Here is a 115,343-nt window from a genome sequence, read left to right on the forward strand (position 1 = left end):
CCACCTGCACCGGGATGCGGTACGTGCGGCCGATAACGTCGAAGTCGGGGCGCAGGCGCACCTGCAGCACGGGGGCGCTGGTGCCGTTGCTGCTCACCGAAACGGGGGCGGCCGGAGCGCCGGGGTTGGTGTACATGCTCGGGTAGAGCGGGTCGGCCGGGGTGGCGAACGTCACCGTCAGCAGGTCGTTGGGGTTCGGGTCGCTGAGGGTGAACGAGGCGGTGGTTTGTCCCGGCCACGGGCATTCCACCACCAGCGAATCGGTGGGCGTGCCGGCCACGCTGGGCAGGTTGGGCACCTGGTTGCCCCCACAGTCCGTCACGATGACGATGATGTCGCGGCGCACCGAGCCGACGAGGTAGTAGCGGCCGTTGAGGCGGCGGTACTCCGTCACCTTGCCTATCACCGAGTACTTGTTGTTAGCCGGTACGTTGGCGTCGTAGAAAGAAGGCGTAAAGGTCGCGCTGCCGGTGGTCGGGTTGAAATTGAACGAGGGCACCAGCGTGAGCACCGGGCAGGAGCCGGTGGTGTTGAACGAGGGAATCGGGAACGTGGGCGAATAGGTAAGATTGGTCGGAAACACCGGCACGCAGGGCGGCCCCGGTATCGGGACGACCTGCGGCAGCACCTTGTAGAACATCGGCTGGTTGCAGCCTTCCAGGGGACGGTCCAGGCTGTACACCAGCGAGTCGCCGTCGGGTTCAAACGCGCTGAAGCTAAGCGTGGTGCGCTGCTGGTAGCAGGTAAAGGGTATCGGCACGTTCTGATCGGAGTACTGCGGCGAGGTGTTGGTGACGGTTTGCGTGGTGCCGCCGGCCAGCGTGAGCTGGTTGTTCAGCGTGGCTTCCAGGTACAGGTCGCCGGAGGTGTTGGGGGCCACGTTGGCCAGCGCGGGCCGGGCGTTTTCCGTCACGCTCAGCGTCCACGACGGGGCGGGCGGCAGCGTTACCACCGCTTCGTACTTCGCGGTTTGGTAATTGGGCCGGCCGGTCGTCGAGCAGCTGTTGTCGGCGGCGTTGCAGTAGGGGGAGCCGAAAGTCAGTAAACCGCGCGAGAGGGTGGCCGTGAAGTTGCGCGAGTCGTTGCTGCTGCAGGCCGTCGTGACCGTACCAACCCGGCAGCTCAAAGTTAGCTGGGCCGGCGCGTCGATGCCGCTGCAGTCGCGGAAGAAGCGGCAGGTTACCCGGTAGCGGTTGGGCTGGGAGGCCGTGCCCACGTATTCGTAGGTCAGCTGCCCGCCCAGGGCGTGCGAGGCGCGGGCGGCCGGCGCGTGCAGCAGCAGCCAGCCGCTCAGTACCAAAAGGAAGCGTAAACAAGATTTCATAGGCAGTACAGGTGAAAAAATGATGGAAGCAGTGACGGTCGATAGAGCGGCTAGCGGCGCAGCAGGCGCATGGCGGGCCCCCCAGAAGCGGGGCGGGCCAGGTACACGCCGGCGGGCAGGCCGGGGCGGGGCGTCCAGGTGAGGGTGGCTTCGGCGCCGGGGCCGGCGGGCACGGGCAGGCGCTCCACCACGCGGCCCAGCTGGTCGGTGATGAGCACCTGCGCCCCGGCCTGCTGCGGGCGCGGCAGCGAGAAGCGTACCTGCTCGTTGAAGGGGTTCGGGAAAACGCTCAGCCCCGCGCGTAACTGCTCCGCGTGGGCAGCCGCGGTACGAGCAGGCACCACGCGAATTACCAACATGTTATGCTGCACGATCTTAACGGGGCAGCCGTTGTCTTCTACCCGCAAGGAAATGCGGAAGGTGCGGCCCAGCAGCGTAGCCGCCGGGCGCAAGCGCACCTGCAATACCGGCGCCGCGGTGCCGTTGCCTACGATAGTCAGCGGCACAGTTGTGTTGCCCGAGGCGTACAGGCTTAAGTAAGTATCCAGGTCGATGTTATGCGTGGCCGTCAGCGTCAGCCGGTCACCGGGGTTGGGGTCGGTAAAGTGGAAATCGGCGGAAGTCGTCGTTAGCACCGGGCTTTCCACCACCAGCGAGTCGGTAACAGGGCCGGCGGTGCCCGCGCTGGTGCCGGGTGGGTTGGGCGCTTGGTTGCCCCCACAGTCGGTCACGACCACCATCATGTCGCGGCGCACCGAGCCGACGAGGTAGTAGCGGCCGTTGAGGCGGCGGTACTCCGTCACTTTGCCTATCACCAGATAGCGGTTGTTGGCCGGCACGTTGGCGTCGTAGAAGTAAGGCGTAAAGGTGGCGCTGCCGGTGTTGGCGTTGAGGTAAAACGAGGGTATGGCCACCCGCACCGGACAGGTACCGGTGAAAGTGAACGAGGGCAGTGGAAAAGTGGGCAGGAAGAAGCTGCTGGTACTGGTCGGCAGCACCGCCACGCAGGGTGGGGTGGTTGATACTATAATCACTGCGCCACCTAGAGAAGGCGTATACCGCATCGGCTGATTGCAGCCTTCGAGGGCGCGGTCCAGGCTGTATACCAGCGAGTCGCCGTCGGGCTCGGTGGCCGAAAACGACAGGGAGCTGCGTTGTTGTGGGCAGGCAAACGGGACCGGCGCGTTCTGCTCGGAATATTGCGGCGAGGTGTTGGTGATGGTTTGCGTGGTGCCGCCGGCCAGCGTGAGCTGGTTGTTCAGCGTGGCTTCCAGGTACAGGTCGCCGAGCGTGTTGGGGGCCACGTTGGCCAGCGTTGGGCGGGCGTTTTCCGTCACGCTCAGCGTCCACGAGGGAGCGGGCGGCAGCGTTACCACCGCTTCGTACTTAGCCGTTTCGTAGTTGAAGCGCCCGGCAATGGCTCCGCAGGTATTGCCGAGGCTGGCGCAATACGGCTCGCCACCAATAATCTGGCCGCGCACGAGCGTGGCCCCGAAGTCGCGCGGGTCGTTGCTGCGGCAGGCGGTAGTGGGCGTGCCCACCCGGCAGCTCACCAACAGTGCAGTAGGAAGGGTGCCACCACATTCCCGAATCATCATGGCGGTTACCCGGTAGCGGTTGGGCTGGGAGGCCGTGCCCACGTATTCGTAGGTCAGCTGTCCGCCTATAGCGTGCGAGGCGCGAGCGGCCTGAGCACTCAGCAGCAGGCCCCCCAGAAACACAAGAAACCGTACGTATTGGCTCATAGGAACGAATGGTTAATGGCTGGTATTTCTAACGCGAGCGGCTAGCGGCGCAGCAGGCGCAGCGTCTGGCCGCTGCCGGCCACGCGGGCTAGGTACACGCCGGCCGGCAGCGGCTCGGCGGGCCGCCAGGTCGTTGTGGCGGAGCCATCGGCCGTCGGCCGCAGCAGCAGCTCGGCTACCACCTGGCCCAGCACGTTGCTCACCACCAGGCGCGTCGGGCCGGTGGCGCCGGCCACCCGGAACGTGACGGCCTCGGCGAAGGGATTGGGCGAGGCCGTGGTCAGGCTGGGCGCGGCGGCGCGGGCCGTGCCCAGCACGCGTTGCCCCACCTTGAACCGGATGACCGCCCGGTGGATGCCCCCCACCGGGCAGTTGTTATCCTCGGCACGCACCGCCGCCAGGTACGTGCCGGGGAGCTGCGTGGCCGGGGGCGAGAAGGTAAGCCCTAACTGGTTGAGCGTAGCGGTATTGGCCTGGAAGGCGCCCGCCGGTACCGGGACGGGGCCCTGGAGCAGCGGCGTCGAAAAGCTGAGCTGGTGCGCGCCGTCGGGGTCGGTGCCCGTCAGCAGCACGCTCACGGTCTGGCCCGGTGCCACCCGCACCGTATCGGTCAGGGCTACAGTCTGCACCCCGTTGTCGACGCGCATGGCCGGGTTGATCTGCGGCGCGTGGTTGGCAAACTGGTACTGCTCGCAGTCGATGATGACCACCAGCATGTTGCGCGTCATGCTCCCGACTTCGTAGTAGGCGCCGTTCAGGCGGCGGTACTCCGTCACCTTGCCCGCCACCACGTAGCGGTTGCGGGCGCGGTCGGCCACGGTGGCCTCCGGGTAATACACGCTGGAATGAAAGGTGAAGGCGCTCGTGTGGCTATAGAATTGCCAGCTGGGCAGGCCGGTGCGCGTCGGGCAGCTGCCCGTCAGCACGTAGCTGGGCAGCGGAAACGCGGCGGAGTAGCTGGTGGCGCCCGCCGGCAGCTGCGCCTGGCACGGCTGGCCCGCCGGGTCGTTGGGCAGCGGCAGCAGCCCGCCCGGCGCGAAGGACTGGTACACGACCGGCGTGTTGCACGCGGTCAGCGGGGCGACGAGGTCGTAGGCCAGCGAGTCGCCGTCGGGCTCAAAGGATGAGAAGGAGAGGGTGCTGCGCTGATTGCGGCACACCACGAACGTCGGCGCGTCCTGGTTCAGGTACTGCGTGCTGGTGTTGACGACTGTTCGCGTCGCCCCGTTCACCACCAGCTGATTGCGCAGCGTGGCTTCTAGGTACAGGGGCTGGGCGGCGGCGTTCTGCACATTGGCCAGCGCCGGCCGGCAGCAGGCTTCCCAGCTGAGCGTCCATTCGGCGGCGGGCGGCAGCGTCACCACGGCCTCGTAGTACGTCTCTTCGTAGTTGAAGGGGGCGTTCGGGTCGCACTGGTTCACGTTCGGCACCGGGTTGATGGTGCAGTAGGGGTGCCCGATGGTGGTAGTGGCAGTGCGGGTGAGCGTGGCCGTGAAATTGCGCGTGTCGGTGCTGGCGCAGGCCGTCTGGGGCGGGCCGACGCGGCAGCTCAGCGTTTCGGTCGGGTTGAAGGCCGCGCCGGCGCAGTCGCGCTGCAGGCGCAGGCGCACCCGGTACTGATTGGGAGTTGTGCCGAACAGGGTTTCGTAAGTCAGCTCGCCCGTTAAGAATTGGGCTGCCTGCCCCGATAAGGGGAGCAGGCAGCAGAGCACGAACAATGGCAACACGCGGAGTAGGGGTTGAATCATTGGGCAAGCGGTTAGCGTGAGGGATAATGCCACCCACAAAACTGGGTGGAGCGGCGGAGGACAATAGGCTTATTTCCGCAGCCGAACCACGTGTTGCAAAGACTAGGCCAAAAGGTTCCATTTTTAGTTAAAATAAATTGAATTGTATATTTAGAAGAAGCTACCTTGCGTCATACTATGGTAACAGCTCCGTAACCCGGGCTTAACCTCCTGACGCGGAGCGGTTGCCAATTTTGCTCCTCTCTTTCTCCACCAAACACCTATTTTGATGAAAGCAACGCTTACCCGCGTTGGTGCCCTGCTGTTGCTGGGTGCCCTGGCCGCCTCCTGCGCCAAGCAGGACCTGGTACAGCCCAAGGCCGATGACCTGCAGGCCAACAGCCAGGAAGCTGATGCCACGCGCGACAGCAACCTCGCCCTGGGCAACCCCAGCGGCGCCGTCGCCAGCACCTCCTACCCGACGAACTACCTGATGTCCAAGTCGCAGTACACCCTCTCGTACCACCGCGACCGGGGCGTGCCCAACTGGGTGTCGTGGCACCTGAGCTCGGCCTGGGTTGGCTCGACGGCCCGCCAGGACAACTTCGCCGCCGACGCCACCCTGCCCTCGGGCTGGTACCGCGTGAGCACCGGCAGCTACACCGGCTCAGGCTTCGACCGCGGCCACAACTGCCCCTCGGCCGACCGCACCGGCTCGGTGGCCGACAACTCGGCCACGTTCCTGATGACCAACATGATGCCCCAGGCGCCCAACAACAACCAGCGCGCCTGGGCCAACCTCGAAAACTACTGCCGCACCCTCATCAACGCCGGCAACGAGCTGTACATCATCTGCGGCTCGTACGGCACCGGCGGCACCGGCTCGGCCGGGTACAAAACCACCCTCGATGCCGGCCGCGTAACCGTGCCCAAGCGCTGCTGGAAGGTTATCGTGGTGCTGCCCGAGGGCTCGTCCGACGCCAGCCGCGTGAGCACCAGCACCCGCGTCATTGCCATCGACACGCCCAACGACAACTCGCTGCTGACCACCTGGGGCTCCTACCGCACCTCGGTCGACGCCATCGAATCGGCCACCGGCTACAACATCCTCTCCAGCGTGTCGTCGACGGTACAGAGCACCATCGAGTCGCGCGTTGACAACGGCCCGACGAGCTGAGTTGAGCGCAGTTGCCGCAACAGAAAGGGCGACCCGCACTACGGGTCGCCCTTTCTGTTGCATGTTTATGTGAGCGGCGCGGGAGCGGTAAACGAACGGCCGCGCCGGGCAGTATGCGGCGCAGGAAAGTAGAACGCGGCCCGCGCTACGCGGTGCACCGAAGCGGGGCTGCAGTTCCGATCTGAGAGGCCCTGGCCGGCGCTCAGGCCCGCCCACGGCGGGCGGGCGAAAGTCGGAAGCGGGGAGAACGGCCGGTGACGGGCACGGCTGTGGGGGCGCCGTGGCAGGACGGCCCGGACGAGCCTGGCCAAGCAGTGGCGGTGCGGCGCGAAGGCCGAGCTTCCGGCAAGATTATGAATCTGTTACGTTTTGCGCGGTGCCGTGTCGGGCCTCACCGCGCCCCGTACTTTTGCGGCGGTGAGTGAGTGACGCATCGCCCAAACAACAGCCGCGAAAGGCCACGCTCCGGGGTGGCCTTTTGCTTTGGCGGGCCGGGCCGAAAAGTCAGGGCCCGGGGCGTTTTGGTTTGGGGGCGCGGCGGCGGCGGCGGTATTTCGGCAGCAGATAACAATATGATAATCCGGTCATAACGCCGGACTAACTGCTGCTGCCGATGTTTGAGCAACTCCCTACCGCCGCTGTTCCCGGGCCCCTGGCCCTGCTCGATATGCTCTCCGCCAACCTTCCTCTGCCCGCCGGATTTGGGGGCCGCTCGCGCGCTGCGCTGCGGCCCGTGCTGCAGCGCTTCACGCACCTGCGCGAGCTGCAGCGCCTCTACGAGCAAGCCGCCGAGCTGACGGGCCTGGAGTTCGTGGCCGCCATCCTGCAGCGTCTGCAGATTACGGTGGAGTACGACGCGGCCGAGCTGCGCCGCGTGCCCGCCGCCGGCGCCTTCATCGCCGTGGCCAACCACCCGAGCGGCATGCTCGACGGGCTGGTGCTGCTGCACGTGCTGGGCCAGGCCCGCCCCGAGCTGCGCACCGTGGCCAACGAGCTGCTGGCCCCGCTGCTGCCCCAGCTGCACCAGCAGTTCGTGCTGGTGCGCCCCGACGCCGCCGACGCCCCGCGCAACGTGCCCGGCCTGCGCCGCCTGCTGGAGTTTCTGCACAACGACGTGCCGCTGCTGCTCTTCCCGGCCGGCGAGGTGGCCCACCGCCACGCCCCGTTCGGGCCCGTGGAAGAGTCGGCCTGGCACCCCACGGCGGGGCGGCTGGTGCGGGCGGCGCGGCTGCCGGTGCTGCCGGTGTGGGTGAGCGGGCACAACAGCCGCTCGTTCGATTGGCTGGGCCTGGTGCACCCGCTGCTGCGCACGGCCCGGCTGCCCGCCGAATTGCTTAACAAGCGCGGCCACACCGTACACGTGCGCATTGGGCAGCCGGTGGGCCCGCAGGAGCTGCACCAGCTGCCCCCCGACGCCCAAATGCCCTACCTGCGGGCCCGGGTGCACGCGCTGGCGCCGGCTACGCTTAGCCGCTCGGCCGCGCTGCTGGCCCCGCTCAAGCAGGCGGCGGCGGCGCCGGTGGGCGTGGTGGCCGAAACCCACCCCGCGCTCATCGAAGCCGACCTGGCGGCGCTGCGCCCGGCCCGGCGCCTGGTGCAGAGCCGGCAGTGGGAGGTGTACGTGGCCAGGAAAAAGGAAATACCGCACGTGCTGCGCGAAATCGGGCGGCTGCGCGAGCTGACCTTCCGCCGCGAGGGCGAAGGCACCCAGCAGGCCATCGACCTCGATGCGCACGACGACTACTACCGCCACCTGTTCGTGTACGACCGGGCGGCGCGCCGGCTGGTGGCCGCTTACCGCATCGGGCCGGGGCGGGCCATTCTGCGCCAGCACGGGCGGCGCGGGTTTTACCTGAACGCGCTGTTTCGGCTGCAGAAGGGCCTGAAACCGCTGCTGCGCCAGTCCCTGGAGCTGGGCCGCTCTTTCGTGCGCGAGGAGTACCAGCGCCAGCCCATGCCGCTGGCCCTGCTCTGGAAGGGCATTGCCGCCTACCTCGGCCAGCACCCCGAGTACCGCTACCTGATCGGGCCGGTGAGCATCAGCAACCGCTTTACCCCGGCCTCCAAGGGCGCCATGGTCGATTTTATTCGCCGCCACTGTTTCGATGCGGAGCTGGCCGCGCACGTGCGGCCGCGCAAGCAGTTTCGCTACCGCCCGCTGGATGCCGCCGAGCGCCCCGGCGTGCTGCAGACCGGCGTCGACAGCATCGACGCGCTGGGCCGGCTGGTGGCCAGCATCGAGCCCCGCGGCTTGGGCATTCCCACGCTGCTGCGCCAGTACGTGCGCCTGAACGCCCGCTTTATCGGCTTCAACGTGGATCCGGCCTTCAGCAACTCCCTCGACGGGTTCATCGTGCTCGACGCGGCCGAGCTGCCCGAGCGGGCGCACCGCCTGCTGGAGCGGCTGCCAGCGCAAGGGTGAGGTATCTGCGTTTTTCGTTGTTGGTTATTCGTTTTTCGGATCGGGCTTCAGCCTAAGCCAAAAAACGAAAAACGGCCCGGAGCAGCTGCTCCGGGCCGTTTTTGTTAATAGCCAGACCAGCTTAGTTGCCGGCGCTTTCCGAGGCGGGCAGGCCCACGCTGCCGTCTTCGGCCGTCGGAATCTGGTTCATGTACGAGCGGAAGCTCATGGCAATGTCGCTGGCCACGGCGTTGGCCTGGGCCCGCACGCGCCGGTCATTTTTGGTTTTGTCGTTGTTTTTCTCGGCGCGCAGCAGCGAGAGGTACGCGTCGAGGCTGACCAGCTGGCCCGGCTGCTGGGCATCGGGAATGACGCGGAAGTTGCTCACGCTGTAGGTGTAGCCCTGGTCGGTGGCCTTGAAGTTGAAGTCGAAGCGGGCGGTGCGCTCCAGGTTCTGGCCTTTGTTGTCGACGGGCTTGAGCTTGATGGTGCCCTGCACGCTCACAGTGCCGGTGGCTGCGTCCGACACGAAGTTGGTTTTGGGGCCGTAGGCGAAGTGGTGGTCGGCCCAGTCGTTGGCGCGGGCGTGCAGGGTGGGCTGGCCGTAGTTTTCGGCGGGCACGCGCTCGGTGTATTCCACCGGGGCGTCATCGGTTTGCGCGGCGGCCGGGAAGGCCAGCAGCGCGAAAAGCATTCCGAGCAGGGGTAGGAGTCGCTTCATAGTGCAGCAGGAAGGCAATGGTGAAGGCTTGGAAATGTGCTGTGCAAAACTCGGGAGTAACCGCCGGGGCCGGGTTACGGTTCTGTTAGCAAAACATGACCGATTACCCGAAGCGCAGGGGCTATTCCCGCGAATTTGAATGAAAGTTAATCATCGATTTTGGATTATTTCCATCAATGGTAATTTTCAACAAACTATCCATTTCCATCGGGGATTAGTAAAAAATGCAATCCTTTGCGGGTGCGGAGGGTTGAGGTAATGACCGGGTAAAGAGCTGTAAATTATTGGTTAGCAAATCAATGGGCCTGGAATGGTACGCGTGGTGCCCGTTCTTTGATAATATAAGAGCGAAGCGCCGCTAACATTTTCGTAACACAAGAAATATTCTCCGTCCTGCTTGCGGTGTATCAGAACTTGGATACTTTTGCGACGTGCTTCTCCACAATCAACATAAGATGAAGCGCAGAACCGCCGCTCCGCCGGTTCTGCACCGGGGTCGAAACCCGTTCCCTGCCGTTGATTTCGTTTCGTTTTTCGGTTTTTGCCTCGTTGGCCGCCCGGTTGTTACCGGAGCGGTTTTTTTGTGTCCGCTCACGTCGGATGCCGGGGCCGGCAGCTGGCTCCGCTAACACCCTTCACGCCCCATAACCCTCTTCATCTAGTGGTGAAACAACCCCTCGCACCCGCCAGAGTTCGGAACGACAACCTGACTGTGACGCCCGAGCGCGTAGCCGTGATTAAAGAGGGGGACGCCATGCTGCGCGGGGCCCGTCGGTCCGCGCAGGACAACGGCTTCACGGGCGGGCACAACGTGCCCCGCACCGGGGGACTAACCGCTGCCTGCGAAAACACCGACACGCTGTTCCCCCTCGACGGGCACCTGGACTGCCACCAGGGGCACGACGTGAAGGGGCACTCGGCTGCCGGCATCGGCCGGGCCCGCGTGGCGCAGCGCAGCCTGGGCCAGACGGACATCCGCCGCTGCGTACCCTTCCTGACCAACCGTGACAGCGCCAGCTAGTGCTGCCGCCCGCAGAAGGCCCGGTGTGATGCCGGGCCTTTTGTTTTGGGCTGGCGCCGGTTTAGCAAAACCGAAGTGAGCGTAACCGACGCCCCGTATAAAACCGTTTTCCAGCCTGCCTCAACATCCTCCATAACCTCAACGACAAGGCGCCACACGCCGGCGGAAAGCCGGCTTGATGGCGGGCACCGGTTCAGCCGCCCGCGCGGCTGAACCGGCGCCAGTCGGGGCCCGCTCCCGATGCCAATCTGCCATTTTTCTTCCTGGCTCAGCCTGTACGCAGCGCCAGCGGAGTGAAGACCCCACCAACAGTACGTATGACGGCTGTGAGTTCCGTTTTGCGAGGCCAGCCGAGGCATCTGTGCCGACTAAGTCGGGCAAATTCGGTGAGCACAAAGGCGCCCGCGGCAGCGGCGCAGGTGCTTCGGCCGGCTTCGCAGAACGCGCGGCCAACGGCTGGGGGCTTTTCTTTGCACAGGCTAACCGCCCGAACCAGCTAGCCCCCACGCCCTATGCAACTCGGACCTTCCCTTACGCTGCAGAATCCCGTGTGCCTCGCCGCTGCCCCCTGGCAGCTGCCCGACGGCCTCGGCTACGAGCACCTCGGTGCCATTTTTACCAAGACGGTCATCATGGAACCCCGCCCCGGTCGGGGCGAGGGCATCATCAAAGTGGCTGATGCCTCCCTGCTGAACACCACCGACCGCCGCACCGACGGCGCCGAGCAGCTGGTGCAGGAGCACCTGCCGCACCTGCGGCGTCACAACGTGCCCGTGCTGGTGAGCATCACCGCTCCCGGCATCCCCGGATTCCGGAAAATTGCCCGCTACCTGGCCCGCGAAGCCGCTGGTCAGATTGCCGGGGTGGAGGTGTACATCAGCAGCGCCAGCACCGAGAAAGGCTTCGAGCTGACGCCGCGCTTCGTGCGCGAGGCCGTGGAGGCGGTGCGCAACGAGCTGGGCCCCGACGCGGCCCTCATCGTGAAGCTGCCGCCCTGGCCCGACCACGTGCGCGCCCTGGCCCTGGCCGCCCAGCAAGGCGGCGCCACCGCCCTGGCGGCCTCCAACCTGCTCAAGGCCCTGCACCTGCCCGACGCCGGGGACCCGATTCTGGGCGGCCTCTCGGGCGAGGCGCTGCGGCCCATTGCCCTGCGCTGCGTGTACGAGCTGGCCCACGACGAGAATATCAAGCTGCCGGTCATCGGCACCGGCGGCATCTTCACCGCTCAGCACGTGCGCGACTACCTGCGCTGCGGCGCCGCGGCCGTGCAGGTAGCCACGGGCGAGTGGCTGGAGCCCGGCCTCACCGCCCGCCTGGCCACTGAGTGGGACGAAACCTCTTCTTCCGTAACCGAACCCCAAGCCGCATGGAACAGCTAACCCGCCGCGCCCAGACGGCCAACTCCCTGCTCTGCGTGGGCCTCGACCCCGTCGGGGAGAACGTGGAAGCCCAGCTGCAGCGCGTGGTGGCCGAAACCGCCGAGTACGCCGCCGGCTTCAAGCCCAACCTGGCCTTCTTCCTGGCCCGCCCCGACGGCGTGGCCCTGCTGCAGCGCCTGCGTGAGTGGATTCCCCAGGGCGTGCCGATGATTCTCGACGGCAAGTTCGGCGACATTGCCAACACCGCCGAGCGGTACGCCGCCTTTGCCTACGACGTCATCGGCGCCGATGGCGTGACGGTGAACCCCTACATGGGCGAGGACGCCATTCTGCCCTTCGCCCGGCCCGGCAAGGCCGTGTTCGTGCTGGCCAAAACCTCCAACAAGCCCGTGCATTCCTGGCAGGATCAGGAGCTGGTGAAGGGCGGCACCGTCAGCGACTTTTCGGCCGACGTGGTGCAGACCTTGACCCACGAGCATCCCGGCCTCGGGCTGGTAGTGGGCGCTACCAACCCGGCCGCCCTCGGCCACCTGCGGCAGCGCTGCCCCGAGCTGTGGTTCCTGGTGCCCGGCGTGGGCGCCCAGGGCGGCGACCTGGCCGCCACCGTGCAGGCCGGCTGCCGCCAATCCGACGGCCTCGGCGTGCTCATCAATACTTCCCGTGCCCTGTGGCAGGCCGCCGAGCCCGGCGCTGCTGCCCGCGACCTAACTTTCCAGATCAATGCCCTACGCGCCGAGCGACTTTCAGCAACAATTTGAGCAGCAGCTCCGGGGTGAAGACGCCCTGCTGAGCGGCCACTTCCGCCTTTCCTCCGGCCTGCACTCCGACACCTACGTGCAGTGCGCCCGCTTCCTGCGCCGCCCCGATCTGGCCGCCCCCGCCCTCGGCGTGCTGGCCGACCTGATCCGCGAAGCCGGCCTGCAGCCCGATGTGGTAGTCGGGCCCGCCATGGGCGGCGTGGTGGTCAGCTACGAGCTGGCCCGACAGCTGGCGGTGCCGGGCATCTTCACCGAGCGCGACGCCGATACCAAGATGACGTTGCGCCGGGGCTTTACCCTGGAGCCCGGCCAGCGGGTTATCATCGCCGAAGACGTGGTGACGACCGGCAAATCGACCATGGAAGTAGCCGTGGTGTTGCGCGCCATGGGGGTGGAAGTGCTCGGCGTGGCCTGTTTGATCGACCGGACGGGCGGGCAGCACGGGCTGGATTTCCCGCTGTTTGCGCTGCTACCGGTGCAGGCGGCCACGTATCAGCCGGAAAATTGCCCGCTGTGCGCCAAGGGTATTCCGGCCGTCAAGCCCGGAAGTCGGCCCGATGCGGTGCCGGCCATTGGGTAAGGTCGGCGGGAGTCCTTACCTTTGCATCTCCTTCGCTACTCTGTGCAACGAAGTCTCTCTCATACCAACCCCTCGCTGACCCGAACGACGCTGCTGGCCGACTTCGACAGCATGTGGCGCGGCAGCGCGCTCTTCAGCGTAGCCGCGGGGCATCGTCTCGACATCATGCGGGGCGAGGTGGAGGAGCGAATAGCCGAGCGCGCGACGCAGCTGCGCGCTGCCACTCAGCCGCCGCACAGCGAATCATCTGCGGGTATTTCCGACTTACGAAAGCAGCTGCGAAAACCCGTAGCTGCGCCGTTCGGAAACTACCTGGGAGACAACTGCGAAGTACATTCTGCTGATTCTGACCGGAGCCCGGCTCCGCAACCTCGTGTAAGCCGCCTCGTGGCCCGTTCGTCGGGCGCGGGGCGGCTTACCGCGTTTTTGGGTTGTAGCGCGGGCTTGGCTGACGCCTTCCTTCGATTGAGCCCGCGTCCTTTTGATAGTAACTCTAAACCTCCGTGCGTCCGTCGTTCTGCGACAACCGTGCGGGCACACGCGGGCTGAAGCCCGCGCTACATGCTTTGAGTAACACCGCCTCCCATACCATCCAACTGATTCCGCGCCCCGGCCAGCACGACGGCGAAGGCGCCCGCGTGGCCGAAGCCGCCCGGCGGCACCTGCACCTGCACACCGGCGCGGTACAAACCAGCGCCGTGTACACCGTGCGCTACCCGCTGACCGCGGCGCAGCTCCAGAGCTTCGCCGCCCAGTGCCTGCAGGACCCGCTGCTCAACGACGCGGCGCTGGACCAGTGGGCCGTAGCGCCCGAGTTCAAAAGCTACATCCTGGTAGCGAAAGGCCCTGGCGTGACGGACGACGAAGGCACCTCGGCCCAGAACGCGCTGCAGGACTTTCTCGGCCTGGACCTGGACATCCGCACCCAGCACATTTTCAGCAAGCGGCTGTATCTGCTGGAAAAGGAGCTGCCGGAAACCGACCTGCGTCACCTGGCCGAAGAGCTGCTCGGCAACAAGCTCATCAACCGCTTCGTGGTGGGCCACACCGCCCAGGGCATCCGCGACTTCACGCCCCAGCCCGGCGGCGGGGCTGACTCGACCACCCACACCATCCGGCTGGAGCACCTGACGGATGAAGAATTGGTGCAGCTGTCGAAGGAGAACGTGTACGCGCTGAACCTGGAGGAAATGCAGGCCATCCGGGACCATTTCTACGCTCCCGCGACGCAGATCAGCCGCGCCGAGGCCGGCCTGACGCCCGACCCGACGGACTGCGAGCTGGAAATCCTGGCCCAGACCTGGTCAGAGCACTGCAAGCACAAGGAATTCGCGGCCGTCATCCGCTACCGCAACGCCGTCACGGGCGAGGAAAAGGAAGTCGACGGGTTGTTCAAAACCTATATCAAAGGCGCCACGTCCGAAGTCGACCGGCTCTTGCGCGCCAACGGCAACGACTGGCTGATCAAGGTGTTTTCGGACAACGCCGGCGCGGTGCGCATCAATAAGGACTCGTTGTTCGTCTGGAAGGTCGAAACCCACAACTCGCCCTCGGCCATCGACCCGTACGGCGGGGCCATTACCGGCATCCTGGGCAACAACCGCGACCCGCTGGCTACCGGCATCGGCGGCGCGCGGCTGCTCTTCAATACCAACGTGCTCTGCTTCGGCCCGCCGAACTGGTCGGGGCCGCTGCTGACGGGGCAGCTGCACCCGCGCCGGGTGTTCGAGGGCGTGCGCAAGGGCATCGAGGACGGCGGCAACAAATCGGGCGTGCCGACGGTGAACGGCGCCATCGTGTTCGATGAGCGGTACCGCGGCAAGCCGCTGGTGTACTGCGGCACCGGCGCCGTGCTGCCCATGCAGCTCGACGGCAAAGACGCCTGGGAGAAAATTATCGACGCCGGGGACCGGATCATTATGGCCGGCGGCCGGGTGGGCAAGGACGGCATCCACGGCGCTACCTTCAGCAGCATCGAGCTGGACGAAGCCGCGCCGGCCACGGCCGTGCAGATTGGTTCGCCCATCACGCAGAAGCTGGCCATGGACTTCCTGCTGCTGGCTACCCGCCGCGGCCTGATCAAGTGCAGCACCGATAACGGCGCGGGCGGCCTGTCCTCCTCGGTGGGCGAGCTGGCCGGCATCAGCGGCGGCGCCACGGTGGAGCTGGAAAAAGTGCCCTTGAAGTACCCCGGCCTGCGTCCCTGGGAGATTTTCCTGTCGGAGTCGCAGGAGCGGTTTACGCTGGTGGTAGAGCCCAGTAAGCTCGCGGAGCTAAACGCATTGGCCGCCGAGATGGAAGTGGAGCTGTCGGACATCGGGCAGTTCACCGACAACGGCCGCCTGGACGTGACCTTCGACGGGCAGCCGGTAGCCTCGCTGGCCCTGGAATTCCTGCACGAGGGCGTGCCGCGCAAGGTGCTCGACGCGGAGTGGCAGCTGCCGACTTTGCACGAGCCCAAGCTGCCCGCTTCGCTCGACGCCACGGACCTGCTGATCAAGCTGCTCGGGGCGCTGAACATCTGCTCCCGCGAGGCGGTGATTCGGCAGTACGACCACGAGGTGAAAGGCCGGACTGTCGTCAAGCCCCTGATGGGCCGCACCGGCCAGGCCCCGCAGGACGCGGCCGTGGTGCAGTTCAACTTCGAGTCGTGGGAAGGCGTGGCGGTGAGCAACGGCATTCTGCCGCGCTACGGCGACATCGACCCCTACCAGATGTCGGCCGGCGCCTTCGATGAGGCCGTGCGCCAGATAATTTCTGTCGGCGGCAAGCTGCCCAACCTGACCCCCGGCGACGGGATTTTCTGGTCGGTCAACGACAACTTCTGCGTGCCCGACTCGGTGTACGACCCCGTGACCAACCCCGACGGCAAGCAGAAGCTGGCGGCCCTGGTGCAGCTCTGCGAGGCCCTGCGCGACATGTGCGTGGCTTACCACATTCCGCTGACCTCGGGCAAGGACTCGATGAAAAACGACTTCAAGGCCGACGGACAGAAGATTTCGGTGCCGCCCACGGTGCTGTATTCGATGACCGCCCTGATGCCCGACGTGCGCCGCGCCGTAACGTCCGACTTCAAAGCCGCTGGCGACGTCGTCTACCTGCTCGGTGACACCTACGACGAGCTGGGCGGCTCGGAGCTGTACCACCTCTTCGGCGAGCTGGGCCAGAACGTGCCCCGCGTGCGCCCCGAGCAGGCCAAGGAGTTGTACCAGAAAGTAAGCGAGGCCCACGAGCAGAACCTGATTCTATCCTGCCACGACCTGTCGGACGGCGGCTTGGCCGTAGCCGTGGCCGAAAGCCTGTTCGGCGACGATAACCTCGGCGCCGAGCTGACCCTGGCAGGCGCGCTGCCGGCCCCGACCGAGCTGTTTTCGGAAAGCCACTCGCGCTTCGTGGCCACCGTGGCCCCGGAGGACGTGGTAGCTTTCGAGGCGCTGATGAACGGCCGTGCCACCCGCCTCGGTATCGTGACGGACAACGGCCGTCTGGTGATTCGTCACCAGGATAAGACGGTGGTAGACGCTGCTACGGCTGATCTGCGCGAAGCCTGGAGCAATGGTCCGGTTAACCGCGTCATGGCCGGCGAAGAACTAACCCTGCAAGCTTAGGAGGTGGAGACGATGAGCAATCAAGCAGAAAACTTGGCAACGCAGATGGCCGACAGCACCGCTGCCGAACAACCGAACAACGAACAACGCGTCCACGCCCTCGTGCTGACCGGCTTCGGCATCAACTGCGAGGAAGAGCTGGCCGCCGCTTACCGGCTGGCGGGCGGGGCGGCCACCATCGTGCACTTTAATGAAGTGCTCGGCGGCCAGACCAGCATCCACGACTACGACGTGCTCAACTTCCCCGGGGGCTTTTCCTTCGGCGACGATTTGGGTTCCGGCGTGGTCATGGCCAACAAGGTGCGCTTCCGCAAGCTGCCCTCGGGCCGTACGCTGCTCGAGGAAATCGGCGCCTTTATCCAGGCCGGCGGCTACGTGGTGGGCATCTGCAACGGCTTCCAGATGCTGGTGAAAATGGGCCTCCTGCCCGATTTCGCCGGCCAGCAGGAGCGCGAAGTGACCCTGACCCACAACGCCTCGGGCCGCTACGAAGACCGGTGGGTGCGCCTGGCGGTGAACCCCAACAACCGCTCCCCCTTCCTTAAGGGGCTGACTTCGCTGGAAGTGCCCGTGCGCCACGGCGAAGGCCGCCTAGTCATCCGCGACGAGCAAGTCCGCAGCCGCATCCTGGCCGAGGGCCTGAACTGCCTGACCTACTGCGATACGACCGGCTGCGAAACCGCCGTGTACCCGCTGAACCCCAACGGCGCCGAGCTGAACTGCGCCGGCCTCAGCGACACCACCGGCCACGTTTTCGGCCTGATGCCGCACCCCGAGGCCTTCCTCTCGCTCTACAACCACCCCGACTGGGCCCGGCGCAAGCGCCTCGACCCCACGCTGTCGGAGGAAGGCGACGGGCTGAAGCTGTTCCGCAACATCGTGGAGCACATCCGCCAGACGCGCGCCGCGCAGCCCACCGAGGCTACTGCCAACCAAGTTTCTCTCTAGCCTAGCATTCGACGCTTAGCGCCATGAACACGCTCCCGCAATTCAACACGCCCCAGCTCGAACTGCTGCACCGCGGCAAAGTCCGCGACTCGTTCCGCGTGCCCTCGGGCGAGCGGCTTATCGTCGTGACGGACCGCCTCTCGGCCTTCGACTCGGTGCTGGAAACCGCCATTCCCTACAAAGGCGCCGTGCTCAACGGCCTGGCCGATTTCTGGTTCGATAAAACCCGCGACATCGTGCCCAACCACGTTATCCGCGTGGTCGACCCGAACGCCATGCTGGTGAAGGAGGCCGCGCCGATTCGCGTGGAAATGGTGGTGCGCGGCTACCTCACCGGCTCCATGCTGCGCGGCTACCTACAGGGCCAGCGCACCTTCTCGGGCGTGGCGGTGCCCGACGGGCTGACCAAGCACCAGCGCTTCCCCGAGCCCCTCGTGACGCCGACTACCAAGGAGGAATCCGACCGCGAAATCACGCCGGAAAACCTGGTTTCGGAGGGCTGGGTGTCGGCCGAGCTGTACGAGCGGATGCGCGTAGTGGCCCTGCAGCTGTTCAACTTCGCTTCGGCGTGGATGGCCGAGCGCGGCATTATCCTGGTCGACACCAAGTACGAGTTTGGGCTGCTGAACGGGGAGCTGATTCTCATCGACGAAATCCACACGCCCGACTCCTCGCGCTTCTGGGACGCGGCCGACTACGCCACGAATCCTGAAGAGGCCACCCAGATGGACAAGGAGTACATCCGCCAGTGGCTGATTGCCCACAAAGTCGACGGTAAGTACCCCACGGCCCTCACGCCGGAAGTAACCGCCGAAGCTGCCCGCCGCTACCTCGACATCTACCAGCGCATCACCGGGCAGCCCCTGGCCGCCGCCGCCGATACCAACGTGAACGTGCCCGCCCGCCTGGTGCAGAACCTGGTGAAGGAAGGCTTCATGCAGGACGCGCCGGTGGAGCAGCTGAACGGATGAATATAGAAGCGGTAGGCCAGCAGTACGCTCTCAACGACGGTGAAATTCGCGCCGTCGAGCTAAGCCTGCGCTACGGTGGGTCCGCCGCCTCCAACGCTTCCGTGCAGCTGCGGGTGCGCAAGCTGATTTCGAAGAATAAATACGAAAGCTGTTTGCTGACGCTGGAGCTGAGCGGCGTAACAAAGGCGCTGATTGATGAAGATTTCACCACTGGCGTCTACTATTCGGACATCGTTCTAACCGAGCTTAGCAATGGGTTGTTCTACCTCTCGCTCGACCCGTTTGGCAACTCCGGCAAGCCGCACGAAAAGGACAACCTAGTATTAGTAGCCCAACGTCTGACCATCCACGAAGCATGAGCTGCCCGCTGACGCTATTCGCCTCGCACCCCGCCGACCGGCAGGCCCGACCGCTGCTCGATGAGCTGTCGGCCCAACTCGGGGCGCGTTTCGGCGGCGACGGGCGCGACTCGTTTCAGAACTGGGTGGACGACAACCGGCATATCTTCCTGCTGGCGTTGTCCGGTAAGGAAGTTGTGGGTTGCGGGGCCGTGCGCCCGATTACTGACTCGGTAGGGGAGGTGAAGCGCATGTACGCCAAGCACCCCGGTCAGGGCATCGGTAGCATGGTATTGGCCGGGCTGGAAGCCTCGGCGCGGCGCGCTGGCTACACCGAGCTATGGCTGGAAACCCGCGTAGCCAACGCGGAAGCCTGCCGCTTCTACGAGCAGCGCGGCTACCAGCGCATCGAGAACTATGGCAAGTACACTGGGCGCGCCAACGCTGCCTGCTTCGGCAAGCGGCTGGACTCGGCTGCGGTTACTGAAACGTACGCGGAGCAGTTGGTTGGCCTGTACATCGAAGCTTACAACGACATCGAAGTGGCCGACATGGTAGCCTGCCTGCACCCGGAGGTGACGTTTGAAAATGTATCCGCCGGTGAGGTCACGTTTCGCACCGAAGGCAAAGCCGCATTTGCTGCGCAGGCCGAGCAAGCCAAGTGGTGGTTTATGGAGCGGAATCAGCACATCAAAGCCTTTCGCTTCGAAAACAACCGCGCCGAAATTGACATCAACTACTTCGCCATTACTGCTGGAGCATTGCCGGAAGGCGTGCAATTGCCTGCCGGTTTGGCTACCAGTACCATCATAGAACTTACCGGCCGCTCGGTTTTTACGTTCCGCGACGGACTTATTGCCACCATTCAGGATATCAGCTAGCCCGTAACCCAACCTCTTTGACCCTTGGCAACTCCTATCACCCATATCGTCCTTCTCGGCAGCGGCGCCCGCGAACATGCCCTGGCCTGGAAACTCACCCAGGACGGCGCCCGCGTGCACGTACTGCCCGGCGGCGCCGGCATCCCCGGCTCGGTGCCCGGCATCAGCGCCACCGATTTCCCAGCTATCCAGCAGTTCTGCCAGGAGCACGACGTAAAACTCATCGTCGTCGGCCCTGAGGCCCCGCTGGCGGCGGGCGTGGCCGACTACTTCGAGGGCTCCGATATCCGCGTGTTTGGCCCGCGCAAGGCGGCCGCCGTGCTGGAAAGCTCCAAGGTGTGGTCGAAGGACTTCATGCGCCGCCACGGCGTGGCCACCGGCCGCGCCTGGACGTTCCGCTCCGACCAGCTGGAGCAGGCCCGCGCCGCCGCCGCCGACTTGCAGGGCCACGCCGTGCTGAAATACGACGGTCTGGCCGCCGGCAAGGGCGTGTGGGTGTGCTCCTCGGAAGCTGAGTTTGAAACCGCCCTGCAGGAAATGCAGGCCCTGGCCCCGGCCGGTCACGACTGGTACTCTTTCCTGGTCGAGGAAAAGCTCACCGGCCCCGAAATCAGCATCATCGGCCTGACTGACGGCAAGACCATGCGCCTGCTCAGCCCCTCGCAGGACCACAAGCAGCTGCTGGCCGGCGACCAGGGCCCCAACACCGGCGGCATGGGCGCCTACTGCCCCGTGCCCTTCGCCGACGACAACGTGCTGGCGCTGGTGCGCGAAGTCATCATCGAGCCGACCCTGCGCGGCCTGCGCACCGAAGGGCTGCCGTTTATGGGCTTCCTTTACTTCGGCATCATGCTCACGCCCACCGGCCCCAAGCTGCTGGAATACAACGTGCGCCTCGGTGACCCGGAAGCCCAGGTGCTGCTGGCCTCGCTGAGCAGCAGCCTGGTCGACATCATCACCGCCGCGCTGGATGGCCGCCTCGCCGAAGTGGGCGTGCGGCAGAAGCCGGGCTCCTTCGTGGGCGTGGTGCTGGCCTCCGGCGGCTACCCCGCCGCGCAGTTCCCCACCGGCTTTGCCATCGACGGCATCGACGCCGTGACGCCCGCCACGCTGGTGTTCCAGGGCGGCACCAAGCGCAACGATGCCGGCCAGCTCATCACCAGCGGCGGCCGGGTGCTGACGGTGGTAGCCGGCGGCCCCGACCTGGAAGTAGCCGTGGAGCGTGCCTACGCCGAAGTCAAGAAGGTGACGTTCCAGGACGCCTACTACCGCACCGACATCGGCCAGCGCCCCACCCCGGAGCTGGTCGGCCAAGCCCAGTAATGATGACGGAAACGACCCCGCGCGAATCGTTCAACGATAGTGGTACTACGACTCAAAGTCGTAGTACCACTTCGTCCGCGCCGTCTGGCTCCCCCTCGACTGTTGAGGAGAGGGGGCCGGGGGGTGAGGCGCAATCGGCCGCGCCGAAAGCCCGCCTCGCCATCCTGCTCTCCGGCCGCGGCTCCAACATGCTGGCCTTGGCCCGCGAGGTGCGCGAAGGCGTGCTGCAAGGCTTGGCCGAGGTTGCCGTGGTGTTCAGCAACATCCCCGAAGCCGCCGGTCTGCCAAGCGCCGCCGAGCTGGGCTACGCCACCGCCAGCATCGACTCCCGCGGCCGGAAGCGCGCCGAGTTTGATGCCGAGGTAGTGGCGAAGCTGCAGCAGTTTCAGCCCGACTACGTGGTGCTGGCCGGCTACATGCGCATTCTGTCGCCGACGTTCATCCGGGCGTTTGCGGGCCGGATCATCAACATCCACCCCGCCGACACCCACCAGCACCAAGGGCTGCACGCCTACGACTGGGCCTGGGAAAACCGCCTGCCCGAAACGAAAATCACCGTCCACCTCGTTGACGAGGGGCTCGACACCGGCCCCGTGCTGGCCCAGGCGCCCGTCGACCTGCGCGGCGCTGATTCCCTGGCAGAGGTGGAGCGCCGCGGTCTGGCCGTGGAGCACCGCTTCTACGCCGACACCCTGGCCCGCCTCATCCGGGGCGAGCTGCCCGCCGAAACACCCACTCCTGCCGCCACTGCCGCCCCGCAGTAGCTCCCCATTTTCCCTCTCAAGCCCACCCCAGCTTCGTCGGCCTGACAACCGGCTCACTGACAACTGACAACTCGATATGTGCGGAATCGTTGGTTTTTTCGGCCCGGATGATGTCGTTGGCGACATCGTCGTCGGCCTCACCGCTCTGCAGCACCGCGGGCAGGATGCCGCCGGCATTGCCTCGTTCGACGGCAACTTTCATTTGCACAAGGGCAACGGGCTGATCAACGACGTGTTCAAGCCCAAGCACCTGAAGAAGCTGAAGGGCAACATCGGCATCGGCCACGCGCGCTACACCACCCAGGGCTCCGGCGACGCCGAGCTGGCCCAGCCCTTCACCACCAGCTACCCCTTCGGGCTGGCCATGGTACACAACGGCAACGTCATCAACTTCCGCTCGGCCGCCAAGCGCCTGCACGAGAAGTACCACGTGCTGCCCAAGACCAGTAACGACCTGGAGCTGATCATGTACACCTTCGCCTCGGAGCTGCGCCTGAAAAACCTGGACGCGCTGTCGGTGGTAGACATTTTCGACGCGGTGGAAACCACGCAGGAGCTGGTGAAGGGCGCCTACGCCACCATCACCATCATTGCCGGCCACGGACTGCTGGCCTTCAACGACCCGCACGGCATCCGTCCGCTCGTCATGGGCCGCCGCGACACGCCCGACGGGCCGGTTTTCGCCTTCGCCTCCGAGTCGACCTGCTTCGACTACCTGGAGTTCGACCTGGTGGAAAACATCGGCCCCGGGCAGGCGGTGTTTATCGACAAGGACTTCAAGGTGCACCACAAGAATCCGCCGGCCAAGCCCAAGGCCTTCTGCGTGTTCGAGCACATCTACTTCGCCCGCGAGGACTCCGTTATCCACGGCCGGCTGGTGGCCCGGGAGCGGGTGCGCCTGGGCAAGATGCTGGCCCGCAAGGTGATGGAAGCCGGTCTGGAGCCCGACATGGTTATCGACGTGCCTTCTTCGGGCTACTTCGCGGCGTCCGGACTGGCCGAGGCCATCGGGGTGCCGTACCGCCGGGCTTTGGTGAAAAACAACCACATGGGCCGCTCGTTTATCGTGAGCAGCCAGGCCGGCCGGGAGGACGTGGTGAAGAAGAAGCTGAATCCCATCCGCGAGTTTGTGGAAGGCAAGAAAATTGCCGTGGTCGACGACAGCATCGTGCGCGGCACCACCTCGCGGCGCATCGTGCGCATCCTGCGCGAAGCCGGGGCTACGGAGGTATACTTCATTTCCAGCGCGCCGCCCATCATTTCGCCCTGTATCTACGGCATCGACATGGCCATGAGCACCGAGCTGATTGCGGCCAACTACACCGAAGAGGAAATCTGCCGCTACATCGAGGCCGACAAGGTGATTTACCAGTCGCTGGAAGACTTGCAGACGCTGTTCGGCGAGGAAAAAGGCCACGGCGGCAGCTGCTTTGCCTGCTTCTCGGGCCAGTACCCCACCGGCGACGTGACCAAGTACCTGCGCCACATTCAGGAAGAGCGCACCAGCCACCGCAAGGAGGAAAAGGACAAATCCGCCAACTCCGTCAGCGCCAAAGCCCCGGCTCCGACCGAGCACTAAGCTGCCGGAAAAATATGAACGTCATGCTGAGCCTGTCGAAGCATTTCTACCGCTTCGTTGAGTTTAGTATCTGGCGAAGCGGTAGAGATGCTTCGACAGGCGGACACCAGATGGAGCATGACGCCCTCCGATAATCGTTCAACCACTCGCCATGAGCCAGACTACCGCCGCTTCCGACCTCAAAGCAACCGCCGGCTACTCCATCGAAGAAGGCAACGCCGCCTCGCGCAACGCCTACAACTGGGCCAAGAAAACCTTCAGCACCCGCGTCGGCAAGCCCGGGGAGCCGGCCCAAGACCTGGAAGGCGGCTTCTCCAACGAAATCCGCTTCGGCAATGAGCGCCTGGGCATCGGCTCCGACGGCATCGGCACCAAAATCGAAGTGGCCGAGCGCGTGGACCGCTACGACACGCTGGGCCACGACCTGATTGCCATGGTGGCCGACGACCTGGTGGTAGCCGGCTTCATCCCGACGAACCTGTCGAACATCATCGACGTGAACACGCTGAACTACGAAGTGGTGGACGAGCTGATGCGCGGCCTGCACGACGCGGCGCAGTTCAGCTCCATTGCCGTGACGGGCGGGGAAATTGCCGAGCTGGGCAACCGTATCGGCGGCTACCCCGGCGCCCGCATGAACTTCAACTGGTGCTCCACCGCCGTGGGCGTGCTGCACCCCAGCCTCGAAAAACCGCTCAGCGGGGCCAACGTGCGCGCCGGGCAGGCCGTGGTGGCGCTTCGTTCGCCCTCGTTCCGCTCCAACGGCTACTCCCTGGCCCGCCGCGTCCTCACCAAAGCCTTCGGGGAAGAGTGGCACAAAGCGTCTTACTCCGGCGCCGATGCCGACGTAATGGGCGCCACCTGGGGCGAGGTGATGCTGGCCCCCTCGCTCATCTTCGCGCCCGGCGTCACGGCCGTGCTCGATGCGGGCCTGCCCTTGCACGCAGCCGCGCACATCACCGGCGGCGGCGTGGCCGACAACTTCAAGCGCGTGCTGAAATCGGGCGTCGGGGCCGAGCTGGACAACCTCTTCGCGCCGCTGCCCGCCATGAGCCAGCTGGCCGAGCTGGGCGGCATCAGCCCCGCCGATGCCTACCTGTACTGGAACATGGGCAACGGCATGCTACTGGTCACCGACGCCGACCAGGCCGAGGCCGTAGCCGCCGAGCTGACCGCCAAAGGTTACGCCGCCCAGGTGGCCGGCCGCATCATCAGCGAGCCGACGATTACGCTGAAAGTGGGCGCCGGGGAGCTGCGCTACGATATCTAGGCCCGCGCATCCTGTTGCCGCCTCGAACCGGGCCGACCAGTCACGTACTGGTCGGCCCGGCTGTTTTGAGGTTGGGTGCTGGACGCTCGGTTCGGGTACTTGATGGTCGGTTGATCCGACGCGGCAGGCAGGGCCCTTGAAACGTTCTGCGCAGCCCTGGATGCCAGCCGTCGGGCACCCGGCGGAAGGCGCATCGTCCTTGACGCGCTGCCAACGGGGGCTGCCGCACCGCGCAGGGACCGAACTTCCTAAACCGGCCGCTGCAGTACTGGTTTAGCGTGGCTTACCCCAGCTGAAAAGCCGGCGGGCAGGGCACGGCTACCGGCTCAAAATACCCGGAAGTGGGTATTTCAGCGGCCTTTGGATTGAAATAGGTTTGTTCTGCATACTGCCTGGAGCTCAGCCACCAGACCAAAAACGGGGCGAAGCCGAAAAGCCTTATGAGTAGGACCTCTAGTTCCCCTTTCTCCACCGCGCATGATTAAAACTGTACTAAACGCCGCTGCTTTGCTGGTGGGCCTGACCGGCCTCTTCTTCAAGGCCAGCCACTGGGCCGGTGCCGACATCCTCATCCTGACTGGCTTCGTCTTGCTGCTGGTTTCGATTCTGGCTTTTACCGTTTCTGCCAATGCCGAAGCGGGCGTATCCGCCCCGCTGAACTACCTGATGGTGGGCGTGCTGACCGTGGGCGTCGTCAGTGCCTTGTTTCGCATGATGCACTGGCAAGGCGGCGCCATGCTGGGCGTCGTGATGGTGGCGCTGATGGTGCTGCTGTGCGTGATGCTGCTGGCCGGCAAAGGCAACATCGGTGCCTCACGGCAGTTTCTGACGGTGACGTTTCTGTTCTTCACCCTGGTTTTCGCCTTCCTGGCCTTGCCCATGCGCCGGGCTGCTACCGCCGAAACGGCCGCTGCGCCGGCACCCATCGAAGTAACCGCGCAATAGGTTCCTGCACCCAATTACCGCCCACAAAACAAGATGAGGCCCCGCGGATGCTGTTCCGCGGGGCCTCGCTGCGATATTGGGTACCGCCGGGGCTTACGCCGGCCGCTGCGGGCGGTGCTCCAGAATCAGCTGGGTGCGGAAGTCGTGCAGGCCTTTTTCCAGGCCCACCGGGTAAGTGTGCGGGTTCAGGAAGCGGCGGATACTCGGGTCGAGAGCGGTGACTTCCTGGCGGGCCTTCTGGCGGCTCTCGGCCAGGGTGGGCAGCTCCAGCACGCGCCGGCCCTGGCGGAACACCGGCTCCAGCAGCTCCCGAAACTCGGAGGACTGCACCGGGCGGCGGCGGGTGGCGTCGAGCGGGTCGACGATGGTGAGCTGCTCGGGCAGGGACTCGGCGGTGTTGTAGAGCATGTCGGCCACGGGCTTGCCGTCGGGGCCGAAAAAGCGGCGCACCTGCAGGATGCCGGGGATGCTGGTCTTGGCAATCTGCTCGGAGAGCTTGATGCTGTACTGCCAGCCCGAACCGTCTTCCTTTTTCATAGCGGCCAGCTTGTACACGCCGCCCAGCGCCGGCTGGTCGTAGGCCGTCACGAGCTTGGTGCCGATGCCCCAGGTGTCGATGCGGGCGCCTTCCAGCTTGAGGGCGGTGACGAGCTGCTCGTCCAGGTCGTTGCTGGCCACGATGCGGACCTTGGGAAAGCCGGCCTCGTCGAGCAGCTTGCGGGCCTGCACGCTGAGGTAAGTCAGGTCGCCCGAATCCAGGCGAATGCCGCCCAGCTCGTGGCCCTCGGCGCGCAGGCGCTCGGCCACTTTGATGGCATTGCGCACGCCTTCCAGCGTGTCGTAGGTGTCGACCAGGAACACCGAGTCGTCGGGGAAGGCGGCGGCGTACTTCTCGAAGGCCTCTTCCTCGCCTTCGAAGGCCATAACCCAGCTGTGGGCGTGGGTGCCGCGCACCGGGATGCCGAACTGCTGCCCGGCCAGCACGTTCGAAGTGCCGTCGGCCCCGCCGAGGTAGGCGGCGCGGGTAGCGGAGAGGCCGCCGTCGAAGCCCTGGGCGCGGCGCAGGCCAAACTCCAGAATCTGGTCGTTGGGCCCCACGGCTTCGCGGATGCGGGCGGCCTTGGTGGCAATCAGCGTCTGGAAATTGACCAGCGTGAGCAGGGCCGTTTCCACCAGCTGGGCCTGAATCAGCGGGCCCTGGATGCGCAGCAGCGGCTCGTTGCCGAACACCACCGTGCCCTCGGCCACCGCGTCGACGTCGCAGGTGAAGCGCAGCTCGCGCAGGTAGTCGAGAAAACCCTGCTCGAACAGCGGCTGGCCCTTGCTGCCGCGCAGGCTGCCGAGGTAGGTCAGGTCGTCCTCCGAAAAGCGCAGGTTTTCCAGCCAGTCGACGGCGTAGGCCAGGCCGGCGGCCACGGCGTAGCCGCCCTGAAACGGGGCCTTGCGGAAGTAGAGGTGAAAGACGGCTTCGCGGTCCTGCATGCCCTGCCGCCAGTAGCCGTAGGCCATCGTGAGCTGGTAGAGGTCGGTGAGCAGGGTGAGCGAAGGGCGGTAAAGACCCGAGAGGGGCTGTTCGGTCATGGCGAAAAGCGGCAGTGGACGCTGAAAGGTACGGGAGTGGGCAGAATTTGGCTGGTTTTGCGAAACTGTGCGCGGCGCTGGCGCTGAAAGTGCCGATGCGCGACCGGGCTGTCAGCACCGTGCTGGTCGTAGCGCGAAACGTTGCTACGCGCTACAGCGCGTGCAACGCTCCGGGCGGCATCCGCTACTTTGCGCCTATGAAACGACTCCTCCTGGGACTACTGCTGGCCAGCGCCGCGCACGCGGCCATCGGACAGAAAGCGGCCAAGCCCGCCAAAACGAAGATTGACGCCAAGCTGATTGAGCGCGTCGAGAAGACGCTGGCCGACGACAAGCTGCGCGGCCGGGCCCTGAACACCGGCGCCCCCGAGGCGGCGCAGTTTCTGGCCGGCGAGTTTAAGCGCATCGGGCTGCAGCCGCTGCCGGGGCTCACGTCGTTTGAGCAGTCGTTTCCGGCCTATGAAATCAGCACCCGCAGCCTGCAGGTGAGCGTGGGCGGCGTGGCCGTGCCGCGGGAAAACGTGGCCCTGCTGGCGGGGCAGGAGCAGCTGAGCTGGGCCAGCGGCCAGGCCGGTGCCCCGCGCGTGGTGGTGGTGGGTCCCCAGGCCGATTTTCGCAAGGAAGCCGGGCCGCTGATGCGCGCCAAGGAAAACGTGCTGGTGCTCATCGACCCAGCCCACGCCAACATCTTCAAGCGCCTGGCCGCGCAGGTGCAGCACAGCAACTTCCGCGCTGAGAAGCCCGAGCCGACCAGCGCCGCCTTCGTGCTGCTGACCGCCACGCCGACCGAAACCACGCCCTACCAGCTCACGGCCAGCACCAGCATCAAGCAGCTGGAAATCCGCAACGTGGTGGGCGTGCTGCCCGGCCGCGACAAGGCCAAAGCCGCCGAGCAGGTGGTCTTTTCCGCGCACTACGACCACATTGGCATCCTGCCCGCCGTGGCCGGCGACTCCATTGCCAACGGCGCCGACGACGACGCCTCCGGCACCACGGCCGTGGTGGCCCTGGCCGAGCACTTCAAGAAAACCAAGCAGAACGCCCGCACGCTCATCTTCGTGGCCTTCACGGCCGAGGAAATCGGCGGCTTCGGCTCCCAGTACTTCAGCAAGCAGCTCGATCCGGCCAAAGTCGTGGCGATGTTCAACATCGAAATGATCGGCAAGGTGTCGAAATTTGGCCCCGGCGCGGCCTTCATCACCGGCTTCGATAAGTCCGACTTCGGCCCGATTCTGCAGCGCAACCTGCAGGGCAGCACCTTCAAGTTCGAGCCCGACCCGTACCCCGAGCAGCAGCTGTTCTACCGCTCCGACAACGCCACCCTGGCCCGCCTGGGCGTGCCCGCCCACAGCATCAGCACCGACCAGATTCCGACCGATAAGCTCTACCACTCCGTCGACGACGAGGTGGCAACGCTGGACCTGAAGAACATGACCGAAGTCATTCGGGCCATTGCCGTCAGCTCCCGCGGCATCGTGGCCGGCACCGATACGCCCACGCGCATCACGGACGCGGGGCAGCGGAAATAACAAGCGGCTGGCGGGTAACAGTCGAACGTCATCCTGAGCCTTAGCGAAGGACCTTCCTCACACCCCGCACCGCCGTTACCAATAAAACACCAGCACTATTCCGATAGAACGATAAAAGCGCAGCCACCAACGTCAGGGCGTTGGTGGCTGCGCTTTTCAGTTGGGGCAGGGTGCGAGGAAGGTCCTTCGCTAAGGCTCAGGATGACGTTCTTTTTCATCAACCCATACGGTTCAGCTTTTAATCTGCCGGGTGATGGTTTCGTCGGTGATTTTATCGTCGTCGGCCAGCAGCAGGGCTTTGCTCAGAATGATGCTCAGGATGGCGTCGCCCTCGAAGGGGAGAAACACGTCGGTAGCGGCCGTTTGCTTGGGGCTGCGGTCGGGCACGATGCAGAGGTATTGGTCGTTGGGCTCCATCAGGATGTTGCCCGAGCCCATGTGAATCTTGTAGGTGCGCAGCTTGCCGCGCACCACCAGGAACTTGTCCTGCACCTCGCTGACTTTGCCGATTTTCAGGCGCGGCACCAGGCGCTGCAGCACCAGCTTGCGGTTTTTGGCCACTTCCGACAGCTCGCCGAACGAGTAGCTTTCCCAGTAGTTGCGGTACTGCACCAGCCCGCCGCCGTCGCGCCAGAGCGGGTCGTTGCCGACGGAGGCCACGCCCACGAACAAATCCACGTCGCGCATGACTTCCGAGAAAACCAGCGGCGGAATGTCGGTGAGCGGCAGCGCGTCGTCGCCGTCGAGGCGGGTGAAGCGCAGCTGGTCGGTGCTGACGTAGTGCCAGATGCCGGTGTCGTTCCAGGCGCCGTCGGCATTGACTTCGCTCACCCAGAACTCGGCCCGCAGGTCGGGCGCCGGCAAGCTGAGCCGGGCCGCGTCCGATTCGTAGCCCTTGTCGTAGGCGCCCATCAGCGAGTAGCGCCAGCCGCGCAGCTTGGCCAGGGAGTTGAACTGGTGCTGCTTCAGAACGTGGGCCGCCATGCGGTTGGAGTAGGTGCGGGTGCGCTCCTCCGGCGGCGTAAGCAGGTACACCTCGCGGAAGGCCTGCTTGAGCGGCTGCCGCAGCTCCCGGCGCTCCAGCAGCCCGCGCCAGGCCAGCACCTCGTCGGTGGCGGCCAGCACCGGGTGCCAGAGCTGCACCTGCGCCTCGTCGGCGGGCGTGGGCACGGGCTTTTCCTGGGCGTCGTGCCAGGCGCCGTTCAGCCAGAGGGCGTCCGTGTGGGTGCCATCGGCGTGGTAGAAGCGCCAGATCAGCCGCTCGGCCAGCTGGTTTACCAGGCCGTGCTCCAGGTAGTACTGCCGAAACCAGCGGTAGGGCATCCGGCGGCCTTCCACGAAGCTGCGGTCGAGCCGGTCGCGCTGGGTGGTGTAGGTCTGCTGAGCCTGGGTCTGGTCGGCTTTCAGCTCCTTCAGCTCCTCGGCGTGGCTTTGTTTCAGCGCTGCCGGAGCCGATTTCAGGGCCTTGTCGCCCTTGTGCCAGCTCACGTCGGCCTTGCCGTCCGCGAGCTGCAATACCACGTGGTAGTTGCCGTAGTCGTAGTCGGCGCGGCCGTTGGTGAGCCCCGCCGTGGGCACGGCCATGTCCTCGATTTCGGCCGGCGTGACGCCCAGCTTTTCCGCCCCCTTCTCGATGTAGCGGCCGATCAGCTCCTGCGTATTGGCCTGCCGCACCTTGGGGCGCAGGCGCGAGAGTTGGGCCACGCCCGGCAGCCCGCCCTGCGAGAGGGCCAGCAGGCAGGCGTTGCCCAGCCCCACGGCCAGCGGCCCGCGGCCCGGAATCTTGCGGTAGCACTTCTCGGTGAGGGCGGCCAGGTGCAGCAGTACGGCCGTATCGGCTAGCGGGCCGAGCGTCCAGGCCAGGGCCTTGCCCACGTTCAGGCTGGGCTCCTGCAGAAAGTCCCACGACGAGTAGGTGTAGGTGCTGTCGTCGTTGTAGGTGTGCGTGTGCTGCCGCTCCTCCACCGGCAGCGCGGCCAGCAGCCGCAGCCACGCGTCGCCCTGCCGGCGCACCTCGTCGGGGCCGATGGCCGTGACGGCCGCGTCGACCTCCTTCAGGTACTTGGCCGAAGGCTGACCGCCGCTGGCTTTCTGCCAGGTTTGCAGCAGCTGCAGCCAGGGCCGGGTGCGGGCGTCGGCGGGGGCCAGGCCGTCCACGAATTCGTTGAGCGCCTGACCCAGGGCGTCGCCGTCGGGGAAGCGCACGGTCGGTAGGCCGGCGTCATCCTTGGCGCCCAGCAGCTCCTGCAGCTTCACCCGAACCTTGACGGCGTTGCCGCTGCCGTAGCCGCTGGTCTGGTCCTCGGTGGCGGCCAGCACCTGGCTCAGGTAGGCGGTCAGCTGCTCGTCGGGGCCGTGCTTTTTCAGGTGCTTTTCCAGCTGGTTCAGCGTCAGCAGCACCGGCATGGTGCGCAGCGCGTCGCCGATGTCGCCCGGCTTCTTGAATTCCAGCCCGTAGAGCTGCAGCAGCCGCTGCCAGGCGGCGGGGCTCAGCTCCAGCGTGGAGCGCAGCAGCTGTTGCAGCAGGCCTTCGAGCATATAGCGAATCTGGTAATCCACCTCGCCGTAATGGTCGCGGCAAAAGCGGATGGCCTCGGCCGCGGCCAGGGTCAGGCGGCCCTTGTAGGCCGCGTCCTGCTCCCGAATGCCCTGGGCGTAGGCCGGCACGTCCAGCAGCTTCAGGTTGTAGTAGCTCATATCACGCTCCTCGATGTCGAGCAGCAGCTGCCGGAGGACCGGCTGCATTTCCTGGGCTTCGGCGCTGCCGCCGTTCAGCGCTTTTGCAAACTGGCGGGCTTTCTTCTGAGTAGCGGGCATGGTGGCAGAATTAGGAGAAATATCGGCAAACAGCCGGGCCGCGGCATCCTGCGCGCGTTGCCACAGCTCGGTCCAGGCACTCATCGGGCGCCGAATCAGCCGCCGACCAGCGGGGTGAGCTTCACGAAGCTGGCCGTGGCGCCGGGCCCCAGCCAGATCTGCTCGTCGAGGCTTTCCACTTGCCGGTCGTTCACCAGGATAAAGTAGCCGTTCTGCTGAAAGGCCTCCAGCGCCCGGTACAGCTGCTTTTCGGCGTCGATGCGGTGGTGCTTTTTCAGCCGGTAGCCGTTGAGCACCCGCTCCGAGTCGGTGGGCTGCACCAGGCCCGCAAAGACGTCGTCGTTGCGCTGGTTGTAGGCGGCCACTTCCTGGCGCACGCGCTGCTCGATCAGCTCGCGCGCGGTAATGGTTTCCTGGCTCAGCTCCAGCGCCAGGCGGTGCAGCACGGCCCCGGTGGCCGTTTCGTCCTGAATCAGCAGGGTAGTTGTCATGGCGTGTTTGCTAAATTATTTAGCTTTTTACTAATGTACGACGTTTGGCCGAAACAGATGCACTCAGCCGCTGCTATTTAGCATTGACGGGCTGGGCCTTTGTTCGGTTCTGGTACCGGCCACCGGCAGAACCGAACACAGTGTCCGGAACCGGACAGGTTTTGCTGTGCTAATGGCGTAATTATTAATTGCTAATTACTGAATGTCAATTACTTACAAGTTTGGCATTGGGCTTGGCTACTATCCGGCAGAACCGACCCCAACCCGAACGAAAATGGACAGAGCTATATCCTCCGCCACCCAGGCCAAACGCCGCCGCCAACGCTGGCTCGGGGCCACGGCCGTGCTGCTGCTGCTGGCCGGCGCGCTGTGGGCCTTTCGCGGCGCGCTCAAGCCCAGCATCAGCTCGGCCGAGCTGCTGACGGCCCCGGTGGAAACCGGCGACGTGGAAGCCTCGCTCACGGCCACCGGCCTCGTCATCCCGGCCCACGAAGCGGTGGTGACCAGTCCCATCCAGTCGACCATCCGGCGGGTGCTGCTGACGGCCGGCGCCCGGGTGCAGCCGGGCCAGACCATCGTGGAGCTCGACAAGGAGCTGACCAGCACGGCCCTGGGCAAGCTGCAGGACGAGCAGCTGCAGAACCAGAACAAAAGCTCGGTGCTGCAGCTCTCCCTGGAGCGCAGCCTGAACGATTTGGAGTCGCAGGAGCAGGTGCAGCAGGAGAAGGTGCGCAGCCTGCAATCGGGCCTGCGCGACGAGCAGCACCTGCTCGGCATCGGCTCGGGCACGCCGGAAGCCGTGCGCCAGGCCGAGCTGAACCTGAAGATTGCCGAGCTGGAATTGCAGCGGGTGCGCCGGCAGATCCGCAACCAGCGCCAGAGCAACCAGGCCGATGAGCGCGGCCTGGGCTACACCATGCAGATTCAGCAGCGCAGCATCAGCGAGCTGGCCGGCAAGCTGCGCCAGGCCAACATCAGCGCCGACCAGGCCGGGGTGCTCACCTGGGTCAACGAAGACATCGGCTCGACGGTGAACCAGGGCCAGGTCATTGCCCGCGTGGCCGATCTGTCGTCGTTCCGGGTGCGCGGCACCATCGCCGATACCTACGCCGACTCCCTGCACCTGGGCGACCCGGTGGTGGTGCGCCTGAACGGCACCGACCTGCGCGGCACCATCAGCTCGATCAGCCCGGCCGTGGAAAAGAACGTGGTGACCTTCTACGCCCAGCTCGACGACAACCACCACCCCGCGCTGCGCGCCAACCTGCGGGCCGACGTGTTCGTGGTGACGCGGGCCCACCGGCAGGTGCTGCGCCTCAAAAACGGCCCCTTCTTCCAGGGCGGGCGCGAGCAGGTGGTGTTCGTGGTGCAGGACGGGCAGGCCGTGCGCCGCACCGTGCGCCTGGGCGACTCCAACTTCGACTACGTGCAGGTCGTGAGCGGCCTGCGCGCCGGCGAGCAGGTCGTCATCAGCGACACGAAGAACTACGAAGAAGCCCCCGCGCTGACGATTAAGTAGGCCGCCCTGCCGCCACCACAATCGGCCCCCGAACACCTGAACGCCGCCCCACGGCCCGCTCCACCGCCACCGATGCACGTAACTGCCCAACGCTCTGCCCTGCCTTTCTGCGCTATGAAAACCCTCTCGTTTTACCTGGATGTGCTGCGGCTCTGGCTGCTGATGGTGAGCATCGTGGCCCTGCTGCTGCTGATTTTCGCCCCGAAGGTGCTGCTGGCCCAGGAGCTGCCCGCCGCCGGTCGGCCGCCCCAGGCCGTCCTGACTTTGCCGCAGGTCATCGACCTGACGCTGGTGCAGTCGGCGGTGGCCAAGCAGGCGCACACCAACCGCGAAACGAGCCTCTGGCAATACCGCTCGTTCCGGGCCGACTACAAGCCGCTGCTGGCCATCGACGGGGTGCTGCCGAACTATTCGCGCACCATTCTGGCCGTGCAGCAGCCCGACGGCACCACCAACTTCCGCTACGTGCGCATCAACACCTCCAACGTGGGCGCCACCGTCACGCAGGGCATCGGGCTGACGGGCGGCAAGGTCACCGTGGGCAGCACCCTGCAGCGCTTCGACAGCTTCGAGGGCGCCGGGCAGCGGCTTTACAACAGCAACCCGGTAGCCATCGGCCTGAGCCAGCCCCTGGGCGGCTTCAACCAGCTGAGCTGGAACAAGCGCATCGAGCCGCTGCGCTACCAGGAAAGCCAGCGCCAGTACGTGGAGGAGCGCGAAACCATTGCCCGGCGGGTCACGGAGCTGTACTTCGACGTGCTGCTGCAGCAGGTGAATGCCCAGGTGGCCCGCCAAAACCTGCGCGCCAGCGAGGAGCTGCTGCGCACCGGCCGCGAAAAAAGCAAGCTGGGCCGCCTGTCCGAAAACGACCTGCTGCTGCTGGAGCTGAACCTGCTGGGCGCCCGCCAGGCCGAAATGCAGGCCAGCGTGGATGCCCAGAACGCGGCCCTGCAGCTCAAGGGCTACACCGGCCTCACCATCGACCCCACGGCGGCCCTGGACGTGCCCGGCGCTGCCCCGCTGCCGGGCGTCACGCCGGCGGCAGCCCTGCAGCAGGCCCGGCAGTACCGCCGCGAGGGGCTCATGTTTCAGCGCCGCCTGCTGGAGGCCGACCGCAACGTGGCCCAGGTCAAGGGTACCACGGGCTTTCAGGCCAACCTGACGGCCTCCTTCGGCCTGACCAGCAGCGCCGAGCAGCTCTCCGGCTCCTACATCAACCCCGCCGACCAGCAGCAGGTGCGCCTGGGCTTCGCGGTGCCCATCGTGGACTGGGGCAAGACCCGCGCCGCCGTGAAAACCGCCGAGCTGGCCCGGCAGCAAGCCCGCGTGACCGTGGAGCAGGAGCAGCTGACCTTCGAGCAGTCGGTGCTCAGCCAGGCCGGGCAGGTGGACCTGCTGAACCAGCAGCTGCAGCTGGCCGCCCGCGCCGATACGCTGGCCCAGCGCCGCTACGACATTGCCCAGGCCACTTACAAAGTCGGCCGCATCACCCTCAACGACCTCAACATCGCCCAGGGCGAAAAGGACCGCGCCAAGCGCAGCTACGTGGCCGCCCTGCGCGCCTGCTGGGTGGCCTACTTCCAATTGCGCACCCTCACGCTCTACGACTTCGAGCGGCAGCAGCCGCTCGTGACGGCGCAGGCAGAGTAGGGGAGAAGGGCGGGAAAACGACGGCCGCGCCCGGTCTGCTGAAAAGCGGGCCGGGCGCGGCCGTCGTTTCGGGGCCGGCGGGGAGCAGGGCGGGTGGGAGCCGGAAGAGGGGCCGTAAAGTCTATTTATTGCATATAAAATATAAATACTTGTATTAAAATAATTATTCTTATCTTCCTTCTACTTCCGACCGAGCCTGGTCCGGGTGCCGTGTGCAGCCGGGGCCCCTGCTGCCTGTGTGCGTAGACCAACCCCCTTTTTTCCTCCCAATCATGCGTAGAATTAGCCTCGTCGTACTGGCAGTAGGCGCCCTGTGGGTGGCCGGCTGTCAGAAAACCGACCTTACCCCCCAACCAACACCTGATGCAACCCTGAGCGCCGACGTCGCCACCTGCACGCCCGACGTCGTTACCTTCAACGACCTGACGGCCGGTACCCAGCCCGTATCGGTGGTGAGCAGCGGCGGCGTGACGGTGGGCATCGAAGACGAAAACCCGCACTACGCCTACGACCGGGAGTCGGTGGTGTTCCGGAGCAGCGGCACGCTTTCCTCGCCCGAAGACGACGACCTGGGCAGCCCCAACGTCGCGTATGGCGGCATCGGGGTAGGCGCCGGCGGCGGCCCGCTGGCGCCCCTGGCCTTCCGAAATACCACGGCGCTGGGCAACATCCTGGTGCTGCACAACTACAACGGCTACCAGTACCAGCAGCCGCTGGACCCGGCCATCGAGCCCAACGACGACGACTTCAACTCAACCGAAACGCCGGGCACCATTGCCTTCAGCTTCAGCAGCCCCGTCACGGCCACGTCCATCACCATTATCGACAACGAGTACGAGTACAACAGCGAGCATGAGTACGGCTACGTGAAGCTGTACGTGAGCAAAGGCGGCGCGCAGATCGGGGGGCAATACAACTTCAGCGACGCCGGCCCCAACGGGGTGGAAGTCCTCAGCCTGGGCAACACGCCGGGCGTGGGCTACATCGAGGTAACCATCGGCGGCTCGGTGGGCCTGGATAACCTGCGCTTCTGCCGGCCCCCGGCCGGCCAATGCACCCGCACCCAGGGCTACTGGAAAAACCACGCCTGGCCGGTGCAGTCGCTGACGCTGGGCGGCACTTCCTACACCCGCACCCAGCTGCTGGCCATCCTGAACACGCCCGTGCGCGGCAACGGCCTCGTGGCGCTGGCCTACCAGCTGATTGCGGCCAAGCTGAACCTGGCCAGCGGCAGCGACGGCAGCGTGATTAGCGCCGACCTGGCCGCCGCCGATGCCGTGTTTGGGGGCAAAGACATGGCCGCCAGCCCGCTGCCCAGCGTGCCGACCGCCCAAACCAGTGCCCTGGCCGGCCGCCTCGACGACTACAACAACGGCCGCACCGGGCCGGGCCACTGCGACTAAGCCGCCCCAATGGCCGCGCCGGGCCGGACCCGCGTGGGCGGCCGCCCTACCATCTTACCGATATGCTGAAAAGGCCGGGCGCACAGTCCGGCCTTTTTTGTGGCCGGGCCGGCCGGGTGCGCGGCGCCGGACAATCGGGCGGCTATTTCCGAACACCGTGTCCGGTTGTGGACAATATTTCGCGGGCAGCAGGCGGGAGTATTGAGGTTATATAATTGATTTACTGAATTTTGCATAAATGGCACGCCGCTTGGCTACCTCTATCCGGCCCGGTGCCTGATCCGCTCAAAACCGGACAGCGCGGCCTGCATCCGAAATTCTTTCTCAGCCAAACTCCCCCAGCCCTATGGAAACGACCCTGACCCCGGCCCCGGCCGCCCCCGCGCCGACCTCGCTGAAAAACACGCCCATGCTCAAGCTCCTCGACATCGAGAAGGTGTACCAGACCGACACCATCGAGACGGTGGCGCTGAACCGGGTGAACCTGACCATCAACAAGGGCGAGTTCGTGTCCATCATGGGGCCTTCGGGCTGCGGCAAATCCACCCTGCTGAGCCTCATGGGCCTGCTCGATGAGCCCACCGGCGGCGTCATCGAAATCGACGGGCGGGCCGTGACCAGCTACTCCGATAAGGAGCTGGCCCGGGTGCGCAACCACAAAATCGGCTTCATCTTCCAGAGCTTCCACCTCATCAACGACCTCTCCGTGCTCGACAACGTGGAGCTGCCCCTGCTCTACCGCGCGGGCATGAGCAGCAAGGAGCGGCGGCAGCGCGCCCAGCAGGCGCTGGAGCGCGTGGGCCTGAGCGCCCGCACCCGGCACTTTCCCTCGCAGCTCTCGGGCGGGCAGCGCCAGCGCGTGGCCATTGCCCGGGCCCTGGCCGGCGCCCCCGAAATCATCCTGGCCGACGAACCCACCGGCAACCTCGACTCGGTGATGGGCGACGAAATCATGGACCTGCTGCTGAGCCTGAACCGCGAGCAGGGCACCACCGTGGTGATGGTAACCCACGATGAGAACATGGCCCACAAAACCGAGCGCCTCATCCGCTTCTTCGACGGCAGCCAGGTCAGCTAAGCAGTGAGCTGGTGAGGTGGTGAAATGGTGAGTTGACGTCCCGTTTGCGCAGGATGCGCGGTTCGCCCCACCAAAACATCAAACTCACCACCTCACCACCTCACCATTTCACCATCTCAAAGCCATGCTGCTTAGCTATCTGAAACTCGCCTGGAAGGTGCTGTTGCGCCGCAAGTTCTTCACCTTCATCAGCCTCTTCGGCATCAGCTTCACCCTGATGGTGCTGCTGGTGGTGGTGGCTTTCTTCGACAACGCCTTCGGCGCGCACTACCCCGAGTCGCGCATCGACCGGCTCACGTTTGCCCAGTTTCTGCACGTCAAGTTCAAGGACGGGGGCAACATGAACACGCCGCCCAGCTACTACCTGCTCGACAAGTACGTGCGCCCGCTGCGCACCCCGGAAAAGGTGGCCATTGCCTCCAACTTCCACGCCACGCCCAGCTACGTGGGCAACCGCAAGCTCGACCTGGATTTGCGCTACACCGACGCCAACTTCTGGCAGGTGCTCGACTTCAACTTCCGCGAGGGCCGCGCCTTCCTGGAAGCCGACGTGAAGGCCGGCGCCCACGTGGCCGTCATCAACCGCAGTACCGCGCGCCAGTACTTCGGCACCGAAACCGGCGTGGTGGGCCGCACCATCGTGGTGAACCAGACCAACTACCGCGTGCAGGGCGTGGTCGACGACGTGCCGGCCATGCGCCTGAGCTCCTACGCCGACGTGTGGGTGCCGCTGTCGGTGAGCCCCGACGACATGAAACAGGTGAAGGTCAACGGCGACTACCTGGCCATCATCCTCGCCAAATCGGAAGCCGACGTGCCCGCCGTGCAGGCCGAGTTTGAAAGCGCCATGAAGCGCGTGCCCCTGCCCGACCCGAAGAACATGGAGTTCCTGGAGCTGCACGCCGACCGGCTGATTGCCTCCTTTTCGCGCCAGCTGATGTCGCCGCTCACCGACCACAAGTCCGACGGCCTGGAGCTGCTCTACCCCATCATGGCGGGCCTGGCCCTGCTGTTCATGCTGTTGCCCGCCCTGAACCTGGTCAACATCAACGTGAGCCGCATCATGGAGCGCAGCTCCGAAATCGGGGTGCGCAAGGCCTTCGGGGCCACCGGCGGCACGCTGGTGGGCCAGTTCCTGGTCGAAAACATCTTCCTGACCCTGATCGGCGGGGCGCTGGGGCTGCTGCTGGCCTACGCGGCGCTGCAGCTCATCAGCGGAGCGCAGCTGCTGGCCTACGCGCAGTTCGAGATGAGCTGGCGCATCTTCGCCTGGGCCCTGCTCGTGACGGTGTTCTTCGGAGTGCTGTCGGGCGTGTACCCGGCCTTCAAGATGTCGCGCCTGCAGCCGGTGCAGGCCCTGAAAGCGAGTGGTAAGTAATTCAGATACAGTGGTGCAATCAGCCCCTCATGCTGAGCGCAGTCGAAGCATCGCTACTGATAGTAATCCACTCGTTGAGATTAGTATCGGACGAAGCGGTAGAGATGCTTCGCGGAGCTCAGCATGACGGCCTAAACCGACTCAACCAACATGATCCGTCACCTCTTCACCCTGATCTGGAACCGCAAGCGGTCCAACTTTCTGCTGATCAGCGAAATCCTGCTCTCGTTCTTCGTGCTGTTCGTGGTGAGCAGCCTGCTGGTGAGCAGCTACTACAACTACCGCCAGCCCGCGGGCTTCGCCTACGACAACGTGTGGGAAGTGAACGTGGCCCCGGGCCAGGACACGGCCAACCGCAAGGAAATGATGCAGCTGATGCTGCAGCGCCTGCAAGCCACGCCGGGCGTGGTGGCCGTCACGCGCACCAGCTCGAACACGCCCTTCGCGTTCAGCTCGATGAACACCAACGAGTTCTACTACCAGAAAAAGCAGGGCCCCTCCACCGACCGCTACGACGCCGACGACGACATGCAGAAGGTCCTGCGCCAGAACGTGGTGGCCGGCCGCTGGTTTGAGCGCCGCGACGATGCCTCCACGCGCCGGCCGGTGGTGGTCAACCAGGAATTTGCCAAGGCCATGTTCGGCAGCGAGTCGGCCGTGGGCAAGGTGCTCACCAACGACAAGGGCGTGGCCTCGTGGCAGGTGGTGGGCGTGGTGGAGGCCTACCGCCGCGGCAGCGACTTCGACGGCAACAACCCGGCTATTTTCGAGCGGCGCGTGCTGGAAGGGCCCGACCACCTCGACCCCAACGACCGGCCCGTGCTGCTGGTGCGCGTGCAGCCCGGCAGCGGCGCCGTGCTCGAGCAGCGCCTGGTGAAGGAAATTCAGGCCGTGACCAAGGGCTGGCACGCCATCGTCAACACCCTCGACGAGAGCCGGCACGACAAGATGAAAATCGTGCTGACGCCGCTGGTGGCCCTGGGCGTGGTGTCGCTGTTCCTGATTATCAACGTGGCCCTGGGCTTGTTCGGGGTGCTCTGGTACAACATCAACCAGCGCCGGGCCGAAATCGGGCTGCGCCGGGCGCTGGGCGCCACCGGCGCGGGCATCGGCGGGCAGTTTCTGGGCGAAATGCTGGTGGTGACCACGCTGGGCGTGCTGGCCGGCGTGGTGCTGGCGGCGCAGTTTCCGCTGCTGGGCGTGTTCGGCGTGCCCACGCCGGTGTACGTGCTGGCCATCCTCCTGGCCGCGGTGCTCATCTACGTGCTCACGGCCATCTGCGCCTTCCAGCCCAGCCGCATTGCCGCCGGTATTCAGCCCGCCGTGTCCTTGCGCGAGGAGTAGTGCAGCGCGGGCTTGGCTACACCGAAGGTCGGCGTAGCCAAGCCCGCGCTGCTGTACGGCTGCGCTTCCCTTTCCGCCCCGAAATTCCGTCCTTCGCTTCTCTCTCTCCGCAGCTATGATTCTTATCGTCGACGATGATATTGCCGTGCGCACCTCGCTGGGGCTGCTGCTCAAGCAGGCCGGCTATGCCACCAAGGCCGTAGCCACCCCCGACGAGGCCCTGCGCGTGGTGCGGGAGGGTGCCCCGCGGCTGGTGCTCATGGACATGAACTACTCCCTGGCCACCACCGGCGAAGACGGCCTGCGCCTGCTCGGGCAGGTAAAGGAGGTGGCCCCGCAGCTGCCCGTCATTCTCATCACCGGCTGGGGCTCCATCAGCCTGGCGGTGGAGGGCATGAAGGCCGGCGCGGCCGAGTTCGTGACCAAGCCCTGGAACAACGACGCGCTGCTGCAAACCATCCGCACCGCCCTCAGCCTGGCCGAAAACGCCGCCAGCGCGCCCGCCGACGAGGTCAGCCCCACGCGCCGGCAGCTGGACCGGCAGTACAACTTCAGCAATATCGTGGGGCAGGACGCGCAGCTCTTGCACGTATTGCGCAGCGTGGGCCAGGTGGCCGCCACCGACGCCTCGGTGCTCATCGAGGGCGAGTCGGGCACGGGCAAGGAGCTGATTGCGGAGGCCATTCACCAGAACTCCAACCGGCGGAACAAGCCCTTCGTGAAAGTAAACCTGGGCGGCATTTCGGCTTCCTTGTTCGAGAGCGAAATGTTCGGGCACCGCCGCGGGGCCTTCACCGACGCCAAAGCCGACCGGCAGGGCCGCTTCGAGCTGGCCAACGGCGGCACCATCTTCCTCGACGAAATCGGGGAGCTGGACCTGGGCAGCCAGGTGAAGCTGCTGCGGGTGCTGCAGGACCGCACCTACGAGGTGCTCGGCGACTCGCGCAGCCGCTCCCTCGATATCCGCGTCATCTGCGCCACCAACCGCGACCTGGCTCAGGAAGTGCGCGAGGGCCGCTTCCGCGAAGACCTCTTCTACCGCATCAACCTGATAACGGTGCGCCTGCCCGCCCTGCGCGAGCGGCCCGACGACGTGCCGCTACTGGCCCAGCACTTCGTGCAGAACCTGCGCACGGCCTACCTGCGCCCGGCCCTGAAGGTGAACACCCGCGCCCTGCACTGGCTGCGCGAACAGCCGCTGCCCGGCAACATCCGCGAGCTGAAAAACCTGGTGGAGCGCGCCGTGCTCGTCAGCGGCAAGGACGAGCTGGGGCCCGAGGACTTCCAGGCCCAGACGCAGCGCCTGCCGGTGAAAGTGGAGCCCGGCGCCCTGCCCGAAGTGGGCCTGATGACCCTGGACGAGATGGAGGCCCAGATGATCCGCAAGACGGTAGACTTTTACGCCGGCAACCTCTCGCGCGTGGCCAAGGCCCTGGGCCTGAGCCGCGGCGCCCTGTACCGCCGCCTGGAGAAGTTCAATATCCCCTTCGACGCGGCGCAGTAGCGTTTGTTGGAAGCAAAAAGAACGTCATGCTGAGCTTGTCGAAGCATCTCTACCGAACGATTTTTTGGCAACGAAGCGGTAGAGATGCTTCGACAAGCTCAGCATGACGGCCTAATGTTTCGCTGCTCAGCCCCGCGCCGCCCTCCCCGCATGACCCTCCGCACCAAATACATCCTCTTCGTTGTCCTCATCCACGCGGCCATTGCGGGGCTGGCGTTTCAGCTGCGCGAGTCCAATCTGGTGCTGTTTTTGGGCACGGAGGCGCTGCTCATCGTCACGGCCGTCATCAGCGCGCAGCTGTACCGCGGCTTCGTGCGGCCCCTGAACCTGATTGCGGCCGGCACCGAGGCCATTCGCGACCGGGACTTCACCATGAAATTCCTGCCGGTGGGCCAGACGGAAATGGACCAGCTCATCGGTACCTACAACACCATGATTGACGAGCTGCGGCAGGAACGCGTGAGCCAGCACGAGAAGAGCTTTCTGCTGGAGCGCCTGATCGACGCGTCGCCGGCGGGCATTCTGCTGCTCGATTTCGAGGGCCGCATCCAGGGCCTCAACCCCGCGGCGGAGCGCTGCCTGCAGCTGCCCGCCGCACGGCTGCTGGGCCAGCCGCCCACCGCCCTGCCCGGCGAGTGGGGCCGGGTGCTGGGTCAGCTGGAGCCCGGGCCGCCGCAGGTGGTGCAGCTCTCGGGCCTGCAGACCTACCGCGCCAGCGCCTCGCACTTCCTCGACCGCGGCTTCACCCGGCGCTTTATCGTGCTGGAAGAGCTGACGCAGGAGCTGATCCGGCAGGAAAAGCAGGCCTACGAGAAGCTGATCCGGATGATGTCGCACGAAATCAACAACTCCATCGGCGCCGTCAACTCCATTCTGCAGTCGTTTCGCTACTACGCCGGGCAGCTGGCCGAGGACGACCGGGCTGACTTCACCGAGGCCCTCGACGTGTCGGTGCAGCGCAACACCCACCTGGCGAACTTCATTGCCGGCTTCGCCAACCTGGTGCGCCTGCCTCCGCCCCAGCCCCGCCCCGTCGACGTGCACGAGCAGCTGCGGGCCATCTGCCGGCTGCTGCAGGTGCAGAGCGACAAGCGCGGCATCAAGTGGCACTGGCAGCTGGCCGCGGGGCCGCTCTACGTCGACCTCGATGCGCAGCAGATGGAGCAGGCCCTGCTCAACATCTGCAAAAACGCCCTCGAAGCCATCGACCACGACGGCAACCTGTGGGTGCGCACCACGGCCCGGCCCGCCGAAATCATCATCGAAAACGACGGGCCCGGCATTGCGCCCGAGGTGCAGCCCCAGCTGTTCACGCCCTTCTTCAGCACCAAGCGCGACGGGCAGGGCATCGGCCTGACCATGATTCGCGACATTCTGCTGCAGCACGGCTTCGCCTTCAGCCTCGCCACCGACGCGGCCACCGGCCGCACGGCCTTTCGCATCGGCCTCGCGCCGGCGGAAGGCCCCGGGCGCTAGTGCTGCCCCGGGCCCGTATCTTGGCCGCCGGCCCGCGCTACCCCGCGGGCCGGTTGCCGTTTTTATGCCCGCCGCTTCCTCCTCTTTCCTGTTTCGCCGGCTGCACCGCCTGGGCAGCCTGCCCGCGCTGGTGCGGTTGCTGCTGGCGGCGGGGCTGGGTGCCTGCGCCTACCTGCTCACGCCGGCTGCGCTGCACCCGCTCACCCGCGTGGTGGCCGCCTGGGACGCTTTTGCCCTCGCGTCGCTGGGGCTGCTGTGGGCCGCCATCGTCACGGCCGATGCCGCCCACATCCGGGCCGTGGCCGTGAGCGAAGACCCCGGCCGCCGCGCGTCGTTTGTGTTTATCCTCGGCGCCTCGCTGGCCAGCCTGCTGGCCGTGGTGGCCCTGCTGGACGTGATGCGCGCCCAGCACGGCACCGTGCTGCTGCGCTACGCGGGGCTGTCGGTGGCGGGCGTGATGGCGGCCTGGCTGCTGGTGCACACGCTCTTTACCCTGCGCTACGCCCACCTCTACTACGACCCCGCGCAGGACGGCGGCGAGGGCGGGCTGCAGTTTCCCGGCACCCAGCCCGCGCCCGATTACCTCGACTTCGCCTACTTCGCCTTCGTCATCGGCATGACGGCCCAGACGGCCGACATCAGCATCAGCGGGCGCGTGCTGCGGCGCGTGGCCCTGCTGCACGGGCTGATTTCCTTCGGCTTCAACACGGCCGTGGTGGCCCTGACGGTGGGCGCCATTGCCGGAGTGCTCTGAGCCCGGCGCCCACCGTCAGGGCCGCCCCAAACGATGCGTCGGCCGGGGGGCGTAGCGGCCCCCGGCCGACGCGCAGGGCGACGCCCACCAAACCGGTTAGGGCAGGCCCAGCACGTTGGCCAGGGTGTGCACGGTGCCGTTGCTGGCCGGCTGATTGGTCACGGTCAGGTAAGCGCGCTTGCCGAACTGGTCTTCCAGCGCCACGCGCCCGCCGCTGCGCCGCACGGTGAGCGTGGTGCCGGCCACCGTGGTCAGCACCCGGCCGGGCGTCAGGTCCTGCTCCTTCAGGTCGCCGGGCACGATGTGGGTGCCGATCAGGGCGTGGAGCCGGGCGCGGTTGTGGGGGCGGCTCAGGTCGTCGAGCAGGCCCGCGGGCAGCTGGCCAAAGGCGTCGTCATTGGGCGCAAATACGGTGTGGGGCCCGGCTTGCTGCAGCACATCGACCAAGTAGGCGCGCTCGGCCGCCAGCACCAGGTGCTTGTAGGTACCCGCGTCCTGCAGGTTGCGCACGATGGGGCTGGCCGCCGAGAAAGTGTTGCCGCTGAGGCTCATCGGGGCCAGAAAGGAGGCGCCGCGGCTGGGCAGCGCCCGGGCGCCGGTGGCCTGCACGGCCACGCCGGCCTTGCCAGCGGTAGCGAAACCGGGGCCCTGCTGGGCCAGCGCGGCTAGGGAGGTGCCGGCTGCGGCCAGCGTGAGCAGAAGGTGCTTGAGCATAACGAGTTGGAGGGGGATGGGGAATGGAACAATCGATGTGGTGGCCGGCACCGAGCTGGGGCGGCTTACCGGAAGCGGGGGAAGCCGGGCTGGCTGGGCAACCGCTACGACACAAAGGTATTTTGGTATTATTCCATCTAATAGTGGGCTTTATCGCATGAGTATGTGTGCGGGGCCTCGCATAAGCATGTGGCAAAACCATACAACCAACGGCGCCCGTACGGCCTCGCCCGCACGGCAGCGGCGCAGGTGAGGTAGCCGCAAACGGCCCGGGGCCGCGCACCCGTCGGGCCCGGGCCCGACGGGTGCGCGGCGGCGTGTCACCCAAATGGGGTACAAGCCAGAGTAGGATGGGCGAGGTCGGGACCGGACCTTTGGGTTGACAATACGGCCAAGGTCACCGGCTGCCCGCGGCTTACTCCCAAGTTTCGGGCTGCCCGCAGGGCTTCGCTGTGTTGGGGCAAGCCGCTGGCCATCAGGCGGATTTGGTAATTAAACGCGGCTTCTTTCTCGAAACAATACAGGCTAATACCATATTTGTCCTGGTATCCTGTACATTCGCGGAGTTCAACCCCAGGTTATGAAACACGCTTACTCGCTCGTCACCCTTGGCCTGCTGGGCCTGACCACTGCTGCCTCGGCGCAGACGCTGACCAACAACGGGGCGCAGCTCACGGTGAGCAGCGGGGCCACGCTCTACATCAGCGGCGGTTTCGACAACAAGAGCGGGAGCACCCTGCTCAACAACGGCACCGTGCAGGTCACCGGCAACGTGACCAACGCCGGCACCGTGGACGCGGCGGGCACCGGCACGCTGAGCCTGACCGGCACGGCCAACCAGACCCTAACGGCCGGCGGCGCCTCGCTCTACAGACTGACCGTGGACAACTCCGCCGGCAGCAACGCCGTGACCCTCGGCAGCAACCTGACCGTAACCAACCAGCTGACCCTGACCAACGGCTCGGTCAATACCAAGTCGGCGGGCGGCACGGTGTACACCCTGAGCCTGCCCGACGGCGCCACGCTCGTCGGCGAAGCCGCCGGCCGCTACGTGAAGGGTACCCTGCAGGTGGTCAAAACCGGCGTCAACGGCAGCAGCGACGTGGCCTTCCCCGGCGGGCTGATGCTGAACCCGAACACCAACAACTTCGGCACGGTGACGGCCACGCGCACGGCCGGCCTGAGCACGGCCGGCGTCAGCTACGGCACCGACCCGGCCAACGCCAACAACCCCAAGGGCATCGACCGTATCTGGCAGATTTCGGCCGGCAGCGCGCCCGCCAGCAACAAGCCCGTGACCGTGACCCTGGCCTGGGTGAGCGACGACGACAACGGCAACGCCAACCTCTCGCAGAGCCGCATGTGGCGCGGCCCAGCCGCCTCGGGCCCCTGGGCTCCGCTGAATGCCCCGGCCGATGCCAGCAGCCGCAGCCTGAGCGCACCGTCCGCCGCCCTGGGCTTTTTCACCGTCAGCAACCTGGCCAACCCGCTGCCGGTGGAGCTGCTCGCCTTCACGGCCGAGCGCCGCGGCCCCGATGCGCTGCTGCGCTGGGCCACGGCTTCGGAAACCAACAACGCCGGGTTTGAGGTGGAAGCCAGCTCCGACGGCCGCGCTTTCCGCCGCCTGAGCACGGTGGGCGGCCACGGCACCACCACCCAGCGCCACGATTACGAATACCTCGACCCGCAGATTGCGCGCTACGCCACCGACCTGGTGTACTACCGCCTGCGGCAGATCGACCACGACGGCAAGCAGACGCTCTCGCCGGTGCGCACGGTGCGAATTGAGGGCGCGGGCTTTGCCGTGCAGGCGCTGGCCAACCCCTTCGGCAACGAAGGCCTGAAAGTGCAGGTGAGCACCAAGACGGCCGGCCCGGCCACGCTGGACCTGCACGATGCCATCGGCCGGGTGCTGCTGGCCAGCAAGCAGGAGCTGGGCGCCGGCAGCACCACGCTGCTGCTGAGCGGCGCCGGCCAGCTGCCCGTGGGCGTGTACTTCCTGACGGTGCGCCAGGGCAAGCAGGCGGCCACGCTGAAAGTGGTGCGCGAATAGCCCGCTTAACTTGTGAGTTTACCACCGCCCGGCCCGCCAGCCGGGCGGTGCTGTTTGAGGCCGCGGCCTCAATGGTTGGCCTGCCGGATCAGGGCGCGGTATAGGGCCCGCAGCCGCGGCTGGGGCACGCCGAGGCGGTAGAGCAGGCACAGCAGCAGAAAGATGCCCTGCAGGCGGAAAACGCCGTTGTCGCGGTACTTGCGGGCCGAGGTAAGCACCGCCGTCGGCAGCACCGCGAAACGCCCGTGGCGGCGCAGGCGCGGCACGATTTCCTGGTCTTCGAACACCAGCATGTCGGAGCGGAAGCCGCCGGCCTGCTCGAATACGGCGCGCCGCACGAACAGGCTTTGGTCGCCGAAGCGGATGAAGTCAAAGGGAAAGCGGGTAAACCACGCGCTCAGGCGCAGAAACCAGTGCGCGGAGTCGAACCGCAGGCGGAAGCAGCCGCTGGCGTGCTGCTGCGCCGCTTGCCGGATGGCCGGCAGAAAATCGGCGGGCGGAAACGTATCGGCGTGCAGAAAGTACAGCAGCTCGCCGCGGGCGTGGGCGGCGCCGTGGTTCATCTGCGGCGCCCGGCCGCGCTGCGGGCACGGCAGCACCCGCGCCCCGGCCCGGGCGGCTTCGGCGGCCGTGGCGTCGGCGCTCTGCCCATCGGCCACCAGGATTTCCAGCCCCTGCTCGGCCGGGCCCGCCGCGGCGCGCAGGTAGCGCACCAGCGGCCCGATGGCCGCGGCTTCGTTGTAAGTGGGAATAATGATGCTGACGGAAGGCTCGGCCATGCGCAAAAGTGGGGAAACAGACTGCTTCTACGCAAAAGCGGCTACGGCCGGAAACAAACAAGCCAGGCAGCGCGGGGCTGCCTGGCTTGGCTGACTACTTGGTCGGGCTGCCTTACCAGATGCGCACCTGCGCCGTGTCGGCGCGGTAGAGCTTCTGGCCGGGCTGCACGTTGAAGGCCTCGTAGAAGGCGGGCACGTCAGCCATAGGGCCGTTGACGCGGTACTGGGCCGGGGAGTGTACGTCCGTCATGATGCGCTGGGCCAGCTGCTCGTCGCGCTGGTGGCTTTGCCAGCCCAGGGCGTAGCCCAGGAAGTAGCGCTGCGGGGGCGTGAGCCCGCCGATTTTCTCGCCCTTCTTGAACTGCTCGGTTTTCTTGAATGCGTCGTAGGCAATGACGATGCCGCCCAGGTCGGCAATGTTTTCGCCCGCGGTGGCCTTGCCGTTGATGTGCAGCGAGTCGAGCACGGTGTAGCCGTTGAACTGGCGCACAATCTGGTTGACGCGCTTCTGAAACTCGGCGCGGTCCTGCTTGGTCCACCAGTTGCGCAGGTTGCCCTTCTCGTCGAACTGGCTGCCCTCGTCGTCGAAGCCGTGGGTCAGCTCGTGACCGATGGTGCTGGCCCCGCCGTAGCCGTACACGATGGCGTCGTCGGCGTCCTCGTCGCGCAGGCCCGGAATGGCGAAGATGGCCGCCGGCAGCACAATCTCGTTGTTGGAGGGGTTGTAATAGGCGTTGTAGGTCTGCGGCGTCATGTCCCACTCGGTGCGGTCCACGGGCTTGCCGAGCTTATTGATGTTGTAGCGGTACTTCCACTCGTTGGCGCGCATCACGTTCTGGGCGTAGGAGTCGCGCTTCACGTCCAGCGAGGAAAAGTCCTTCCACTTATCCGGGTAGCCCACTTTTGGCGTGATTTTGCCGAGCTTGACCAGGGCCTTCTGCTTGGTTTCGGCGCTCATCCAGTCGAGCTGCTGAATATGCTCACGGAAGGCCGTCATCACGTTCTGGGTCATCTGCTCGTAGCGCTGCTTGGTGGCCGGCGAGAAGTACTCCTTCACGAACAGCTGCCCCAGCGCCTCGCCCATGGCCGATTCCTCGGCGTCGAGCACGCGCTTCCAGCGGGGGCGCTGCTGCTTGCTGCCCTGCAGCACCGAGCCGTAGAAGCGGAAGTTTTCCTGGTCGAAGTCCTGGCTGAGCGTGGGCGCGTAGGCGTGCGCCAGCTGCCACTGCAGGTAGGCGCGCCAGTCCTCCACCGGCGCCGACTTGAGCAGCTGGCCCACCGTGCGGTAAAACTCCGGCTGACCCACGATGACGGTATCGACCTTGCTCAGCTCCATTTGCCCGAGCAGGGCCGCCCAGTCGAGGCCCGGGGTGAGCTGGTTGAGCCCAGCCACGGCCATTTTGTTGTAGTTGCGGTACGGGTCGCGCAGGTCTTCGAGCTTGCGCGAGCTGGCGGCCAGTTTGGTTTCCAGCGCCACCACGCGGGCGCTGTTCTGCTTGGCGGCCACCGAGTCCTGGCCCAGCAGCTGGAACATGCGCTGCACGTGGCGCCCGTACTGCTGGCGGATGTTGCGCGTGCGCAGGTCCTTGTTGAAGTAATAGTCGCGGTTGGGCAGCCCCAGGCCGCTCTGGTAGAGGTGCAGGGCCATTTTTTCGCTGTTCTTGGCGTCCTGCCCCACGTAGGGCCCGATGAGCGCGTCGACGCCCATCATCTGCAGGCGGGCCACCACGGCGGGTACATCAGCCCCCGAGCGGATGGCGGCAATACGGTCCAGCTCGGGCTTCAGCGGGGCCGCGCCCTGCTTGTTGATAGCCGCGGAGTCCATGCCGGCGGCCCAGAAGTCCCCGATTTTCTGCTGAGTGCTGCCGGGCTTGGCGTTGGCCTTGGCCGCGTCTTCGCTCAGGGCGCGCAGGCGGGCGTACACCTCGTTTTGCACTTCTTTGCCAATGCCCCAGTTGCTTTCGGAAGCCGGAATGGGGTGGTTTTTCAGCCAGGTGCCGTTGGCGTACTGAAAAAAGTCGTCGCCGGGGCGGGCGGTGGTGTCGAGGCTGGCCTGCAGCACGTCGGGCTTATTCGACGAAGAGCCGCCCGACTGACAGCCCGTAAGCAGCGAAGCACCCAGCGCGGGCGCGGCCAGCAGCCAGCGGCCGATGGCGGAAAGGTGGGTCATGGAAAAAGGGGAGGAGAGTGGAAACGTGAAGGTAACAGACACCCGAACGAGCCGGCAGGCTGCAAGGCCGCGGCGGTAGTCGTTTGTCGCCCGGCTCCGGCTGCAAGCAGGCTAGAGGCCAGAGCTGTTTAAATCAACTTCTGAAGCTGCCGTTGCTATGTACAGACGCATACCTGCGGCTCCGCATCCCCGCTGTCTGGGCGTTATTGTTCAACGACAAGACGCGACTACGCGGCTCTACAACGTGCTTTGTGGCTGGCGTAACTTACTCCCCAAGCCGCTGCGAGGAGGCGCGCACCAGCAGCTCGGGCTGCAGCACGATCTGGCGCGGGGGCAGCTGGCGCGTCTGATCGGCCACCATGTCGAGCAGCAGGCGCACGGCGGTGCGGCCCATTTCCTCGCAGCGCTGGTCGACGGTGGTCAGGTGCGGCTCGGTGAGCAGCGTGAACAGCTCGTTGCTGAAGCCGGCCAGGGCCACATCCTGCGGAATGCGCCGGCCGGCGGCGCGCAGCACCTGCATGGCCCCGGCCACGGCCAGGTCATTGGCCGCAAACACGGCGTCGAAGGGGGCGTTGCGGCCGAGCAGCACTTCGGCCGCCTGCAGGCCATCGGGCAGGGTCAGGTCGCAGAAGTACACCAGGTGCTCGTCGTAGGGCAGGCCGTGGGCCTGCAGCGCGTCGCGGTAGGCGCGGTAGCGGTTGCGGCAGATGTTCAGGTGCTGCGGCCCGCCGATGTGGGCAATGCGCCGGCAGCCCTGCCCGATCAGGTGCTCCACGGCCTGGTAGGCGCCCTGGTAATCGTCGAGCACCACCGCGCTGACCTGGGGCGACTCCGGAATGCGGTCGAAAAACACCAGCGGCAGGTCGCGGCGCCGCACGTCCTCGAAATGGCGCACGTCCTTGGTGGTCAAAGACAGCGACACCAGAATGCCTTCTACCTGCGCGTTGAGCAGCGTATCGAGGTTTTTCTTCTCGTGCGCCGCATTTTCGTTGGACTGGCAGATCATCACGTTGAAGCCCGCCTGATTGGCCACGTTCTCGATGCCCTTGAGCACCAGGGCGAAGAAATGCCCGTCGATGTGGGGCACGATGACGCCCAGCGTGTTGCTGCGGCCCTTGCGCAGGGCCGCGGCCAGCTGGTTGGGCTGGTAGTTCAGCTGCCGCGCCAGCTCCCACACCCGGCGCTTGGTGGCGTCGCTGATGCTGCTGTGGTCACTGAGCGCCCGCGAAATGGTGGAAACGGACAGATTCAGCTGGGCTGCCAGATCCGAAATAGAAGCGCGGTGCGTGGACACGGGAGTAGAAACGATGAAAGGGCAAGATCGGGTAAATCGGCCGGTTGGCGCAGCGCGGCCCGCCAGGTAAGGCCCATACCCGCAAACTCCGACGGTGCGTTGCGGGTTCAGTGGCGCGGGGCCAAGCCCGGCCTGCCCGGCGCCCTTACCGCTGCGGCCCGCCACGGCCGGCAGCGGGCTAACGAAAAAAAGCCCGCTGCGGCCCGCCACGGCCGGCAGCGGGCTAACGAAAAAAAGCCCGCTTCCGGCCGGAAGCGGGCTTTGCTCGCCGCTAACACGCAGCAGGCGTCGGGTACAGTCGCGGGCGGGCGGCCCCCCAGCAGGCTACAGGCTGCGCGAAATGCCCATTTCCAGGCCGCGCAGCTCGGCCAGGCCCCGCAGGCGGCCGATGGCGGAGTAGCCGGGGTTGGTCTTTTTCTTCAGGTCGTCGAGCATCTGGTGACCGTGGTCGGGGCGCATGGGCAGGCTCTGGCCGCGGCGCTGCATGGCCAGCAGCAGCTCGCGCATCACGGCGTACATGTCCACGTCGCCTTCCAGGTGGTTGGCCTCGTAAAAGTCGCCCGCCTCGTTGCGCTGGGTGCTGCGCAGGTGGATGAAGTGGATGCGGTTGGCAAACTGGCGCACCATGGCCGGCAGGTCGTTGTCGGGGCGCACGCCGAAGGAGCCGGTGCAGAAGCAGAGGCCGTTGCTGAGCGAGGGTACCGCGTCGCAGAGGGCCTGCACGTCGGCGGCGGTGCTCACCACGCGCGGCAGGCCGAGGATGGGATAGGGCGGGTCGTCGGGGTGAATGGCCAAGACCACGCCGACTTCCTCGGCTACGGGCACGATTTGCTGCAGAAACAAGATCAGGTGCTCCCGCAGCCGGGCCGCGTCGATGCCCTGGTACGTGTCGAGGGCCTGCTGAAACTGCTGCAGGGTGAAGCTTTCCTCCGAGCCGGGCAGGCCCGCAATGAGGTTGCGCACCAGCCGCTCCCGCTCGGCCGCGCCCATGCCGGCCAGCCGGGCTTCGGCCGCGGCCAGCTCCTGGGCGCTGTACTCTTCGCGGGCGCCCGGGCGCTGCAGCAGCAGCACGTCGAAGGCCACGAAGGCGGCGCGCTCGAAGCGCAGGGCTTTGGAGCCGTCTTCCACCTCGTAGCTTAGGTCAGTGCGCGTCCAGTCGAGCACCGGCATGAAGTTGTAGGTGACGGTGCGGATGCCGCAGGCCGCCAGGTTGCGCAGGCTCTGCTGGTAGTTGTCGATGTGGCGCTGGAAGTCGCCGGTGCGGGTCTTGATCTGCTCGTGCACCGGCACGCTCTCGACCACGCTCCAGGTGAGGCCGGCGGCGGCCACTTCGGCCTGGCGCTTCTGGATTTCGGCCACGGTCCAGACCTGGCCGTTCGGAATGTGGTGCAGGGCTGTCACCACGTCGGTGGCGCCGGCCTGGCGGATATCGGCGAGGCTGACCGGGTCGTTCGGGCCGTACCAGCGCCAGCTTTGGATGATGGGCATATTGCGTGAGGGCCTCACCCCCCGGCCCCCTCTCCAAGGGGAGAGGGGGAGCCTGACGATTGGCTGGCGGGGCGGTGAATTAGTTTAGTTGTGGAGAAAGGCTGTTGGGCCGAAAGTACTCTTGGGGCGCGTTCTACTCTCCTGTGCTCTGCTAGCTGCAAGCTTTTGGCGGTACCAGGCCGATGTAGAGACGCACCCTTGCGTCTCGTCGTTGAGCAGCTGATGTCCTGACGGCGCGGACGTAGAGACGCAATTATGCGCCTCTACGTCGCGCAAATGGCGTCGGCCGCTTACACCCCGCTGTAGGCGTTGAAGCCGCCGTCGACCAGAATGGTCTCGCCGCTGACGAAGCGGGAGGCGTCGCTGAGCAGGTAGATGAGCGTGCCGGTCAGCTCCTCGGGTTGGCCGAAGCGCTGGTAGGGCGTGCCGGCAATGAACTGCCGGGCGCGGGCCGTGGGGCTGCCGTCGGGGTTGACAAGCAGCGTGCGGTTTTGCTCGGTCAGGAACACGCCGGGGGCAATGGCGTTCATGCGGATGCCGCCGCCGTAGCGCAGGCCCAGCTCCACGGCCATCCATTGGGTGTAGGCTTCCACGGCTTTCTTGGCCATGGTGTAGCCCAGCACCCGCGTCAGCGGCCGTTGCGCCGTCAACGATGACACGTTCACGATGCTGCCCTTGCCCTTCTCGGCCATCACCCGCCCGAAGATGTTGGTCGGGATGACCGTGCCGAACAGATTCAGGTCGACCACGCGGCGGGTGTGGTCGAGGTTGAGGTCGAACAAGTCCTGGTCGGGGCCGATAACGGCGCCGGGCATGTTGCCGCCCGCCCCGTTCACCAGCCCGTCGACGGTGCCCCAGGTGCGGATGATTTCGTCGCAGGCGGCCTGCATCTGGGCCTGGTCGAGCACGTCGGCCAGCAGGGGAAGCGCCTCGCCACCGACGGCTTCGATGGCGGCCACCCGGGCCTGGGCCCGTTCGGCGTCGCGGCCCAGAATGGCCACTTTGGCGCCGGCCTCCGCCACGGCCAGCGACAGGGCCTCGCCCAGCACGCCGGTAGCGCCGGTGATGACGATGACTTTGCCTTCGAGGGAAAACTGGCTGAGCGCCGAAAGGCTGGGGGCGGGCGGAGTGGCGGGGGAAAAACTCATGGATACGGAATTAGCGGGGGTAGAGAGGTACTGTCATGTCGAGCGTGGCGAGGCATCTGGGTGAGTACACCCGATCGTATCCTGACCCAGATGTCTCGCTACCCTCGACATGACAGCCGGAGCGGTTACTGCAGCGTCAGCTTGCTTTCCAGGCGAATGTCGTCGGAGGCCGAGCCGATCATCAGCTGGAAGTCGCCGGGCTCGGCTACCCACTCCAGCTTCGCGTTGTAGAAGGCCAGCTTGTCCTGGTCGATGGTGAAGGTGAGGGTCTTGGTTTCGCCGGGTTTGAGGCTGATTTTCTGGAAGTCCTTTAGCTCCTTGAGCGGGCGGGCCACCGAGGCCACCAGGTCGCGCAGGTAAAGCTGCACCACTTCCTCGCCGGCCACTTTGCCGGTGTTGGTCACCGTGCATTGCAGCTGCACCGTCTGGCCGGCAGCCATCGTGGACTGGCTGATTTTCAGCCCGTCGTACTTGAACGAGGTGTAGCTCAGGCCGTGGCCGAAGGCGTAGCGCGGGGTGTTGGGCGAGTCGATGTAGGCCGATTTGTAGCGGATGTCGCCGGGCTTGGTGACGGGGCGGCCGGTGTTGTAGAGCTGGTAGCTGATGGGCACCTGGCCCAGGGAGCGGGGGAAGGTGCTCGGCAGCTTGCCCGCGGGGTTGTAGTCGCCGAAAAGCACGTCGGCCAGGGCGTGGCCGCCCTCCGAGCCGGGCCACCAGCCGTAGAGAATGGCGTCGGCCTGGTCGGCAATGGCATTGAACACCAGCGGGCGGCCGGCCATCAGGATGACCACTACGGGCTTGCCGGTGGCTTTCAGGGCCTGGAACAGCTCGGTTTGCACGCCCGGCAGGCCGATATCGGTGCGCGACTTGGCCTCGCCGCTCATGTCCCAGGTTTCGCCCACGCAGAGCACCACCACGTCGGAGGCCTTGGCGGCTTCGACGGCCGCGGCGAAGCCGGCGCGGGAGTCGCCCTGCACTTCGCAGCCCTTGGCGTAGCGCACCTGGGTGTTCTTGCCGGCGCGCTTGCTCAGGCCTCCGTACACCGAGGTAATCTGCGCGGTATCGGCCAGCACCACCCAACTGCCGGCCAGGTCGCGCTTGGCCTTGGCCAGCGGCCCGACGAGGGCAATGCTGCGCGGCTGGGCCAGGGGCAGGGCGTTGTTGTCGTTTTTGAGCAGCACCACCGATTTGCGCGCAATGTCGCGGGCGGCTACGCGGTGCTTGGGGTCGTTGAGCACCTGCTTTTCGCGCTTTTCGTCCGAGAAGCGGTAGGGGTCGTCGAACAGGCCCAGCTCGAACTTCTTGCGCAGGATGCGGCGCACGGCGTCGTCGAGCAGGGCGGGGTCGGCCTGGCCGTCCTTGATGGACTGGGCCAGCGTGGCGTGGTAGGCGTCGCTTTCCATGTCCATGTCGGAGCCGGCGGCCAGGGCTTTGCGGGCGGCGTCGGCCTTGTCGGTGGCGTAGCCCCAGGGCACCATCTCGCCGATGCTGCCCCAGTCCGATACCACGAAGCCCATGTACTGCCACTGGCCCTTCAGGATGTCGCGCTGCAGGTAGCGGCTGCCGGTGGCCGGGATGCCGTTGAGCGTGTTAAAGGAGTTCATGAACGTAGCCACGCCCGCGTCGGCCGCGGCCCGGAAGGGCGGCAAGTACACTTCCCAGAGCTGCTGTGGGCTCACGTCGACCACGTTGTACTCGCGGCCGGCCACGGCGGCCCCGTAGGCCGCAAAGTGCTTGGCGCAGGCCATGATGGCATCGGTGCCGCCCAGCTTTTCGCCCTGAAAGCCCAGCACCCGGGCCCGGGCAATCTGGCTGCCGAGGTAGGTGTCTTCGCCGGCGCCTTCCATTACGCGGCCCCAGCGCGGGTCGCGGCCCACGTCCACCATCGGCGCGAAGGTCCAGTGAATACCCGAAGCGGCGGCTTCGCGGGCGGCCACGTGCGCCGATTCGCGGATGGCGGCCAAGTCCCAGCTGGCGGCTTCGCCCAGCGGGATGGGGAAGACGGTCTGGTAGCCGTGGATAACGTCGAGGGAGAAGAGCAGCGGGATTTTCAGCCGCGACTTCAGCGCCTCGGCCTGAATCAGGCGGGTGTCGGCCACGCCCTTCACGTTCAGCATCGAGCCCACCTGCCCCGAGCGGATGCTGTTGAGCAGGTCGTTTTTGCGGTTGCTGGCCGGGCCGGTTACCTCGCGGCCGGAGTACTGGTTGAGCTGGCCGATTTTTTCCTCCAGGGTCATCTGCCCGAGCAGCGCGGCTATGCGCTGTTCGATGCTGGCGGCAGCGGGTGCAGCTGGAGCCGCCAAGGCAGTATTTTTCTTAACCTTTACCTTGGTTTTCTGGGCCAGCGCGGCAGGCGTGGCAGCTAGGAGCAGGCCGAGGAGCAGATGATGGTAGCGGGGTACGCGCATTCGATTCAGGGGTAAAAGAGCCGGGGAAATGGCCCGGCAAAGAACGTTCGTTGCACTCACTGGCGGCTACTGGCCGCAGCTGTTCCAGTGGCGCCGGCCCACCTCACTCACCAAGGTGCGCGGCGCCCGTTCCCGGCGAAACAGCTGCTTTCCCATTCCCCAATGCGGCCGGCAGCCGCCAGGTGAGAGCAACGTAATGGTTAAGGAAAAAGGAGGAAGAAGGCGCTTTTCAACGGTAGTCAAGTAGTCGTTCTTCCTTGTTCTTCACTCAGTTCAAGGCTTCCACGATGCCGTCGTAGGCGGGCTTTTTCTGGTAGCTGGCGTCGAAGGGCAGGGGCCAGTCGGGGCAGCTGCAGTAGCCGCGCACCCAGCTGTCGGCGTCCGAAACGTTCCAGGTGGTAATGCCGAAGCGCTGGGCGGCTGGCAGAGCGTTGTAGGTCTGCACGATGAGCTTGTACTTGGCTTTCTGGGCGCTGGCCAGGGCGTCGGACCAGGTCAGGGTGGCGAGGTTGGAGGGGTTCACGGCCACGTCCAGCTCCGAAATGTGCACCAGCAGCCCCGTCTGGGCGGCGGTGTTGATGGCGGCGGCCAGGTTGGCGTCCGAGCGGTTGATATTGGTGTGCATCTGCAGCCCGATGCCGTCGATGGGAATGCCGCGGGCCTTGAGGCCGTTCACCAGGCTGAGAATGGCGGTGCGCTTGGTCGGGCCATACTCGTGGCCGTAGTCGTTGTAGAAGAGCCTGGCGTCGGGGTCGGCCTGGCGGGCGTACTGAAAGGCGCGGGCAATGTAGTCGGGGCCGAGGTGCTGCCGCCACACGCTGGGGCGCAGGGTGCCGTCTTCGGCCACGGCCTCGTTCACCACGTCCCAGGAGGCCACCTGCCCGCGGAAATGCCCCACCACGGTCTGAATGTGGGTGCGCATCAGGTTTTCCCAGGCCGCCGAGTCACCCTGAAAGCCGGTCACCCAGGCGGGCAATGACTGGTGCCAGATGAGCGTGTGGCCGTGCACGCGGCTGTTGCTTTGGCGGGCGTACTGCACCAGGTAGTCGGCGTCAGCCCAGGTGTAGGTGGCCGCGTCCGGGTGCAGGCTGCGGAACTTCATGGCGTTTTCGCCCGTCACGCTGCGGTATTCCCGCGTCACCACGCCCTGGTAGCCGGCGTTGGCGCGCAGCAGCGTCACGTTGACGGCGGCGCCGAAGGGAAAGGCGGCTTCGCGCAGGCTGCCCAGGGCGGGCGGCAGGGGCGGCTCCGGGTCGGTGCCGGCGCCTTTCTTGCCACAGCCAGTGAGCAGCAGGATAAGCGAAAGGAAGGGCAGTGCTTTCATAGGCGCCTCTCCTTCCGGCCGCCCCCACCCCCGGCCCCTCCCCTCCGGGAGAGGGGAGCCAGATGATGCGGCTGAACCTGACGAAGGCTGGTTAGTTGCGGTGGGTGCTGCGTTTCGGGTTAGAATCGGGACTTGGCAGATTTAGCCTTCGACTTTGATTTCGGCGTCAACTCGGCTTTTGGCTTCGGCTTAGCCTCCGCCTGCAGCTTCAGCATGGCCTGGGCGTAGCGCTGACCCAGCAGGCGGGCCGAGGCCGCGTCGTAGTGCAGCTGGTCGCCGCGGTGCCGGGTGTTTTCGGCCGTGATGTAGGCGTAGTGCGGTACCGTTTGGGCGAGGCTGGCTACGGCCCGGTTGAGCTGTAGCGCGCCGTCGTTGATGCGGCGACGGCCCAGACTGTCGGGCCGCTCGTACTGAAAGGCGGGCAGCTGGGCGGCCACGAAGGGCACCTCGGGTGCGCCGAGGTCCTGGCGCAGACGGTTGATGAGGGCGGTCAGGTTTTGGGCGTAGGCGCTGCTTTTCTCCGGGCTGCTGTCGGCTTCGCCCTGGTTCCAGAGGATGCCGGCCAGCGTGCCGTGTTGCAGCGCCAGCCGCGCCCGGCGCAGGGCGTCGTCGTAGGGGTTGACCTTGGTATCGGGGAAAAAGGCGCCGGGCTGCCAGTAGCTGATGGCCGAGCCGCCCACCGCGCAGGGCACCAGCCCGATGACGGCCGCCGGCTCCGCCGCCGCCAGGGCCCGGCCGAAGCTCAGCCCCGGCCCCACGCCGGCCACCGGCTTATCGAAGTGCAGCGGGTCTTTAGCTTCTTCCCACTGCCCGGCCGCGTTCAGCCGCAGCACCCGCGCCGTAGCTGTGGTGTCCTGGGCTTCCACCACCCCGCGCCCCGCCATGTTCGACTGCCCCAGCAGCAAGTACACCCGCAGCTGCTCCCGGCGCGCCGGCGGCGCCACTGCCGTCCGCACTTTCGGCTTCAACCCCGCGGCCACGGGCCGGGCCGGCGTCTGGGCCAGGGCGGCCAGGGGCAGCAGCGTGGTGAAGAGGGTTAGGCGGAGCATCTTGGGGTTGGTTTTTGGTTCAGGCCGTTATGTCGAGCTGGTCGAGACGTCCCGCGTGGGAAACGGTGTGCGCTAGGTTTTCCCGCTGAGGGATATACCAGCAGACGTCAGCACGCGAGATGCTTGCCTACGGCGACCTTCGGTTCGGCTGCGCCTCTGCATGACGTTCTGATTACTTTTTCTGCGTGTCGAAGTAGTCGGCCAGGCGGTACATCTGCTGGTTTAGCTCGCGCATGGGCAGCAGCAGGGGCTGGTAGGGCTCGAAGCGGTAGTTGACGATGCCCTTGTTGGCGTCGGTGTTGGAGGGCTCGGCGCCTTTCAGGGTGGGGTCGTTGTCCTGGTACTTAAACCAGTGCCAGCCCACGCAATTCTTCGATTCCAGCAAACCCAGCGTGAAATTCTGGTAGAACTTGCCCCGGTCGGCCTGGGTGCGCACCACCCAGCCGGCGCCGGCGGTGTTGGCCAGGCCGGGGGCGTCTTCGCCCTTCACGTACCATTCCGTGACGATGAAAGGCTTCTGGGCCAGCTTTTCCCACTCGCTCACCCACTTGGGCTCGGGCGTCCAGTTGTTGTAATAGTTGATGCTGACCACGTCCACGTACTTGCCCGTCACCTGCATCAGCTCGGGGTAGTAGCGCTGGGCGCCGTGGAAGCGGCAGCCGAGGTACATATGGTTGGGGTCGTACTTCTTCAGCGCCCGGGCCACCGTGCTGAAGTACTTGTCGGCCACGAAGGCCAGGAAGTCCTGCCGGTGCTGGTCGGTTATAGTTTCCAGGGTGATGTTGCGCGCGTCGGCCCACTGCCTGGCGGCCTGGTAGCCGGGCTCGGTCTGGGGCAGCTTGAGGTAGCCATCGAGGTTTTTGCGCAGCAGCGGCATCTCGTTGTCGGAGAAGTAGCCGAACAGGTTCCGGTCGTCCTTGTACTTGGTGAGCTGCTGGGCGTACTGCTCGCAGAACTCCGCGAAGCCCGGGTCGAAGGCGAAGATGACGTCGTTGGGGTAGCCCTTGTGCCCAGGCTGCACGTAGGTGCCGCCGCGCTTGTCGCCGTACTTGGCCATGAAGTCCAGGTTCACGGTGTAGGCCAGCGGCCGGTCTGCCTTGGCGTTTTCCGCCCGGATTTCCTCGTTGGCCGCCCACGCCCCCGCGCCGTTGAACCCGTTGTCAACGAGTAGCTGCCGGGTTTTGCGCATCCAACCCGCCTTGTCGCCAAACTGCTCCTTGAGCGCCTGCTGAGCCCGCTCCGAGCCGACGGCCTGCACGTTGTTGGGCGCGTTGTGCAGGAAGAAATAGCCCTCCGGGTCCACGGCCCACCAGCGCCCGTCCACTTTCTTCACGTAGTAGAAACCGGTGGCCGTGGTGCGCTTATCGAGGCGCCCGCCGTATTTGCTCAGCTTGGTTTTGCCCGGCTTGAAGCCCCGCAGCTGCGCGATGTTGCGCGTGGCGTAGCTCTTGTAGGGCGAAAACGAAGCCGTGCCGTCGATTTTGGAGTTGTTGAGCGTCTTCTTCGCGTCGACGCGCAGGGTGTACTCGGTGGTGTCGAGCCGCTGGGCCCGGGCGGTAAGGCCAGTGAGGAGCAGCAGGCCAACTACTGCCAGCCGGGAGGCCCACATGGCCCCGGATGCCCAGGGTTTCAACCCTGGGAGGGCGTCCGGGCCGTTCTGCGTATCAATAGCCCAGGGTTTCAACCCTGAGGCCGCAGCGTTTGGAGTGCGCATTATTTCCCGTCGTATTGCTTGGCCAGCTGCCGGTAGTACTCCTGCAGCACGTAGAAAGCCTTTTTCTTCACCCCGGTGCTCGAAATCAGGCCTTTGCGGTTGAAGCCCTGCTGGTACACCGGGTGCTGCCGGCGGGTGGCGCGGAAGTCGGCCAGAATCCACGGGGTCATGCCGCGCAGGTTCTTGATGGTGCTCAGCATCTTGATCTGCTGCTGGTACAGCGCCTCCTGGTACTCCTCGCTCCAGCGCGTGTCGGCGTCGGCGTGGTAGCCAGCCAGGGCGTCGCCGCCAAACTCGCTGATGGTCACCGGCTTGTTGTACTTGATGTCGAAGGTGTACTTGGTAATTTCGCTGGGCTTGCCGCCCCAGTACCAGCCGGCGTACTCGTTGATGCTCGTCAGGTCCAGAAACTCGCCCAGCGGGTCGTCCACGTGGATGACGTTGTCGGGGGTGCGGTGCAGCTCCAGGGCGGCCGAAATCAGGCGGGTGTCATCGAGGCTGCGGGCTTTCTGGGCCAGGCTGCTCATGAATTTCAGGCGCGGCTCGCTCAGCGGCGTCTCGTTGCCGATGCTCCACACGACCACGCTGGCGCGGTTTTTCCCGAGCGAAATCAGGTCCGAAAGCTGGTTTTCGGCGTTCTGGTAGGTGGCGGGGTTCTGCCAGGCAATGGTCCAGTACACCGGCACCTCGCCCCACACCAGCAGGCCCATTTCGTCGGCCAGCTTGAGCATGGTTTCGTTGTGCGGGTAGTGGGCCAGGCGCACGTAGTTGCAGCCCAGTTCCTTGGCCCAGGTCAGCAGCATGCGCAGGTCACCCTCGCCCCGGGCCCGGCCCGGAATCAGCGGATTCTCGTCGTGCATCGAAATGCCGCGCATGAAAATCGACTTGCCGTTCAGCAGAATATCCGCGCCCCGCGTCTCGATGGTGCGGAAGCCGATGCGGTCCTGCACCTGGTCGGTGCCGGTGCTCAAGGTCACCGCGTACAGCTTGGGCGTCTGCGGCGACCAAAGCGTGAGCTTCCGGGCCGGCACCGTGAAGCTGGCGCGGCCCTCACCGTCGGTTTTCACCTGCTGCGTGATTTTGGCCTCCGGAATGCTCAGCGTCACCGTCTGATTCGCCTTGGCCTCACCCGTCAGCTGCACGAAGCCGGCGAGCTGGCCCATATTGCCCTTGGCCAGCTGCACTTTGTAGTCGCTGATGAAGGTCTGCGGCGTCTCGGCCACGAATACGTCCCGGGTCATGCCGCCGTAGTTCCACCAGTCGGTGTTGATGGTCGGGACTTCCTCCGGGCGGCGGGTGTTGTCGGCCTTCACCACCACGAAGTTGTCCCCGCCCGGGTTCAGCCGGTCGGTGATGTCGTACTGAATCGGGGTGAAGCCGCCCTTGTGCATGCCCAGCTTCTTGCCGTTCAAATACACGTGCGCCTCGTAGTTGATGGCCCCGAAGTACAGGTGGTACCGCTTGCCGGCTTTGGGCTGCAGGTTGAAGCTTTTCTTGTACCAGATGGTGCCCTCGTAGTAGAGCAGCTCCGGCCGCTGGGAGTTCCAGTCGCCGGGCACCTGCAGGGCGTCGGCGTGGTCGAAGTCGTACTCAATCAGCTCGGTCTCCTGCTTGGTGCTGGGCTTGGCGTTGTCGTAGTAGCCGCCCTTGCCGCTTTTCGACTGGTCAAAAGCCTCGCGGCGGTAGTCGTAGAAGCCGTTTTCGTAGGGGTCGATGATGTAGTTCCAGCGGCCGTTCAGGCTGAGCACCCGGCGGCCGGGCGCGTTCTGAATCAGGGTCGACTGGGCCAGCAGCGGCTGGGTGGCAAAGCTGCCGGCCAGCAAGAGAAAAGCGGCGGCCAGCGTCTGCAGCGAGGTGCGGAATGTCATTGGTGAGATGGTGAGATGGTGAGATGGTGAGTGGTGAAATGGTGAGTGTTGTTCTGCTGGCGCTACCTGCACGGTGCCGCGCTGCTCGAACGTCAAACTCACCATTTCACCACCTCACCATTTCACCACTTTAGTTGTAGCCCGGGTTCTGGGTCAGAATCGGGTTGGTCTGGATTTCCTGCACCGGGATGGGGAACAGCAAATCGTTCTGGTCGATGCGGGTGGCCGAGCCGGTGCGGGTGAAGAAGGCGTTCATCACCGGAATGGCGCGGTCGGTGCGCACCAGGTCAAACCAGCGGTGCCCCTCGAAGCTCAGCTCCAGGCGACGCTCCAGCTCGATGCGGGTGCGCAGCGCCTGGGTGGTGGTGCTGGCGGGCAGGTCTACGTTGGCGTTGGGCGTGTTTACCGGCAGGTTGCGCGAGCGGCGGATAACCTGGTTGACGGCCGTCAGGGCCGAGGTGTTGGGGCCGCTGGCTTCGTTCACGGCCTCGGCGTACATCAGCAGCACGTCGGCGTGGCGCAGCACAATCCAGTCATTCTCCGCGTCGGTGGCGCTGGTGGGCGTGTCGATGTACTTCTTGGTGTAGTACTGCGCGTTGGCGGCCGGGTTGCTCGGCAGGGTGTAGGACGTGGCGGCGCGCACGTCGGTGGTGCCGCTGGCGGTGAAGGCCGCCACCAGGTCGGTATCCACGGTGTTGAACTGCTGCCCGGTGAAAGCCGCGCCCAGCAGCGCCGTCGACTGCGCGGAGCTGTAGGCGGGCATAAACCAGGTGGTAAAGGCGCTGCCCAGGCCCAGGGCGCCCTTGGTGTAGCGCGCCGCGAAGATGATTTCGTTGTTCATCTCGTTGCTGGTGGCGAAGATGTTGGCGTACACCGGCAGCAAGGAGTAGGTGGTACCCGTGGCCAGAGCCTGCAGCTTGTCGGCGGCCTGCTGGTACTTCTTCTGGGTGAGCAGCACCTTGCCCAGCAGGGCGGTGGCGGCGCCCTTGGTGGCGCGGCCCAGGCTGGTGCCGGTTTGCGTCACGGGCAGGTTGGCTTCGGCAAAGGCCAGGTCCTGCTCGATCTGCGCGTACACCTCCGCGGCCGGCCGGCGGCCAAACTGGTAGGCGTCCGGAATGCTCTCGATTTCCTGGGTTACCAGCGGCACGTCGCCCCAGATGCGCACGGCGTTGAAGTAGGCCAGCGCCCGGATAAAGCGCACCTCGCCGTAGTAGCGGTTGCGGGTGGCCGCGGTGAGCTTGATGGCCCCGGCCCGGCTGAGCACGATGTTGCAGCGGGCAATGGCGCGGTACGTCGACTGCCAGTAGCTCTGCACGTGCTGGTTGTCGCTGATGAGGGTGAAGTCGTTGAACTCGTTCAGTCGCTCGCCGGAGGTAACGGTGAAGCTGTTGTCGGAGGGAATTTCGGCGAAGACAAACCAGCCCCGGCTGCCGCCCGAGCGGCCGTAGAAGTCCTGCAGCGACGAGTAGGCGGCCGTCACCCCGTTGAAGATGCTCAGCGAGTCGGTGTAGCCCTCGGTGGTGGGCAGGCGCGTCGGGTCGTTCAGCTCCAGGAACTGCTTGTCGCAGGAGCTGGTGCTGAAGGCCAGTAGGCCCAGCAGCGCCGCGGCGCTGGTGCCGGTCAGTATATTTTTGTAGGAGAAAGTCATGGTGGGAAAGACGTCTGTCATGCTGAGCTTGTCGAAGCATCTCTACCGATAGTAATCTACTATCTGACGAAGCGGTAGAGATGCTTCGACAAGCTCAGCATGACGTTCTGAAAGAGTTAGAAGCCAACTTGCACGCCCACGGTGAGGGTCCGGTTCATCGGGTAGGAGCCCTGATCGACGCCGTAGGTCGGGTTGGTGGTGTTGCCGTAGTTGTTGGCTTCGGGGTTGTAGCCCACGTACTTGGTGAAGGTGTACAGGTTCTGCACCGAGGTGTAGATGCTCGCGTTCTGCAGGCTGGCCTTCTTCACCCACTCGACGGGCAGGTTGTAGCGCAAGGTCACGTTGCGCACCCGCAGGAAGGAGGCGTCGTGCATGAAGTAGGAGTTGAACACCGTGCGCAGCGAGCCGGAGGTCGTGGCGCGGGGCGTTTTGCCGTCGCCGGGGTCCTCGGGGCTGCGCCAGCGGTTCTCCATCTCGGCGCGGGCATTGAGCACGCCCGGCTGGTTGAAGGTGTACCGGTCGCCGCCGTAGAGCACGTCGCTGCCCTGCGAGCCTTGCAGCGTGACGGCCAGCGAGAGGCCCTTGTAACCGAAGGTGTTCTGCAGGCCGTAGGTGAAATCGGGGAAGGGGTTGCCGATGACGGTGATGTCCGCCGTGTTGATCTGCCCGTCGCCGTTCACGTCCTTGAACTTGAAGTCGCCCGGCACGATGGCCTGGTTGCTGGCCGTCCACTTCGGGCTGCTGTCCACGTCGGCCTGGTCGCGGTACACTCCCTCCTGCACGTAGCCGTAGAACACGCCCAGCGGCTGGCCCGGCACCACCCGGATGGAGCTGGTGTAGCCAAACACCGCGTCGAAGGTGATTTGCTCGTTGGCGCCGGCCAGGGCAATGACTTCGTTGCGGTTCAGGGTGAAGTTGGCCGCGGTGCTCCAGGTGAAGTCGCCCTCCACGATGTTGGCCGTGTTCAGCTGGATTTCCAGGCCGCGGTTGCGCACCTCGCCCACGTTGGCCAGGGCCCGCGAGGAGTAGCCCAGCAGGGAGGGAATGTTGCGGTTCAGCAGCAGGTCGGTGGTGTTGCGCTGGTAGCCGGCCACCGTCAGGTACACCCGGTCGCGCCACAAGCCCAGGTCGAAGCCCGCGTCGTACTGGGTGTTGGTTTCCCAGCCCAGGTTGCGCAGGGCCACGCCGTTGGGCGAGAAGCCGTAGAAGCGCGTGCCGGTACCGGTGCCAAACACGTAGTTGGCGGCCGTCTGGTAGCTCTGGTAGTTGTAGTCGCCGATGTTGTTGTTGCCGGTCACGCCGTAGGAGGCGCGCAGCTTCAGCTCACTGATGGCCGGAATGGCCTTGATGAAGCTTTCCTCGCCCACGCGCCAGGCCAAAGCCAGCGAGGGGAAGGTGGCGTAGCGGTTGTCGGGGCCGAAGCGGGAGCTGCCGTCGGTGCGCAGCGCGGCCGTCAGGATGTACCGCTCCCGGAAAGCGTAGTCGACGCGGCCAAACAGCGAGGTAAGCGAGTTGGCCGAGTAATTGGCCTGCCCGAACAGCTGCCCGGCGGCCGTGGCGTACTCGATGTCGGTGTTGGTGTAGGTGCCGGTCTGGCCCAGCACGGTGCTGCCCTCGTTGGTGTTGCGCTGGGCCGAGTAGCCGGCCAGCAGGGTCAGGTTGTGGTCGGCGCCGAAGGCGCGGTTATACGTCGCCGTGTTTTCCCACACCCAGTTCAGGTTGGTGCTGTTGCTCTGGCGCGCGTCCACGTTGTTGAGCACCGGCGTGGAGAGGTTGGCGCTGGGGTTGCTGACGGTGCCCAGCGTGGCCGGCACGTAGATGGCGCGGCGCGAGTTGAGCAGCTCCGCCCCGAAGTTGGTGCGCAGGTTCAGGCCCTTGATGATTTCAAAATCGAGGAACGAGGAGCCCAAAGCGCGCACGGCGCTGGTGCGGTCCTGGTACAGGTCGATGGGGGCCAGCGGGTTTAGCAGGTCGCCCGGGGCGGTGATGCCGAGGCCCGCGTTGCGGATGGCGGCGTAGTCGCCGTTGGCCAGGTACTTAGGCACGATGGGCGGCAGAATCAGGGCCGCCGTCACGATGGCCGTTTCGCCGCCGGGGCCGCCGCCCGAGATGTTGCCCCCGTTGAAGCTGCCCGAAATCGGCTTCACGTCGGTGCGGGTGAAGTTCGGCGCCAGGCTCAAACCCAGCTTCAGCTTCTTGCTCAGCTGCGCGTCGTAGTTGGCGCGCAGGGCAAACCGGTCGAAGCCGGTGCCCTCAATCACCCCGTCCTGCTTGAAGTAGCTGCCCGAGACGTAGAAGCGCGAGAGGTTGGTGCCGCCCGAGGCCGAAAGCTGGTACTGCTGCTGCAGGCCGGTGCCGAAGATTTCGTTTTGCCAGTCGGTGTCGGCCAGCTCCGGGGCGCCTTCCAGCAGCTGGGCCGGAATGGCGCGGTTGCCGTTGCGGTACGACTCGCGCAGGTAGTCCAGGTACTGGTCGCGGCCCAGCATATCCACCTTCTTGGCCACCTGGATGATGCCGGTGTTGGCCGTGAAGTTGAAGCGGGTCTTGCCGTCGTTGCGCCCGCGCTTGGTCGTCACAATCACGATGCCGTTGCCGCCGCGGGAGCCGTAAATGGCGCAGGCCGCCGCGTCCTTCAGGATCTGCACCGACTGGATGTCGCCGGGCGGAATCTGGTTGTAGCTGTCGGCGCTGTTGAGCGGGTAGCCGTCCACCACGTACAGCGGGGAGTTGCCGGCCGAAATCGAGCCCAGGCCGCGGATGCGGATAACGGCGCCGGCGCCCGGCTCGCCCGAGGGCTCGGTAATCTGCGCCCCGGCCACCAGGCCCACCAGCGCCTCGTTGGGCGAGGACACCGGCAGCAGCTCCACTTCCTTGGCCGAAATCGAGGCAATGGAAGTCGTCAGCAGCTTTTTCTCCTGCACCCCGTAGCCCACCACCACCACTTCGCTCAGCGTCTTGTTGTCGGGCTGCAGGCTCACGCCCACGGTGCTGCGGCCGCTCACCGGCACTTCCTGCGCCAGGTAGCCGATAAAGCTGAACACCAGCGTAGCATCCCCGGGCGCGGTGATTTTGTAGCGGCCGTCGGGGTCGGTCTGGGTGCCGTTGGCGGTGCCCTTCACCACCACGTTGACGCCGGGAATGCCCTGGCCCTTTTCGTCGACCACGCGGCCCGAAATGGTGCCGTCGGCAAGGATGGTGGTGGGGGCAGCGGCCGGCGCGCCGGCCAGGCTGGCCGTAGCCAGCGCGGCGGGCACCGGCAGCAGCACCAGCGGCTTCACAAGCCAGCGCAGGGGAAATTGGAGTAAAGAACGAGGCATGCGGGAGGGAGTGGGAATAAAGGTGTGTGCTAGGGAAAAAGGCCGGAGCGGGGCGTCGACGATGCCGGGCGATGGGGCTGAGCCGGAATCGATATCGAGCGGGGTAAGCAGCCCGAATGCCGGCTGGGGAAGGGGAGCGTGGGTTGGGGTGAGCGGGCACTCAACGCCGTTTCGGTCAGGGCTTTGGCGCGGAAGCGCGCCGGGCCGGGAGCGAGGGTGGGGAAGGGTGGATTTCTGTCGTTTTGCAGCGTCTGAGCGCATTTGACAGAACTAAGTACAGCATACTTGCAGGCCGCTGACCCTTTGCCGATTGGGTTTATTTACGGAAACGTTTTCGAAAAAAACGCCGCAACTCACCGCCGCGGGCGCCCGCAACCGGGCAAATCCGAGCGCCTGACGCGGTTGTGAGTAAGCAGTTACTACGCCCGGATAATGGCCGGTGAGGTGCCGCTGGGGCAGGGGCAGGCACGCAGGGGGCAGCGGAGTGGTGCACCGGCCAGCCAGGGCCAAAACGCGGTTAACTGCGCGCTACCCGCTATCTTCACCGGCTACCTACCCGGCCCCGTCACGGCGGCCGGGCGCTTTTCTCTCTTTGCTTGCCCTTGCCCCGCGCATGCCCGCTTCGCCCCTGCAACGCACCAACCTTAAAAAGCTGGCGCAAGAACTTAACCTCTCGATTTCCACCGTTTCGCGGGCCCTCAACGACAGCTACGAAATAGCCGCCGACACCAAGGAGCGCGTCAAGCAGAAGGCGCAGGAGCTGGGCTACGAGCCCAATCCCTACGCCAGCGGCCTGCGCAGCCGCAAAAGCAAAACCATCGGGCTGGTCATTCCTGAAGTGGCCAACAACTTCTTTTCCCTGGCCATCGACGGGGTGGAGGAAATTGCGCGGGCCAACGACTACCACGTGCTCATCTACCTCACCCACGAAAGCCACGAGCGGGAAGCCACCATCATTCAGCACTTGGCCGGCGGGCGCGTCGACGGCATTCTGATGTCGGTGGCCAGCGAGAGCCCCGACGCCAGCCACCTCGCCACCCTGGTGGAAAGCAACGTGCCGCTGGTGTTTTTCGACCGGGTGGGGGAGGGCATTGCCACCGCCCGCGTCACCACCGACGACTACGCCAGCGGCTACCGCGCCACCGAGCACCTCGTCGAGCAGGGCTGCCGCCGCGTGGCCTACCTGCTCATTTCCGACACGCTGTCCATCGGGCAGAAACGCATGGAGGGCTACCGCGCCGCCCTGCAGGCCCACGGCCTGCCCGCCGACGCGGCGCTCATCGTGCCCGGCACCCTCGACCGCGACCAGAACACCCGGCGCATCCGGGAGCTGCTGGAGCAGGACCCGGCCATCGACGGCATCTTTGCCTCCGTCGAGACGCTGGCCATCAGCAGCTACGAGGCCTGCCAGCAGCTGGGCCGCCGGGTGCCCGAAGAGGTGAAAATCATCAGCTTCTCCAACCTGGCCACCGCCGCCTACCTCAATCCGCCGCTGACCACCATCCGGCAGCCGGCCTACGAGATGGGCAAAAAAGCGGCGGAAATCCTGTTCCGGGCCATCAGCAGAAACCGCCCGGTGCTCCCCACCCAGAGCGCCGAGCTGCAGTCGACGCTGGTGGTGCGCCGCTCCACGGGCGGGTAGGGCGCGGCCCCAGGCTGCTGAACAAGCGAAACCGCCGGCTGGGACCTTCAGCCGGCGGTTTTCTTGGAGCGGTTTATCGGCCCCAAAACCTGGGCCCGGGGCGCCACCCAGCGCATGCCCCGCGTGGCGTTTTTCGGCGCGGGCTAGGGCCGGTCGGGCGCCGGCGGCTCGGTCAGGCGCAGCCGCAGCTGCGCCGCTTCGTCTTCCAGGGCCAGGGTGCGAAACCGGATTTTGGCCTCCAGGTCCAGTTGGGCGCGTTCCAGCTCGTCTTCGCGCTGGCGCAGGGCCTGTTCGATCTGCTTTTGGGCGTGGATGTCGGTGCAGGAGCCGAACCACTTCTGCACCCGGCCCGCCGCGCCGAGCAGCGGCTGGGCCCGCCCGATAAACCAGCGGTAGGCGCCGTCGTGGCGGCGCAGGCGGTACTCGATTTCGTAGGGTGCGGCGTCGCGCACCGATTCCGTCCAGCGAGCAAGGCAGCGGGCCAGGTCGTCGGGGTGCAGCACCGTCTGCCAGCCCGAAGCCAGGGCCTGCGCGGGCGTCTGGCCGGTGTAGTGCAGCCAGACGGGGTTGAAGTACGTTACCGCGCCGTCGGGCTGGGCAATCCAGAGCATGCCGGGCGCCAGTTCCACCAGCTGCTGCAGCTCCTGCTGGCGTTGCCGGTGCCGGAGCGCCTCGGTCTGCAGCTCGGTAATATCCTTGGTGATGCCCTGAAAGCGCAGCGCCTGGCTACGGGCCGCGTCGAACACGGCCAGGCCGGTGGTGCGCACCCAGCGCACCTGTCCCTCGGGCAGCAGCACGCGGTATTCCACCGTGAGGCGGCCGGTGCCGCTTGGGTCGAGGGCCTGGGTGAGCTGCTGCTCCACCCGGGCGCGGTCGTCGGGGTGAGAGGCGCCCAGCACGTCGGCCAGGGTCACGTCGGCGTCGGGCAACAGGCCAAAGAGGTGCTTGCAGCGGGCCGAGCAGGTGAAGCGGTGGGCGGGCAGATCCATTTCCCACACGCCGATGCCGGCGGCATTCAGCGCCGCGTCGATGCGTTCCGGGGTCAGGGCAGAGCCGAGAGAGGCAGGCATTAGGGCAAGGGTGAGGCGTGCGACGTCAGGGGTGGGTGAGCTGCAGCTCCAGCCCCGACTGAAAATACAGCACCATCTGCCGCACGCTCCCGTCGGACGAGCGGCGCAGGCGCGTAATTAGGGCTTGGGCTGCGCCCTCGGGCAGGCGCAGCACCAGAAACGGCTGGCCCAGCTGCGCGTGGCGCTGCAGGTGCCAGGTGCCGGCGAGGGGGGCGCCAACGCCGTTTTGCAGCTGCAGGGCGTCGGCGGTGAGGTGTAAGTGCGTAGCTTCGCCCCACAGCGGCTCGGGGGCTGCGGCCGCGCGCAGCTGCACAATGCGCCAGGGCCCGAGCAGCTGCGAAGCGGCCAGCGCTGGTAAATTCACGTCGTATAACGCGGTCAGATCAGACACGGGCCGGCGGCGGGTAAGAGGTCGATTGAATACTCATCAGCATGCAGCCGAGTCGTTTTATTCTGGCCAGGGTGGGCCGTTTTGCGTAAACACAGGAATTTTCCACCCAAGCCGTACTTGTCATGAGCCCAACTGAAGGTGACCCCACCCCTGAGCCAGCAGTACCGTCCGATGCCGCTTCGGAAAACTCCGAATACGCAGTGGAGCCTCCGGCGGAGGATTTGGGTATGACAAAAATAGAGAAAAGTATTACACAAATCGTGGAGGAGACGCCGCCGGAGCAACCCGGCGACGCGGCCGTGGTGGAAGTGCCGCTGGGCCGGGGCCGCCGCCCCGGCCGCCCGCCGCGCACCACCGAGGCGCCCGTCACGTGGTCGGTGCGCGGGGTGAGCCGCGACGCGCGCGCCAGCTTCGAGCGGGGCGCGGCCCGGGCCGGCAAGACGCTGGGCCAGTACCTGAACGATGACGTGCGCCGCCTGGTGGAGCAGCAGCTGGCCGAAACCAACCCGCCGGCCACCCTGCAGGCCGAAATTCAGTACCTGCGCCAGCTGGTCGAAAACCTGACCACCATGATCGGCGCCACCCCGCCCGCCGCGGCCCGGGACGAGGCACCGCCCGCGGCCGAGTAATACCCGCCGCGGCCGTTCGTTTGCTATACTTGGGGCGGCCAGCGGGCCCGGAGCGGGCGGCCGGGACGTGCTGCCCGCTCCGGGCCCGCCGGCCGCGTTACCCGCTTTACCCCGCTACCTATGAAATCCGCGATTCTTGCCCTGGCGGCCTTCGGGCTGCTTGGTTTTACGGCGCTGGCCCAGCAGGAGCCCGCCCGGCCCGTGGTGCGCATCGACGACGCGGTGCTCAAGCCCGCCCTGGCCAAGGCCATTACCATGACCGATATGTGCGGTGAGCTGTACCCGCACGCCCAGCGCGTGGCCGATGTGGCCGCCCTCAACGACATCGACGCGCAGTTTGTCGGCCGCGCCGCCATCTGGTGGAACAACACCTACGACACCGACGACGACCAGCGCCACTTTCAGCGGGCCTTCCGCGTGACCGACACGCTGCACCTGGCCCACCCCGACCGCATCGTGCAGGCGGGGGTGATGGAATTCATTGCCAGCAAGAGCGGGGGCGTGCTGGGCAGCTCCAACGCCAGCAACATCAAGATTCCGAAGTGGGTGTGGGACGCCTGACTGCCGGACGGCCCGGCCTGGCCCGACCGGAATTTCATCATCGAAAACATTGCCTACGAGCCGGGCAGCCCCTACGACCCGACTAACAATCCGGGCTTCGATTTCGCCGTGCCCGACGTGACCAAGCTCGAGGCCCGGATGTGGCTCTACTACCGGGCGTGCAGCTACCTCGCCTCCGACATCGAAGCCCTGCACATGGGCCAGTGGAACCTGGTGGCCAGCCGCGACGCGGCGGGCCTGGACGGGGCCGCGCCCTACGCGCACACCAAGGAGCTGTTCGACAAAATCCGCGCGTTTGCCGCCAACGGCGCGCCGGGCTTCGCGCAGCCCAACCAGCGCCGCGGCGCCCGCCGGGGCTTCGTCGTGCTCGATTTTCACAGCCGAACGCCGCTGCTCTACGGCGCCGGCACGCCCGCCGAGCAGGACTTGTTCGACTTTTATTCCTACCCCATCGGGGCCAGCGAAATCGTGACGGGCGGCCCCACGGCCGTCAATTCGGGCAATAGCTTTTACGCTTTTCCCGTCTGGGGCATCACCATGGTCAACAACTCCTGCGCCGCCAAATACAACGGCGGCGGGGCCCTGGGCAGCCCGCGCAACCCGCGCCTGTTTCTCATCGAGCTCGACAACAGCGAGAGCGAAGCAGGGGCGCCGCGGCTACCGCAGCCCGGCGAAAATCCGCAGATGTGGGGCTGGGACCAGATTACGTGGTTTGCCAAGCAGCCCTGCGCTTACCGCAGCGACTGGCTGCGCTACGCCTACCTCTGGCTGAAGCGCAACACGCCCGGCACCTACCTGGAAATGCCCGGCCGGCGCGGCCTCTCCGCCGACTGGCTGCACCGCCAGTACCAGTTCAACGACACGCGCCGCGCCGCGCCCTACAGCGTGTGCCTGGCCGCCCCGAACGTGACGCTGGAGCAGCAGCGCATCAAGGAGCTGTGGCGCGGGGAGCACGACACGTACTTCCCGCTGGCGCCCGTGGCCGACCGCAGCACGCCCGGCGCCCTGCCCGCGCACCGCTCGCTCAGCAACGTGGCCGTGGAAGCCGACGGCTCCGTTTACTGGGTCGACGCGGTGTCGGGGGGGCTGCGGCACGCCACCTGGGAAACGGACGCGGCCGTGCCGTACTGGCACATCAGCGACATTCCGGCCATCCAAGACGCGGCGGGCGACCTGCTGTTTCAGGCCCCCGGTCGGCTGTTTTACCGCAGCAAAGACCACCGCATCAAGTACGGGGAGTGGTCGGCCGAGGCCGGCTGGACAAGCTACTCGACCGGCAGCGCGGCCAACGACGTGCCGGCCAACGTGGCCGGCTCGCTGACGTTTGAAGCCAACGGGCTGCTCCACCGCCGCACCAATGGCGCCACGCTCTACTACCGCAGCCTGCGCAACACGCTCGATTACGTGGAGCAGGCACCGGACGGAACCTGGCGCCACGGCTCGGTGGCCGTCGGCGGCACGCCCGAGCACGTCGATGCCGTCGACGGCGCCATTGCCTGCCCCGCGTCCGGCTCGCTGATCATCGTGGCCAACCGGCAGCTGCGGGCGCTGAACCGCACGCCGGCCGGCTGGGAGGCGGTGCCCGCACCCCCGCTGCCGGCGCTGAGCAGCGTGACGGTGGAAAAGACCGACGCGGCCAGCTCGAACGTGATAGTGTACTGCGTCACCCCGGATTACCACGTGGCCTTCGCCCGCTACAGCCACGCGGCCACGGCCCCGCGCTGGGACTCCACTTACCTGAGCGGCCACGGCACCATCGCGGCGGCCGGCAACGCCTGGGGCGACATCATCGTCACCGGCAACAGCCGCCTGGTGTACCGCGGGGCCAACAGCATCAACAGCGTGCGGTGGTGCGACGGCTGGCTGGTGGAGCGCTACGACGGCGTGCAGAACTGCGAGTGGGGCCTGGCCCGGCAGGCCGACAACAGCTTCTACTACGTGGGCAAGCAGGGCGAGGTGTGCTGCCTGCGCTGGGACGCGCCGGTGTGCTCGGTGGCCTGCGTGCCGCCGGGCCGTCCGCCGCGTCAGAAGCCGCCCAGGAAGTGGCGCTGGTGGTGGCAGTAAGGGCCGGGGTACAATCAGCGCGCATCAGCGCTCCAGCAGGGCCTGGCCGATGGCGGTGACGTCCTCGGCCGCGTTGGCCAGAACGACGACGCCCCGCTGGTGCTGCACATCGAAGCCGACAAATGAACGCGCCCCGCCCGTGCCGCCGGAATGATGCCAGTAGGTGCGGGCGGGCTGCCGCGCCATGCGCCAGCCCAGCGCCATGGCGTGGTCGGGGCTGCGGAACGTTTCCTGGTGGCTGAGCTCAATGGCCCGGGCGAGCGGGGTGCGCACCTGCCCCAGCTGCGCCCGCGTGTAGCGCACCATGTCGCGCAGCGTCGACTTGACCGCGCCCGAGCCCTGCAGCGCGGCCAGGTGCCAGGCGGCGGTGGGGGCGCCTTTTTCGTCGTAGCCCTGGGCCAGGCGGGGCCGGGCCGCGTCGGGCAGCTCCAGCCAGGTATCGGGCAGGTCCAGGGGGCGGCAGAGGCGCCGGCGCACCAGCTGCGCGAAGCTGCGGTGGGCCTGCCGGGCCAGCAGGTGGCCCAGCAGCCCGGCGCCCAGGTTGGAGTAAGCGAACTGGCTGCCCGGCCGCTCGGCGGGGCGGTAGCGCATCAGAAAGCGGTAAAGCGAATCCGGGCCGTAGTGGCGGTAGGGGTCGGCCGGGTCCACGGACCCCTGGTAGATATTGGCCGGCAGGCGCGGCAGGCCCGAGGTATGGTTGGCCAGCGTCAGCAGGGTGATGGGGCTGCCCTGGTAGGCCAGGGTGGGCAGGGAGTCGGGCAGGTAGCGGTTGACGGGGTCGGGCAGCCGCATCTGCCCGCGCAGCACCTGCCGGGCCAGCAGCAGCGCGGTAAACGTCTTGGTGACCGAGCCAATCTCGAAAATCGTGGTGCGCGGGTCGGGCAGGCGGCCACTGCCCCGCTGCACTTCGCCGTAGCTGTAGCAGCGCACCGTGCCGCGCTCGATGACGGCCAGGGCCAGCCCGGCCGTGTGGCCCTGCTGAATGTAGGGCCGCACCAGCCGCTCCACCAGGCTGTCGGTGCCCGTCGCCAGCGGGTTGTCGGTGGGCACGCGGCCGGCCTTGGTGGTTCTGACCACCGGCTCGGGCTTGAAATGAAAGCGCACGATGCGGTCCTGCTCGTCGAGCTGCAGAAACAGAATTTCCGTTTCGCGCTCAAAGCGGGCGGTGTAGGTCAGGCCCTCGGCCTGCGCTTCCCGAAACTGCACGGTTTCCCACGCCCCGGTCTGCACGTAGAACTTGCGGGTGCCCGCCGCAAACGCCGCGGCGCTCATGCGGGCCTGGTAGGCGGGGGCCGTCAGGGCGTAGAGGTTCAGCGGGTCGCCGGTATTGAAGGCCGCCAGCAGCCGCTGGCTCACGGCGTCGTAACGGGCCCGCAGCTGCTGGGCCTGGGCCCGCGCTGCCGCCGGCAGGCAGCAGCCCAGCAACACCGGCAGCAGACAACGCAGAAGAAGGGCTGGCATAGGCGGTGGCGTAGAAAAACAACGGGCGGGGGCGCGGCCCCCGCCGGCGGCGGGCCTAAAGCTAACCGTAGCGCGGGAGTTGGCACGTCGCGGGGCGGGTACGGGGCCAAGGCGCCGGCGCGGCGCCTAATAAAAACCGGCTCGACGCTTCGTCAGCCCGGAATTTGCTGGCACCTTTGAGGTCCACTTTCCAAGAGCAGCAAGTGATGAACGCAACGGAACAAGAAGAGCGGGAATACCTGGAGGAAATCAAGGAGAAGCTGACGCTGGCCATCCGGCGCGTCGACGAGGCGGTAAAGCAGTTTTCCGACGAGCTTCGGCAGAAAAAGCAGTACATCCACGAGCACCAGTCCGGCATGGACGACGCGGATATGGTGGCCGCCGGGCAGTCCATCAACCGCATGGCCTTCACGGGCGAGGCCGCCGTGTCGCGCAAGCGCAAGCTGCTCAAGCTGGGCCAGTCCCCCTACTTCGGCCGCCTGGATTTCACCACCCCGGACGGGGCCACGACGCCGGTGTACATCGGCGTGTACTCGTTTCTGGACGAGCGGCAGCGCCAGAATCTGATCTACGACTGGCGCGCCCCCATTTCCTCCCTGTTCTACGACTACGAGCTGGGCGAAGCCGCCTACACCACCCCGTCCGGGGTAATTCCCGGCCGCATCGACCTGAAGCGCCAGTACCGCATCCGCGACGGCCGCCTGGAATTCCTGCTCGACAGCGGGGTGAACATCCACGACGACGTGCTGCAGCGCGAGCTGGCCAAGTCTTCGGACGACAAGATGAAGAACATTGTCGCCACCATTCAGCGCGACCAGAACGCGGTCATCCGCAACGAGGACGCGTCGGTGATGGTCATCCAGGGCGTAGCCGGCTCGGGCAAAACCTCCATTGCCCTGCACCGCATTGCCTTTTTGCTCTACCGCTTCCGCGAAACCATTGCGGCCAAGGACATCCTCATCATTTCGCCCAACAAGGTCTTTGCCGACTACATTTCCAACGTGCTGCCCGAGCTGGGGGAGGAGCACATTCCCGAGCTGGGCATGGAGGAGCTGGCGGCCGACCTGCTGGGCAGTCAGTACCAGTTTCAGACCTTTTTCGAGCAGGTATCGGCGCTGCTCGACCACCACGACGCGGCCTTTATCGAGCGGATCCGGTTCAAGTCGACCTTCGAGTTTCTGAGCCAGCTGAATCAGTATCTGCTCCACGTCGAGAACAACTACTTCAGCCTCAGTGAGCTGCGGGTGGGCCGTACGGTGGTGCCCGGCGCGTTTATCCAGCAAAAGTTCAAGGCCTATCACCGGGTGCCGCTGCTGAAGCGCTTCGGGCAGGTGGCAGGCGACGTGCGGGCCTACGTGCGCGACAAGGTCGACCGCAAGCTCACCGGGCCGGAAAAAGCCACGATTGGGGAGGGCATTCCGCGCATGTTCCGGTTCAACAACGTGCTCGACTTCTACCGCGACTTTTACCGCTGGATCGGCCGGCCCGAGCTGCTGAAGTTCGACCACCAGCGCCCCCTGGAGTACGCCGACGTGTTTGCCCTGATCTACCTGCGCCTGCGCCTGGAAGGCATCGAGGCCTACGACCGGGTGAAGCACCTGCTGGTGGATGAAATGCAGGACTACACCCCGGTGCAGTACGCCGTGCTGTCGCGCCTGTTCTACTGCCGCAAAACCATCCTGGGCGACGTGAGCCAGACGGTGAACCCCTACAGCGCCTCCTCCGCCGAAACCATTGAGCGCGTCTTCCCGCAGGCCGACATCGTGAAGCTCTACCGCAGCTACCGCTCGACCGTCGAGATTACGGCCTTCGCGCAGCGCATCACGCCGAATCCCGACATCCTGCCGCTGGAACGGCACGGACCGGAGCCGGTGGTGGCGCACTACGCCGGCCCGGCCGAGGAGCTGGCCGCCATTCAGGCGCTGATTGCGGACTTCAAACGCTCCGGCAATCATTCGCTGGGCATCATCTGCAAAACCCAGCGCCAGGCCGAGCAGGCGTGTCAGGCGCTGCAGGCACCCGGCGTGCACCTGCTCACGGCCGAGTCTACGGTCTTCAAGGAAGGCGTCATCGTCACCACCGCCCACCTGGCGAAGGGCCTGGAATTCGACGCGGTCATTGTGCCCTTTGCCTCCGCCCGTACCTACAAAACGGAAGTCGACCGGAGCATGCTCTACGTAGCCTGTACCCGGGCCATGCACCAGCTCACGCTCACCTATTCGGGGGAACTCACCGGCTTTCTATCCGCCTGACAGGCTGCGGCCCCGGGCCGGTTTTTTCAGCGGCGGCCCGCGCTGCGCCCCCGAGCGGCGGCCCGGGCCGGTGAGCAGGGTGCAGCGCGGGGGGAGAAACAGCACGGCCGCGTTTCCGGGCAGGAAACGCGGCCGTTGGTGGTAGCCGCGACGGGAATCGAACCCATATCAAGCGTTTAGGAAACGCCTATTCTATCCGTTGAACTACGCAGCCGGTTTTGGGGACCAGCAAAAATACACTGAAACTCTGGCGGGCCCAAATGCCAGCGGGGCCGAACACGGCAGGGCTTTCGGGCTGGCTTCGCCATTTGGTAACGCGGGCGTGGTATCCGGGGCGGCGGCGGGCGCGTATAGGCGGGGTGGCCTGCTGTTTCTCCAACCCCCTCCTGCATGGGTCTGCTCGATGACCTGCGCGCCGCGCGCCGCGCGGCGGGCCGGCGGCACCCGGCGGCGCCGCACCTAGCGGCGGCCGATGACACCCAGCCCGCGCTGCTGCTGATACCCGACATCAGCGGCTTCACGCGCTTTATCGCCGAAGCGCACCACCCGCAGGCCCCGCACCTGGTGGCCGACCTGCTCGAAATTCTCATCGAAGCCAACGGCCTGGATCTGGAAGTGGCCGAAATTCAGGGCGACGCCATTCTGTTTTACCGCTTGGGCGAGCCGCCATCGGTGGCCGAGCTGGTGGAGCAGTGCCGCCGCATCTTCCTCGATTTTCAGAACTACCTGCAGCTGGTGGCCCGCGACACCAGCTCGGAGCTGGCCGCAGCCCTGCACGAGGCGGGGCTCACGCTCAAAATCATCGGGCACTACGGCCGGGTGAGCGTGGCCGATATCCGGGAGTTTCGCAAGCTGCTCGGGCGCGACGTGATAGTGGCCCACCGCCTGCTCAAAAACAACGTGGCCGGCGCGGAATACGTGCTGCTCACCGAGGGCTACCTCAACACCCAGCCGCCGGCCGAAGTGGCCCGCTGCTTTGCCTGGACGCGCCTGCAGCGCAGCGCCACCAGCTACGAGTACCTGGGCGAAATCCGCTATTTCTACGCCTACCTCACGCCCCTGCGCCTGCTGGTGCAGGCCGAAATCGACCAGGGCAAGCTGCCGGTGACCTGCCGCGTGAAGGCCCAGCACGTAGTGGCGGCGCCCGTCGGGCAGGTGCTGCGCGTGGTGAGCAGCCTGCCCGAGCGCCCGCGCTGGCTGGCCGGCACCACCGCCGTGCACTACGACGCGACCAAGGCCCACCGCCCCGGCGCCAACTACAAGCTGGACCTCTACGCGGGCCAGATCGACCTGCAGGTGGTGCAGCGCCTCGAAACCGACGGCCACATCGAATACGTGGAGAAAGTGGCCCACTGGCGGCTGTTTCCCAACGCCCTGCTCTTCTTCCGCCTCGAAGCCGTGGACGACCGGCACTGCCTCGTCACGATGGAAGTGCGCTACGGCCACGTGGCCAGCGCCCACCGCCTCATCCGCAAGGGCCAACTGCAGCGCCTGCGCCGCTGGCTGGGCCAGTCGGTGCGGCAGCTAGCTGCGCTGTGTGAGGTGGTGAAATAGTGAACGGGTGAGTTGACGCTCAGGCATTCAGAACGTCAACTCACCCGTTCACTATTTCACCACCTCACTACCTACGCCTTATATAGCAGCACAATGCCGAAGGCCAGGGCGGTCAGGATCAGGCCGACCATGAAGATGGTGTAGCTCACGCGCAGCAGGCGGTACTTGCGCGACAACACTTCGCCGAGGTAGTAGATGTCGGTTATCATGTTGTTGTAGAGCAGGTCCCGGTCGCGCATCAGCTCGTGCATGCCGTCCTGGAAGTGGTCGAGGCTGAGCTTGGTGAAGTTGCCGAAGAAGAGGATGTTGACGCGGCGGTTGGTGGCAATCTGCGGGGAGCGGCGCAGCCACTTAAAGGCCGTCACGTCGGGCTGGGCCGAGAGAATGGCCGTGACGACGGAGCCCAGCGCGGTGGCTACCAGCAGGCCCATCGGAATGGCCAGCACCGGGTTTTTGGTGAAAGCCGGCCCGATGGTGGAGGTTTTGGCGCCGAGGTAGGTGATGATGACCGACAGCAGCACCGTGTTCAGGCTGATCATCATGTTGGCCTTCTGGTCGGCCATCTGCGAGAGGCGCTGGTGCTGGCTGTAGGTGGAGCGGAACATGGTTTCCACCCCGCGCTTGCCTTCGGCGTAGCCCTCGGCCTCTTCGGCCTTCTTCTTTTCCTTTTTCTCCTGCTTTTTCAGCGACTTGCGCTGCTCCTTGATGTTTTCCTTGAGCTGGTCCTTGTAGCGGGCCTTGCCCGCCTCGCTCAGGTACTTGTGCTGCAGCAGGAAATCCAGCTGAAATTCGGCCCACTGGGCGTTGGTGTACACCTTGCCCTGGGTGGCTTCCCACTCGGTGCGCAGCAACTCGGCGTCGGCCAGGCAGTCTTCGCGGCCGAGGTTGCTCATGTCGGCGTCCACCAGCAGCTTGGCCAGCTCCGTGTCGCGCTTTTCGTCGCGGTGCGTGGCCCGGATAGTGTCCTTAACGAGGGCAATGCGCTCGGCCGGGTAGTTTTTTTCCGTCAGCCACTGCTCCGCCAGCTCGATGCTGCGGTACTCGTGCCCGTCGTACTTGTCGATGTAGCCCGTGTCGTGAAACCAGGCGGCCAGCACCAGGGCCTCCTGGTCGGGGGCGGCCAGCTGGGCGGCCTGGCCCAGCGCGGCGGCTTCCTTGGCCACGGTATTGGTGTGCTTGAAGCTGTGGTAGACCAGCTGGCGCGGCAGTTTTTCATCGAACAGCTGCTCGACGTACGCTTTGGCTTGCTTAATGATTTCGGCCTTGGCCGGTTTCAGGGTCGGGGTCGGTTCCATTGAGAGAGGGGCGCAGGGCGGCGGCAGCGCCGCGCCAACGGCATTTCAACGCAACTGCGCCCGCCGGGTTTGGCCGCCCGGTCCGAACCTCGCCAGCACGCGGTGCGTATCGGCGCCCAACGCCAGGCGGCCGGCCTGCGTATCGGGCAGTGACGAGCCCGCCGCCCGGGGTGGCCCGGCCCGCTCAGCCGCTCCTCTTACCGCACCTTCTCTCTCCAATCCTCGCTTATGAGCCGACTTCTCCTGACTAGCTTCCTGATGCTGGTCGGCAGCCTGGGGCCGTGGTTTTCGGCCCACGCCCAAGGCACCAAAACCCAGACCGCCCACCCCGAACGCCCGAATTACCGCGGCATCGGCAAGGACTGGGAAAAATCGACCCCGCCCGACAGTACCCGGCTCACCTACACCGTGTTTCTGATTGGGGACGTGGGCAAGCCCGCCCCGCAGGCCCAGGGCGGCGAACCGTCGCTGAACTTCCTGCGCCGGCAGATCATGAAGGCCAACGAGCGGAGCACCACCGTTTACCTCGGCGACAACATCTACGAGTACGGCCTGCCGCCCAGCGGCGCGCTGGACCGCAAGGTGTCGGAGGAGCGCCTGATCGACCAGATCAACGTGCTGCGCAACTACAAGGGCGAGAAGTACATGATTCCGGGCAACCACGACTGGAAGCAGGGCCAGAAAGGCTCGCTCGACCAGGTTATCCGGGCCCAGAACTTCATCGAGGACTACATGAACAAGGACTCGGCCGCCTTCACGCGCACCGGGGCCTTCTACGTGCCGGCCAACGGCTGCCCTGGGCCTTACGAAATCCTGGTGCAGGACAACCTGGCCATCATTGCCATCAACTCGCAGTGGTTTCTGCAGACCTCGGAGCGGCCCTACGGGGCCAACAGCGGCTGCGGCGTGGCCAACGAGGCCGACTTCTTCACCCAGCTGGAGGATTTGATGGCCAAGCACCGCAACAAGAACGTGGTGGTCATTGCCCACCACCCCATCTTCTCCGACGGCATCCACGGCGGCTACTTCACCCTGGCCGACCACCTGTTTCCGCTCAGCATCGTCTACAAGTACGCCTTCATCCCGTTCCCCATCATCGGCTCGGTGTACCCGTTTGCGCGCAAGTACGGCGGCATCTCGCAGGACATTCCGCACCCCTTGTACCAGCAGTACAAGAAGGGGCTGATGGATATTTTTCAGAAGTACCCGAACACCATCTACGCCGCCGGGCACGAGCACAACCTGCAGTACTTCAAGGTCGGCGACCTGCACCAGATCGTGTCGGGCTCGGGCTGCAAAACCCAGCACGTGCGCACCGGCCGCGACGGCGAAGCCCTGTTTTCGGACAAGGAGAAGGGCTGGGCCCGCGTGAACTACTACAACAACGGCGAGGTGTGGCTGGAATACTGGATTCCGAATGACAAGGGCGAATCCGGCCGCGTCGTGTACCGGCAGGCCCTGTACGCCAAGCAGGCCATTGCCGGCGACGCCCCCACCGGCCCCGACCCGTTCAACGTGGACATCAAGGGCCGGCCCAACTACAAGGACTCGACGGTGACCGTGGCCGTGAATCCGCGCTACGCCGAGCGCAGCGGCCTGCACAACGCGTTTTTTGGCAAGCACTACCGCGCCGAGTGGGCCACGCCGGTGAAATTCCCGGTGCTCGACCTGGCCACCGAGAAAGGCGGGCTGGAGCCCTACCGCATCGGCGGGGGCAAGCAGACAGCTTCGCTGAAAGTGCGCAACGAGGAAGGCCGCAACTACACCATCCGCGGCCTCGACAAGGACCCCTCGGCCGTGCTGCCGGAGGCCCTGCGCGAGTCGGCCGCCAAGGACATTCTGCAGGACCAGATTTCGGCCCAGCACCCCTACGGCTCCATCGTGCTGCCACCGCTGGCCGCCCGCGCCGGCATTTTGCACACCAACCCCGAGCTGCGCTACATCCCGCGCGACCCGCTGCTGGGCCAGTACCTGGCCCGCTTCCAGGACACGCCCGCGGCCTTGGAGGAAGACGCCAAGGACGACCAGAGCAACGTGGCCTCGCTGAACTTCGCCACCAACCTGGTGGGCACCGACAAGGTGCTGGAGCGCATGCGCCAGGACAACGACAACCACATCAAGGGCAAGGCCTTCGTCCGCTCGCGCCTGTTCGATATGTGGATTGGCGACTGGGACCGGCACGAGGACCAGTGGCGCTGGGCCGAAAGCAAAAACGAGGACGGCGACCGGACCTTCACGGCCGTGCCCGAAGACCGCGACATTGCCTTCTTCAAGGGCGACGGGTTCTTCCCCTGGCTGGCCCGCCGCAAGTGGGCTATTCGCAACTTCCAGGATTTCGGCGAGGACTACGCTGACTGGAAGGGCCTGAACCTGACCGCGCTCAGCAATGACCGCGTGTTTCTGGGCGAAATGTCGCGCAAGGACTGGGTGGAAACCGCCGAGGACATGAAGCGCCGCCTCACCGACGCGGCCATCGACTCGGCCCTGCGCACGCGCTGGCCGGAGGCTATATACAAGCTGCACGGGCCCGAAATTGCCGCCAAGCTCAAGAGCCGCCGCGACCTGCTGCCCGAACTGGCCAACGACTACTTCGAGCTGGTCAACCAGAAAGTGGAGGTGAAGGGCAGCGAGAAGCAGGAACGCTTCGTGGTGCAGCGCCTGGAGGGCAACAAAACCCGCGTGCTGGTGAAGAAGGTCAACAAGGACGGCAAGACCACCAAAACCCTCTGGGACCAGACCTACAACGGCGACATTACCAAGGAAATCCGCCTCTACGGCTTCGCCGGCAACGACTCTTACCGCGTAACCGGCGCCGAGCCCAGCAGCATCCGCCTGCGCATCATCGGCGGCATCGACCGCGACACCATCGTGGACCAGTCGACCAAGGGCGGCTCCTTTCTGCGGCCGCACTCGGTGCAGGTCTACGACGCCGACTCGGGCAACGTCATCACGCCGGGCCCGGAAACGCGCCTGCGCCTGGAGCCGGGCACCGAGGTAAGCCAGTATGACTACCCCACCCGCACCAACAAGCGCGACTACAAGCTGCCCTACTTCGGGCCGGCCGTGTACTTCGGCTACAACGTGGACGACGGCGTGTTCATCGGCGGCGGCGGCACGCTGCGCACCTACGGCTTCCGGCGCGAGCCGTTTGCCACCGAGCAGACGCTGGTGGCCAACTACGCCCCCGCCCGCCAGGCCTACAACGTGCGCTACACCGGCGTCTTTACCGACGTACTCGGCAAGTACGACCTGCGCATCGATTCCCGCCTCTACGGCCCGCAGCTGCTCTACAACTACTTCGGCGCCGGCAACGACACGCGCAACGCGGCCCAGGGCGAAGGCACCGGCAACCCGCTCGGCAACCGTATCATCAACGACACCTACCGCATCCGCTTCGCCCGCTTCAACTTCTCGCCCACGCTGGAAACCGACGTGTTCAGCTTCCTGAAGTTCGGCATCGGGCCGCAGTACGACCAGTGGCGCATCGACCGGGCGCAGATCGGCCGCGAAATCCAGGCCGGCATCGACAACGGCTTTACCGGCGCCGCCACCGGCATCCGCGAGTCCGATTTCGGCATGAACCGCTACCTCGGCGGCAAGGCCTACCTGAACCTCGACGCCAGCTCCTCGCCCATCAACCCGCGCATCGGCCTGCGCTGGTACAACTCGGTGGAGTACAACGGCCAGCTCAACGGGGAGAAGCTGAAATACGGCCGTCTGGCCTCGGAAGTGCGCTTCTACGTGTCGCCGAACTTCCCCTTCCAGCTCACCTGGGCCGGCCGCATCGGCGCCGCCCGCAACATCGGCGACTACCGCTTCTACCAGGCCAACACGCTGGGCGGCACCACCAACCTGCGCGGCTACCGCCGCACCCGCTACGCCGGCCGCAGCATGACCTACGCCAACGCCGAGGTGCGCCTGCAGCTGTTCACCTTCAACGCTTATTTGGTGCCCGGCAAGTTCGGCATCATGGGCCTGGCCGACGCCGGCCGGGTGTACAGCCGCTACGACGTAAACAAGGGCATCGATGCCTACCACACCGGCTTCGGCGGTGGCATCTGGATCGACGTGCTGAAGCAGGCCGTCATCAACGCTACCTACTCGGTGGGGGAGGAAAGCCTGGTCAACATCGGCTTCGACTTCCTGTTCTAATTCCGGCGGACAAACCGCTGACCAAAGCCGTGGCTACTCCAGCCACGGCTTTGTCATTTTAAACGCGGCTGGCTACGCCCTGCTCCGGGTCAACTTCGCCGAAGCCGGCGGCAACCAAGCTGGTCGGATTTTGAAGGCAGGTGGCGGGGCAGGTCCTTTCTGGGAAAGAGCAATGTCATTGTGGGAATTCAAAGATGGAATATTGATTAATTACTATTATTGGATAAGGCAATCCGACCCTATTCAGGAGGACGTATGTGATAGTTTTTCTTTCCGGTAATTGCACTATAAGGCAATCGATTGTAGTATTTATTGTTAAAAAGCTGGTTGATAGCTATATTTGCGGCTCCCGGGCTGCATACGGGTCGGTATGCTACGGTCGAGTTTTGTCCAGCCTGATTCAGGGCCCGGAAGCGACATAGAAAAATTCCCATTTCGGACTAGTGCAGTCTAAGCCAGTCCGTTCAGCGAGAAGAATCCTTTATCCGGCCAGCAAAACGCTCCATTAATCGAGAACAGATGGCCACGCGCATAGCCCGAGGCTAGTTTTGTTGCCTCCGAAAATGCGCCGGCAGACCTACAAACGCTTTTCCATCCACTCAATATACTTTGCAATGAAAACAGCCTTACGATTAACCATCGGATTGCTGATCTGGCTTGGGGGCACCGACGCGGTGACAGCCCAGACCAGTCCCCGCGGCGCTACTGCGCCGGCTGGCGACCTGGACCGGCCGCGGCCCGTTCGCGCGAGCAGCGGCATGCCCCGGGTATCGGCGGTAACGGTACCCAGCACGGTCGTCAGAGGCAGCGCGGCCGGTACGGGCGCCCGCCCGACGGCGCTGTCGGCCAACGACGTGACCGTGTCCATAGCCAACGACGCCGGCCTGACGGAAATTACGGCCCCGAACGGCACCGTCAGCGGCGGCACGACGGCCGCCAACCGGGCAACGTTCAACACGATTCCCAACGCCTCGACGCAGGGTACGCTGCGGGCTTTCACGGCCGACGGCACCACCTCAATTGTGGTGGCGGCCGCTACGGAATACAACCTGGCCACCTACCCGCGCCTGGCTTTCACGCCCGTCGCGACGTATAGCGGCACCATCAACCTGACGTACAGCCTGCGGCAAAGCGGTGGTACCGTGCCGGCCACGTCGGGCAACGCCAACTACGTTATCCGCGTCAGCACCCCGCCCACGGCCCAAAACCTGACCGCGCTGATCATGCCGGCCAGCTTTGGCATCACGCCCCTGTCGCAGGACTTCGTGGGCGCCGATTCGGACGGCAGCATTCAGAGCTACATCGTCAAGACGCTGCCGGCAAGCGGCATCCTTTACATCACCCGCAACGCCGCCGGCGCTACGATTACGCCCGCGGCCGTGACGGCCGGGCAGTCGCTGACGCCCACGCAGGCCGCCACGCTGGCGTTCGACCCGGCCGCCGGCTCTTTTGGCACGATGCGCTTCACCTACGCCGCCGTCGACAACATCGGGCTGGAGTCGGAGCCGGCGGGCTACGCCATTCCGGTGAGCAAAGCCACCTGCGGGCAAGCCAGCGCGCTGGATTTTGCCACCCGTCCCACCAACCCGGCCGAAAACTGGGCGGTCAACGGCAAAACCGTGACCGTGGACGGCGTGACCATCACGACCGGCGACTACACTACCACTACCGTTAACGGCTCGACTTCCAGCCTGAGCGTGCGGGCCGGCACCAACGCCCCCGGCACGTCGCTGAACTGGGAATCGGATTACGGCTCGGGGACTACCGCGACGCAGATCATCACGTTCAACTTCAGCCGTCCGCTGAAGAATTTCTCGTTTACCGTGTCGGACATCGACCAGTTGGTGGGCAACCAGGCCAACTCGGGCTGGACCGACGAGCTGCAGGTAGACGGCTACGCGGGCGCTTCGGGCGGCACGGCTTATGCCCTGACGAGCGGCGACGTTTCGCTGGGCTCGAACGGGAGCAACACGCTGCTGACCGGCAACCGCATCCGGAGCCAGAACGACTTCAACAACTTCGGCGTCGATGGCAACGTGCTTATCACCTTCCCGGTGGCCATTCAGCGCGTGACGCTGCGCTACCGCAACCTGCAAACCAGCCCGGCCGATCCGGGCGGACAGTTTATCGGCATCCACTCCTTCTCGTGGTGCTCCCAGGCAGATCTGACGACGAGCATTGCGCCGCTGACCTCGCCCATCAACGCGGGCCAGCAGGGCCAGTTCAACGTGAGCTTCGGTAACGCAGCGGATCAGGACGTGGCCAACAACGTGGTGCGGACCGTGCAACTGCCGGCGGGCCTGACCAACGTCGTCGTAGTCGATAACGGTGTCACCATTGCCGGCGCTTACGACGCGGCTACCGGCCTGGTAACCTACCCGGTGCTGGCCACGCTGGCCAGCGGTACCACCCGCAACTCCACCATTACGTTCACGGCGCCGCCTACGGGGCCGGTTTCGGCCACCTCGACCATTGGCTCCGACGCGGATGAAAACGGGGTAACGGGCAATAACACTTCCTCGACCGCCATTGGGGTGAATCCGTTCATCATCAGCGGTACCGTCTTCGAAGACGTGAACTTCGGCGGCGGCGTGGGCCGCAACTACTCGACGGCCAACACGTCGGCTACGGGTTCGGGCTTTGCCAACAACGCCGTCCAGCGTGCCGGGGCGACGGTGGAGCTCTATAACAGCGCCGGCGCACTGGTGGCCACTACTACCACCAACAGCACCGGCTCGTACAGCTTCAACGCGCCGGCGGCCGGCGACTACCGGGTGCGCGTAGTCAACTCTACCGTGACCTCGCTGCGCACGGGCTACACCAGCGCACTGCTGCCGGTGCAGACGTTTGTATACGGCAACGTGAACCGCGTGGGCGGGGAAGCCCCCGAAAAGCAGGACGCCGCCGCCAACAACGGCTCGCAGACGCTGGCTTCGCTGACGGCGGGTACGGCAACGCCGCAGTCGCTGGTGACCATTACGGCCAGCACTTCGGGCGTAACCGGCGTGGACTTCGGCTTTAACTTCGACGTCATCACCAACACCAACGACGCGGGCCAAGGCTCGCTGCGCCAGTTCCTGCTCAACAGCAATGCCCTGGCCAACACCAACCTGTCGCAGACGGGCCTGACGGCCGGGCTGGAAACGAGCATCTTCATGATTCCGGACGGCGTGGCCCACAACGGGCTGCGCAGCGGCTTGGTGAACCAGCTGACCAACGGCGCGGCCACCATCACCCTTAGCTCGGCGCTGCCCAACATCACCGACGCCAGCACCGCGCTGAACGGCTCGACGCAGACCACCAACGTGGGCAACAGCAACGCCGTGGTGACCACGGCCGGCAGCGAATCGACCGGCCCGGAGGTGATTGTGAACTTCGGCGGCACCGACGGCTTTGCCACCACGGCTGCCAACACCCGCGTTATCGGCATGGGCTTCACCAACGCCAATACCGGGGCGGGCTCGGGCTCGGCCGCGCTGCGCGTGGACGCCGGCGCTACCTCGGCCATCATCCAGAACAACACGTTCTACAGCAACGGGGCCAACTTCCGCCTCAACAACGTGGGCGGGGCTACCGTGAGCGGCAACATCTCGCGCAACGCGCTGGCCAGCAACTCGGATGGTATTGAAATGACGGCTTCGTCGAACAACACCATCACCAACAACCAGTTTCTGAACAACGCGGGCTACGGCATCGACTTCATCAGCGGTGTGAGCAATGGCAACACCATTACGGGCAACGTGTTCAGCGGCAACGGCCAGAACAGCAGCAACGGCCAGACGGCCGGCATCGGCCTGCGCGACGCCAGCTCGAACAACATCATCACGGGCAACACCTTCACGGCCAACGTCGGCGACGGTATTTCGGCCCGCGACGGGAGCAACAACGTCTTCTCGCAGAACAGCTTCTCGGCCAACGGCAACCTGGGCATCGACCTGACCACGGGCGCCGCCTTCGACGGCGACGGCGTGACGCTAAACGACGCGGGCGACGTGGACGCCAACACGGCCCAGGCCAACGGCCTGATCAACTTCCCGGTTATCACCTCCTCGACCATCCGCAACGGCAACCTGATTGTGCAGGGCTTCGCCCGCCCGGGCGTGACGGTGGAGCTGTACGTGGCCGACCCCGACGGCACCGGCTTCGGCGAAGGCCAGACCTTCTTCAACAGCTTCGTGGAAGGCTCGACGGCGGACACCAACGCGGGCACGGGCTCCTACTCGGGCCTGATCAACGGCCGCAACCAGGGCACCGACAACACCAACCGCTTCACGGTGACCATCGCGCTGTCGTCGCTGACGGCGGCCCAGCGTACGGCCCTGACGGCCGCCGGCGCCCAGCTGACGGCTTTGGCAACGCTGACCACCAACACCGGCGGCAACTACGGCACGTCGGAATTCTCGGGTAACTCGCCGGTGTTCAACGCCCCGGTGGCCATCAACGACGCGGGCACCACGGCCCCCGCCACGGCCATCACGCTGACCGTGACGACCAACGACCAGAACAGCATCGACCCGGCCACGGTGGCCCTGAACGGCCTGGCGGCCGGCAGCACCACGGCGGTAAGCGTAACGGGCGGCACCTTCCAGTTCCTGAGCAACGGCCAGGTGCAGTTCACGCCGACGGCGGGCTTCACCGGCATTGCCACGGTGCCCTACACGGTGAACAACACCTCGGGCGTGACGTCGAACACCGCCTTCATTACGGTGGACGTGCGTAACCCCAGCATCGACCTCTCGACCACGATTACGGCCCCGGCCAACAACACGGCCATCAACGCCGGCGCGGCCCTGACCTACGTGGTGGTAGCCACCAACGGCACCGCCACGGCGGCCAGCACGGTGGTGGAAACCCTGCAGCTGCCGGCCGGTCTGACGACCAACGGCGGCACCGTGACCATCACGGGCGGGCAGAACTTCGCTTCGGCCAGCTACAGCAACGCCACCGGCCTGGTGACTATTCCGGTGGGCACGCTGGCCGGCAACTCCTCGCAGACCTACAACGTGGCCGTATCGGCCATGCCCGGCACCGGCCCGGTAACGGCTACGGCCAACATCAGCGGTGCCGTGACGGAAACCAACACGGCCAACAACGCGGTGGCCACGACGGTGACCATCAACCCGCGCTACGACGTGGCCACGACCATCACGGGCCCGGCTACGGGCGTGGTGCGCGGCAACGAAATCACCTACACCGTGACGACCAGCAACCTGAGCACCACCGCGGGCTCGGTGTCGCCGGCCCCGAACGTGGTGCAGGTGGTGCAGCTGCCGACCGGCCTGACGGGCGTATTTGCCTCGAACGGCGGTACCTACAACTCGACCGACGGCAAGGTGACCTTCCCGGCCATCGGCTCGCTGCCGGTGGGCCAGACGGTGGTGAACAGCATCAGCTTTGCCGCTCCGGGGGCCAACTTCACCGTGCCCTCGGCCACGGTGACGGCCGGCGCCAGCAACGACAACGCGGGTGACCTGAACTCGCCCTCGGCGGGTACCAACAACAACACGGCGTACCTGAACAACCTGGCCAGCACGGCTGCGGTGACTACTGTAGCTCCGAGCTCCTCGCAGGTGAACGTATACACCAACATCAGCAGCTCGGCTACCAACGTGGCCCCGAACGCCTCGGTGACGCTGACGGTAACGGCCAGCAACGCCGGTCCGGCTACGGCTACCGCGGTAACGGAAACCCTGCAGCTGCCGGCCGGCCTGACGGGCGTGACGGTAAGCAACAGCGGCAGCTACAACCCCAACACCGGTCTGGTGACCTTCACCTCGTTCGGCGACCTGGCTCCGGCCGGCAGCGCCTCGGCCACGGTGACGTTCAACGCCCCGGCGCAGGGCTTCGTACTGGCCTCGGCCACGGTGATGACGACGGCTACCGACCTGGTGCCGGCCGACAACCTGGCCCAGATCAAAGTGGAAGTGGCCCCGGTGGCCAACGTGGCCACCACGCTGGCGGGCCCGACCACGGTAGTGCCCGGCCAGACGGCCACCTACACGGTGACGACCAGCAGCCTCGGCGAGGCGACGGCCGTGGGCGTGGTGCAGACGGTAAGCCTGCCGGCCGGCCTGACGGGCGTGACGGTGAGCGGCGGCAGCTACAACCCCAACACCGGTCTGGTGACCTTCTCCGCCGGCGCGCTGAGCAAAGGCACGACGCAAACCAACTCCATCAGCTTTACCGTGCCCGCGGGCGCTACGAACTACTCGGCCGTAGCCAACGTGAGCACCACGACGCCGGAAACGGTACTGACCAACAACGCGGCCACGGTGGCCACGACGGTGCAGCAGACGGCCGACCTGGTGGAGCGCGTGAGCGGTCCGAGCACGGCCGGCGTCGGCAGCGCGGTGACTTACACGGTGACGACGACCAACAACGGCCCGTCGGCGGCGGCTTCGGTGGTGCCCACGCTGCAACTGCCCGCCGGCCTCGGCACGGTGGTGGTAACCGGCGGCGGCAGCTACGACAACGCCTCCGGCCTGGTGACCTTCAGCACGGTTGCGACCCTGCTCAGCGGGACCAGCACGACCAACACGGCCACGTTCATCATGCCCGACGCGAGCAGCGTCAACGGCCTGGCCCGCGCCACCTCGGCTACGGCCGAGGCTAACCTCGACAACAACTTCGCCTCGGTGGCTACGGCGGGGGCTACCCCGGGGGCCGGCACGGCCAACGTGGGTACCACCATTGCCACCGGCAACACGCTGGTGGCGCCCAACACCCAGATGGGCATCGTGGCCAACTTCACCAACGCCAGCGGCTCGTCGCCGGCCACGAACGTAACGCTGGGCCTGCAGCTGCCGGCCGGCCTGACGGGCGTGACGGTGAGCGGCGGCTCGGGTGGCAGCTACAATCCCACCACCGGCCTGGTGACCTGGGACAGCCCGGGCACCATCAACGGCGGCGCGACGCTGACCGGCTACCAGGTGGTGTTCAACTCGCCGAGCAACGGCGGCACGTTCACGGCCACGTCCTTCATCTCGTCGGCCACGCCGGAGACGACCCTGGCCAACAATGCCAACAGCCTGACCGTGACGGTGGCGCCTTCGGCCGACGTGGCCACGGGCATCAGCGGCCCGACGACCACGCAGCCCGGCGCCACGGTAACCTACGCCGTGACGACCCTGAACAACGGCGTGTCGGCGGCTTCGTCGACGCAGACGGTGCGCATCCCCGACACGGCCACCAACATCGTGGTGCCGAGCGGCAGCTCGCAGGCGGCCCCCGCGGGCGGGTTTATCACCATCACCTTCCCGGCCATCAGCAACCAGCCGAGCGGCGCTGCGGGTCAGGTGACCAACTACGTATCGTTTACGGCGCCGAGCGCGGCCTACTCGGTATCAGCGGCCCTCACGCCCGGCACCACCGATGGCGACAATGCCGGCAACAACTCGGCCAGCATCAGCACGTCGATCAACCGGGCGCCGGTGGCTTACAACGTGGTGAATGCCCTGCAGACGCCGGAAGCCAACACGGCCGCGGCGCTGCTCATCTCGCCGCTGGTAGCTACCGATGCCGACGGCAACACGCTGACGTACACCATCACGGCGGTGCCCGCCAGCACGGTTGGTCAGCTGTTCATCGGCAGCTCGACGACGCCCCTGGCAGCCAATGCCACGGTAACGGCGGCGCAGATCAACACCCTGCGCTTCGACCCGGCAGCCGGTTTCATCGGCAACGCCTTCTTCTCGTACACGGCTACCGATAACGCCACGGCGCCGGCCACTTCGAACACGGCTATCTACACCATCGCCGTGGGTCAGGACGTCAACTCGGCCTACGCCAGCGCCCCGAACCGCGGTGGTTCGGCCAGCAACTACTCCAACGGGGACCTGATCGGCTACCTGTTCGACGCCAACTCGGCCCGCTACGCCGGTACCGGCACGTTCTACAACACGAGCGTGGCCAACGGTACCCTGATTTCGGGGGCTGACACCGGGGTGCGCACCACCACCACCGACGCGGCCGGCACCACCCAGCTCAACACGCTGGGCCTGACGCTGGACCCGGCAACGGGGGAAATCCGGGTGACGAACCGCAACCTGCTGCGCGGCGGCAGCTACACCATCAACGTGACGACGGTGGACGCCAACGGCGGCACCAACACGCAGGCGGTAACCTTCAGCATCGGCTTCGGCCCGCTGCCGGTGACGCTGGTGGAATTCACGGCCAAGGCCCAGGGCGACGCGGCGCTGCTGACCTGGAAGACGGCGCAGGAGAAGGACAACGACCACTTCGACGTGGAGCGCTCCATCGATGGCCTGCACTTCGAGAAAGTGGGCCAGGTAGCCGGCCACGGCAACAGCACGGTGCAGCAGCAGTACAGCTTCACTGACCAAGGCGCCTCGCGCCTGGCCGGCACGGTGTACTACCGCCTGCAGCAAGTGGACACCGACGGCACGACCACGGCTTCGGAAGCCAAGGTGGTGAGCTTCGGCAAGACGGCCGCGGTGGAACTGACGCTGTTCCCGAACCCGGCTTCGGAAACGCTGAACGTTCGCCTCGCCGGGGCCGCCGGTATCAGCCAGGTGACGGTGTACAGCACGACCGGGGCGCTGGTGCTGCAAGGCAAACTGGCGGGCGCGCTGAGCACGGCCTTCGACGTGCGGGCGCTGCCGGCCGGAACGTACCTAGTGAAGGTGCTGGCCGCCAACGGCCAGTCCCGGATCAGCCGCTTCGTGAAATACTAGGGTGGATGGAACCCACGAACGGCAAAGGCCGCTGCTCCGCAAGGGGCAGCGGCCTTTTTTTGGGCCCCTGCGGTTCAGTCCCGGGGCCGATGTAGCCTTTTTGGCGCGTTTGCGTTTAGACCAGCACCGCCCCCGGTTCTCTCACCATTTGCCGCATTTGCGCCCCATGAATACGACTACTCCGCCGCTCCCGTGGCGTCTGGGCTTTGGCCTGGCGCTGGCGTTGCTGAGCGCCACTGCCGGCCAGGCCCAGGACCAGCCCCCGCGCAAGGACCGTGAGCCGGTGCGCACGCCCGTGTACCCGCCGCCGGCCCCGCTGGCCACCGATACCGCCGCCGCCGACCAGGTGGGCCAGAGCCAGGAATTCGCCGTGCCCTCGGTGCTGGGCAGCGGCCCGAGCAAGGGCGTGGTGTTTCACTACGAGCGGCTCGGCGACTTCAGCATCGACACGAAGCTGCGCGACCGGACGCCGGAAGGCACGGCCAAAACCACCGTCACCAAAAACGCCCGCGCCTTCATCAAGGCCTACGCGCCGCTCATCAACCACCCGCACCTGAAGCTGATTCTGGGGCTGAACTACGACCGGGAGGAGTTTAAATTCAAGGACCCGAACGCCTCCAACTTCTACCGCAACCTCGAAGACAAGGGCCTGAAGGTTATCGGCGTGCAGCTGGCAGCCATTCGCCCCGTCGACCAGGTGCACTGGTACATTGCGCGGGTGAAGGGCGAGCTGAACGGCGACTACACCTCGGGCGAGCTGTCGGCGCCGAAGGACTACCTGAAGATGTCGGCCGAGTTCATCTACGGCTGGAAGCGCAGCCCCAACTTTGCCTGGGGTATTGGCGGGCAGCTGGGCTACACCTTCGGGCGGCAGAGCATCTACCCGGTCATCCTTTACAACCGCACCTTTAATTCGCGCTGGGGCGTGGAGTCGCTGTTTCCGGCCCGCGTGTCGTTTCGCTACAACGCCTCGCCCAGCACCCTGCTCTTCGCCGGCTACACCGTCGACGGCTACAACTACAACATCAAGCTGCGCCAGCCGCTCGACAACCAGCTCGAAACGCTTATCCTGCGCCAGACCGAAATCAAGCCCCGCCTGCGCATCGAGCGTGAAATCTACGACTTCATCTGGTTCGGCCTGGAAGGCGGCTACCGCTACAACGCCTCCTTCAACGCCCTCGATGCCGACGGCAACAAAGGCTTCAGCCTGCTGCGCGGCAGCCCGCGCCCCCGCATCATCGACAATGTGGTGGGCGGCGCCCCCTACGCCAGCCTGGAAATCTTCCTGGTGCCGCCGCGCAAGTTCCTGAAGAAAACGGCTAGCAAGTAAGCCGCCGGCGCCCCGTCGTCATTGCCAGGACCAAGGACGAAGCAAGCCTTTCTCGCGGCACAAGCGGCCCGACTGGCAGAATCTCAAAAACAGCCCCGCCCGAAACTGCAGATGCCGGTTTCGGGCGGGGCTTCTTATGGGGTGGCTCATTGGCCAGGACCGATTGCTTCGCTTGCAACGACAGCGGGTGAGCCGTTGGGGGCCTGGGTTACTTCCGCCGCTTTTTGCGCAGGTACTCGTAAGTGGCGTGCTGGGCGCGCACGGGCTTTTCTTCGGCGGCCTCGCGCAGGTACTGGTTTTGCCAGTCGCGCGACTTTTGGTTGTCCTGGCGCTGCAGATCGAGCAGGTGGCGCACTTCGCGGCGCACGTCGGGGTCGTAAAGGGGGAAAGCCACTTCGACGCGCCGGTCCAGGTTGCGCGACATCCAGTCGGCCGAGGCCACGTAGATGCGCTCCTGCCCGCCGTTGCCGAACACGTACACCCGGGCGTGCTCCAGGTACCGGTCGACGAGGCCGCGCTGCTGAATGTTCTCGCTCTGGCCCGCCGCGCCCGGCACCAGGCACGAGATGCCGCGGATGAGCAGTTCCACCCGCACGCCGGCCCGGCTGGCCTCGTAAAGCTTGCGGATCATGCCCTCGTCCTGCAGCGCGTTCAGCTTCAGAATGATGTAGGCCTCCTGTCCGGCGCGGGCGTGCTCGATTTCCACGTCGATGAGCAGGTTCAGCCGCTGGCGCAGTTCGAAGGGCGCCACCAGCAGGTGGCCGAAGGGCGCGGGCGTTTCGCGGGAGCGGAAAAAGTCGAAGATGCGGGCCACTTCGCCGGTTAGCCGCTCGTCGGCCGTGAACAGGCCGTGGTCGGCGTACACGTGGGAGGTGTCCTCGTTGAAGTTGCCGGTGCTCAGGTAGGCGTAGTGCCGCGGGGCGCCGTCTTCCTGCCGCGTGACGAGCAGCAGCTTGGCGTGGACCTTCAGCTCGGGCACGCCGTAGATGACCACCGCGCCGGCCCGCTCCAGCTTCTCGGCCCAGCGAATGTTGGATTCCTCGTCGAAGCGGGCTTTCAGCTCCACCACCACGGTCACGCGCTTGCCGTTTTTGGCGGCTTTGAGCAGGGCCTTGGCCACCTCGCTTTTGCCGGCCACGCGGTAGAGCGTAATGCTCACCTCGGTCACGGCCGGGTCCTTGGCCGCTTCCCGGATCAGGCGCGGCACGTAGTCGAACGACTGGTAGGGGTAGTGGATCAGGTGGTCGTGCTGGGCCACGGCGGCCAGCAGGCTGTCCTCCTTGGCGCGCGGCAGCGAGGGGTGGGGCAGGGCGTTCTGCGGCGGGTACTGCAGTTCCTTGAGCCCGAAGCCCGGGAAGCCGAAAAAGTCGCGGAAGTTGTGGTAGCGGCTGCCCTCCACCAGCTCGTCCTTGCCGATGCCGGTTTTCTGCATCAGGGCGCGCAGCGCGGGCTTGGGCATGGCCGGGTCGTAGAGCAGGCGGGCGGGGTAGCCGGTTTCGCGCTTCTGCAGGCTGCTCTTGATTTTGGCCAGCAGGTTGCCCGAGACTTCCTCCTGAATGTCCAGCTCCGCGTCGCGCGACATTTTGATGCTGCTCACCTCCACCGTCTGGTACTTCGGAAACAGCTCGTGGGCGCAGCAGCGCACCACGTCGTCGAGAAACATCACGTAGTGCTCGGAGCCCACGTCGGGCAGCTGCACGAAGCGGCCGCCGTGGCGCTTGGTGGGCAGCTCCATCACCAGCACACGCTCCTCGTCCTCGGCCTTTTTGCCCTTGGCGTGGCCCGCCAGGTACACGGTGAGGTAAGTCACCTGGTCCTTCAGAAACAGGTGGTGCAGGTTGTCGTCGAGCACGATGGGGGAGAGCAGGTCCTGCACCCGCTCGCGGAAATACGTCTGCACCCACTGGCGCTGCTCGCCGGTGAGGTCGTGCTCCGTGACGAGGTGAATGTGCTGGCGGTGCAGCTCGGGCAGAATCTGGTTGCGAAACGTGTCGCCGAACAGCTCCTGCTGCCGGCCCACTTCGGCCAGCACCTGCTGCAGCTGCTCGGCCGGGTCTTCGCCGAGCTTTGCGCGGGTTTTACGCTTGAGGTTCTGCAGGCGGCGCAGCGTGGCCACGCGCACCTTGAAGTACTCGTCGAGGTTGGAGGAGAAGATGGCCAGGAACTTCAGGCGCTCCAGCAGCGGCACCTCGGGGTTCTGCGCTTCCTGCAGCACGCGGGCGTTGAAGGTCAGCCAGCTTTGCTCGCGGTTGAGCAGCGTCGGTTCCGGGGGCAGTGGGGTGGTCAGGGCGTCGGGCGGCATAGGTGGTGAAATGGTGAGGTGGTGAACTGGTGAGTTGATGTTCGGGAGGCCGAGACTGCGCATTACGTGCAGTCAGAACGACACTCCCCAGTGCACCACCTCACCAGTTCACCGTCAGTCTTCGTGGTTTTTCGGCGAGTCCACAAAGTACAGCTCGGCGTTGTGGCGGTGGACGTCGGCCCACCGGTCGGTCTGAAAGTGCAGGCACACCACGGCGGCCGTTGTCATTTCGTGCACGGCGCTGGGCGAGAGGTAGTTCACCGTGTCGGTGATGGTGGGGTTGTGGCCCACCAGCAGCACGCTGTTGGCCTCATCGGGCAGCTCCTGCACCAGGCCCACCAGGCGGTCTAGGTCGGCTTCGTAAACGCCGTCGAGCACCTGAATGCGCTCGGGCGGATAGTTCAGCTCTTTGGCCACCAGGGCGGCGGTGCTCAGGGCCCGCACGGCCGGGCTGCTCACCAGCAGGTCCAGCTGCAGGTTGCGCGCGGCCAGGGCCTGCCCCATCTGGGGCGCGTCGGTGCGGCCGCGGTTATTCAGGGGGCGTTCTTTGTCGCTGAGCCCGTCGAAGTTCCAGCTCGACTTGGCGTGGCGCATCAGGTACAGGATTTTCATCGTGGGGAGAGGTAGCAGTAGCGCGCTTCTTTACTGGCCCCCGGCGGAAATGGTTATCCGGCGGGGCGGGCTTCCAAAGCAAAACCCGCCCCGCCGGAGGCGGAGCGGGTTTGCAGCGTGGTGAGTGAGGCGTTGGCCGAAGGTCGGCCGAAGATTATTGCTTGACGAAGCGCTGGTGAACCACCGTGCTGCCGTCGGTCAGGCGCAGGGTGTACACGCCAGCCGGCAGCTGCTGCACTTCCAGCAGGCCCGAGCCGTCGTAGCGCACCTGCTTCATGCTGGCGCCGCGGGCGTCGAATACTTCCACCTGCACGTTGGCGGCCAAGTGGTCGGCCGGCAGCACCAGGTTCAGCACGTCGCTGGTCGGGTTCGGGAACAGCTTGTAGTCGGCCAGGGCCGCTTTCGCCGATTCCGAGGTGCGCAGGCCTCCCGAGATGGTGACGGAGTAGTCCTCCGTCTCGCCGTAGCTGTAGGAGCCGCAGCTGGTGGTGGCCGAGTTGTCGCTCATCACCACGCGCAGCCGGGTTTTGCCGTTTTTGGCCGTGCTCGGTACCGTAAAGGCGCTGCTCAGCGTGGTGCTGGCGTTGCTGCTGCGGCTGGCCACCAGCTCGCCCGCGTCGGTGAAGTCACCGTCCTGGTTGTAGTCGATGTAAATCTTCCAGTACTCGGTGTAGGCCGTCGAAGCGAAGCCGGCCGAGTAGTAGATGGTCTGGGCCGAGCCGGCCGCTACCGTGGTGCCCAGGGCCGTGCCGTCGTAGTAGCCGGCGTTGGCTGCCGAGCTGCGGTTGATGGAGCCCAGCTGCACCAGGTCAACCCATTCGTAGCCGACGCTGCTGCCCTTCGAGGCGCAGTAGGTAGGCGTGGTGGGCGTGGTGCCGCCGCCGGGAGCCGTGCCGCCCACCGAGGTGAGCAGGCCCACCCGGGCGCCGCCCGAGGCAAACAGCGCGTTCATGCGCGAGGACTGCCCGGTCGAGAACATGTACATGGCCACGTCGTCCACGTAGTCCATGTAGTTCATAAACATGTCGCTGGTGTTCGAGCAGGACGCCTGCGGGTAGCTCGGCGTGCCGTAGTTCTCGTCGGCCTGGTTGGGCGTGTCCGACACGTTGTCGGTGCCGGAGCAGGACGTGCCGTCGTCGCCCCAGATGTGGTTCAGGTTCAGCCAGTGGCCCACTTCGTGGGTGCCGGTGCGGCCCAGGTTGAAGGGCGCCACCGCCGAGCCACCCTTGCCGAAGGCCGTGGTCAGGATGACGACGCCGTCGGTAGCGGCCGGGCCGCCGGGAAACTGCGCGTAGCCCAGCACGCCGCCCGAGAGGTTGCACACCCACAGGTTCAGGTACTTGCTGGAGTTCCACGCGTCGAGGCCACCGGTGCTGGCCTTCTTCATCTGGTCGTCGGTGCCCCAGGAGGTTTTCGTGGTCTGCTTCCGCTCGATGCCGGTGGTGGCGGCGCCGGTGGGCGTCTGCTTAGCCAGTACGAACTGAATGCCCACGTTGGCCACCAGCCCGGCGAAGGCCGCCGGCGCCTTGGTGTAGTCGGAGTTGGTTTTGCTGTAGTCCTGGTTCAGCACATCGAGCTGCGACTGAATCTGGGCGTCGGAAATGTTCTGGGCCGAGGTGTTGTAGAGCACGTGCACCACCACCGGAATGGTAATGACGGCGTTGGTACGCTGGGCTTCGTTGGCCTTGTTGGCCAGGTAAGTCTGCGTCTGGGCCTCAATGGCGGCGCGGCGCGCGGCCATGGCCGGGTCGGCCGTGAGTTGGGCCTGCAGGTTGTCGACGGTAGCGCACTGGCGAACGGACTGCGCCTGCGCGGCGGAAGTCAGCAAGCCCAGGCACGCCAAGGCAGCGTAAACGGTTTTTTTCATAAAAGGGGTTTGGTTGTGGAAAAGAGGGGCGGTATGACTTTTTGAAAGTCACGGCGGCAATCTTTGAAATTATTGCCTGGCTAACAAGTGTTTGTTGAAAAATTCTTTAAAAAAGTGCTGATAATTCTCGGCAGTGTAAATAAAACATGCAACAAACGACGGGGCGGCCCCGCGGTCGGCCCGGGCTTTGTACAACTGCCGGCTTACGCAAAAGCGCCCCTCCCACGCGGAAGGGGCGCTTTTGCGTAAGCCGGCAATGCTGCCTGACTATTCCTTCATGAAGCTCTTCTGCACCGTCTGCTGGCCGTCGTTGATGGCAATGCGGTACAGGCCTTTGTTCAGGCCCTGCACGTCCACCTGGCCGGTGGCGGCGTTGTAGCGGGCGGCTTTCATCAGCTGGCCGTGGATGTCATACACCTGCACGCTCACGTTGGCGTTGCGGGAAGCCACGGCGGCGTCGGTCAGCGTCAGGGTCGAGGTAGCCGGGTTCGGGAACAGCGTGTAGGCGGCCAGCGCCGTGCGCGGGGCGGTGCCGCCGGTCGAGGTCAGCAGCGCGGCGCGGGCGCCGCCCGTGCCAAACAGCGCGTTCATGCGCGAGGCTTGGCCGGTGGTGAACATGTACATGCACCGGTCGTAGGTGTAGTCCATGTAGTTCATCGACATGTCGCCCTGGTTGCTGCAGGTAATCTTCGGAAAGGCCGGGCAGCCGCCGTTGCTGGTCTGCTGCGTAGGCGTGTCCGAAACGAGGTCGTTGCCGCAGGTAGCATCACCCCAGATGTGGCGCAGGTTCAGCCAGTGGCCCACTTCGTGGGTGGCGGTGCGGCCCTTGTCGTAGTTGGTAGCGGCGCCACCGGGCACCGAGGAGTAGAGCACCACCACGCCATCGGTAGCGGCGGCCCCGCCGGGGAACTGTGCGTAGCCCAGCAGGCCCTGGCCGAGGTTGCAGAGCCACAGGTTCAGGTACTTGTCGCGGGGCCAGGCGTCGCTGCCGCCCTTGCTGGAGTACTTCACGAAGTCGTTCGAGCTGAACGAACGGGTCTTGGTGGATTTGCGCACCACGCCGCTAGTGGCCGCGCCGTTCGGGTCGCGCTTGGCCAGCACAAACTGGATGTTGGTGTTGGCAGCCAGGCCGGCGTAGATGGCGGGCGTATTGCCGGCGTCGGCGTTCAGCTTGGCGAAGTCCTGGTTCAGCACGGCAATCTGCGCGTCGATCTGCGACTGCGGTACGTTCTGGGCCGCGGTGTTGTACACCACGTGCACCACCACCGGGATGGTTACCACAGCGTTGGTACGGTTCACGGTGGTGTTGGCCGTGAAGCTGCGCGTCTGGGCTTCGATGGCGGCCATGCGCTGGCTCATGGCCGGGTCGGCGGCAATCTGCTGGGCCAGTACATCCATGGAGGCGCACTGGCGGCCGGGCAGCTCTGCCTGGGGCTGAGCACCTGGGGCAATGGCGCGGGCCGCATCCTGAGCCGTGGCGGGCAGCAGGGCGGCAAAGCTCAAACCAATGGTGAGGGCGTAGAATGTTTTCTTCATAGAAGAGTTTGGTGGTGGTGGTGGCAAGAATTGTCTGGTAATAGACGAATTGCTGTACAGAAAAGCAAAAAATAGGTTGTCAAATTTTAAATTGCGCAAATACTATGTGTTTATGAATAAGGAAAATAAAATCTTGCTACGTGCCCGATTGGGCAAAAAGAAGAGCCGGACCACCGGCCCGGCTCTGTTCAAAACAGGATTATGAATGGATAGGCCCCGCCCTATTCAGCGGCGCTGTAGGCCGATAGATCAGGGAAGGGCGGGTGGCCGGGGTACTGCTGCTCGTAGAGCACGCGCAGGCGGCGCGAAATCATGCTGCGCAGCTCGTCGACGTTCTGCCGCTCCTGGGCCGAAATGAAAATGACCGGGTCGTGGAGGCGGGCCATGTAGGAAGCCTGCAGCTGCTCCAGCGTAGGGCGCTGCTGCACGTCGTCGGCGTGGTGCAGGTCCTCGGCGTGGTCGGGCTCCACGCCGTGCAGGTGGGCGGCCGGGTCCACGTCGGTCTGGTACTGGTCGATTTTGTTGAACACCAGGATGGTCGGCTTTTCGGCCGCGCCGATGTCCTTGAGCGTGTCGTTGACCACCTGAATGTGCTCCTCGAACATCGGGTGCGAAATGTCCACCACGTGCAGCAGCAGGTCGGCCTCGCGGATTTCGTCCAGCGTCGACTTAAAGCTCTCGATCAGGCGCGTGGGCAGCTTGCGGATAAACCCGACGGTATCGGAGAGCAGGAAGGGCACGTTGTCGAGCACCACCTTGCGCACCGTCGAGTCAAGGGTGGCGAAGAGCTTGTTTTCGGCAAACACGTCGGCGCGGCTGAGCAGGTTCATCAGCGTGCTCTTGCCCACGTTGGTGTAGCCCACCAGGGCCACGCGCAGGGTGCCGGCGCGGGCCTTGCGCTGCACCTGGCTTTGCTTGTCGAACTCCTGCAGCTGCTCTTTCAGCAGGCTGATCCGGTCGCGCACCACGCGGCGGTCGGTTTCGATTTCCCGTTCGCCCGGGCCGCGCATGCCCACGCCGCCGCGCTGCTTGTCCAAGTGGCTCCAGAGGCCGGTGAGGCGCGGCAGCAGGTACTGGTACTGGGCCAGCTCCACCTGAGTGCGGGAGGTGGCCGTCTTGGCGCGCGAGGCGAAGATGTCGAGGATGAGCAGGGTGCGGTCCAGGATTTTCACCTTCAGCTCGGCCTCCAGGTTGCGTAGCTGGGAAGGCGAGAGGTCGTCGTCGAAGATGACCACGCTGGTGTCGTGGTGCTGCACGTAGGCGCGGATTTCCTCCAGCTTGCCCGAGCCGACAAAGGTGCGCAGGTCGGGCTTTTCGAGCTTCTGGATAAAGCGTTTGGTGGGCACGGTGCCGGCCGTTTCGGTCAGAAAAGCCAGTTCGTCGAGGTACTCGGTGGTCAGCGCGTCGTCCTGGCGCTTGTCGGGCACGGCCACCAGCACGGCGGTTTCCTGCTCGGGCGAAGTTTCGTAGGTGGCGTCTTTGTTGCCTTTGACCAGGATGCGGCCGGCGCGGCCCTTCACCGTATCGTGGGCGCCGGGGTGGCGGGTGCTGTTGGTGCGACGTTTGGAAGCGGGGCGGTTTGCCATGGAAAGGTAGTCGGGAGCGGAAAAAATGGGAAGCAGGGGCTGCCCGTCACATACGGCAAAAGTAACGCAAGGGTAACGCGCCCGCGTCGTAGCGCGAAGCAGCGCTTCGCGCTACGACGCGGCTACTTCAGCGTGAGGCTGTAGGCGGCCACCTGCTCGATTTGCTCGGGCGTGAGCTGACCTTTGAAGGCGGGCATCTTGCCCAGCCCGTTCGTCACCATGTACACCCGGCCCATCTGGTTGAGGTTGCTCTTGGTCAGGTCGTGGGCACCGTTGAGGCCGCGCTTGCCGTCGGGGCCGTGGCAGAGGGCGCAGTTTTGCTCGAACAGGGCCCGGCCGGCGTCCACCATACCATCGGCAGCGGCCGGCGCGGCGGTGGGCGGAGCGGTGGCTTTTTCAGCTTCGCCGCCGCAGCTGCCCAGCGCCAGCAGCAGGGCCACGCCGGCGGCCCGCAGCGGGGCGGCTACTGACACCGGGGCGGCCACCGGGCGCAGACGGCCCCACTGCCAGACCTCCCCCCAGTTCGGGTCGAGCACCGGGCCTTCGTAAGCCAAGCCGGCTTTTTCCAGCACCCGGCAGGAGGCATTGCGCCGGGGCTGGGTCAGGGCCGTCACGCGGCGCACGGCGGGCTGCGCGAAGGCGTGCTGCACCAGGGCCCGGGCGGCCTCGGTGGCCAAGCCCTGCCCGCGGTAGGCCTCGGCCACGCTGTAGCCGATTTCCACCGCGCCCTGCTCGTCGGGGCGGCCTTTGAAGCCGGCCAGCCCGATCAGCCGCTGATCGGCCCGGTGCACGAGCAGGTAGATCCACCAGGGCGCCAGGCCCGGGTCGCGGCGCAGGTGCTGGTAGCCGGGGGCCAGCGCCTGCCGGGCCTCCTCCGAGCCGGGCCAGCCGGCTTCGGCGGCCACGCCCAGCACGGCGGCCAGGATGTGGTGGCCAGCCAGCGCGGCCTCGAAATAGGCCGGCGTACACGGAATCAGCTGCAGGCGCGGGGTGGTGAGCATAGGTGGGGCAGGGTTAGGCGCGAAGCCGCAAGGTACGGCAGTAGCGCGGGCTTTAGCCCGCGCTACTGCAGCCATACGGATTCCAGATCGACGTGCAGAGGGCTGCCCACGGCCGGCCCGTCGGCCACAACTTGCAACACCTCCGCATCGGTCAGGCGCAGCTGGGCGGGCTGGGTGGCGGGCCGGAAGTGCAGGGGCAGGAAGCCGGGGTAGGGGCGCGGCGTTATCAGCATAGGGGCCGGCTGCAGGCTGCTGAGCGGGATGTGCACGGTCTGCCACTCCGTCGTCAGCGTCAGCGGGGCGGCGTAGGCGGCCGCGTCCCGGGTGACGAGCAGCACCTGCACCCGGGCCCCGGGCTGACTCGTGCGGGCCCGCACCAGCAGCTCTTTGGCGCCGGCCAGCTCGCCAGCGCGGCCCGGCAGCTGGTCGGCGAAGTAGGCGCGCAAACTCACGGCGGGGGCGGGTTCGGCGGTGCCGGCTCCGGCTTTGGCTACGGGCACCGTCAGGCGCAGGGCGGGCTCCCCGGCGGGCGTGGTCACGTAGTCGGCCCAGCCCGAAAAGGCGTTTTCGGTGCCGCGCACCTCCACCCGGCGCTGGTCGTGGGCGGCGCGGAACAGCGGCAGCGGGCTGCCCGCCGCCACAATGGGCACTTCCCAGTGCTCGGGGGAGTAGAAGTCCCAGTCGCGCGGCGTACCCGGCACGCTGCCGGGGAAAGTCAGCGTCGGCAGGCCTTTCGACTTATCCTGTGGCTTCACCACCACCCAGTAGCGCAGCAGGCCGGGGTACAGCAGCTCGGCGGGCACGGTGGATTCGGCCGTGGTGAGGCTCCGGCGCGTCATCGGCAGGCGGCGGGTGCGGCCGTAAAAATGCTGCGCCACCAGCAGCAGGCTATCCTGCGGGCCGGCACCGGCCACCTGCACCTGCAGCCGCAGCGGCTGGCCCGCCGTGGCCTGCGCCGGCGGAGCCGACAGCACCGTCGGCAGCGGCTGCGCTACCGGCTGGTCGGGCGTAGGCAACGGGGCCACGTATTCGCTCAGGCCGAGCACGCCCACGCGCGCGGCCTGCGTTGTCCACTGCGCGGCATCCTGGTCGCGAACCGACAGCAGATAGCTGCCCGGGAGCACGGCCAGGGCCCCGTCCTGCGCCTGCTGCTGCGCGCGGTTGCCCGGGTTGAGGCCGCGCAGCGTGAAAGTCGAGCCCAGATCCGGCAGCTGCACGCGCAGCGGCTGCTCGTTCCACCGGATGCTGGTCACCACCTTGCGCAAGGAGGCCGTTTCGAACGGGTCGCGCACGGGCACCGCGTCGGGCATCACCTCCAGCCGCCACACGCCGGGGGCCACGCGGTCGAGGAAGTAGGCGCCGGTACCGCCGTACGTCACCACCGGCGAGGAGCCCACGCCGGCCAGGTGCTGCAGCTTCGCCGGCTTCTTGGGCTGGGTGCGGGTGGTGTTGGTGTAGTAGAACTCCTGGTCGGTGTTCATCTCGCTGAGCTGCTCCCGGTAGCTGACCCGGAACGGGCCGAACACCGAATCGGCGGGGTAGCGGCGGAACTGCTGATTACGCTTTATCGTGCGGAACACCTTGCCCGCGATGAGCAGGCTGATGGCCTTGCCGGGCGTGTAGGCCAGGTTCAGATAGTGCGTCTGGTACTCGGTGTTGTAGGGGGCAATGGCCAGCGGGTCGTAGGCAAACTGCGTGGCCCACTGAAAGCCCGCCTCGCGGAAGCTGCGGGCCATCATCGGGTACATGATGGGCTGCAGCACGTCGGCCGACTCGAACTCGTACACCATCTTGGCCCGGCGCCGGAAGCGCGGGTCGTTGCGGTAGGGGATGGGGTACTGGTCGACGTAGGGCAGCAGGTTGCCGCGCAGCGCGTGCCCGCTCACCAGCCCCTGCGGGTACCACTGAAAGGTGAGGCCGTCCACGTCGGCATCGAGAATGGCTTCGTGGACGGCGTAGTTTTCGGCGATGTTGTAGAAAATGGGCTTTTGCAGGCCGGTGGCGCGCATGGCCCGCACCATGCGGTTGGCGAAGTCCGTCACCTGCGCCTTGGGCTCGTGGTAGCGCGGCTCGTTGCACACCTCGAAGGCAATAATGTCCGGGTCGTCGCGCAACAGGCGCTTGGTGTAGGGGTTCTGGTGGTTCAGAAACTGCGTCAGGTACCGCTCCTGGGCCGCGATGGCGCGCGGGTTCACGTAGGCCTCGGCCTTGGAGTAGATGCTGGAAAAGCCGGTGCCCGTGTCCGGCTCGGGGTAGCCGTTGTTCCAGTAGGCAATGGGCGTCAGAATGGTCTTGATGCCGCGCTGCTTGAGCTCGGCCAGCAGAAAATCGAGCAGGCGCAGGTGCTCGTTCGGCTGCAGGTTGCCCAGCGTATCGGTGATTTCCACGTCCCACACGTGCACGCGGAAGGCATCCACGCCCAGGCGGGCCAGGTGGTACACGTCCTGCCGGATGGCCTGCTCCAGATCGGCCCCCACGGCCCGGTGCGCCCGGTAAGCGTGGGCAAAGGGCGCGGTGTAGTTCACCCCGAACAGGGCCACCTCCTGGCGCGAGTCGGCCCAGCGCAGCACGCCTTGCTGGTCGACGAACACGCCGGCCGCCGGCTTCTGTTGGGCCGAGGCCGGAAGGGAAAAGCCGCTCCACAGCAGCGGCAGCAGCAACAGGATACGCAGGAGCTTCATGGGCAGATAGGCCGGGTGAAAGGGGCAAAAGTACACCACGCGGCCGGGGGCGGCCGGTGCCCGGCGCCCCAAGGACCGTACGCGGCGCGCCAGGTGGCCTGCCCGGCGCACCCAGGGCCATGCGCGGCGCGTCAGGGGGCGTAAGCGCGGCCTCCGCCAGCGGACGGGCGGCGTCAAGGGCCGTGGGCGCGGCTTCCGGCAGCCGCGGCGGCGCGTCAAGGGCCCTGGCCACCGCCGCAAGCGGGTCAACCGACCGCCAAGTGCCCGAACCAACCGTCACGTAAGTAAACCGGCACCCGGCGCCCGAACCGGGCTGTGCGGCGCCGGGAGGGCCGGGTGGCACACCCAATAACGCCTAATCTCCCAAACTCCCGCCCGTCTACCCGCCCACCCTCACCCCCTATCCTTACCTTTGCCGCACCGGTGCCCAACCCGCGCCGGCTTTTTTATGCGCGTTGCCATCGTCATCAATACCAGCTGGAACATCTGGAACTTCCGCCGCAACCTCGTGCGCGCCCTGCAGCAGGCCGGCCACGAGGTGCTGGCCATTGCCCCGCCCGATGATTATTCCGCACGGCTGGAAACCGAGCTGGGCTGCCGCTACGTGCCCATTCCGATGGAAAACAAGGGCACCAACCCGGTAAAGGACGCCGCCCTCACGCGCCGCTTCTACCAGATTTACCGCCGCGAGCGGCCCGACGTCATCCTGCACTACACCATCAAGCCCAACATCTACGGCACTATCGCGGCCAAGCTGGCGGGCATCCCCTGCGCCAACAACGTGTCGGGCCTCGGCACGGTGTTTATCGTGCAGAACCTGGTGAGCAAGGTGGCCCTGGGCCTCTACCGCTTCGCGTTTCAGTTTCCCAAGCGGGTGTTTTTTCAGAACGACGACGACCGGCAGCTCTTTCTGCAGCACAAGCTGCTGCGCCCGGAAATCACCGACCTCGTGCCCGGCTCCGGCATCGACGTGGACAAGTTCCGCCCCGACCCCGCCGCCCCGGTGCGCCACGAGCCCTTCACCTTCCTCATGATTGCCCGCGTGCTCTACGAAAAGGGCGTGGAGGAGTACTTCGAGGCGGCCCGGCAGGTGCGCGCGGCCGTGCCCGGCACCCGCATTCAGTTGCTCGGCGGCATCGATGAGTCGGGCGGGGTGGGGGTGAAGCGCGTGGTATTCGAGGAGTGGATGCGGGCCGGCGACGTGGAGTACCTCGGCACCTCCGACGACGTGCCCGCCCACATCCAGCAGGCCGACTGCGTGGTGCTGCCCAGCTACCGCGAAGGCACCCCCAAAACCCTGCTCGAAGCCGCCGCCCTGGGCAAGCCCCTCGTGACCACCGACGTGCCCGGCTGCCGCGAAACCGTCGTCGACGGCGACAACGGCTACCTCTGCCAGGTACGCTCCGCCGACGACCTGGCGGCCAAGATGCTGCAAGTCCTGCGCCTGCCCGACGCCGAGCTGCGGCGCATGGGCCAGGCCTCGCGCCGCCTGGCCGAAACCAAGTTCGACGAGCGGCTGGTGCTCGACAAATACCTGCGCACCGTGGCCGAAATCGGCCGCCGCTAAACCCACTTCCGGCCGCCGCTGCGTAGTTTCCGGCGCCGGCCGCCTCCCCATGCCTCTCCCTCTACTTGCCCGATGGAAGTAATTCAGCACCCGATCAGCGGGGTTATCGAACTGGTGCCGCGCGTGTTCGGCGACGCCCGCGGTACGTTTTTCGAGTCGTTCAGCGCCCGGCTGCTGGCCGATAAAGCCGGCATCGTGGAAGACTGGGTGCAGGACAACCAGTCCATCTCCGCCGCCGGCGTGTTGCGCGGCCTGCACTTTCAGCGCCCGCCCTACGCCCAGGCCAAGCTGGTGCGCGTGGCCCGCGGCCGCGCCCTCGACGTGGTCGTGGACATCCGCCGCGACTCGCCCACCTTCGGCCAGCACACCAGCACCCTGCTCACGGCCGAGCGCGCCAACATGCTCTACGTGCCCGTCGGCTTCGCCCACGGCTTCCTGGCGCTGGACGACGACACCATCTTCCTCTATAAGTGCTCGAACTACTACCACCCGGCTTCGGAAGGTGGCCTGCTCTGGAACGACCCGGCCCTGGGTATCAACTGGGGGGCCGACGCCCCCAACGTGTCGCCCAAAGACGAAATCCTGCCCCGCCTGAGCGAGCTGACGAGTCCGTTTTAGGTGAAAGAGTGAGATGGTGAACTGGTGAGTTAATGTTTGGGAGGCCGGCACCGCGCATTTCGCGCAAGCAGAACGACACTCCCCATTTCACCATCTCACAACTCACCAACCAGCGTTTCCAGGCCCATGCCGCGGGAGCCTTTTACCAGGATGAGGCGGCCGTCGAGCGGATGCTCGCGCAGCCAGTGGGCGGCCTGGGCCTTGGTGACGAAGTGGCGGAAGCCCGGACGCTGCGCCCGCTGCATGTCGGTGCCGATGAGCAGTACCAGGCCGAATTCCTGGCGGGCCAGCAGGTCGCCGAGGGCGTGGTGCTCGGCGGCGCTTTCGTCGCCCAGCTCAAACATATCGGCCAGGATGGCCACCTTGCGGGCGGCCTCGCTGGGCCGGGCGGCCAGGCTGGCAATGGCCGCGGCCATCGACGAGGGGTTGGCGTTGTAGGCGTCCAGAATCAGCTCGTTGCGCTCGGTGCGCACCAGCTGGGAGCGGTTGTTCTTGGGGTCGTAGGCGGCCAGGGCGGCGGCAATATCCGCCGACGGCACGCCGAAGTGGGCGCCCACGGCGGCGGCGGCGGCCAGGTTCACGAAGTTGTAGGCCCCGGTGATGGTGGCTTCCACCAGCGTGCCGTCGAACAGGCGCATGCTCACCTGCGGGGCGGCCGTGAGCAGCTCGGCCGGGTAGGTGTCGCCCGCGCTCGGGTAGCTCACGCGCGCGGGCACCAGCTGGCCCAATTCGGGCAGGCGCGCATCCTGGGTGTTCACGAAAGCCGTGCCGCCGGTTTCGGCCAGGTAGCGAAACAGCTCGCCCTTGCCTTTGGCCACGCCCTCGGCCCCGCCGAAGCCTTCGAGGTGGGCCTTGCCGATGTTGGTGATAAGCCCGTGGGTAGGCTCGGCGTAGCGGCAGTAGCTGTCGATTTCGCCCTGGTGGTTGGCGCCCATTTCCACCACGGCCAGGTTGTGCTCCTCGGGGTCGATGCTGAGCAGCGTCAGCGGCACGCCGATGTGGTTGTTGAGGTTGCCGCGGGTGTACTGCACCCGGTAGCGGCGGCTGAGCACGGCGCTGAGCAGCTCCTTGGTGGTGGTTTTGCCGTTGGAGCCCGTCACGGCCACCACGGGCATTTGCAGCTGCCGGCGGTGGTGGTGGGCTAGCTCCTGCAGGGCCAGCAGCGTGTCGGGCACGTAGGCGTAGCGCGCCGGGTCGGTGGCGGCCAGCGCGGCATCGTCCACCACGGCCACGCGGGCGCCCTGGGCCAGGGCCTGCGGGGCAAAGTCGGCGCCGCGGAAGCTGGGGCCGTTCAGGGCCACGAAGAGCGTCTGGTCCTGGGGCTGGCGCGAGTCGGTGCTCACGCGGCGGCACTGCTGAAAGCGGGCGTAGAGGTCAGGAAGGGAAATCGGCGACATACCGGCGGGGTTGGCGTACATTGGGAACGGAACCAAATAGCTCCGGCGCAAATTTTGCTGTTTGTTCCAACCTAATTTTCTTTTTCAGGATCAATCCTGCTATTAACCCCCTCTGCTATGCTGCGTCGTTTACCCGCCTTGCTGGCCCTGCTGCTGCCGCTGAGCGTGGCCGCCCAAACCAGCCGCTTCGGCTTCGAGTACCGCCCGCGCCTGGCTCCGGTGCTGGCCGCCGGCGACACCCTGCGCCAGGCCTGGGTTGGCGGCTTCGATAGCCCGCAGTACTCCAACATCGACCTGAACGGCGACGGAAAGCTGGATCTGTTCGTGTTTGAGCGCATGAGCGGCCGCGTGCTGACCTTCCTGAACGCGGGCACCGGCACCGGGAAACGTTGGCTGTACGCCCCCGACTACGAAACGGTCTTTCCGGCCAATCTGGCCAACTGGGCCCTGCTGCGCGACTACAACTGCGACGGCCGCCCCGACCTCTTTACGTCCGGTGCCGCCACCGACGTGCGCGTGTACCAGAACGTGGCCGGCCCCGGCGGGCGGCCCGCGTTCCAGCTGATTACCTCCCAGCTGGAGTCCATTCAGATCGACGGGCGCCCGTTCGTGACCAACGTGGACGTGAGCCCCTACAACGTGCCGGCCATTCAGGACGTGAACGGCGACGGGAAGATTGACATTCTGATGCTGGACCCGGTCGGGGGCAGCACCATTCAGTACTACCAGAACATCAGCGCGGCCTGCGGCGGGCTCGATTTCAATTACCGCTCGGCCGAAGCCTGGGCGGGCCTGCGCTACTGCGGCCCGCTGGGCACCAGCTACGCCACCGGCGGGGCCCAGTGCCGCCCCGTCGCCCCCGACCCCGGCCGCACCAACCACACCGGCGGCGGGGCCCTGCTGCTGCAGGATTTCGACAACGACGGCGACCAGGACCTGCTGATCGGGCGCGACTTCACGGCCGATCTGGCGGCCGTGCGCAACACGGGCACCAACGCCACGGCCGCTACCAACGCCAGCAGCGTGCTCAGCAGCATTCCCAACGGGGCCGGCCCGGTGTCGGTGGTTACGTACCCGGCGCCCTACATCGTGGACGCCACGCTGGACGGCACACCCGACCTGGTGGTGGCCTCGGCCCAGGTCGACCACACCGACCGCACCAGCATGCGCAACAACGGCGTGTGGTTTGAAAATACCGGCACCGCCACGGCGCCGGTGTACGTGCGCCGCACCGGCAGCTTTCTGCAACACCAGATGATTGACCTGAGCGAAGCGGCCGCCACGGCCTTTGCCGACCTCGACGGCGACGGGCTGGTGGACATGCTCGTGGCCAGCGGCAAAGACCAGTACGGGGCCTTCAACAGCGGCACCGATTACCGCTCCACCATTGCGCACTACCGCAACGTGGGCACGGCCCGGCAGCCGGTGTTCAGCCTGGTCACCAGCGACTACCTGGGCCTTTCGGCGCGCAACTTCAGCGACATCCGGCCCGTGCTGGCCGACCTCAACCACGACGGCGCCGTGGACCTGGCCTTCGGCGGCTACTACATCGGGGCCTCGTTTATCTTTTACTACCTGAACACGGCCGCGGCCGGCCAGCCCGTCAGCTTCAACACGGCACAGCTCAACAACCTGAACGGCCTCGGCAACCGCACCCACGACACGCCCTGCTTCGCCGACGTGGACGGCGACGGTTATCTCGACCTGCTGCTCGGCACCAGCGTGGGCGCCTCGGGCGGCGCGCTCTACTACTACCACCGCGACCCCGCCCAGCCCCTGGCCGACGGCTTCACGCTGGTCAACAACGACTACGGTGCCATTCGCCTGGGCAGCGGCGCCAAGCCCCAGCTGCTAGCCCCCGCCGTGGCCGACGTGGACCGCGACGGCACGCCCGACCTGCTGACCATCGACGGCACCGGCATCGTGCACATGTACAGCAACTTCCGCGCGCAGTCCGGCGTGTTCTTCGACCGCACCGACCTGTTTCTGAACGCGGTGGCGGGCCAGTACGAGGTTTCGCGCCTGGGCTACGGCAACGGGCGCAACCACTTGGCCCTGGCCGACATCAACGCCGACGGCGTGCCCGAACTGGTGGCGGGCCTCGAAACCGGCGGGGTGCTGCTCTACGGCACCCGCAACACCGTGACCAGCACCCGCGCCCAGACCACCACTGCCCTGCCGCTGCAAGTGTACCCCAACCCGGCCCAGGACGTGGTGACCGTGGAAACGCCCACGGCCACCCGCGTGCTGCTGCGCGACCTGCTGGGCCGCGTGGTGCAGCAGGCCGAGGCCGCCCAGCGCCAGCACCACCTGAGCCTGCGCACCCTGCCCGCCGGCGTGTACCTGCTCGAAGCCACCGACGCCACTGGCCGCCGCGGCGTGCAGCGCCTGACGGTGAAATAGGGAGTTGGTGAAATGGTGAGTTGACTCCCGGCTTCCCTACACCGAAACGGCCCCGCCTGCAACTGCAGGCGGGGCCGTTTCGGTGTAGCTGGTTGGAAAGCCATCAGGCCAGCAAACTCGCCACTTCACAATTTCACCAGCTCACCACTGGTGCGCAGCTCAAACTCGTCGGCGTCGAGCAGGGCGGGGAAGCGGCTGCGGTAGGCCTCCAGGTCGGCGCGGCGCAGGGTGCGGGTGATGCCCGTTTCCTGGTTGCCGACTTCCACCAGGTACTCGCCCTTCATGTCGAGCAGGGCCGAGTCGCCGTCGTAGGGCTGGCCGGCGGGGTCGAGGCCGAGGCAGTTCACTCCCATCGTATACGCCTGGTTTTCGATGGCGCGGGCGCGCAGCAGCGTTATCCAGGCGGTGCGGCGGGCAGCGGGCCAGTTGGCCACGTACAGCAGCAGGTCGTAGGGCTGGTGCAGGTCGTTGCGGCTCCACACGGGGAAGCGCAGGTCGTAGCAGATCAGCGGGCAGATGCGCCAGCCGCGCCACTCTTCCACCAAGCGCTGCTGCCCGGCGCTGTACACTTCATGCTCGCCGGCCATGCGGAAGAGGTGGCGCTTGTCGTAGTGGCTGAACGAGCCGTCGGGGCGCACCCAGAGCAGGCGGTTGTAGAAGCGGCCTTCCTCGTCGCGGGTCATCACGCTGCCGGTTATTACGGCGTCGCGCCGGGCGGCCAGCTCGCGCATCCAAGCCAGGGTGGGGCCGTCGACGGGCTCGGCCCAGTGCGCGGCATCCATGCTGAAGCCGGTGCTGAACATCTCGGGCAGCACGATGAGGTCGGTGGCAACGGATATTTCGGCGATGTGCGCGGCCAGCTCGGCCCGGTTGGTCGCCGGGGAGTGCCACTTCAGCGGAAGCTGGATAAAGGAAACGGTGAGGTCGGACACGGTGGAGGGGCGCTTGGGGTCTTTCCCGAGCATGTTACTGAATTATGGCCGAAAAGCCAAATTGAAATACGCATAGTGCTAATAAATGCACTGGTATTGTGCAACCGGCAATCAATTTCCCGTTTAGCAGGCCGCCAGCCGCCCGGTCGGGCCTAGCGCCGGGCGGCAAACTGTTGCAGCCGCTCGGCCGCGGCGCGCAGGGTATCGTCCTGCTTGGCGAAGCAGAAGCGTACGAGGCCGTGGTCGGTGCCGTCGTGGTAGAAGGGCGACACGGGCACCACGGCCACGCCAGCTTCCCGGGTCAGGCGGCGGGCAAAGGCCACGTCGGCCTCGCCGCCGGGCGCCAGCTGCTGGTAGCGCGCCAGCTGGAAGTAGGAACCCTCGGAGGGCAGCAGCTCGAAGCCGGTGCCCTGCATCAGCTGCCCGAACAGGTCGCGCTTCTGCTGCATGAAGGCGGGCAAGTAGTCGTAGCTGCCGGCGTCGCCGAGCACGTCGGCAATGGCCAGCTGGAAGGGCGTGCTCACGGCAAAGGTCACGAACTGGTGCACGCGGCGCACCTCGGCGCTGAGCGCGGCCGGGGCCACGCAGTAGCCCACTTTCCAGCCGGTGGCATGGTAGGTTTTGCCAAACGACGACACCACGAAGGCCCGCTCGCGCAGCTCCGCGTGCTGCAGGGCCGAGCGGTGCGGGCGCCCGTCGAAGGTCATGTGCTCGTACACCTCGTCGGAGAGCAGCAGGGTCTCGGTGCCGCGCAGCAGCTCGGCCAGCTGCTGCCAGTCGGCTGCGGTCCACACCGCGCCGGTGGGGTTGTGTGGGGTATTCACCATCACCAGGCGGGTGCGCGGCGAGAGGGCGGCGCGCACCTGGTCCCAGTCGGGGCGGAAGTCGGGCAGGCGCAGGGGCACGTACACCGGCCGCCCGCCCGCCAGCCGGATGGCCGGGGCGTAGGAATCGTAGGCGGGCTCCAGCACCACCACCTCGTCGCCCGGCCGCACCACGGCCGTGATGACGGCAAACAGCGCCTCGGTGGCGCCGCTGCACACGGTAATGTCGGTACCGGCGTCAGGCGCCGCGACGCCGTAGATGCGGGCGATTTTCTCGGCAATCAGCTCGCGCAGGCGCGGCAGGCCCGGCATGGGCGCGTACTGGTGCTGGCTGCCTTGGGCGTGGCGCACCAGGGCATCAGTAAGCGCGGCGGGCGGGTTGAAATCGGGGAAACCCTGGGCGAGGTTGATGGCGCCGTGCTCGGTGGCCAGCTGGGTCATCACCGCGAAAATGCTGGTGCCGACGTCGGGGAGTTTGGAGGTAAGCAAGGGAGAATGGGGAAGCAGTGGAAGCCGACAAGTTACGGCCCACGCAATATGCTACTTGTCGAAGTAGTGCAGTATACTATCCGCTTGCGTCGCGCCTAAATCCTCCCGGTGCCTGTCCAATGCTTTCCTGACATCTTTCTCTGTCTGCCCGGCTCCAGTCCAACGGATGACGGAAACGCCGCGGCTGCCGTTGATAAAGTAGCAAGTAGTCCAGTGCGAGGAGAGCGGGCTAATGATGTAAAACAAGCCAAAGTTGTTTTGGCTAACCAACTTATGCAGGCAGACATCAGGTCGTCGGACATCAACGTACCAGTCCATGTTGTTCTGCCTCGAAATGAAAGCCGATAGCCGGCGGATGTCACGGTTACGAAGCTGTAGCGCTGCTACCTGCGTGCAATGCTTGGGTGGTAACCAAGGGGACTTTGTGCCGTCCGCATTTTCACGCATCAATTGCTGAAACTTCGGCGCACAGCTTGAAAACAGACCTAGGCTCAACAGGCTGACAAATAGTTGTTTCGCAGTCATTGGCCGTCAAAGGTTTCGTTACCCCACCAACCCATTGCCCCCCATCGGCAGCCATACCCGGAACGTGGTGCCTTCGCCCACCTGGCTTTCCACCTCCAGCTTGCCGCCGTGGGCCTGCACCAAGCGCTGCACCAGGTATAGCCCGGTGCCCGAGCCGGGCACGTGGTCGTGGAAGCGGCGGAACAGCTGAAACAGGTCCTTGCCGTGGCGTTCCAGGTCGATGCCCAGGCCGTTGTCCTGCACGGTGAGCTGCACCGCATCGGGCAGGCGCTCGGTCCACACGCGGATGCGGGGCGGTCGGTCGGGGGCGCGGTACTTCACGGCGTTGCTGAGCAGGTTGTAGAGCACGCTCTGCAGGTTGGGGCGGATGAATTCCACGGCCGGCACCGCGGCAAAATCGGTTTCCACTACGGCGCCGGCGTTGCGCACTTGCTCGCCGATGCTGTGCAGCACTTCCTGGGTGAGCCGCTCCAGGCGCACCTGCTCCGGGGCGGCCGTCAGGCTGTGCTTCTGGGCCTGCACCAGCGCCGACAGTTCCTGAATGGTGGTGTAAATCTGCTCCAGCGAGTGTTCGAACATGGTCACCAGGGCCGGGGCGTCGGGGTCGTCGAAGCGGGCCGAGCGCACCAGCTCGTGGAAGATGCCGCCCATGTTGTCGATGGGCTGGCGCAGGTCGTGCGAGGCGGTGTAGACGAAGTTGTCCAGGTCCTGGTTGATGCGCATCAGCTCGGCGTTGCGCGCTTCCATCTCGTGCTGAAACCGCTTGTAGTCGTCGATATCGGTGCTGGTGCCAAACCAGCGCACGATGCGGCCGTGCACGTCGCGCATGGGTCGGGCGCGGTGCAGGTGCCAGCGGAACTGCCCGTCGGCGGCGCGGCGCAGGCGGTTTTCGTGCTCGTGCACGCAGCCCAGGCGTACGTTTTCGCGGAGCGTGTGCTCGGCCAGGGCCCG

At 66.0% G+C, this 115,343-nt stretch carries 75 protein-coding genes and 1 tRNA gene (2 of these 76 only partly in view); 39 read left to right on the forward strand and 37 right to left on the reverse strand.

The features are described from left to right. The 3 genes in view from DLM85_RS09310 to DLM85_RS09320 are tightly spaced (at most 50 nt apart) and all read right to left on the reverse strand, a layout consistent with a single transcriptional unit that may run on beyond the window. On the reverse strand, positions 1 to 1,324 hold the 5' portion of the coding sequence (locus tag DLM85_RS09310; RefSeq protein ID WP_133256986.1) for a hypothetical protein. It extends 353 nt beyond the left edge of the window; 1,324 of the gene's 1,677 nt are visible here — the first part of the coding sequence; its start codon is at positions 1,322 to 1,324; its stop codon lies beyond the left edge, outside the window. 50 nt (positions 1,325 to 1,374) lie between these two features. Next, positions 1,375 to 3,069, reverse strand: a complete 1,695-nt coding sequence (locus DLM85_RS09315; protein ID WP_133256987.1) for a hypothetical protein — start codon at positions 3,067 to 3,069, stop codon at positions 1,375 to 1,377. Between the two features lie 41 nt (positions 3,070 to 3,110). After that, entirely contained in the window at positions 3,111 to 4,817 is a 1,707-nt protein-coding gene (locus DLM85_RS09320; protein WP_133256988.1) for a T9SS type A sorting domain-containing protein, read from the reverse strand. Positions 4,818 to 5,085: 268 nt separating this feature from the next. Between DLM85_RS09320 and DLM85_RS09325 the strand changes: the two genes are divergently transcribed. Both DLM85_RS09325 and DLM85_RS09330 read left to right on the forward strand, forming a co-directional pair. After that, positions 5,086 to 5,973, forward strand: coding sequence for a DNA/RNA non-specific endonuclease (locus DLM85_RS09325; RefSeq protein ID WP_111477835.1), 888 nt, complete (start codon positions 5,086 to 5,088; stop codon positions 5,971 to 5,973). A gap of 613 nt (positions 5,974 to 6,586) precedes the next feature. Next, positions 6,587 to 8,395 carry a lysophospholipid acyltransferase family protein gene (locus tag DLM85_RS09330; RefSeq protein ID WP_111477836.1) on the forward strand — a complete coding sequence of 603 codons (1,809 nt, stop codon included), beginning with the start codon at positions 6,587 to 6,589 and terminating at the stop codon, positions 8,393 to 8,395. A gap of 121 nt (positions 8,396 to 8,516) precedes the next feature. Here the strand turns inward: DLM85_RS09330 and DLM85_RS09335 are convergent, their stop codons facing one another. Further along, complete coding sequence (locus DLM85_RS09335) at positions 8,517 to 9,095, reverse strand: DUF4468 domain-containing protein (RefSeq protein ID WP_111477837.1); 579 nt, start codon at positions 9,093 to 9,095, stop codon at positions 8,517 to 8,519. 664 nt (positions 9,096 to 9,759) lie between these two features. On the opposite strand from DLM85_RS09335, the gene DLM85_RS09340 reads away from it, so the two are divergent. From DLM85_RS09340 to DLM85_RS09405, 14 genes are all read left to right on the forward strand, one after another. Beyond that, a complete protein-coding gene (locus DLM85_RS09340; protein WP_133256989.1) occupies positions 9,760 to 10,116 on the forward strand; it encodes a hypothetical protein in 357 nt (118 codons plus the stop codon). Positions 10,117 to 10,628: 512 nt separating this feature from the next. Then, positions 10,629 to 11,495, forward strand: coding sequence for a dihydroorotate dehydrogenase (locus tag DLM85_RS09345; protein ID WP_111477839.1), 867 nt, complete (start codon positions 10,629 to 10,631; stop codon positions 11,493 to 11,495). Continuing rightward, complete coding sequence (gene pyrF / locus DLM85_RS09350) at positions 11,483 to 12,253, forward strand: orotidine-5'-phosphate decarboxylase (RefSeq protein ID WP_111477840.1); 771 nt, start codon at positions 11,483 to 11,485, stop codon at positions 12,251 to 12,253. Before DLM85_RS09345 ends, pyrF begins: the two co-directional genes overlap by 13 nt. Next, positions 12,216 to 12,833 carry an orotate phosphoribosyltransferase gene (gene pyrE, locus DLM85_RS09355; protein ID WP_111477841.1) on the forward strand — a complete coding sequence of 206 codons (618 nt, stop codon included), beginning with the start codon at positions 12,216 to 12,218 and terminating at the stop codon, positions 12,831 to 12,833. Before pyrF ends, pyrE begins: the two co-directional genes overlap by 38 nt. 566 nt (positions 12,834 to 13,399) lie before the next feature. Next, positions 13,400 to 16,441: a phosphoribosylformylglycinamidine synthase subunit PurL gene (locus DLM85_RS09360; RefSeq protein WP_111477842.1), complete on the forward strand. Its 3,042-nt coding sequence runs from the start codon at positions 13,400 to 13,402 to the stop codon at positions 16,439 to 16,441. 45 nt (positions 16,442 to 16,486) lie between these two features. Continuing rightward, the gene (locus DLM85_RS09365) at positions 16,487 to 17,389 is read left to right on the forward strand and encodes a phosphoribosylformylglycinamidine synthase subunit PurQ (protein ID WP_111477843.1); all 903 of its coding nucleotides are present in this window, start codon (positions 16,487 to 16,489) and stop codon (positions 17,387 to 17,389) included. A 23-nt stretch (positions 17,390 to 17,412) separates the two neighbouring features. After that, a complete protein-coding gene (locus tag DLM85_RS09370) occupies positions 17,413 to 18,360 on the forward strand; it encodes a phosphoribosylaminoimidazolesuccinocarboxamide synthase (RefSeq protein WP_111477844.1) in 948 nt (315 codons plus the stop codon). Beyond that, positions 18,357 to 18,719, forward strand: a complete 363-nt coding sequence (locus DLM85_RS09375; RefSeq protein WP_111477845.1) for a hypothetical protein — start codon at positions 18,357 to 18,359, stop codon at positions 18,717 to 18,719. Before DLM85_RS09370 ends, DLM85_RS09375 begins: the two co-directional genes overlap by 4 nt. Further along, positions 18,716 to 19,579 carry a GNAT family N-acetyltransferase gene (locus DLM85_RS09380; RefSeq protein WP_111477846.1) on the forward strand — a complete coding sequence of 288 codons (864 nt, stop codon included), beginning with the start codon at positions 18,716 to 18,718 and terminating at the stop codon, positions 19,577 to 19,579. The genes DLM85_RS09375 and DLM85_RS09380 overlap by 4 nt, the downstream gene beginning before the upstream one ends. A 24-nt stretch (positions 19,580 to 19,603) precedes the next feature. Continuing rightward, complete coding sequence (gene purD / locus DLM85_RS09385; RefSeq protein ID WP_207890998.1) at positions 19,604 to 20,902, forward strand: phosphoribosylamine--glycine ligase; 1,299 nt, start codon at positions 19,604 to 19,606, stop codon at positions 20,900 to 20,902. 2 nt (positions 20,903 to 20,904) lie between these two features. After that, positions 20,905 to 21,666, forward strand: coding sequence for a phosphoribosylglycinamide formyltransferase (gene purN / locus DLM85_RS09390; protein WP_111477847.1), 762 nt, complete (start codon positions 20,905 to 20,907; stop codon positions 21,664 to 21,666). Between the two features lie 76 nt (positions 21,667 to 21,742). After that, a complete protein-coding gene (purF, locus tag DLM85_RS09395) occupies positions 21,743 to 23,245 on the forward strand; it encodes an amidophosphoribosyltransferase (RefSeq protein WP_111477848.1) in 1,503 nt (500 codons plus the stop codon). 151 nt (positions 23,246 to 23,396) lie between these two features. Continuing rightward, entirely contained in the window at positions 23,397 to 24,515 is a 1,119-nt protein-coding gene (locus DLM85_RS09400; protein WP_111477849.1) for an AIR synthase-related protein, read from the forward strand. Positions 24,516 to 24,992: 477 nt separating this feature from the next. Next, the gene (locus DLM85_RS09405; protein ID WP_111477850.1) at positions 24,993 to 25,460 is read left to right on the forward strand and encodes a hypothetical protein; all 468 of its coding nucleotides are present in this window, start codon (positions 24,993 to 24,995) and stop codon (positions 25,458 to 25,460) included. Positions 25,461 to 25,553: 93 nt separating this feature from the next. On the opposite strand, the gene DLM85_RS09410 is transcribed toward DLM85_RS09405, so the two are convergent. Further along, positions 25,554 to 27,041, reverse strand: coding sequence for a nicotinate phosphoribosyltransferase (locus tag DLM85_RS09410; RefSeq protein ID WP_111477851.1), 1,488 nt, complete (start codon positions 27,039 to 27,041; stop codon positions 25,554 to 25,556). A 197-nt stretch (positions 27,042 to 27,238) separates the two neighbouring features. On the opposite strand from DLM85_RS09410, the gene DLM85_RS09415 reads away from it, so the two are divergent. Beyond that, complete coding sequence (locus tag DLM85_RS09415) at positions 27,239 to 28,570, forward strand: M20/M25/M40 family metallo-hydrolase (RefSeq protein WP_111478051.1); 1,332 nt, start codon at positions 27,239 to 27,241, stop codon at positions 28,568 to 28,570. Positions 28,571 to 28,801: 231 nt separating this feature from the next. Here the strand turns inward: DLM85_RS09415 and DLM85_RS09420 are convergent, their stop codons facing one another. Together DLM85_RS09420 and DLM85_RS09425 are read right to left on the reverse strand one after the other, a co-directional pair. Next, complete coding sequence (locus DLM85_RS09420; RefSeq protein WP_111477852.1) at positions 28,802 to 31,387, reverse strand: DUF4132 domain-containing protein; 2,586 nt, start codon at positions 31,385 to 31,387, stop codon at positions 28,802 to 28,804. Positions 31,388 to 31,482: 95 nt separating this feature from the next. Continuing rightward, positions 31,483 to 31,878 (reverse strand): hypothetical protein, encoded by a 396-nt coding sequence (locus tag DLM85_RS09425; RefSeq protein ID WP_111477853.1) that lies wholly within the window; start codon positions 31,876 to 31,878, stop codon positions 31,483 to 31,485. A gap of 274 nt (positions 31,879 to 32,152) precedes the next feature. On the opposite strand from DLM85_RS09425, the gene DLM85_RS09430 reads away from it, so the two are divergent. The 9 genes from DLM85_RS09430 (at position 32,153) to DLM85_RS09470 (ending at position 43,984) form a co-directional block, all read left to right on the forward strand. Beyond that, a complete protein-coding gene (locus tag DLM85_RS09430; protein ID WP_111477854.1) occupies positions 32,153 to 33,397 on the forward strand; it encodes an efflux RND transporter periplasmic adaptor subunit in 1,245 nt (414 codons plus the stop codon). Positions 33,398 to 33,511: 114 nt separating this feature from the next. Beyond that, entirely contained in the window at positions 33,512 to 35,047 is a 1,536-nt protein-coding gene (locus DLM85_RS09435; RefSeq protein ID WP_165822074.1) for a TolC family protein, read from the forward strand. Between the two features lie 272 nt (positions 35,048 to 35,319). Next, positions 35,320 to 36,450, forward strand: a complete 1,131-nt coding sequence (locus tag DLM85_RS09440) for a hypothetical protein (RefSeq protein ID WP_133256990.1) — start codon at positions 35,320 to 35,322, stop codon at positions 36,448 to 36,450. A gap of 409 nt (positions 36,451 to 36,859) precedes the next feature. After that, entirely contained in the window at positions 36,860 to 37,528 is a 669-nt protein-coding gene (locus DLM85_RS09445) for an ABC transporter ATP-binding protein (protein ID WP_111478052.1), read from the forward strand. Positions 37,529 to 37,652: 124 nt separating this feature from the next. Then, positions 37,653 to 38,906 (forward strand): ABC transporter permease, encoded by a 1,254-nt coding sequence (locus DLM85_RS09450; RefSeq protein WP_111477857.1) that lies wholly within the window; start codon positions 37,653 to 37,655, stop codon positions 38,904 to 38,906. 150 nt (positions 38,907 to 39,056) lie between these two features. Continuing rightward, positions 39,057 to 40,250, forward strand: a complete 1,194-nt coding sequence (locus DLM85_RS09455; protein ID WP_111477858.1) for an ABC transporter permease — start codon at positions 39,057 to 39,059, stop codon at positions 40,248 to 40,250. Positions 40,251 to 40,365: 115 nt separating this feature from the next. After that, positions 40,366 to 41,754, forward strand: a complete 1,389-nt coding sequence (locus DLM85_RS09460) for a sigma-54-dependent transcriptional regulator (protein ID WP_111477859.1) — start codon at positions 40,366 to 40,368, stop codon at positions 41,752 to 41,754. A gap of 150 nt (positions 41,755 to 41,904) precedes the next feature. Then, the gene (locus DLM85_RS09465) at positions 41,905 to 43,230 is read left to right on the forward strand and encodes a sensor histidine kinase (RefSeq protein WP_111477860.1); all 1,326 of its coding nucleotides are present in this window, start codon (positions 41,905 to 41,907) and stop codon (positions 43,228 to 43,230) included. 64 nt (positions 43,231 to 43,294) lie between these two features. Continuing rightward, positions 43,295 to 43,984 (forward strand): DUF1345 domain-containing protein, encoded by a 690-nt coding sequence (locus tag DLM85_RS09470; protein WP_111477861.1) that lies wholly within the window; start codon positions 43,295 to 43,297, stop codon positions 43,982 to 43,984. Positions 43,985 to 44,080: 96 nt separating this feature from the next. Here DLM85_RS09470 and DLM85_RS09475 read toward each other — a convergent pair whose 3' ends face one another. Beyond that, entirely contained in the window at positions 44,081 to 44,698 is a 618-nt protein-coding gene (locus tag DLM85_RS09475) for a fasciclin domain-containing protein (RefSeq protein WP_111477862.1), read from the reverse strand. A 580-nt stretch (positions 44,699 to 45,278) separates the two neighbouring features. Here DLM85_RS09475 and DLM85_RS09480 point away from each other — a divergent pair. Further along, positions 45,279 to 46,751 (forward strand): T9SS type A sorting domain-containing protein, encoded by a 1,473-nt coding sequence (locus DLM85_RS09480; RefSeq protein WP_111477863.1) that lies wholly within the window; start codon positions 45,279 to 45,281, stop codon positions 46,749 to 46,751. A 68-nt stretch (positions 46,752 to 46,819) separates the two neighbouring features. Here the strand turns inward: DLM85_RS09480 and DLM85_RS09485 are convergent, their stop codons facing one another. The 12 genes from DLM85_RS09485 to DLM85_RS09540 all read right to left on the reverse strand — a co-directional run bounded on the left by DLM85_RS09485 (position 46,820) and on the right by DLM85_RS09540 (position 66,958). Further along, positions 46,820 to 47,530: a TIGR04283 family arsenosugar biosynthesis glycosyltransferase gene (locus DLM85_RS09485; protein ID WP_111477864.1), complete on the reverse strand. Its 711-nt coding sequence runs from the start codon at positions 47,528 to 47,530 to the stop codon at positions 46,820 to 46,822. Between the two features lie 112 nt (positions 47,531 to 47,642). After that, positions 47,643 to 49,700, reverse strand: a complete 2,058-nt coding sequence (locus DLM85_RS09490; RefSeq protein ID WP_111477865.1) for a M13 family metallopeptidase — start codon at positions 49,698 to 49,700, stop codon at positions 47,643 to 47,645. A gap of 265 nt (positions 49,701 to 49,965) precedes the next feature. After that, a complete protein-coding gene (locus tag DLM85_RS09495; protein ID WP_133256991.1) occupies positions 49,966 to 50,994 on the reverse strand; it encodes a LacI family DNA-binding transcriptional regulator in 1,029 nt (342 codons plus the stop codon). A 324-nt stretch (positions 50,995 to 51,318) separates the two neighbouring features. Next, the gene (gene uxuA / locus DLM85_RS09500) at positions 51,319 to 52,482 is read right to left on the reverse strand and encodes a mannonate dehydratase (protein ID WP_111477867.1); all 1,164 of its coding nucleotides are present in this window, start codon (positions 52,480 to 52,482) and stop codon (positions 51,319 to 51,321) included. 290 nt (positions 52,483 to 52,772) lie between these two features. After that, positions 52,773 to 53,630: an SDR family oxidoreductase gene (locus DLM85_RS09505; protein ID WP_111477868.1), complete on the reverse strand. Its 858-nt coding sequence runs from the start codon at positions 53,628 to 53,630 to the stop codon at positions 52,773 to 52,775. A 125-nt stretch (positions 53,631 to 53,755) separates the two neighbouring features. After that, entirely contained in the window at positions 53,756 to 56,038 is a 2,283-nt protein-coding gene (locus DLM85_RS09510; protein ID WP_111477869.1) for a glycoside hydrolase family 3 N-terminal domain-containing protein, read from the reverse strand. Between the two features lie 268 nt (positions 56,039 to 56,306). Continuing rightward, positions 56,307 to 57,362 (reverse strand): endo-1,4-beta-xylanase, encoded by a 1,056-nt coding sequence (locus tag DLM85_RS09515; RefSeq protein ID WP_111477870.1) that lies wholly within the window; start codon positions 57,360 to 57,362, stop codon positions 56,307 to 56,309. A 119-nt stretch (positions 57,363 to 57,481) separates the two neighbouring features. After that, entirely contained in the window at positions 57,482 to 58,411 is a 930-nt protein-coding gene (locus DLM85_RS09520; RefSeq protein WP_111477871.1) for a sialate O-acetylesterase, read from the reverse strand. 172 nt (positions 58,412 to 58,583) lie between these two features. Further along, positions 58,584 to 60,020, reverse strand: coding sequence for an agarase (locus DLM85_RS09525; protein ID WP_111477872.1), 1,437 nt, complete (start codon positions 60,018 to 60,020; stop codon positions 58,584 to 58,586). A gap of 104 nt (positions 60,021 to 60,124) precedes the next feature. Next, on the reverse strand, positions 60,125 to 61,993 hold the full coding sequence (locus DLM85_RS09530) for a glycoside hydrolase family 2 protein (protein ID WP_111477873.1): 1,869 nt from the start codon (positions 61,991 to 61,993) through the stop codon (positions 60,125 to 60,127). A gap of 130 nt (positions 61,994 to 62,123) precedes the next feature. Further along, on the reverse strand, positions 62,124 to 63,641 hold the full coding sequence (locus tag DLM85_RS09535) for a RagB/SusD family nutrient uptake outer membrane protein (protein WP_165822075.1): 1,518 nt from the start codon (positions 63,639 to 63,641) through the stop codon (positions 62,124 to 62,126). 116 nt (positions 63,642 to 63,757) lie between these two features. Further along, positions 63,758 to 66,958 carry a SusC/RagA family TonB-linked outer membrane protein gene (locus DLM85_RS09540; protein ID WP_165822076.1) on the reverse strand — a complete coding sequence of 1,067 codons (3,201 nt, stop codon included), beginning with the start codon at positions 66,956 to 66,958 and terminating at the stop codon, positions 63,758 to 63,760. 613 nt (positions 66,959 to 67,571) lie between these two features. On the opposite strand from DLM85_RS09540, the gene DLM85_RS09545 reads away from it, so the two are divergent. Then, positions 67,572 to 68,600: a LacI family DNA-binding transcriptional regulator gene (locus tag DLM85_RS09545; protein ID WP_207890999.1), complete on the forward strand. Its 1,029-nt coding sequence runs from the start codon at positions 67,572 to 67,574 to the stop codon at positions 68,598 to 68,600. A 143-nt stretch (positions 68,601 to 68,743) separates the two neighbouring features. Here DLM85_RS09545 and DLM85_RS09550 read toward each other — a convergent pair whose 3' ends face one another. Together DLM85_RS09550 and DLM85_RS09555 are read right to left on the reverse strand one after the other, a co-directional pair. Beyond that, positions 68,744 to 69,670: a PAS domain-containing protein gene (locus DLM85_RS09550; protein WP_111477876.1), complete on the reverse strand. Its 927-nt coding sequence runs from the start codon at positions 69,668 to 69,670 to the stop codon at positions 68,744 to 68,746. Positions 69,671 to 69,695: 25 nt separating this feature from the next. Further along, complete coding sequence (locus tag DLM85_RS09555) at positions 69,696 to 70,061, reverse strand: hypothetical protein (protein WP_133256992.1); 366 nt, start codon at positions 70,059 to 70,061, stop codon at positions 69,696 to 69,698. Positions 70,062 to 70,321: 260 nt separating this feature from the next. On the opposite strand from DLM85_RS09555, the gene DLM85_RS09560 reads away from it, so the two are divergent. The 3 genes from DLM85_RS09560 to DLM85_RS09570 all read left to right on the forward strand — a co-directional run bounded on the left by DLM85_RS09560 (position 70,322) and on the right by DLM85_RS09570 (position 73,315). Then, positions 70,322 to 70,690: a hypothetical protein gene (locus tag DLM85_RS09560; RefSeq protein ID WP_111477878.1), complete on the forward strand. Its 369-nt coding sequence runs from the start codon at positions 70,322 to 70,324 to the stop codon at positions 70,688 to 70,690. 120 nt (positions 70,691 to 70,810) lie between these two features. Then, the gene (locus DLM85_RS09565; RefSeq protein ID WP_111477879.1) at positions 70,811 to 71,251 is read left to right on the forward strand and encodes a hypothetical protein; all 441 of its coding nucleotides are present in this window, start codon (positions 70,811 to 70,813) and stop codon (positions 71,249 to 71,251) included. 108 nt (positions 71,252 to 71,359) lie between these two features. Continuing rightward, positions 71,360 to 73,315 (forward strand): hypothetical protein, encoded by a 1,956-nt coding sequence (locus tag DLM85_RS09570; protein WP_111477880.1) that lies wholly within the window; start codon positions 71,360 to 71,362, stop codon positions 73,313 to 73,315. A gap of 24 nt (positions 73,316 to 73,339) precedes the next feature. On the opposite strand, the gene DLM85_RS09575 is transcribed toward DLM85_RS09570, so the two are convergent. Then, the gene (locus tag DLM85_RS09575; RefSeq protein ID WP_133256993.1) at positions 73,340 to 74,776 is read right to left on the reverse strand and encodes a serine hydrolase domain-containing protein; all 1,437 of its coding nucleotides are present in this window, start codon (positions 74,774 to 74,776) and stop codon (positions 73,340 to 73,342) included. Positions 74,777 to 74,982: 206 nt separating this feature from the next. Here DLM85_RS09575 and DLM85_RS09580 point away from each other — a divergent pair, with 206 nt between their 5' ends. Further along, a complete protein-coding gene (locus DLM85_RS09580; RefSeq protein WP_111477882.1) occupies positions 74,983 to 77,028 on the forward strand; it encodes a HelD family protein in 2,046 nt (681 codons plus the stop codon). Positions 77,029 to 77,167: 139 nt separating this feature from the next. Here DLM85_RS09580 and DLM85_RS09585 read toward each other — a convergent pair. Beyond that, positions 77,168 to 77,242: transfer RNA gene (locus DLM85_RS09585), tRNA-Arg, on the reverse strand. A gap of 176 nt (positions 77,243 to 77,418) precedes the next feature. Here DLM85_RS09585 and DLM85_RS09590 point away from each other — a divergent pair. Next, the gene (locus DLM85_RS09590) at positions 77,419 to 78,582 is read left to right on the forward strand and encodes a DUF2652 domain-containing protein (protein WP_111477883.1); all 1,164 of its coding nucleotides are present in this window, start codon (positions 77,419 to 77,421) and stop codon (positions 78,580 to 78,582) included. 71 nt (positions 78,583 to 78,653) lie between these two features. Here DLM85_RS09590 and DLM85_RS09595 read toward each other — a convergent pair whose 3' ends face one another. Beyond that, positions 78,654 to 79,877: a Pycsar system effector family protein gene (locus tag DLM85_RS09595; protein WP_111477884.1), complete on the reverse strand. Its 1,224-nt coding sequence runs from the start codon at positions 79,875 to 79,877 to the stop codon at positions 78,654 to 78,656. Positions 79,878 to 80,105: 228 nt separating this feature from the next. Between DLM85_RS09595 and DLM85_RS09600 the strand changes: the two genes are divergently transcribed. The 3 genes from DLM85_RS09600 to DLM85_RS09610 all read left to right on the forward strand — a co-directional run bounded on the left by DLM85_RS09600 (position 80,106) and on the right by DLM85_RS09610 (position 94,052). Next, the gene (locus DLM85_RS09600) at positions 80,106 to 84,029 is read left to right on the forward strand and encodes a BamA/TamA family outer membrane protein (protein WP_243635911.1); all 3,924 of its coding nucleotides are present in this window, start codon (positions 80,106 to 80,108) and stop codon (positions 84,027 to 84,029) included. A 614-nt stretch (positions 84,030 to 84,643) separates the two neighbouring features. Further along, positions 84,644 to 92,722 carry a right-handed parallel beta-helix repeat-containing protein gene (locus DLM85_RS09605; protein WP_165822077.1) on the forward strand — a complete coding sequence of 2,693 codons (8,079 nt, stop codon included), beginning with the start codon at positions 84,644 to 84,646 and terminating at the stop codon, positions 92,720 to 92,722. Between the two features lie 166 nt (positions 92,723 to 92,888). Beyond that, positions 92,889 to 94,052, forward strand: a complete 1,164-nt coding sequence (locus DLM85_RS09610; protein ID WP_111477887.1) for a DUF6268 family outer membrane beta-barrel protein — start codon at positions 92,889 to 92,891, stop codon at positions 94,050 to 94,052. A 208-nt stretch (positions 94,053 to 94,260) separates the two neighbouring features. On the opposite strand, the gene ppk1 is transcribed toward DLM85_RS09610, so the two are convergent. From ppk1 to DLM85_RS09645, 7 genes are all read right to left on the reverse strand, one after another. Further along, a complete protein-coding gene (gene ppk1 / locus DLM85_RS09615) occupies positions 94,261 to 96,354 on the reverse strand; it encodes a polyphosphate kinase 1 (RefSeq protein ID WP_243635912.1) in 2,094 nt (697 codons plus the stop codon). Between the two features lie 114 nt (positions 96,355 to 96,468). After that, positions 96,469 to 96,966 carry a SixA phosphatase family protein gene (locus DLM85_RS09620; protein WP_111477888.1) on the reverse strand — a complete coding sequence of 166 codons (498 nt, stop codon included), beginning with the start codon at positions 96,964 to 96,966 and terminating at the stop codon, positions 96,469 to 96,471. Between the two features lie 154 nt (positions 96,967 to 97,120). Continuing rightward, the gene (locus DLM85_RS09625) at positions 97,121 to 98,833 is read right to left on the reverse strand and encodes a GEVED domain-containing protein (protein ID WP_111477889.1); all 1,713 of its coding nucleotides are present in this window, start codon (positions 98,831 to 98,833) and stop codon (positions 97,121 to 97,123) included. A gap of 267 nt (positions 98,834 to 99,100) precedes the next feature. Then, entirely contained in the window at positions 99,101 to 100,369 is a 1,269-nt protein-coding gene (locus tag DLM85_RS09630; protein WP_111477890.1) for a M43 family zinc metalloprotease, read from the reverse strand. Between the two features lie 221 nt (positions 100,370 to 100,590). Next, positions 100,591 to 101,955: a GTPase HflX gene (hflX, locus tag DLM85_RS09635; protein WP_111477891.1), complete on the reverse strand. Its 1,365-nt coding sequence runs from the start codon at positions 101,953 to 101,955 to the stop codon at positions 100,591 to 100,593. 122 nt (positions 101,956 to 102,077) lie between these two features. After that, on the reverse strand, positions 102,078 to 102,956 hold the full coding sequence (locus DLM85_RS09640) for a GNAT family N-acetyltransferase (RefSeq protein ID WP_165822078.1): 879 nt from the start codon (positions 102,954 to 102,956) through the stop codon (positions 102,078 to 102,080). A 62-nt stretch (positions 102,957 to 103,018) separates the two neighbouring features. Beyond that, complete coding sequence (locus DLM85_RS09645; RefSeq protein ID WP_111477893.1) at positions 103,019 to 105,637, reverse strand: cellulase family glycosylhydrolase; 2,619 nt, start codon at positions 105,635 to 105,637, stop codon at positions 103,019 to 103,021. 448 nt (positions 105,638 to 106,085) lie between these two features. Here DLM85_RS09645 and DLM85_RS09650 point away from each other — a divergent pair, with 448 nt between their 5' ends. Together DLM85_RS09650 and rfbC are read left to right on the forward strand one after the other, a co-directional pair. Continuing rightward, the gene (locus tag DLM85_RS09650; RefSeq protein ID WP_111477894.1) at positions 106,086 to 107,204 is read left to right on the forward strand and encodes a glycosyltransferase family 4 protein; all 1,119 of its coding nucleotides are present in this window, start codon (positions 106,086 to 106,088) and stop codon (positions 107,202 to 107,204) included. 72 nt (positions 107,205 to 107,276) lie between these two features. Beyond that, positions 107,277 to 107,822, forward strand: a complete 546-nt coding sequence (rfbC, locus tag DLM85_RS09655) for a dTDP-4-dehydrorhamnose 3,5-epimerase (RefSeq protein WP_111477895.1) — start codon at positions 107,277 to 107,279, stop codon at positions 107,820 to 107,822. Between the two features lie 95 nt (positions 107,823 to 107,917). On the opposite strand, the gene DLM85_RS09660 is transcribed toward rfbC, so the two are convergent. After that, complete coding sequence (locus DLM85_RS09660) at positions 107,918 to 109,240, reverse strand: UDP-N-acetylmuramoyl-tripeptide--D-alanyl-D-alanine ligase (RefSeq protein ID WP_243635913.1); 1,323 nt, start codon at positions 109,238 to 109,240, stop codon at positions 107,918 to 107,920. A 96-nt stretch (positions 109,241 to 109,336) separates the two neighbouring features. Between DLM85_RS09660 and DLM85_RS09665 the strand changes: the two genes are divergently transcribed. Then, entirely contained in the window at positions 109,337 to 111,622 is a 2,286-nt protein-coding gene (locus tag DLM85_RS09665) for a T9SS type A sorting domain-containing protein (RefSeq protein WP_111477896.1), read from the forward strand. Between the two features lie 125 nt (positions 111,623 to 111,747). Here DLM85_RS09665 and DLM85_RS09670 read toward each other — a convergent pair whose 3' ends face one another. The 4 genes from DLM85_RS09670 to DLM85_RS09685 form a co-directional block, all read right to left on the reverse strand. Further along, positions 111,748 to 112,587, reverse strand: coding sequence for an amidohydrolase (locus tag DLM85_RS09670; protein ID WP_111477897.1), 840 nt, complete (start codon positions 112,585 to 112,587; stop codon positions 111,748 to 111,750). 119 nt (positions 112,588 to 112,706) lie between these two features. Continuing rightward, positions 112,707 to 113,867: a methionine aminotransferase gene (locus DLM85_RS09675; protein ID WP_111477898.1), complete on the reverse strand. Its 1,161-nt coding sequence runs from the start codon at positions 113,865 to 113,867 to the stop codon at positions 112,707 to 112,709. Between the two features lie 51 nt (positions 113,868 to 113,918). After that, on the reverse strand, positions 113,919 to 114,392 hold the full coding sequence (locus tag DLM85_RS25055; RefSeq protein ID WP_133256995.1) for a hypothetical protein: 474 nt from the start codon (positions 114,390 to 114,392) through the stop codon (positions 113,919 to 113,921). 18 nt (positions 114,393 to 114,410) lie between these two features. After that, on the reverse strand, positions 114,411 to 115,343 hold the 3' end of the coding sequence (locus DLM85_RS09685) for a PAS domain S-box protein (protein WP_111477900.1). 2,097 nt of this gene lie beyond the right edge of the window; 933 of the gene's 3,030 nt are visible here — the last part of the coding sequence; its start codon lies beyond the right edge, outside the window; its stop codon occupies positions 114,411 to 114,413.

Origin of the sequence: Hymenobacter edaphi, assembly GCF_003258365.1 — a bacterium.
Lineage (GTDB): Bacteria > Bacteroidota > Bacteroidia > Cytophagales > Hymenobacteraceae > Solirubrum > Solirubrum edaphi.

What these genes read in the sequence shown, in the direction of transcription:
- DLM85_RS09325 (WP_111477835.1), top strand. Translation starts at nt 5,086, where the DNA reads ATGAAAGCAACGCTTACCCGCGTTGGTGCCCTGCTGTTGCTGGGTGCC.
- DLM85_RS09410 (WP_111477851.1), bottom strand. Translation starts at nt 27,041, where the DNA reads ATGACCGAACAGCCCCTCTCGGGTCTTTACCGCCCTTCGCTCACCCTG.
- DLM85_RS09575 (WP_133256993.1), bottom strand. Translation starts at nt 74,776, where the DNA reads ATGCCAGCCCTTCTTCTGCGTTGTCTGCTGCCGGTGTTGCTGGGCTGC.
- DLM85_RS09515 (WP_111477870.1), bottom strand. Translation starts at nt 57,362, where the DNA reads ATGAAAGCACTGCCCTTCCTTTCGCTTATCCTGCTGCTCACTGGCTGT.
- DLM85_RS09320 (WP_133256988.1), bottom strand. Translation starts at nt 4,817, where the DNA reads ATGATTCAACCCCTACTCCGCGTGTTGCCATTGTTCGTGCTCTGCTGC.
- DLM85_RS09425 (WP_111477853.1), bottom strand. Translation starts at nt 31,878, where the DNA reads ATGACAACTACCCTGCTGATTCAGGACGAAACGGCCACCGGGGCCGTG.
- DLM85_RS09405 (WP_111477850.1), top strand. Translation starts at nt 24,993, where the DNA reads ATGATTAAAACTGTACTAAACGCCGCTGCTTTGCTGGTGGGCCTGACC.
- DLM85_RS09510 (WP_111477869.1), bottom strand. Translation starts at nt 56,038, where the DNA reads ATGCGCGTACCCCGCTACCATCATCTGCTCCTCGGCCTGCTCCTAGCT.
- DLM85_RS09645 (WP_111477893.1), bottom strand. Translation starts at nt 105,637, where the DNA reads ATGAAGCTCCTGCGTATCCTGTTGCTGCTGCCGCTGCTGTGGAGCGGC.
- DLM85_RS09485 (WP_111477864.1), bottom strand. Translation starts at nt 47,530, where the DNA reads ATGGCCGAGCCTTCCGTCAGCATCATTATTCCCACTTACAACGAAGCC.
- DLM85_RS09490 (WP_111477865.1), bottom strand. Translation starts at nt 49,700, where the DNA reads ATGACCCACCTTTCCGCCATCGGCCGCTGGCTGCTGGCCGCGCCCGCG.
- DLM85_RS09505 (WP_111477868.1), bottom strand. Translation starts at nt 53,630, where the DNA reads ATGAGTTTTTCCCCCGCCACTCCGCCCGCCCCCAGCCTTTCGGCGCTC.
- DLM85_RS09550 (WP_111477876.1), bottom strand. Translation starts at nt 69,670, where the DNA reads ATGCCTGCCTCTCTCGGCTCTGCCCTGACCCCGGAACGCATCGACGCG.
- DLM85_RS09335 (WP_111477837.1), bottom strand. Translation starts at nt 9,095, where the DNA reads ATGAAGCGACTCCTACCCCTGCTCGGAATGCTTTTCGCGCTGCTGGCC.
- DLM85_RS09660 (WP_243635913.1), bottom strand. Translation starts at nt 109,240, where the DNA reads ATGTACGCCAACCCCGCCGGTATGTCGCCGATTTCCCTTCCTGACCTC.
- DLM85_RS09365 (WP_111477843.1), top strand. Translation starts at nt 16,487, where the DNA reads ATGGCCGACAGCACCGCTGCCGAACAACCGAACAACGAACAACGCGTC.
- DLM85_RS09565 (WP_111477879.1), top strand. Translation starts at nt 70,811, where the DNA reads ATGAAATCCGCGATTCTTGCCCTGGCGGCCTTCGGGCTGCTTGGTTTT.
- DLM85_RS09520 (WP_111477871.1), bottom strand. Translation starts at nt 58,411, where the DNA reads ATGCTCCGCCTAACCCTCTTCACCACGCTGCTGCCCCTGGCCGCCCTG.
- DLM85_RS09370 (WP_111477844.1), top strand. Translation starts at nt 17,413, where the DNA reads ATGAACACGCTCCCGCAATTCAACACGCCCCAGCTCGAACTGCTGCAC.
- pyrF (WP_111477840.1), top strand. Translation starts at nt 11,483, where the DNA reads ATGGAACAGCTAACCCGCCGCGCCCAGACGGCCAACTCCCTGCTCTGC.
- uxuA (WP_111477867.1), bottom strand. Translation starts at nt 52,482, where the DNA reads ATGCCCATCATCCAAAGCTGGCGCTGGTACGGCCCGAACGACCCGGTC.
- DLM85_RS09435 (WP_165822074.1), top strand. Translation starts at nt 33,512, where the DNA reads ATGAAAACCCTCTCGTTTTACCTGGATGTGCTGCGGCTCTGGCTGCTG.
- DLM85_RS09610 (WP_111477887.1), top strand. Translation starts at nt 92,889, where the DNA reads ATGAATACGACTACTCCGCCGCTCCCGTGGCGTCTGGGCTTTGGCCTG.
- DLM85_RS09590 (WP_111477883.1), top strand. Translation starts at nt 77,419, where the DNA reads ATGGGTCTGCTCGATGACCTGCGCGCCGCGCGCCGCGCGGCGGGCCGG.
- DLM85_RS09540 (WP_165822076.1), bottom strand. Translation starts at nt 66,958, where the DNA reads ATGCCTCGTTCTTTACTCCAATTTCCCCTGCGCTGGCTTGTGAAGCCG.
- DLM85_RS09600 (WP_243635911.1), top strand. Translation starts at nt 80,106, where the DNA reads ATGAGCCGACTTCTCCTGACTAGCTTCCTGATGCTGGTCGGCAGCCTG.
- DLM85_RS09605 (WP_165822077.1), top strand. Translation starts at nt 84,644, where the DNA reads ATGAAAACAGCCTTACGATTAACCATCGGATTGCTGATCTGGCTTGGG.
- DLM85_RS09595 (WP_111477884.1), bottom strand. Translation starts at nt 79,877, where the DNA reads ATGGAACCGACCCCGACCCTGAAACCGGCCAAGGCCGAAATCATTAAG.
- DLM85_RS09650 (WP_111477894.1), top strand. Translation starts at nt 106,086, where the DNA reads ATGCGCGTTGCCATCGTCATCAATACCAGCTGGAACATCTGGAACTTC.
- purF (WP_111477848.1), top strand. Translation starts at nt 21,743, where the DNA reads ATGTGCGGAATCGTTGGTTTTTTCGGCCCGGATGATGTCGTTGGCGAC.
- DLM85_RS09670 (WP_111477897.1), bottom strand. Translation starts at nt 112,587, where the DNA reads ATGCTCGGGAAAGACCCCAAGCGCCCCTCCACCGTGTCCGACCTCACC.
- DLM85_RS09330 (WP_111477836.1), top strand. Translation starts at nt 6,587, where the DNA reads ATGTTTGAGCAACTCCCTACCGCCGCTGTTCCCGGGCCCCTGGCCCTG.
- DLM85_RS09480 (WP_111477863.1), top strand. Translation starts at nt 45,279, where the DNA reads ATGAAACACGCTTACTCGCTCGTCACCCTTGGCCTGCTGGGCCTGACC.
- DLM85_RS09450 (WP_111477857.1), top strand. Translation starts at nt 37,653, where the DNA reads ATGCTGCTTAGCTATCTGAAACTCGCCTGGAAGGTGCTGTTGCGCCGC.
- DLM85_RS09420 (WP_111477852.1), bottom strand. Translation starts at nt 31,387, where the DNA reads ATGCCCGCTACTCAGAAGAAAGCCCGCCAGTTTGCAAAAGCGCTGAAC.
- DLM85_RS09400 (WP_111477849.1), top strand. Translation starts at nt 23,397, where the DNA reads ATGAGCCAGACTACCGCCGCTTCCGACCTCAAAGCAACCGCCGGCTAC.
- DLM85_RS09525 (WP_111477872.1), bottom strand. Translation starts at nt 60,020, where the DNA reads ATGTGGGCCTCCCGGCTGGCAGTAGTTGGCCTGCTGCTCCTCACTGGC.
- DLM85_RS09470 (WP_111477861.1), top strand. Translation starts at nt 43,295, where the DNA reads ATGCCCGCCGCTTCCTCCTCTTTCCTGTTTCGCCGGCTGCACCGCCTG.
- rfbC (WP_111477895.1), top strand. Translation starts at nt 107,277, where the DNA reads ATGGAAGTAATTCAGCACCCGATCAGCGGGGTTATCGAACTGGTGCCG.
- DLM85_RS09440 (WP_133256990.1), top strand. Translation starts at nt 35,320, where the DNA reads ATGCGTAGAATTAGCCTCGTCGTACTGGCAGTAGGCGCCCTGTGGGTG.
- DLM85_RS09315 (WP_133256987.1), bottom strand. Translation starts at nt 3,069, where the DNA reads ATGAGCCAATACGTACGGTTTCTTGTGTTTCTGGGGGGCCTGCTGCTG.
- DLM85_RS09580 (WP_111477882.1), top strand. Translation starts at nt 74,983, where the DNA reads ATGAACGCAACGGAACAAGAAGAGCGGGAATACCTGGAGGAAATCAAG.
- DLM85_RS09455 (WP_111477858.1), top strand. Translation starts at nt 39,057, where the DNA reads ATGATCCGTCACCTCTTCACCCTGATCTGGAACCGCAAGCGGTCCAAC.
- DLM85_RS09665 (WP_111477896.1), top strand. Translation starts at nt 109,337, where the DNA reads ATGCTGCGTCGTTTACCCGCCTTGCTGGCCCTGCTGCTGCCGCTGAGC.
- DLM85_RS25055 (WP_133256995.1), bottom strand. Translation starts at nt 114,392, where the DNA reads ATGACTGCGAAACAACTATTTGTCAGCCTGTTGAGCCTAGGTCTGTTT.
- DLM85_RS09625 (WP_111477889.1), bottom strand. Translation starts at nt 98,833, where the DNA reads ATGAAAAAAACCGTTTACGCTGCCTTGGCGTGCCTGGGCTTGCTGACT.
- DLM85_RS09430 (WP_111477854.1), top strand. Translation starts at nt 32,153, where the DNA reads ATGGACAGAGCTATATCCTCCGCCACCCAGGCCAAACGCCGCCGCCAA.
- DLM85_RS09375 (WP_111477845.1), top strand. Translation starts at nt 18,357, where the DNA reads ATGAATATAGAAGCGGTAGGCCAGCAGTACGCTCTCAACGACGGTGAA.
- DLM85_RS09535 (WP_165822075.1), bottom strand. Translation starts at nt 63,641, where the DNA reads ATGACTTTCTCCTACAAAAATATACTGACCGGCACCAGCGCCGCGGCG.
- DLM85_RS09345 (WP_111477839.1), top strand. Translation starts at nt 10,629, where the DNA reads ATGCAACTCGGACCTTCCCTTACGCTGCAGAATCCCGTGTGCCTCGCC.
- DLM85_RS09545 (WP_207890999.1), top strand. Translation starts at nt 67,572, where the DNA reads ATGCCCGCTTCGCCCCTGCAACGCACCAACCTTAAAAAGCTGGCGCAA.
- DLM85_RS09640 (WP_165822078.1), bottom strand. Translation starts at nt 102,956, where the DNA reads ATGCTCACCACCCCGCGCCTGCAGCTGATTCCGTGTACGCCGGCCTAT.
- DLM85_RS09630 (WP_111477890.1), bottom strand. Translation starts at nt 100,369, where the DNA reads ATGAAGAAAACATTCTACGCCCTCACCATTGGTTTGAGCTTTGCCGCC.
- purN (WP_111477847.1), top strand. Translation starts at nt 20,905, where the DNA reads ATGACGGAAACGACCCCGCGCGAATCGTTCAACGATAGTGGTACTACG.
- DLM85_RS09465 (WP_111477860.1), top strand. Translation starts at nt 41,905, where the DNA reads ATGACCCTCCGCACCAAATACATCCTCTTCGTTGTCCTCATCCACGCG.
- DLM85_RS09380 (WP_111477846.1), top strand. Translation starts at nt 18,716, where the DNA reads ATGAGCTGCCCGCTGACGCTATTCGCCTCGCACCCCGCCGACCGGCAG.
- pyrE (WP_111477841.1), top strand. Translation starts at nt 12,216, where the DNA reads ATGCCCTACGCGCCGAGCGACTTTCAGCAACAATTTGAGCAGCAGCTC.
- DLM85_RS09475 (WP_111477862.1), bottom strand. Translation starts at nt 44,698, where the DNA reads ATGCTCAAGCACCTTCTGCTCACGCTGGCCGCAGCCGGCACCTCCCTA.
- DLM85_RS09530 (WP_111477873.1), bottom strand. Translation starts at nt 61,993, where the DNA reads ATGACATTCCGCACCTCGCTGCAGACGCTGGCCGCCGCTTTTCTCTTG.
- DLM85_RS09415 (WP_111478051.1), top strand. Translation starts at nt 27,239, where the DNA reads ATGAAACGACTCCTCCTGGGACTACTGCTGGCCAGCGCCGCGCACGCG.
- hflX (WP_111477891.1), bottom strand. Translation starts at nt 101,955, where the DNA reads ATGGCAAACCGCCCCGCTTCCAAACGTCGCACCAACAGCACCCGCCAC.
- DLM85_RS09620 (WP_111477888.1), bottom strand. Translation starts at nt 96,966, where the DNA reads ATGAAAATCCTGTACCTGATGCGCCACGCCAAGTCGAGCTGGAACTTC.
- ppk1 (WP_243635912.1), bottom strand. Translation starts at nt 96,354, where the DNA reads ATGCCGCCCGACGCCCTGACCACCCCACTGCCCCCGGAACCGACGCTG.
- DLM85_RS09460 (WP_111477859.1), top strand. Translation starts at nt 40,366, where the DNA reads ATGATTCTTATCGTCGACGATGATATTGCCGTGCGCACCTCGCTGGGG.
- DLM85_RS09445 (WP_111478052.1), top strand. Translation starts at nt 36,860, where the DNA reads ATGCTCAAGCTCCTCGACATCGAGAAGGTGTACCAGACCGACACCATC.